Origin of the sequence: Eubacterium ruminantium (assembly GCF_900167085.1) — a bacterium.
Lineage (GTDB): Bacteria > Bacillota > Clostridia > Lachnospirales > Lachnospiraceae > Eubacterium_Q > Eubacterium_Q ruminantium.
On sequence record NZ_FUXA01000009.1, the window covers coordinates 57,672 to 173,014 of the forward strand.

At 37.8% G+C, this 115,343-nt stretch carries 110 protein-coding genes and 1 riboswitch (2 of these 111 cut by a window edge); of the genes, 17 read left to right on the forward strand and 93 right to left on the reverse strand.

Annotation, left to right across the window (positions count from 1 at the left end):
* Positions 1–4,068: the 5' portion of an MSCRAMM family protein gene (locus B5D25_RS07765; protein ID WP_078787408.1), read on the reverse strand. It extends 732 nt beyond the left edge of the window; 4,068 of the gene's 4,800 nt are visible here — the first part of the coding sequence; it begins with the start codon at positions 4,066–4,068; the stop codon falls past the left edge of the window.
* 412 nt (positions 4,069–4,480) lie between these two features.
* Here B5D25_RS07765 and B5D25_RS07770 point away from each other — a divergent pair, with 412 nt between their 5' ends.
* Positions 4,481–5,380: a class I SAM-dependent methyltransferase gene (locus B5D25_RS07770; protein ID WP_078787409.1), complete on the forward strand. Its 900-nt coding sequence runs from the start codon at positions 4,481–4,483 to the stop codon at positions 5,378–5,380.
* Between the two features lie 39 nt (positions 5,381–5,419).
* Positions 5,420–6,448, forward strand: coding sequence for a GGDEF domain-containing protein (locus B5D25_RS07775; RefSeq protein ID WP_078787410.1), 1,029 nt, complete (start codon positions 5,420–5,422; stop codon positions 6,446–6,448).
* 168 nt (positions 6,449–6,616) lie between these two features.
* Here B5D25_RS07775 and B5D25_RS07780 read toward each other — a convergent pair whose 3' ends face one another.
* From B5D25_RS07780 to B5D25_RS07875, 20 genes are all read right to left on the reverse strand, one after another.
* Positions 6,617–7,978, reverse strand: a complete 1,362-nt coding sequence (locus B5D25_RS07780) for a citrate/2-methylcitrate synthase (protein WP_242870212.1) — start codon at positions 7,976–7,978, stop codon at positions 6,617–6,619.
* Positions 7,968–8,624, reverse strand: coding sequence for a metallophosphoesterase family protein (locus tag B5D25_RS07785; protein WP_078787412.1), 657 nt, complete (start codon positions 8,622–8,624; stop codon positions 7,968–7,970). The genes B5D25_RS07780 and B5D25_RS07785 overlap by 11 nt, the downstream gene beginning before the upstream one ends.
* Positions 8,602–10,662 (reverse strand): BMP family ABC transporter substrate-binding protein, encoded by a 2,061-nt coding sequence (locus B5D25_RS07790; RefSeq protein WP_078787413.1) that lies wholly within the window; start codon positions 10,660–10,662, stop codon positions 8,602–8,604. The genes B5D25_RS07785 and B5D25_RS07790 overlap by 23 nt, the downstream gene beginning before the upstream one ends.
* A gap of 4 nt (positions 10,663–10,666) precedes the next feature.
* Positions 10,667–12,952: a transglutaminase-like domain-containing protein gene (locus tag B5D25_RS07795; protein ID WP_078787414.1), complete on the reverse strand. Its 2,286-nt coding sequence runs from the start codon at positions 12,950–12,952 to the stop codon at positions 10,667–10,669.
* Complete coding sequence (locus B5D25_RS07800; protein WP_242870214.1) at positions 12,927–13,844, reverse strand: DUF58 domain-containing protein; 918 nt, start codon at positions 13,842–13,844, stop codon at positions 12,927–12,929. Before B5D25_RS07800 ends, B5D25_RS07795 begins: the two co-directional genes overlap by 26 nt.
* Before the next feature lie 141 nt (positions 13,845–13,985).
* Complete coding sequence (locus B5D25_RS07805) at positions 13,986–14,921, reverse strand: AAA family ATPase (RefSeq protein WP_078787416.1); 936 nt, start codon at positions 14,919–14,921, stop codon at positions 13,986–13,988.
* An 80-nt stretch (positions 14,922–15,001) separates the two neighbouring features.
* Positions 15,002–16,171: an NAD(P)-dependent malic enzyme gene (locus B5D25_RS07810; RefSeq protein ID WP_078787417.1), complete on the reverse strand. Its 1,170-nt coding sequence runs from the start codon at positions 16,169–16,171 to the stop codon at positions 15,002–15,004.
* A 4-nt stretch (positions 16,172–16,175) separates the two neighbouring features.
* Positions 16,176–16,451 carry a hypothetical protein gene (locus B5D25_RS07815; RefSeq protein WP_078787418.1) on the reverse strand — a complete coding sequence of 92 codons (276 nt, stop codon included), beginning with the start codon at positions 16,449–16,451 and terminating at the stop codon, positions 16,176–16,178.
* Positions 16,452–16,544: 93 nt separating this feature from the next.
* On the reverse strand, positions 16,545–17,420 hold the full coding sequence (locus B5D25_RS07820; RefSeq protein ID WP_078787419.1) for an SPL family radical SAM protein: 876 nt from the start codon (positions 17,418–17,420) through the stop codon (positions 16,545–16,547).
* Between the two features lie 36 nt (positions 17,421–17,456).
* The gene (locus B5D25_RS07825; protein ID WP_078787420.1) at positions 17,457–21,932 is read right to left on the reverse strand and encodes a coiled-coil domain-containing protein; all 4,476 of its coding nucleotides are present in this window, start codon (positions 21,930–21,932) and stop codon (positions 17,457–17,459) included.
* Positions 21,910–22,638, reverse strand: coding sequence for a DUF6063 family protein (locus B5D25_RS07830; protein WP_078787421.1), 729 nt, complete (start codon positions 22,636–22,638; stop codon positions 21,910–21,912). Before B5D25_RS07830 ends, B5D25_RS07825 begins: the two co-directional genes overlap by 23 nt.
* Before the next feature lie 6 nt (positions 22,639–22,644).
* Complete coding sequence (locus tag B5D25_RS07835; protein WP_078787422.1) at positions 22,645–24,204, reverse strand: hypothetical protein; 1,560 nt, start codon at positions 24,202–24,204, stop codon at positions 22,645–22,647.
* Positions 24,205–24,429: 225 nt separating this feature from the next.
* On the reverse strand, positions 24,430–25,293 hold the full coding sequence (fba, locus tag B5D25_RS07840; RefSeq protein WP_078787423.1) for a class II fructose-1,6-bisphosphate aldolase: 864 nt from the start codon (positions 25,291–25,293) through the stop codon (positions 24,430–24,432).
* 240 nt (positions 25,294–25,533) lie between these two features.
* Complete coding sequence (gene pfkB / locus B5D25_RS07845; protein ID WP_078787424.1) at positions 25,534–26,439, reverse strand: 1-phosphofructokinase; 906 nt, start codon at positions 26,437–26,439, stop codon at positions 25,534–25,536.
* A 48-nt stretch (positions 26,440–26,487) separates the two neighbouring features.
* Positions 26,488–27,339 (reverse strand): hypothetical protein, encoded by an 852-nt coding sequence (locus tag B5D25_RS07850; RefSeq protein ID WP_078787425.1) that lies wholly within the window; start codon positions 27,337–27,339, stop codon positions 26,488–26,490.
* A 74-nt stretch (positions 27,340–27,413) separates the two neighbouring features.
* Positions 27,414–30,251, reverse strand: coding sequence for an excinuclease ABC subunit UvrA (uvrA, locus tag B5D25_RS07855; RefSeq protein ID WP_078787426.1), 2,838 nt, complete (start codon positions 30,249–30,251; stop codon positions 27,414–27,416).
* Positions 30,252–30,524: 273 nt separating this feature from the next.
* On the reverse strand, positions 30,525–30,956 hold the full coding sequence (locus tag B5D25_RS07860) for a hypothetical protein (RefSeq protein WP_078787427.1): 432 nt from the start codon (positions 30,954–30,956) through the stop codon (positions 30,525–30,527).
* A gap of 232 nt (positions 30,957–31,188) precedes the next feature.
* Positions 31,189–32,859 carry a hypothetical protein gene (locus B5D25_RS07865; RefSeq protein ID WP_078787428.1) on the reverse strand — a complete coding sequence of 557 codons (1,671 nt, stop codon included), beginning with the start codon at positions 32,857–32,859 and terminating at the stop codon, positions 31,189–31,191.
* A gap of 67 nt (positions 32,860–32,926) precedes the next feature.
* Positions 32,927–33,646, reverse strand: coding sequence for an ABC transporter ATP-binding protein (locus B5D25_RS07870; RefSeq protein ID WP_078787429.1), 720 nt, complete (start codon positions 33,644–33,646; stop codon positions 32,927–32,929).
* Between the two features lie 208 nt (positions 33,647–33,854).
* Positions 33,855–35,336: an InlB B-repeat-containing protein gene (locus B5D25_RS07875; RefSeq protein WP_159444113.1), complete on the reverse strand. Its 1,482-nt coding sequence runs from the start codon at positions 35,334–35,336 to the stop codon at positions 33,855–33,857.
* Positions 35,337–35,643: 307 nt separating this feature from the next.
* On the opposite strand from B5D25_RS07875, the gene B5D25_RS07880 reads away from it, so the two are divergent.
* On the forward strand, positions 35,644–37,134 hold the full coding sequence (locus B5D25_RS07880; RefSeq protein ID WP_078787431.1) for a family 16 glycosylhydrolase: 1,491 nt from the start codon (positions 35,644–35,646) through the stop codon (positions 37,132–37,134).
* A gap of 125 nt (positions 37,135–37,259) precedes the next feature.
* On the opposite strand, the gene B5D25_RS07885 is transcribed toward B5D25_RS07880, so the two are convergent.
* The 9 genes from B5D25_RS07885 to B5D25_RS12730 form a co-directional block, all read right to left on the reverse strand.
* A complete protein-coding gene (locus B5D25_RS07885) occupies positions 37,260–38,075 on the reverse strand; it encodes a GNAT family N-acetyltransferase (RefSeq protein WP_159444114.1) in 816 nt (271 codons plus the stop codon).
* Between the two features lie 604 nt (positions 38,076–38,679).
* Positions 38,680–39,705, reverse strand: coding sequence for an STAS-like domain-containing protein (locus tag B5D25_RS07890; protein ID WP_078787433.1), 1,026 nt, complete (start codon positions 39,703–39,705; stop codon positions 38,680–38,682).
* A gap of 205 nt (positions 39,706–39,910) precedes the next feature.
* Complete coding sequence (gene rpsI, locus B5D25_RS07895) at positions 39,911–40,306, reverse strand: 30S ribosomal protein S9 (RefSeq protein ID WP_078787434.1); 396 nt, start codon at positions 40,304–40,306, stop codon at positions 39,911–39,913.
* A 17-nt stretch (positions 40,307–40,323) separates the two neighbouring features.
* Positions 40,324–40,758: a 50S ribosomal protein L13 gene (rplM, locus tag B5D25_RS07900; RefSeq protein ID WP_078787435.1), complete on the reverse strand. Its 435-nt coding sequence runs from the start codon at positions 40,756–40,758 to the stop codon at positions 40,324–40,326.
* A 394-nt stretch (positions 40,759–41,152) separates the two neighbouring features.
* A complete protein-coding gene (locus B5D25_RS07905; RefSeq protein ID WP_078787436.1) occupies positions 41,153–42,124 on the reverse strand; it encodes a fibronectin type III domain-containing protein in 972 nt (323 codons plus the stop codon).
* A 170-nt stretch (positions 42,125–42,294) separates the two neighbouring features.
* Complete coding sequence (locus B5D25_RS07910) at positions 42,295–43,617, reverse strand: phenylacetate--CoA ligase family protein (RefSeq protein ID WP_078787437.1); 1,323 nt, start codon at positions 43,615–43,617, stop codon at positions 42,295–42,297.
* Positions 43,618–43,621: 4 nt separating this feature from the next.
* Entirely contained in the window at positions 43,622–45,427 is a 1,806-nt protein-coding gene (locus tag B5D25_RS07915; RefSeq protein ID WP_078787438.1) for a hypothetical protein, read from the reverse strand.
* A gap of 174 nt (positions 45,428–45,601) precedes the next feature.
* Positions 45,602–46,978: an InlB B-repeat-containing protein gene (locus tag B5D25_RS07920; RefSeq protein ID WP_078787439.1), complete on the reverse strand. Its 1,377-nt coding sequence runs from the start codon at positions 46,976–46,978 to the stop codon at positions 45,602–45,604.
* A gap of 163 nt (positions 46,979–47,141) precedes the next feature.
* Positions 47,142–47,221, reverse strand: a riboswitch (cyclic di-GMP riboswitch).
* Between the two features lie 101 nt (positions 47,222–47,322).
* The gene (locus B5D25_RS12730) at positions 47,323–47,463 is read right to left on the reverse strand and encodes a hypothetical protein (RefSeq protein WP_143000657.1); all 141 of its coding nucleotides are present in this window, start codon (positions 47,461–47,463) and stop codon (positions 47,323–47,325) included.
* A gap of 208 nt (positions 47,464–47,671) precedes the next feature.
* On the opposite strand from B5D25_RS12730, the gene rffA reads away from it, so the two are divergent.
* From rffA to B5D25_RS07955, 7 genes are all read left to right on the forward strand, one after another.
* A complete protein-coding gene (gene rffA / locus B5D25_RS07925; protein ID WP_078787440.1) occupies positions 47,672–48,796 on the forward strand; it encodes a dTDP-4-amino-4,6-dideoxygalactose transaminase in 1,125 nt (374 codons plus the stop codon).
* A 175-nt stretch (positions 48,797–48,971) separates the two neighbouring features.
* On the forward strand, positions 48,972–52,097 hold the full coding sequence (locus tag B5D25_RS07930; protein WP_159444115.1) for a fibronectin type III domain-containing protein: 3,126 nt from the start codon (positions 48,972–48,974) through the stop codon (positions 52,095–52,097).
* 18 nt (positions 52,098–52,115) lie between these two features.
* Positions 52,116–53,369, forward strand: a complete 1,254-nt coding sequence (locus B5D25_RS07935) for an ATP-grasp domain-containing protein (RefSeq protein ID WP_159444116.1) — start codon at positions 52,116–52,118, stop codon at positions 53,367–53,369.
* A gap of 25 nt (positions 53,370–53,394) precedes the next feature.
* Positions 53,395–54,348 (forward strand): glycosyltransferase, encoded by a 954-nt coding sequence (locus tag B5D25_RS07940; protein ID WP_078787443.1) that lies wholly within the window; start codon positions 53,395–53,397, stop codon positions 54,346–54,348.
* A 22-nt stretch (positions 54,349–54,370) separates the two neighbouring features.
* Positions 54,371–55,498 carry an ATP-grasp domain-containing protein gene (locus B5D25_RS07945; RefSeq protein ID WP_078787444.1) on the forward strand — a complete coding sequence of 376 codons (1,128 nt, stop codon included), beginning with the start codon at positions 54,371–54,373 and terminating at the stop codon, positions 55,496–55,498.
* 14 nt (positions 55,499–55,512) lie between these two features.
* Positions 55,513–57,330, forward strand: a complete 1,818-nt coding sequence (locus B5D25_RS07950; RefSeq protein WP_078787445.1) for a hypothetical protein — start codon at positions 55,513–55,515, stop codon at positions 57,328–57,330.
* 92 nt (positions 57,331–57,422) lie between these two features.
* Positions 57,423–58,835, forward strand: a complete 1,413-nt coding sequence (locus B5D25_RS07955) for a polysaccharide biosynthesis protein (RefSeq protein ID WP_078787446.1) — start codon at positions 57,423–57,425, stop codon at positions 58,833–58,835.
* A 133-nt stretch (positions 58,836–58,968) separates the two neighbouring features.
* Here B5D25_RS07955 and truA read toward each other — a convergent pair whose 3' ends face one another.
* From truA to B5D25_RS08145, 38 genes are all read right to left on the reverse strand, one after another.
* Complete coding sequence (gene truA / locus B5D25_RS07960; RefSeq protein ID WP_078787447.1) at positions 58,969–59,724, reverse strand: tRNA pseudouridine(38-40) synthase TruA; 756 nt, start codon at positions 59,722–59,724, stop codon at positions 58,969–58,971.
* 16 nt (positions 59,725–59,740) lie between these two features.
* Positions 59,741–60,475, reverse strand: a complete 735-nt coding sequence (locus B5D25_RS07965) for an energy-coupling factor transporter transmembrane component T family protein (RefSeq protein WP_078787448.1) — start codon at positions 60,473–60,475, stop codon at positions 59,741–59,743.
* 161 nt (positions 60,476–60,636) lie between these two features.
* Complete coding sequence (locus B5D25_RS07970) at positions 60,637–62,193, reverse strand: ATP-binding cassette domain-containing protein (RefSeq protein WP_159444117.1); 1,557 nt, start codon at positions 62,191–62,193, stop codon at positions 60,637–60,639.
* Between the two features lie 83 nt (positions 62,194–62,276).
* Positions 62,277–62,813 (reverse strand): bL17 family ribosomal protein, encoded by a 537-nt coding sequence (locus B5D25_RS07975; protein WP_078787450.1) that lies wholly within the window; start codon positions 62,811–62,813, stop codon positions 62,277–62,279.
* A 106-nt stretch (positions 62,814–62,919) separates the two neighbouring features.
* Positions 62,920–63,885: a DNA-directed RNA polymerase subunit alpha gene (locus tag B5D25_RS07980; protein WP_078787451.1), complete on the reverse strand. Its 966-nt coding sequence runs from the start codon at positions 63,883–63,885 to the stop codon at positions 62,920–62,922.
* 116 nt (positions 63,886–64,001) lie between these two features.
* Positions 64,002–64,595 carry a 30S ribosomal protein S4 gene (rpsD, locus tag B5D25_RS07985; RefSeq protein WP_078787452.1) on the reverse strand — a complete coding sequence of 198 codons (594 nt, stop codon included), beginning with the start codon at positions 64,593–64,595 and terminating at the stop codon, positions 64,002–64,004.
* Positions 64,596–64,614: 19 nt separating this feature from the next.
* Positions 64,615–65,010, reverse strand: coding sequence for a 30S ribosomal protein S11 (gene rpsK, locus B5D25_RS07990; RefSeq protein WP_078787453.1), 396 nt, complete (start codon positions 65,008–65,010; stop codon positions 64,615–64,617).
* A 23-nt stretch (positions 65,011–65,033) separates the two neighbouring features.
* Positions 65,034–65,402 (reverse strand): 30S ribosomal protein S13, encoded by a 369-nt coding sequence (gene rpsM / locus B5D25_RS07995; RefSeq protein ID WP_078787454.1) that lies wholly within the window; start codon positions 65,400–65,402, stop codon positions 65,034–65,036.
* A gap of 369 nt (positions 65,403–65,771) precedes the next feature.
* Positions 65,772–65,885, reverse strand: a complete 114-nt coding sequence (gene rpmJ / locus B5D25_RS08000) for a 50S ribosomal protein L36 (RefSeq protein WP_034231612.1) — start codon at positions 65,883–65,885, stop codon at positions 65,772–65,774.
* A gap of 147 nt (positions 65,886–66,032) precedes the next feature.
* Positions 66,033–66,251 carry a translation initiation factor IF-1 gene (gene infA / locus B5D25_RS08005; protein WP_035624626.1) on the reverse strand — a complete coding sequence of 73 codons (219 nt, stop codon included), beginning with the start codon at positions 66,249–66,251 and terminating at the stop codon, positions 66,033–66,035.
* Positions 66,252–66,376: 125 nt separating this feature from the next.
* Entirely contained in the window at positions 66,377–67,021 is a 645-nt protein-coding gene (locus B5D25_RS08010) for an adenylate kinase (protein WP_078787455.1), read from the reverse strand.
* Positions 67,022–67,181: 160 nt separating this feature from the next.
* Entirely contained in the window at positions 67,182–68,489 is a 1,308-nt protein-coding gene (secY, locus tag B5D25_RS08015; protein WP_078787456.1) for a preprotein translocase subunit SecY, read from the reverse strand.
* A 1-nt stretch (position 68,490) separates the two neighbouring features.
* The gene (rplO, locus tag B5D25_RS08020) at positions 68,491–68,931 is read right to left on the reverse strand and encodes a 50S ribosomal protein L15 (protein WP_078787457.1); all 441 of its coding nucleotides are present in this window, start codon (positions 68,929–68,931) and stop codon (positions 68,491–68,493) included.
* Positions 68,932–68,953: 22 nt separating this feature from the next.
* Positions 68,954–69,136: a 50S ribosomal protein L30 gene (gene rpmD, locus B5D25_RS08025; RefSeq protein WP_078787458.1), complete on the reverse strand. Its 183-nt coding sequence runs from the start codon at positions 69,134–69,136 to the stop codon at positions 68,954–68,956.
* A gap of 14 nt (positions 69,137–69,150) precedes the next feature.
* Positions 69,151–69,660, reverse strand: coding sequence for a 30S ribosomal protein S5 (gene rpsE / locus B5D25_RS08030; protein WP_078787459.1), 510 nt, complete (start codon positions 69,658–69,660; stop codon positions 69,151–69,153).
* A 20-nt stretch (positions 69,661–69,680) separates the two neighbouring features.
* Positions 69,681–70,049, reverse strand: coding sequence for a 50S ribosomal protein L18 (gene rplR, locus B5D25_RS08035; protein WP_078787460.1), 369 nt, complete (start codon positions 70,047–70,049; stop codon positions 69,681–69,683).
* A gap of 19 nt (positions 70,050–70,068) precedes the next feature.
* On the reverse strand, positions 70,069–70,608 hold the full coding sequence (gene rplF / locus B5D25_RS08040) for a 50S ribosomal protein L6 (protein WP_078787461.1): 540 nt from the start codon (positions 70,606–70,608) through the stop codon (positions 70,069–70,071).
* Between the two features lie 74 nt (positions 70,609–70,682).
* Complete coding sequence (gene rpsH / locus B5D25_RS08045; protein WP_078787462.1) at positions 70,683–71,084, reverse strand: 30S ribosomal protein S8; 402 nt, start codon at positions 71,082–71,084, stop codon at positions 70,683–70,685.
* A 23-nt stretch (positions 71,085–71,107) separates the two neighbouring features.
* Complete coding sequence (locus B5D25_RS08050; protein WP_035624604.1) at positions 71,108–71,293, reverse strand: type Z 30S ribosomal protein S14; 186 nt, start codon at positions 71,291–71,293, stop codon at positions 71,108–71,110.
* Between the two features lie 12 nt (positions 71,294–71,305).
* On the reverse strand, positions 71,306–71,845 hold the full coding sequence (rplE, locus tag B5D25_RS08055) for a 50S ribosomal protein L5 (RefSeq protein WP_078787463.1): 540 nt from the start codon (positions 71,843–71,845) through the stop codon (positions 71,306–71,308).
* A 23-nt stretch (positions 71,846–71,868) separates the two neighbouring features.
* The gene (gene rplX / locus B5D25_RS08060; protein WP_078787464.1) at positions 71,869–72,186 is read right to left on the reverse strand and encodes a 50S ribosomal protein L24; all 318 of its coding nucleotides are present in this window, start codon (positions 72,184–72,186) and stop codon (positions 71,869–71,871) included.
* A 10-nt stretch (positions 72,187–72,196) separates the two neighbouring features.
* Complete coding sequence (gene rplN / locus B5D25_RS08065) at positions 72,197–72,565, reverse strand: 50S ribosomal protein L14 (protein ID WP_035624599.1); 369 nt, start codon at positions 72,563–72,565, stop codon at positions 72,197–72,199.
* Between the two features lie 12 nt (positions 72,566–72,577).
* Entirely contained in the window at positions 72,578–72,832 is a 255-nt protein-coding gene (rpsQ, locus tag B5D25_RS08070; RefSeq protein WP_021941212.1) for a 30S ribosomal protein S17, read from the reverse strand.
* A 23-nt stretch (positions 72,833–72,855) separates the two neighbouring features.
* Positions 72,856–73,041 (reverse strand): 50S ribosomal protein L29, encoded by a 186-nt coding sequence (gene rpmC / locus B5D25_RS08075; protein ID WP_425365079.1) that lies wholly within the window; start codon positions 73,039–73,041, stop codon positions 72,856–72,858.
* Between the two features lie 7 nt (positions 73,042–73,048).
* Positions 73,049–73,486 (reverse strand): 50S ribosomal protein L16, encoded by a 438-nt coding sequence (rplP, locus tag B5D25_RS08080; RefSeq protein ID WP_078787466.1) that lies wholly within the window; start codon positions 73,484–73,486, stop codon positions 73,049–73,051.
* Between the two features lie 2 nt (positions 73,487–73,488).
* The gene (gene rpsC / locus B5D25_RS08085; RefSeq protein ID WP_078787467.1) at positions 73,489–74,154 is read right to left on the reverse strand and encodes a 30S ribosomal protein S3; all 666 of its coding nucleotides are present in this window, start codon (positions 74,152–74,154) and stop codon (positions 73,489–73,491) included.
* Positions 74,155–74,165: 11 nt separating this feature from the next.
* Positions 74,166–74,555: a 50S ribosomal protein L22 gene (gene rplV / locus B5D25_RS08090; protein ID WP_078787468.1), complete on the reverse strand. Its 390-nt coding sequence runs from the start codon at positions 74,553–74,555 to the stop codon at positions 74,166–74,168.
* A gap of 15 nt (positions 74,556–74,570) precedes the next feature.
* Positions 74,571–74,843, reverse strand: a complete 273-nt coding sequence (rpsS, locus tag B5D25_RS08095) for a 30S ribosomal protein S19 (protein WP_078787469.1) — start codon at positions 74,841–74,843, stop codon at positions 74,571–74,573.
* Between the two features lie 16 nt (positions 74,844–74,859).
* Complete coding sequence (gene rplB / locus B5D25_RS08100; protein WP_078787470.1) at positions 74,860–75,702, reverse strand: 50S ribosomal protein L2; 843 nt, start codon at positions 75,700–75,702, stop codon at positions 74,860–74,862.
* 96 nt (positions 75,703–75,798) lie between these two features.
* Positions 75,799–76,098, reverse strand: a complete 300-nt coding sequence (rplW, locus tag B5D25_RS08105; protein ID WP_078787471.1) for a 50S ribosomal protein L23 — start codon at positions 76,096–76,098, stop codon at positions 75,799–75,801.
* Entirely contained in the window at positions 76,098–76,718 is a 621-nt protein-coding gene (gene rplD / locus B5D25_RS08110; protein ID WP_078787472.1) for a 50S ribosomal protein L4, read from the reverse strand. The genes rplW and rplD overlap by 1 nt, the downstream gene beginning before the upstream one ends.
* Before the next feature lie 29 nt (positions 76,719–76,747).
* Entirely contained in the window at positions 76,748–77,431 is a 684-nt protein-coding gene (gene rplC, locus B5D25_RS08115; RefSeq protein WP_078787473.1) for a 50S ribosomal protein L3, read from the reverse strand.
* 235 nt (positions 77,432–77,666) lie between these two features.
* The gene (rpsJ, locus tag B5D25_RS08120) at positions 77,667–77,978 is read right to left on the reverse strand and encodes a 30S ribosomal protein S10 (RefSeq protein WP_078787474.1); all 312 of its coding nucleotides are present in this window, start codon (positions 77,976–77,978) and stop codon (positions 77,667–77,669) included.
* A 236-nt stretch (positions 77,979–78,214) separates the two neighbouring features.
* Positions 78,215–79,012, reverse strand: a complete 798-nt coding sequence (locus tag B5D25_RS08125; protein ID WP_078787475.1) for a DUF3137 domain-containing protein — start codon at positions 79,010–79,012, stop codon at positions 78,215–78,217.
* A 193-nt stretch (positions 79,013–79,205) separates the two neighbouring features.
* Positions 79,206–80,360 carry an RNA-guided endonuclease InsQ/TnpB family protein gene (locus B5D25_RS08130; protein WP_078787476.1) on the reverse strand — a complete coding sequence of 385 codons (1,155 nt, stop codon included), beginning with the start codon at positions 80,358–80,360 and terminating at the stop codon, positions 79,206–79,208.
* Positions 80,299–80,955: an IS607 family transposase gene (locus tag B5D25_RS08135; RefSeq protein WP_173472462.1), complete on the reverse strand. Its 657-nt coding sequence runs from the start codon at positions 80,953–80,955 to the stop codon at positions 80,299–80,301. The genes B5D25_RS08130 and B5D25_RS08135 overlap by 62 nt, the downstream gene beginning before the upstream one ends.
* A 230-nt stretch (positions 80,956–81,185) precedes the next feature.
* Positions 81,186–81,788, reverse strand: coding sequence for a DUF6630 family protein (locus B5D25_RS08140; protein WP_078787478.1), 603 nt, complete (start codon positions 81,786–81,788; stop codon positions 81,186–81,188).
* Between the two features lie 308 nt (positions 81,789–82,096).
* The gene (locus tag B5D25_RS08145; protein ID WP_078787479.1) at positions 82,097–83,509 is read right to left on the reverse strand and encodes a GGDEF domain-containing protein; all 1,413 of its coding nucleotides are present in this window, start codon (positions 83,507–83,509) and stop codon (positions 82,097–82,099) included.
* Between the two features lie 129 nt (positions 83,510–83,638).
* Here B5D25_RS08145 and B5D25_RS08150 point away from each other — a divergent pair, with 129 nt between their 5' ends.
* Positions 83,639–84,499: a DUF3137 domain-containing protein gene (locus B5D25_RS08150; RefSeq protein ID WP_159444118.1), complete on the forward strand. Its 861-nt coding sequence runs from the start codon at positions 83,639–83,641 to the stop codon at positions 84,497–84,499.
* Positions 84,500–84,632: 133 nt separating this feature from the next.
* Here the strand turns inward: B5D25_RS08150 and B5D25_RS08155 are convergent, their stop codons facing one another.
* From B5D25_RS08155 to B5D25_RS08185, 7 genes are all read right to left on the reverse strand, one after another.
* Positions 84,633–85,700 carry a hypothetical protein gene (locus B5D25_RS08155; RefSeq protein ID WP_143000658.1) on the reverse strand — a complete coding sequence of 356 codons (1,068 nt, stop codon included), beginning with the start codon at positions 85,698–85,700 and terminating at the stop codon, positions 84,633–84,635.
* 85 nt (positions 85,701–85,785) lie between these two features.
* The gene (locus B5D25_RS08160) at positions 85,786–86,796 is read right to left on the reverse strand and encodes an SPFH domain-containing protein (protein WP_090168566.1); all 1,011 of its coding nucleotides are present in this window, start codon (positions 86,794–86,796) and stop codon (positions 85,786–85,788) included.
* Between the two features lie 37 nt (positions 86,797–86,833).
* On the reverse strand, positions 86,834–87,256 hold the full coding sequence (locus tag B5D25_RS08165; RefSeq protein WP_078787482.1) for an NfeD family protein: 423 nt from the start codon (positions 87,254–87,256) through the stop codon (positions 86,834–86,836).
* A 36-nt stretch (positions 87,257–87,292) separates the two neighbouring features.
* The gene (locus B5D25_RS08170) at positions 87,293–89,569 is read right to left on the reverse strand and encodes a hydratase (RefSeq protein ID WP_078787483.1); all 2,277 of its coding nucleotides are present in this window, start codon (positions 89,567–89,569) and stop codon (positions 87,293–87,295) included.
* Between the two features lie 126 nt (positions 89,570–89,695).
* Positions 89,696–89,923: a hypothetical protein gene (locus B5D25_RS08175; protein WP_078787484.1), complete on the reverse strand. Its 228-nt coding sequence runs from the start codon at positions 89,921–89,923 to the stop codon at positions 89,696–89,698.
* A 127-nt stretch (positions 89,924–90,050) separates the two neighbouring features.
* Positions 90,051–91,697 (reverse strand): hypothetical protein, encoded by a 1,647-nt coding sequence (locus B5D25_RS08180; RefSeq protein ID WP_078787485.1) that lies wholly within the window; start codon positions 91,695–91,697, stop codon positions 90,051–90,053.
* Positions 91,694–92,158, reverse strand: a complete 465-nt coding sequence (locus B5D25_RS08185; protein WP_078787486.1) for a hypothetical protein — start codon at positions 92,156–92,158, stop codon at positions 91,694–91,696. The genes B5D25_RS08180 and B5D25_RS08185 overlap by 4 nt, the downstream gene beginning before the upstream one ends.
* A 378-nt stretch (positions 92,159–92,536) precedes the next feature.
* Between B5D25_RS08185 and B5D25_RS08190 the strand changes: the two genes are divergently transcribed.
* From B5D25_RS08190 to B5D25_RS08205, 4 genes are read left to right on the forward strand one after another with little or no spacing between them, the layout of a single operon-like run.
* On the forward strand, positions 92,537–93,109 hold the full coding sequence (locus tag B5D25_RS08190) for a 2-oxoacid:acceptor oxidoreductase family protein (RefSeq protein ID WP_078787487.1): 573 nt from the start codon (positions 92,537–92,539) through the stop codon (positions 93,107–93,109).
* Positions 93,109–93,441 carry a 4Fe-4S binding protein gene (locus B5D25_RS08195; RefSeq protein WP_078787488.1) on the forward strand — a complete coding sequence of 111 codons (333 nt, stop codon included), beginning with the start codon at positions 93,109–93,111 and terminating at the stop codon, positions 93,439–93,441. Before B5D25_RS08190 ends, B5D25_RS08195 begins: the two co-directional genes overlap by 1 nt.
* Positions 93,442–94,626 (forward strand): pyruvate ferredoxin oxidoreductase, encoded by a 1,185-nt coding sequence (porA, locus tag B5D25_RS08200; protein WP_078787489.1) that lies wholly within the window; start codon positions 93,442–93,444, stop codon positions 94,624–94,626.
* Positions 94,627–94,638: 12 nt separating this feature from the next.
* Positions 94,639–95,571 (forward strand): thiamine pyrophosphate-dependent enzyme, encoded by a 933-nt coding sequence (locus B5D25_RS08205; RefSeq protein WP_078787490.1) that lies wholly within the window; start codon positions 94,639–94,641, stop codon positions 95,569–95,571.
* 104 nt (positions 95,572–95,675) lie between these two features.
* On the opposite strand, the gene B5D25_RS08210 is transcribed toward B5D25_RS08205, so the two are convergent.
* Both B5D25_RS08210 and B5D25_RS08215 read right to left on the reverse strand, forming a co-directional pair.
* On the reverse strand, positions 95,676–97,037 hold the full coding sequence (locus tag B5D25_RS08210) for a citrate/2-methylcitrate synthase (RefSeq protein WP_078787491.1): 1,362 nt from the start codon (positions 97,035–97,037) through the stop codon (positions 95,676–95,678).
* 45 nt (positions 97,038–97,082) lie between these two features.
* On the reverse strand, positions 97,083–97,802 hold the full coding sequence (locus B5D25_RS08215) for a YihY/virulence factor BrkB family protein (protein WP_078787492.1): 720 nt from the start codon (positions 97,800–97,802) through the stop codon (positions 97,083–97,085).
* 233 nt (positions 97,803–98,035) lie between these two features.
* On the opposite strand from B5D25_RS08215, the gene B5D25_RS08220 reads away from it, so the two are divergent.
* Entirely contained in the window at positions 98,036–98,980 is a 945-nt protein-coding gene (locus tag B5D25_RS08220; protein ID WP_078787493.1) for a hypothetical protein, read from the forward strand.
* A 30-nt stretch (positions 98,981–99,010) separates the two neighbouring features.
* Here the strand turns inward: B5D25_RS08220 and B5D25_RS08225 are convergent, their stop codons facing one another.
* From B5D25_RS08225 to B5D25_RS08235, 3 genes are read right to left on the reverse strand one after another with little or no spacing between them, the layout of a single operon-like run.
* The gene (locus B5D25_RS08225) at positions 99,011–99,565 is read right to left on the reverse strand and encodes a TetR family transcriptional regulator (protein WP_078787494.1); all 555 of its coding nucleotides are present in this window, start codon (positions 99,563–99,565) and stop codon (positions 99,011–99,013) included.
* A gap of 42 nt (positions 99,566–99,607) precedes the next feature.
* Complete coding sequence (gene cls, locus B5D25_RS08230; protein ID WP_078787495.1) at positions 99,608–101,191, reverse strand: cardiolipin synthase; 1,584 nt, start codon at positions 101,189–101,191, stop codon at positions 99,608–99,610.
* 24 nt (positions 101,192–101,215) lie between these two features.
* Positions 101,216–101,887: a YkgJ family cysteine cluster protein gene (locus B5D25_RS08235; protein ID WP_078787496.1), complete on the reverse strand. Its 672-nt coding sequence runs from the start codon at positions 101,885–101,887 to the stop codon at positions 101,216–101,218.
* A 222-nt stretch (positions 101,888–102,109) separates the two neighbouring features.
* On the opposite strand from B5D25_RS08235, the gene B5D25_RS08240 reads away from it, so the two are divergent.
* On the forward strand, positions 102,110–102,928 hold the full coding sequence (locus tag B5D25_RS08240; protein ID WP_078787497.1) for a Bax inhibitor-1/YccA family protein: 819 nt from the start codon (positions 102,110–102,112) through the stop codon (positions 102,926–102,928).
* A 120-nt stretch (positions 102,929–103,048) separates the two neighbouring features.
* On the opposite strand, the gene B5D25_RS08245 is transcribed toward B5D25_RS08240, so the two are convergent.
* The 13 genes from B5D25_RS08245 to B5D25_RS08305 form a co-directional block, all read right to left on the reverse strand.
* Entirely contained in the window at positions 103,049–104,281 is a 1,233-nt protein-coding gene (locus tag B5D25_RS08245) for a metal ABC transporter substrate-binding protein (protein WP_242870213.1), read from the reverse strand.
* 57 nt (positions 104,282–104,338) lie between these two features.
* Positions 104,339–104,644 (reverse strand): hypothetical protein, encoded by a 306-nt coding sequence (locus tag B5D25_RS08250; protein WP_078787498.1) that lies wholly within the window; start codon positions 104,642–104,644, stop codon positions 104,339–104,341.
* Between the two features lie 135 nt (positions 104,645–104,779).
* Positions 104,780–105,319, reverse strand: a complete 540-nt coding sequence (locus tag B5D25_RS08255; RefSeq protein ID WP_159444119.1) for a GNAT family N-acetyltransferase — start codon at positions 105,317–105,319, stop codon at positions 104,780–104,782.
* A 127-nt stretch (positions 105,320–105,446) separates the two neighbouring features.
* A complete protein-coding gene (locus tag B5D25_RS08260) occupies positions 105,447–106,622 on the reverse strand; it encodes a phosphoribosylaminoimidazolecarboxamide formyltransferase (RefSeq protein WP_078787500.1) in 1,176 nt (391 codons plus the stop codon).
* Positions 106,623–106,647: 25 nt separating this feature from the next.
* Complete coding sequence (locus B5D25_RS08265) at positions 106,648–107,361, reverse strand: IMP cyclohydrolase (protein ID WP_078787501.1); 714 nt, start codon at positions 107,359–107,361, stop codon at positions 106,648–106,650.
* A 197-nt stretch (positions 107,362–107,558) separates the two neighbouring features.
* A complete protein-coding gene (locus B5D25_RS08270; protein WP_078787502.1) occupies positions 107,559–108,446 on the reverse strand; it encodes a DegV family protein in 888 nt (295 codons plus the stop codon).
* A 153-nt stretch (positions 108,447–108,599) separates the two neighbouring features.
* Positions 108,600–108,818, reverse strand: a complete 219-nt coding sequence (locus B5D25_RS08275; RefSeq protein ID WP_078787503.1) for a hypothetical protein — start codon at positions 108,816–108,818, stop codon at positions 108,600–108,602.
* Between the two features lie 117 nt (positions 108,819–108,935).
* Entirely contained in the window at positions 108,936–110,327 is a 1,392-nt protein-coding gene (locus tag B5D25_RS08280; protein WP_078787504.1) for an ABC transporter permease, read from the reverse strand.
* Positions 110,320–111,711: an ABC transporter permease gene (locus tag B5D25_RS08285; protein ID WP_078787505.1), complete on the reverse strand. Its 1,392-nt coding sequence runs from the start codon at positions 111,709–111,711 to the stop codon at positions 110,320–110,322. The genes B5D25_RS08280 and B5D25_RS08285 overlap by 8 nt, the downstream gene beginning before the upstream one ends.
* Entirely contained in the window at positions 111,701–112,726 is a 1,026-nt protein-coding gene (locus B5D25_RS08290; protein WP_078787506.1) for an ABC transporter ATP-binding protein, read from the reverse strand. The genes B5D25_RS08285 and B5D25_RS08290 overlap by 11 nt, the downstream gene beginning before the upstream one ends.
* A gap of 273 nt (positions 112,727–112,999) precedes the next feature.
* Complete coding sequence (locus B5D25_RS08295; protein ID WP_338082896.1) at positions 113,000–113,188, reverse strand: DUF951 domain-containing protein; 189 nt, start codon at positions 113,186–113,188, stop codon at positions 113,000–113,002.
* A gap of 41 nt (positions 113,189–113,229) precedes the next feature.
* Complete coding sequence (locus tag B5D25_RS08300; RefSeq protein WP_090168569.1) at positions 113,230–114,693, reverse strand: sensor histidine kinase; 1,464 nt, start codon at positions 114,691–114,693, stop codon at positions 113,230–113,232.
* 33 nt (positions 114,694–114,726) lie between these two features.
* Positions 114,727–115,343, reverse strand: the 3' portion of a protein-coding gene (locus tag B5D25_RS08305) for a response regulator transcription factor (RefSeq protein ID WP_078787507.1). It continues 73 nt past the right edge of the window; only the last 617 of its 690 coding nucleotides appear in the window; its start codon lies beyond the right edge, outside the window; it ends in the stop codon at positions 114,727–114,729.

Below are 115,343 nucleotides of genomic sequence, written 5' to 3' on the forward strand. Positions count from 1 at the left end.
CTCATCAGCAGAAATTTCTATATTTGTTGCTGATGCACCTGCCTTATCTTCTTCATCATTTATAGAATAAATAACAACTTCTTCAAGACCTGTTACATCATAAAGTGTTTCTGTTACTGTATATGTCTTAGAAAGATCAAGATTCTCTATAAGAACTGATTCATATATATCTTTTTCAGCATTATATTTGAACTTCTCACTATCTCCGAGCTTTCCGCTCCATACCGTTTTATTATCGTTGTCTGTAACAGTGAATGTAAGATTTTCCTTATCATTATCTGTTATCGGTCCTTCGATAGTCTTAACGATCTGGATACCGCCGGCTTTATAAACATCCTTGAAACTGACTTCAGTGATCTTATTCTGATCAAGTGAAAATCCTCTTGTGACATTTCCGTTTGCAGAATTACCACCATCAATAGTATATGTAACTGTTTCTTCAAGTCCTGTGATATCATAAAGTGTTTCTGTTACTGTATATGTCTTAGAGAAATCAAGATTTTTGATAACTTTTGATATATAATTTCCGCTATCATCTGTTTCAAACTTCTCACTATCTCCGAGCTTTCCGCTCCATACTACCTGACCACCATTATCTTTAACAGTAAATGTAAGATTTTCCTTATCATTATCTGTTATCGGACCTTCGATAGTCTTTGTGATACGGAGATCTGCCCCCTTATATACATCCTTATATGCAACTTCTGTTACATATTCATCAGAAACTGTTATACCACCGGCTACAGCACCACTTGATTCCTGTCCATCAGGTCCTATAGTATATGTTACTTCTTCTGTAAGACCTGTTATATCATAAAGAGTTTCTGTTACTGTATATGTCTCGTCAAGATCAAGCTTAGATATAAGAACTGACTCATATATATCTTTATCAGCATTATATCTGAATTTCTGTCCATCTCCGAGATTTCCGCTCCATACCTCTTTATTACTGCTGTCTGTAACAGTAAATGTAAGATTCTTCTTATCATTTTCTGTTATCGGGCCTTCGATAGTCTTTGTAATTCTGATACTTCCGGTCTTCTTCTCATATGTATTTGTAAGAGAAACCAAAGCAGGATTACTATTTGTATGACCTTCTTCTACTGTAACATCAACCTGTTTCTGTGCGTTAGTATTAAGTAAGTTATAACCTTCAATGTCTGTATTGGTTTCTATTACTCTATATGTTCCAAGATCAAGTGCACCGATTGTTATACTTCCTGTTGTTTTAAAATCACTGTATTTATATGATTTAACAGGATAATCTTCTGTAGTACCGTTAGCCTTAACCTTATAAAAATCGAAGATTATATCATCCGCAAGATTATTATCATCAAGACCTTCTATAGTCTTTGTGAATTGAAGTGTTCCCGTAATCTTCTTGTTTTTAACTTTAATAAGTGAAGCATCATCCTTTGAAACAGCGGCAGCGCCATCTATATCATCAGGATTTGTGATTGTAACTGTTCCACTTTCGCTTACGGTAAATTTAATTTCTGTATCGCCAAGGCCTACAAATCCATCTGCCGGTGAAAGCTCTTTAAGTGTATACTCTCCCGGTGCAAGATTTAATTCTTTTGCATCATAAGCCGATATCCAGTCAGCCTTCTTAGTAGTACCTGAATATACAGCAAGAGTAGCGCCATTAACAGGATTTCCACTCTCATCAACCTTAGATATCTTTATAGACTGATTTCCTATTGCATTTTCGATATAAACATCCAAGCTGGCATGATCTGTATCAACCTTGTTAACTTCATATGTCTTTCCACCATAAGTAACTGTGTCAGGAGTAGATATCTTCGAATCTGCAAATGCATAAAATCTTATGGTATCATCCTTTGCATAATTAGTAGGAGTTTTTGTTTCTTCAAGCTTATATACATATCCTCTGGTTAATCCTGCAAAAGATATAAGTCCATCGCTTTCGCCTTCGCCTGTTGTCTGAGTTTCCACGTCATCTTCTACCACAGTATAAGCTGTAGCGCCATCCTTCTTTTCCATTCTTGAAAGAGTAAATTCTGCGCCGTTAAGTAAGATATTATTGTCACCTTCCCTAACCTTATAGACATTAAGTGTTCCAAGAGTTTTATCAGATCCTGAAGTACCTGAACTCTGGAAAACATCAGATTTAAACTTAACATCTGTAGATTTTCTGTAATTTCCGGGTGCTTTAGAATAAAAAGTTACTTCATTAGAACTATTATTCTCAGTTAATTTACCCTTTCCCGGTGTAAGGTTAACTCTTGCCACATAAGTGATATCATAAGAAACTTTATCCTTAAGATTAAATGTCATCTTTCTTGTAGTTGGATCATATGTGAACTCTCCTTCTTCAGGAGCTTTCTCATTAATAAGAACCGAATCAAGTACGAGGTCATATGATGAACTCATGGTATCCTCAAGAATAAGATCATCCGTAGCAGGATCAAGATCAAGAGCAGCTGAATTTGCGCTTATAGCAAAATGAATAAATGGAGCAGAATAAACATTGTATTCAAATGCCTTATCAAGTTCGTTTACCTTATTATAATCTTCGGAAGCGGAACGCTCCATAAGGAGGTCACCATCATAATAAACTTTGGCTGTATTTTCATAAGTTTCCTTATCCTTAACCTGAGAAATTACTTTAGTATCATATGAAATATACTTTGAATTTTCTGATGACTTAAGAGTACTGATAAGTTCATCACTAAATACGAATGTTACATCTGTAGTTCCATCATCATTTTTAACAACATCAAGTGTTCCTGCATTAGATACTTCCGCACCTGTCTCTACATCTCTTACTATAAATGAATCCTTAACAAATTCCAGACCTGCAGGTATATGATCGACAAGTTTTCCTGTCTCATAATCAGATCCCATCAAAGTCTTAAGAGTGATTTCCCAGTTAAGAATACCTTTTTCAGGCTTATGATGACCTCTACTTGCCCATTTATCAATGGCACCGGCAATAGTTCCGATATCTCCCCACGAACGAGGATAATCACCATCAGGAAGAGTAGTAACTTCATTACTTCTTACAGTTGCCTTATTAGAAACTTTTCCCGGAAAACCTGTACTTGGATAAAGGTGAGCAGGGTCATTTTTTTCGATAAATTCATTTGCAGTTTCAAAGCTGTACATCGCTCTATCAATAAGAACATAATATACAACCCACAGTTCATCTCCATCACTCATAGAAGGATAAACAGCATTAATTGTATCCAAGCCTTTTGAATATGATGAAAATTCACTTGTACTAACCGGAGTCTGACCTTTTTTATCCTTAAAAAACTCAGGCTCACTTATCAGAGTCATACCCGGCCACATCTTATCATCAAATACTACATCAGTATTATTTCCTGTAGATTTAATATTAATAACCGTTCTATATACATGTGTTTTATCTATCGAATCGAGTCCAAACTCATCCGGAACCTCATCTGATGGAACACGTTTCATACTCTTCGATATACCAAGGCTACTCGGAATTTCACTAGGCATCATATGAACAGTTACATCTACCTCATTAGGAAATTTGATTGTAAGATCCTGTTCAGGCTGCTCACCACCTATATCTGTGATACTGCTCTTTAATGTAACCTGTCCAAATCTGTTATCATTAACTTTACAGAACTTCTCATCATAGTAGTTAATTCTGAGAACGTCTCTGTTATCAACTTTACTTACAGAATACGTACCCAACTGCTTCCTTTTTTCATCATAAAGTCCGCCTTCGGTAACATTATTGAAAGATATTCCCTTAGGCAACGTATACACAAAAACTTCATCCGGACTGATTATGAGACCATCCGGAAATTTCCATGTTATAGTTACATCAAGACTGTCGCCGTATGTAACGTCCGGATACCCATCATTTGTCCACGGATAGATATAACTATCACCTTTTGATGAATTAATAATCGATACCAAGCTAAGGGATCTCGGCGTAATTTTGTCAACAAGTTGCACCTCTGACGTTTCTGCTTTAACCCTCAGATTACTTTTCCCTCCAACGAAAAGAGAAATAACCATTGTTAAAACCAAAAACAAACTATAAAGTTTCCGCGTTTGCTTTTTCATTTCAACCTCCTTTTCGTTGCCGTAAGGCAACACAATTAGTTACTCATAAGCTTCTTTCATAGTATAGTTACGTTAATTTTACAAATATAATTTATCCTTGTACAATAAAAATCTGCTATTTTTAGTAAAATTCTGTCAAATTATGCAGTTTTTTTTGAGCATTTTTCCTTTTAATGACATTTTTTTCTTTTAAATAGCCATTTTTTATCTCTTATGTAAACCATCGATGACAGACAATTATAGTAAATTAACAATAATCAAGCAACGATTATTGCAGAATGACTAAAAAAAAGCAACATAAAAACATCAAAATATGAAATAAAACCGGTATTAATATGAAATTATTATGGTTTGTAGTTCATAAAAATGATATAATTTGAGTATTAAAAAGAAAAAAAATGAGGAACTAAACATGTGGATAGCCGAAAATTGGAAAGATTATGAAATACTGGATACTTCTGAAGGAGAAAAGCTTGAGCGCTGGGCAGATTATATACTTCTCAGACCTGATCCTCAGGTTCTTTGGAACACTCCAAAAAAGATAAGAGAATGGAAGCAGCTGAACGGACATTATCACAGAAGCTCTAAGGGCGGCGGAAATTGGGAATTCTTCGACCTTCCTGAAGAATGGACAATTAATTACAAGCTTAAAAAAGACACACTTACCTTCCATTTAAAACCTTTTTCCTTCAAGCATACAGGTCTTTTTCCTGAACAGGCTGTAAACTGGGATTGGACATATGGACTTATAAAAAACAGAATCAACGAAGCTAAGTCTTCCGGCAACAGCAAACCTATCAAAGTGCTTAACCTTTTTGCATATACAGGTGGCGCAACTCTTGCCGCTGCAGCTGCAGGTGCAAATGTTACTCACGTTGATGCATCAAAAGGAATGGTGAATTGGGCAAAAGAAAATGCCGCTTCATCAGGTCTTGGTAACGCACCTATCAGATGGCTTGTGGATGACTGTAAGAAATTCGTTGAGAGAGAAATCCGAAGAGGAAATCATTATGATGGTATAATCATGGACCCTCCTTCATATGGAAGAGGCCCTAAGGGTGAAATCTGGAAAATGGAAGACAGTATATATGAACTTGTTAAACTTACTGCCAAGCTTTTATCAGATGATCCTCTCTTTTTCCTTATCAATTCATATACTACAGGTCTCGCACCGGCAGTTCTTACTTATATAATGTCGAGCATAATAATTCCGGATCATAAAGGACATGTTGAAAGTAGTGAAATAGGTCTCCCTGTAAAGGCCAGTGGTCTCACTCTTCCTTGCGGCGCAAGCGGAAGATGGACCATCTGATATATGTCAATATCCCCTTGTTAAAGAGGTGATATATATATGAATACGGTAGATAAAAATAAAGCTATACTGAAACAACTGACATTATTCTTCGGAATATTTCTGCTGTTTACAGATGTTTTCTTTCTGATAATAGGTGTGGTCTATGACTTTCCTCTTATCAGATATGTTATCTATGTTAAACTTGTGATCAACACCACCAATTTATTTATTATTCTGAAGGAGCATTATCTTGTTGCCACTTCAATAATTTATACTGTCATCCTTGGTTTTATGATAACAGGTGTTGTCAGCCTTGGAATAAAACCTGCATTTCAGTTATATGGACTAGGTATGATCGCATGTGTCAGTTACAATGGATATCTGCATAAAAGAGTACTTAAAAAAGAATTATCATTACCGATAGTTATAACTATCCATGTTTTATGCTATGCAGGTGTATATCTTTATGCCCGTTTCAACGAGCCTCTTTACAATGTTCCTCAGAGCGCTTTAGATATACTCATCTCATTTAATTCACTTGCAACTTTCAGTATGGTCATTCTTTATATCGGATTCTTCCATCATGTTGCACTTGATTCAGAAGAAAAACTGGAGAATATGGCTCTCATCGATAATCTCACCGGTTTATATAATCGTCACTATCTTCTCCGGACACTTGACCAAATGAAGATAGTCACACCAAAGAAGCATTGGATTGCACTTCTTGATATTGATAATTTTAAAATGATAAATGATACCTATGGTCATCTCTGTGGCGACTATATATTACGTCGTGTGTCGGATATCTCAAAACAGGAATGCAAGGACTGCATCGTCTGCCGCTGGGGTGGAGAGGAATTCATCATTCTTCCAACTTCCGACAAGACAGATCAATCTATACTGGATAATCTTCGCCGACGTATCAGTGATGAGATTTTTGTATTTGAAAATAATAATATTCACATAACCGTCACCATCGGTTCAGCTTTCCATGATGGCAATATGACTCATGACATCTGGATTTCAGAAGCTGACAAAAAGCTTTACTACGGCAAAGAAAATGGCAAGGATCAGGTTGTTGTCTGATCCTTGCCGTTTTTCTTTATTGTTTTCTGTATCTTTTTCTTTATCTTTTTCTTTATTGTTTTCTTTATTGTTTTCTGTAATTATATTGTCTTTATTATTTATAATACTTTTTACATTACTCTTTTTACAATTACTCTTCTTACAATTACTCTTCTTACATTACTCTCTCTACCATATTCTCTCTTCGATAGGGAGATATTCTTTATGTTTTCCAACGTACTTATACGCAGGTCTGATTATCTTACCGTTATTTACAAGCTCTTCTATTCTGTGAGCTGACCATCCCGGAATTCTTGCTATTGCAAAGATTGGTGTAAAAAGCTCTGCAGGAATCTTAAGCATTGTATAAACAAAGCCGCTGTAGAAATCAACATTTGCACATACAGGCTTATGCATATCACGCTTACTCATGATAAGATCTTTAGCTATCTTCTCAACTCTTTCGTAAAGTTCGAATTCCTTAACTTTACCCTTTTCTTCTGAAAGCTTTCTTGCCGACTCTTTGAGGATAACAGCTCTTGGATCTGAAATCGAGTAAACAGCATGTCCCATTCCGTATATAAGTCCGGATTTGTCAAATGCCTTCTTATCAAGAATATCATTAAGGTAATTTCTTATCTCATCTTCATTTTCCCAATCTGAGATATGAGCCTTAATAGCTGTAAACATTTCCTGAACCTTGTGATTAGCTCCACCATGTCTTGGTCCCTTAAGCGATCCTAGTGATGCTGCAACAGCTGAGTAAGTATCAGTATGTGATGATGTTACTACATGTGTTGTAAATGTAGAGTTATTTCCTCCACCGTGATCAGCATGAAGTACAAGGCATATATCAAGTACCTTTGCTTCAAGATCTGTATACTTCGCATCAGTTCTGAGAAGCCTGAGAATATTCTCTGCTGTGGAAAGTGTTGGCTTTGGTCTATGAATAATAAGACTTGAGTCAAGGAACTTATGTCTGTAACTCTGATATCCGTAAGCTGCTATAAGCGGGAATCTTGCAATAAGTCCGAGGCACTGTTCCAATACATGTCTTACTTCTATATTATCCGGATCTTCATCATAAGAATATAATGTAAGAACACATCTCTGCATTGTATTCATGATATTTGCACTAGGAGTTTTCATGATAACATCTCTGTTGAAGTCTGTAGGAAGCTCTCTAAGATCTCCTATAACATCCATGAATTCCTTTAACTGGGCTTTTGTAGGAAGTTCACCGAAAAGAAGAAGGAATACTGTTTCTTCAAATCCTCTCTTGGTTCCTCTGAATCCGCTGATAAGATCATTTACATTATATCCCTGATAATATAACTCTCCGGGAATAGCGATTCTCTCTCCATTTTTCTCTGCAAATCCCGTAACATCAGAAATCTCTGTAAGACCTGTAAGGACACCCTTACCGTTTGAATCTCTAAGACCTCTCTTAACATCATATTTAGAATATAATCTTGAATCTATCTGTCCGGAATCGGCGCAGAATTCCACATATTTATCTACTAGTTTATTGAATTCGTAATTACTGAACAATCTGCTTACTCTCCTTTTTACCCCTTTGTTCCCTGCTCTCTGCAGGATCAAAATCAATAATGCATCTTTCATATGCATTTATGATTTTTGTATTGTTGTATGCATATTCCTGAACATACTTTCTTCCGTAATTTCTATGTACATGACCATGAATATAAAGCCCCGGCTGGTATTTGTCCAGTATTTTATAAAAACACTGGAATCCCATATGCGGAAGATCCTCACCATCATTTAATCTAAATGCAGGTGAATGTGCGACGAAGATATCGATACCTTTCTTCTTGGAGTTCTTCATTCTGGCTTTTGCAACTCTCCATGCCATCTGCCTTTCAGTATACTGATGAAGAGATTCATGCCCCATGTTATATTTCATACTTCCGCCAAGCCCGAGTATTCGGACGCCCTGATGTTCATATACCGTATCTTCGATACAGATACATCCATCCGGCGGAATAGTCTCATACTTATAGTCATGATTACCATGAACATATAATACAGGACATAATGCATAAGTTGCAAGAAATGAAAGATAATGCGGATCCAAATCTCCTGCTGAGATTATAAGATCCAGACCTTCCAGTTTACTCTTTTCAAAAAAGTCCCAATAATATCTAGATTCAAGATCAGCTATCGCTAGAATTCTCATCGTCCTTTAACACACCTTTAAGTTCAACTATTTGTCTTGCTCTTTCTTTAAGACTGTCGATTGAAGGAATGATTCCTTCAACATTTTCCACAAGCCAGTCCATGGTCATAATCTCTTCAGGAGGCATTAGTCTGCCTTCTTCATTTCTTATCTCTCCATTTTGACTTACTATCTTTCCGTAGAAAGGAGTAAAGCTTCCGTCAGTCATAAGTTCCTTCATGGCTGATACGAGTCTTCGAACGCCGTCAGGTAATTTATTTGAAAGTATTATATCTATAACACCCGCAGAAAGTCCCCACCAGTAATTTACAGGTACTCCTGCATTTCCGCTGTCTGCCACATCCCAGGAATCATTCATGATAAGTCTTATGATCTTCTCATACATTTTTCCCCAGTTATATACAGGCATTGCAATATTCTCAGGTTCTTCAGCCGAAAGTTTATACATTCCGAATCTTCTTGATGCATGTTTCGGCGTTATCATATCCTGGTCGGAAATATAATCCACACCGGATTCATAGAATTCCCTGTATAGTTCAGACTTCTTATCATCCTCCTTAAGAGTTGTCCATTTAAGATATACAACAGCTCTTGGATTGACCATCCTTGCACCCATTGCGAATGCATTGATATTTGCAGTCATTCCGTAGATCGGATAGTCTGCAAGATATCCAAGCTTGTTGCTCTCAGTAAGGGCACCGGCTATCATTCCAGAAAGGAATTTCGACTCATAAAGTCTGGCATAATAAGTTCTTATATATCTATGAGAAGTATTCAGTGAACAGTTAAGTATCTTAACGTTCGGATATTTTACGGCGCATTTTAAACTTGCATCCACAAGCTGTGATGTTGTCGTAAATATAACTTCGCACTTCTCTTTTGTAACTAGTTCATCGATTGCAGCAACTGCATCATCTTCTGTCTTGGCTGTTGTTACCTTAAGAGTAGATATCTTGTCACCAAAAACTTCTTTAAGATGATTTCTTCCGAGCTCATGTGTATAGAGGAAATCCGATGTCATAGGATCTCTGTCATATACAAATGCAACCTTAATAGGTTTATTAGCCGAAGATGATGAAGTAAGTATCTGTCCGAGGATAGACTTTGATTTTTTTGTATCATCCGGAGGAGTAAGATTAATATCGAGGACTTCATTCTTATCCTTGGTAAGATATTCTTCCCAGGTATTTGAAACCGCTCTCTTCATCTCATCTTTACTCATATCAAGAGCTTCATAGAAATCATATATGTCTAAGAATGCAAGAAATGCATCGCCGGTTGTTATATTCTCAAGTTTTTTACCGCCTTTTTGCTCATAAGCTTCCGAGAATTTATACAGAACCGACATGAAATTCTTACTGTCATATTCTGTCCATTTATTTACATCATCTTCAGCAAGAGCAGTGAGATTATTCAGTATGTTAGAACTACTGTTTTTCTTATCCTCACCGTTTTGCTCCATAAGAGACGCTCTCTCTGCTTTTGACTTTAATACCTTATCTATAAACTTCTGGAAATTTCCTTCTTCACTGACCCAGATATCATTAATTCCCGTCAGCGCATTGAAATCCATAAATTCATAGTAAATCTTTATCTCTTTATCGTCCGTTCTTCTTGGTATCTTCCTTATTACTTCAGCAGGAATTTCAATAGCGTCAAAAAACTTCATGACACTAACTCGTTTATTTCCTTCTATAACATAGTAATAGTTGAGATATTCATAGACTTTGATAGGATCTCTGATCCCTTCATTCATCTGTGCGTCAGCCAGGGCAGACCATTTATATGCAAATTCTGTTTTTCCGTTAAGAACCGGCATGAAATTATTTGCAAATGCATATGTCCTGCTTCTTGTACTTGTTCCAACCACTCTGCTTAACGGCACTCTAATAACGCCAAGATTCTTCTCTTTGACAATATCATTTTCCTGAATTATCTCATCAAGAACAGGCAGGTACGGATGCTTACCTTTCTGTACAGCAGTCCTGTATGCCTTAATACCCATTTTTCCAGCTTTTTCATATTCTATAAATGACATTTATCTACCTCTTGCTATACAATATATTTTCAGCAAATGTAAAATCATCATTGGTAATCTTTTTATTCGAAAATCCCGCTATCTTAAGGATTTCAAGCAATCTATCGCGATTATCCTTTGTGCAGGTCATTTTACCACTCTGAACAAGATAGTCAAGCTGATCTTCGTAATTAATAGCTTTTTTAAACTCCTTGTCCTTCTTTTGAAGCTTCCTTACATACCTCATGTATTTCATAATAAGTTTATCATTAATTTCCGCACGTTTGTACTCAATATTGTATACCACAAATGGTTTAATGTATATATACATAAATACGAGAAATGCAACAATTACAATATATAATAATACAATAGCTATCTTCTGTATGAAGCTGTCCCTAATCTTGAATCCACCAAAGTTTGTGGTTTCTTCCTCTTCCTTATCTTTGCCTATATCGTCTCTGCTGAACTGGCTCCAGAAATCAATTATATCTTCCTCTTCTCCCGCAGGAGTAGCATCAACCAGAACCCATCCTCTGCCTTCGATATATGCTTCAACCCAGGCATGTGCATCAGCATCGGTAACTTCAACTTCGATAGGTGCTGTCTCGCCGATCGCTGAATATCCTTCATAATAATCTTCATATGCAGAATCCTCGGCAAGTTCACCGTCTCTTGTAGCCTGATCGTATGATACTACATAACCTTCGCAGTATCTTGAAGGAATACCCATAGTTCTAAGTATCATAGCCGTTGCACTGGCATAATGAGCGCAGTATCCCTTCTTGTTATATAAAAGGAAATAAAGTATAAAGTCAGTACCTCTTGGTGTCGCACCCGGTTTGATCGTATATGGAATTTCCTCCTGGAAATAATCCTCTATCTGCTGGATTATCTCTTCATCACTTCCGTGAAATCCTCTTTGTTCGCAGAATTCTATCAACTCATCCTTAATCTCATCAGGTACATAACGATATTCAGGATCTATCGGTATATTATCAGGAGATATACCAACCTCCCTGAAAAGAGGATAGAATTCATAAGTTACCGGCGCCTGATAATATGCAATTGTATTTGTATCATCCGAATAATACGGAAGGTAAATGCCTGCATTGGCATCAACATTGGTTACTTCTATCTTAGCCTTCGCACTGTATTCTTCTCCAAGTAAAAATCTCTTTTTCAGGGCTTCGACCTCACCATGGTTCTCACCTTCGGGAGTTCTGCAGGTTTTATCCATCTCCCATCTGTTTTCTACCGGAATATATCTGCCGCCCACAAAATCCTTAAGGTAAATAGGCTCATACGAATACGGCGCATATTTAATCTTTATGTCAGTTTTGTAATCAAGATGGATTGAAGAAACTCCTCCAAGTCGTCCTGTAGAAAGACCACCGTTATTCTCATAACGATTGAAAAGTCCCATGAATCCAAGTGTAAACAGTGTCTCCGCAACATCGACAGCTCGCTGTTTATATTTATTATTGCCCTTTGCTGAATAACCCTGCTTCGGAACTATTGCCGAAATGATATTTACAAAAGCGAATATTATTATGACCGCAACAATCGATGCCTGCCTTAATACCTTACTGTTAATTCCGTAACTAAGTCCTTTTTCGGAATGATAATATTTGCTGTTTCTTCTATACAATCTGTAATGTTTTCCGGACTTAAGGAAGTAAGCCATGAAAATACCACTGAAATAAAGAAGCACATATATCATATCCGGTTCAAGTCCGAAGAAAAGAGGAACAATATTGATAAATGATACAATGATAGTTGCAATAAGATATCTGGCTCTTCTGGAAATATAGTTATTTACAATGATATTTGACACCATAACATAGAAGCATGCCGTGACGGTAATCGAGAAATATCTGTCGGACATTCGCTCCGTATAATGCTGTACACCTTCAAGTTTCAGGTATATCATCGCATAACTCATGGTATCATTCACGATGGCATAAAAGCCTGTATTGATATATTCTTTAAGTAAAAATGCAGCTCCTGCGAAGACCAGGAAATAAACTATATATCCAACATTCTCAGTAAGCGCGCTGTAGTAAAGAAGTGCGCAGAGAATAGCTGTAATAATTCCCACAATATGTACTGTCAATTCAGAATATTCACATGCGAAACTAGAGAGGTATATTCCTGCGCCTCCCACTGAAAGGCAATATGTAATGATACCTTTTATGATAAGTGTCTTTATGCGATTTTCTTTCTCTTCGTATACGCTCTTATCTATCTCAACACCTTTACATATCTCTATATTATTATATTCTTTAATCCTGCTCGACCACGACTGCAATAGCTTCACCCTCTTTATGTACTACATTGATATAAGCCTTTAATTCAGGTCTTATACTCCTCATAAACTCCTTGGTTTTGTCAGAATCATGATAGATTTTCTCATAAAGCATATCCTGGAAAGCATTATCAACATCATTCGGACTAATGATCTGTCTTTCTTCAAATTCAAATCTGGTTTCACTCCACCATAAAACTCTTACGAACAGATTGCTCTTTGCAAATTTAAGAATAAGGTTATATGAAACATCCAGAACTTCTTCTACTTCATCCGTATTTCCCGCCAGATCAACGAGAACCACCAGCTGCTGGTCAGACATACTTACTCTGTCTTTTACCATGAGAATGTCTCTCTTAGCCGACAACTTCCAATGAATACTCATAAGTTTATCGCCCGGAATATACTCTCTGATCTCATTTACATCAGAGAAATCATTTCCTCTTTTCTGAGATTCTTCAGCTTCAGTCATACCTCTGTTCATATCGAGAAGATTCACAGGATATGCATCATTCTTTAAAGGAAGTACGAATACTTCCGCACTCTCAGGATTTGATTTCTTCATATCAACAAATCCCATGATATCCGTTACATTTAGATGATCTATGGAATATTTCAGAATACCGCAGACAGAAAGTCTTAAAGGAAGAAGCATTTCTTCTTCACTTCTTATTCCCGCTGCCATGGATACTACGAAATCATTACCGATATTATAGAATTGATTTTCTACATTCAGTTTTATATCAACATTTAATGATGGGAAAAATGCTTTATTGATCAGATTCAGAGTAACAAAAGTAAGTGAACCTTTCTCTATTCTTTGTTCATTAACCACAAGCTTACAAGATATATTCCTATGAACATAGAGACAAAGTCCGATAGAAATAAAAGGCATCACAAAAGCAATCCACATGATCATCATAATAAGATGACTATGCAGAAAGTCATGCACTATATAAATGACCCCACAAAGGATCAGATAAAAAAACATCCTACCAAAATGAATTTTAGTCTTCAAATTAACACCCCTTCACTTTTAAGATGTTCTCGGTGAAGGTATAGATTGAACTGTCCTTTCAAGCGCTCCGGCTACTGTAAGACCCTGTGCTCTCGCTTTTTGTCCAAGTTTAACACGGTGTCCAAGAGTATCAAGAACAACTTCCTGAACATCCTTAGCCGTAACATAGTCTCTATTCTCAAGGATTGCCATAGCCTTTGCCATTCTGAGACAAGCTATAGTTCCTCTAGGGCTGGCGCCCATAGAAAACATGCCATTTGTTCTGGTATGTTCAACGATAGTAACTATATAATCATATATTTCATCTCTGACATACATATCGTTCGAAAGTTTTCTGAGCTCACCAAGTTCTTCTCCGTTCATAACAGGCTGAACCTTAGTAAGAGGATGCTCGGCATTCCCTTTAAGAATCCGAACTGCATCGCTATGCTCAGGATATCCCATAGAAAGACAAACCATAAATCTGTCGAGCTGTGATTCAGGAAGCATCTGAGTTCCTGAAGATCCATATGGGTTCTCTGTTGCGATAACTATGAAAGGATCGGGAAGATTTCTTGTGACACCATCAACAGTAGCATGTCCTTCTTCCATTACCTCAAGAAGGGCAGACTGGGTTTTAGGACTTGTTCTGTTGATCTCATCTGCCAGGAACAAATTACAGAATACTGCTCCGGGTCTGTATTCGAATTCTTTAGTCGCATTATTATACATGGAGAAACCAAGTATATCAGACGGTAAAACGTCCGGCGTAAACTGAACTCTTTTATAATCAAGGGAAATAGCTTTTGCAAATGCAGTCGCAAGAGTGGTCTTTCCTACTCCGGGAATATCCTCCATAAGAATATGACCACCTGCTATAGCTGCACCAAGCACTTTTTTAACTACGTGCTGTTTTCCTTTAATAACGCTGTTTATGTTCTCTTCAACAAGAGAAATTTTACCAATATAATTCATTTATTACCTCATAAATCTCAAAACACCTGATTCACAAATATAAATTCTATACACATTCTCCCCAACCCAACGAATTTATATTATTTTGTGATTCCAAGCTTTACTGCTTCATCTGCTACAGCCTTAGCTACTACCTTAGCTACTTCCGGATTAAATGCATCCGGGATAATATAATCAGCTGTAAGCTCATCATCCTTAACGATAGATGCTATGGCAACTGCCGCTGCTTTCTTCATTTCCTCTGTGATACCTGTAGCTCTTGCATCAAGCGCACCTCTGAATATACCAGGGAATACAAGAACATTATTGATCTGATTAGGGAAATCCGAGCGACCGGTTGCAACAACTGCTGCTCCACCTGCCTTTGCTTCGTCAGGCATGATTTCCGGTGTAGGATTAGCCATAGCGAAGATAATTGAATCCTTAGCCATTGTACTAACCATCTCTTTAGTAAGAACTCCCGGAGCTGATACTCCAAGGAAGATATCCTTGCCCTTAACAACATCTGCAAGACTTCCTGCTTCTTTGTTCTTATTTGTGATCTTTGCGATCTCAACCTTAGCAGGGTTAAGTCCTTCTCTACCTTCATAAATGGCACCCTGTCTGTCAACAAGGATTGCATCTTTAAGGCCAAATGAAAGAAGAAGTTTTGTGATGGAAATTCCCGCTGCACCTGCACCATTTACAACTGCAGTAACATCTTCCATCTTCTTGCCGATAAGCTTAAGTGCATTCATGATACCTGCACATACAACGATAGCTGTACCATGCTGATCATCATGGAATACAGGAATATCAAGTTCCTTCTTAAGTCTTTCTTCTATCTCAAAACATCTAGGTGCTGAAATATCTTCAAGATTGATTCCACCAAATGATGGTGCAATTCTCTTAACTGTTTCGATGATCTCTTCTGTATCCTTTGTATCAAGACAGATTGGGAAAGCATCAACATTTCCGAATCTCTTGAAAAGAATGGACTTTCCTTCCATAACAGGAATAGCTGCAAGAGGTCCGATATCTCCGAGTCCGAGTACGGCAGTACCGTCTGAAACTACTGCAATAGTATTTGCCTTACATGTGTACTTATATGCATCCATTGGATTTTCGTTGATCTTTCTGCAAGGTTCAGCAACACCCGGTGTATAGGCTGTTGAGAGGTCATCTTTTGTTTCTACTCTAACCTTAGAAACAACCTCTAATTTTCCCTTATTTTCCTCATGCATCTCAAGGCTTAATTTGTTGAAGTCCATTTTATTAATCCTCCACCTTTACTCTTTTTATATCTTCTTCGTAATTAATTATATTTTCGCGGCTTGCTTCGATATCAGAGAAGAGACAATTAAGCTCTTCATCAGAGAAGCCTCCGTTTTTATATCTTTTGTACATGATCCTTCCGATCTTCTCGTAGTCGGATCTGATTATACTTTTCTCTTTGCTGATCTTTGATTTGATCTTACCAACCTCAATGGCTGTGCTTGTCTTATCACCGATAGTTCTAAGAGCCGATTCGAAACTGTCTTTAAATGCCATAAGCGCCTCCTTACCTCAGTGCGAAATAATGCTAACACACTTTTCTGCTAAAATCAAAATAATTAACCTCTTATTTACTGCTTATATAAAATATTAAGAAAAAAACGAAAGCTGTCTTCCTTCTGTTTTATTCTCATAACTTCTGTTAAGTTTATCCACATCACTCTTTCCGAAAATAATGCCTTTTTCATTTGCAAATGACGCCATCATTTTATAAAGCTTTTCATTTTCCCTTACGGCAATAACTTCAGACTTGCCATAAGAACTGTAAAATTCTTTATACTCCTCCGGAAAGCTTTCACTATACATCTGATGAAAATTATGTCCCACTCCTGCGCGGAGTGTAAGAAGCATATTGCCGGGATCGATACCGGAAATATTATATTTCGATAACTTATCCAGTAGCTTTTCGATATCATTCTCCCTGTCATTTATAAACGGTATCAGTGGCTGAATAAGTACCACAACCGTGATCCCTTTATCAAGAAGAGTTTCTATCATCCGAAATCTTTCCGACACAGGAGATGCACCAACGCATATTTTCTCCGAAATGTCATCTGAAAGAGTTTCTATCGGAATATTCACAACAACTTTCGAGTTCCTGTTAATATCCTCACAGATATCGATGTCTCTTAAGATAAGGGTATTTCTCGTGGTTACGGACACACCAAAATCATATCTTCCGATAACCATAAGACTTTCTCTCATTATCTTCTCATCTTTTTCAAGAGACATATACGGGTCCACGATATTTCCCACTATGACCATTCCTCTGGTACGTTTTCTGGCCAGAGCCTTTGCAAGAAGATCAGGTGCATTCTTCTTTATCTCGACATCAAAGTAATCGTCGAATCCCTTACTATACGGTTTTCTTAAACCCTCGCAATAAATACTTTTCTCAGTGCTGCCGTGATATGGACTGTATCCATTTTGCGGCGTAAGCACTGTTTTAGCTTCAACATAATGCATAGCTTCTCCTATTGATCAAAAACCAACATCATTTCCCTAAATGAATTCAAATGTCTGCTGCTCATACGAAAGCTCATGATATTCCAGTTCTTCCTGATTGGTGCTGCTTTCATAATTAACAACTACTGTAACCTCTCTGTTGCCCTTTCTCTGCTGTCCGAGAACATAGTTCACATCGAATCTTCCTGTTATGGCAGGTGATGCACCTCTGGCAGGAACGATAAGCTGAACTTTATTGGCTGCAAGCAGAGCAAATATAGGCTCCCATATATAGATATCTTTTGCGGCACCGAACGGGTTATCTATAAAGATAGTCTTGGTTCTGACGCCGATACTTTCAGGAGAATACATACCTGAAATGTAATTTATTATAGAGATAAGGAACTGAATATAAATACCCTGCGACTGTCCGGTACTGCCTACCGCTTCCTCATATCTGAGATAACGGCTCTGTTCCTTGATCCTTTCTCTCTTATACAGACTGAGTTTGATCTTATTCATATCTGTAACGATAACGCCGAAAAGCTTCTTGGTTGTAAGACTGTTCCTAAGAAATTTCATTCGACTGTCATCATCATTTATCTTATCGGCTTCATCCACTGTCCTGTCTATATATGAAGCCATTCTTTCTCTCATGAATTCATCTTTTATATACGGAATACTGAGTTTGATCATCTCGATCTTCTCGCCGTCAAGAACTATTCCCGAAAGACCCGGAAGCATTTCAAGCTCTGTTCTTACATCAAGACATCTGTCAAGACACTGATCAACAAAGCTGTCATGAAGAAGTTCCATATCACTGAGACTCTTTCCGACTCTTTCCTTCTCGATCCTTATAACTTCAGCCATCTCATGAAGACTTCTTACAAGTTCTTCGGATTCAACAAGGCTTCCCGGAATATGAACATCTTCTCTTATGGTTGTGGAAAGTCCTGCAACTCCCATATTACCGAGAGTCTCGGAAATACGTCCCTTTGTTCTGACAAGTTCAAGCTTTGCTTTCTCCATGGACTTCTGAATATTATCATAGCGAATGATATAGCTTTCAAAATTATCATTCATATTCTCTCTATCCGTAATTATTCCGGCTGATGAAGTATCTATATCATTTCTTTCAATGATCCTGCTTACATCTTTCTCAATATCTTCAAAAGCTCTGTGTGTCTTATCAAATTTAGCAAGATTTCTCTTTCCTTCAGCAAGACGTTTTTCAGCTTCATCATATCTGATCTTAACTGTATTCATCTTACTCTTAAGAGCTTCTTCCGTATCTTCTTCTCTGTTAAAATCGCCAAACTTCTCGGTAATATTTCTTATTGCATAATCAATACTTCCCGATAATTTATCATATTCACTTCGTATGTTATAAAGCTTTTTCTCAAGTCTTCTGCGTTCTTCTTTGTCGAAATTGTAGCTTTCTCTGAGACTGTCTATACTTTCCTTATTACGAAGAGTAAGAGCTCCCTTACTGTTCATTTCCTGAAGAATATTTACAAGTCCCGGTCTTCTCTTCTCAATACTTCTGATGGTTCTTTCCATTCCGGAGAGAATCGTCTCTGAAAGCATTCTGAGAGAATCCTGCTCATTTACACTGTCTGTATTTTTACTTACAGCTATGTCAAATGCAGCAGTGAGCGTACTGAGATTTTCACCAAGATCCGCATAGTTTCCATCGATATAATATCTTGAGTATCTTCCGTTCCACTCTGCATTTAACTGCTTCTTTTCTTCGAGAAATGCAGCAAGTCTGTCTCGTTCACTCATAACAAGACCTTCAAGATGGCGAACTTCTTCTCTTATACTTTCTCTTTCGGTGCTTATCCTATCCTTGGTACTTCCCGCTTCCTTGATCTTCTCTTTTTCAGCATCTGCCATATTCGAAAGCTCTACGGCATTTGTAAGGATAAGTATGTCATTTGAATACTGTTCAATGGATACTTCGTAAGCATCATAGCTGTTCTTCGCTTCAACAATTTCATTTTCAAGCCTTGTGATACGGCTTTCTATCTCGGCTTTTTCGATAATGAGATTGTTGATTGCAGACGCTGCTTCCTCAAGTCTATCTTTCGCTGTCAGCCCTTTTTCATTTACATTACTTCTTACAAATGAAATGTCTTCGGCCGCAACATTAACCATATCTCTAAGTCTTTTTATCTCATCATTTAATGAGTCTATCTCTTCTTTCTTGACTGCCGCAAGTTTGTTGATTGAATTCTCATCAAGGAAAAATGCAGCATCTCTATGAAGGAGTTTTGCTCCGCCGTTATAAGAACCGATCTCTATCCTGTTCTCGCCGCCCAAAGCATCCTCATCGAAGATAGCAACGATTTCATTTCCCGTATCTATATCTTCAATATTCTGATCCGATACCACCTTCTTATAATCGCTTGTTACGATTCCGTACGGAAGTTCCGGAGTCATTGAAAGGATTTTTTCCTTCTTATCTGCAGGAAGTGCAGCGAGATAATCCATACCTGTCATTGCAAATATGTTATGCCTTGTTCGAAGATACATCAGTACCTTCTCCTGTCCCACTGTGGTTTCGATCAGTCTTCCGGCAAGGATATCATTATATCTCTTGGTAAGTTTTCGAAGTAATGTTTCCTTCTCTCTCTGACTGTCGACTGCAGATCTTTCTTTCTCTATTATAGCTTCTTCAAGATATCTGAGATCCTTGGTTTCATCTGCGATATATATATTTGCCAGTGTTTCAAGACGACTTCTGCTTGTTTCAAATAAGTTCTTATCATTTTCAGCTTCTTCTTTTTCCTTTCGGGCAAGAACCATCTTCGAAGCATTTTCAGCAAGTTTTTCTTTCTCTTTATAGAGATCTGTATTCAGCTTTTCTCTTTTTTCCGAAGCTTCATTTCTGCCTCTTATGGCAGCATCCTCATGATCTCTCGCTCTTCTTAATTTGACATTTACATCTTCAAAACTCTTATCATTCAGTTCTGAATAAGCTTTCTGAATCTTTGCCTCAAATGCGCTATGTGCCTCGGCTGCCGCCTTCTCAATATTCTCAGCTACAGCAATATCCGTATCTGCCTCAAGGAGTTTCTTCTTTGCAAGCTCATTCTCAGTCTCGAGTGCATTTAACTTCTCCCTGATGATTGCCGAGTCACTTTCTATTCCCGAAATCTTTTTATCAAAATGTTTCTTGATATTATATGCAAGTGTATGAACATCTCCGAGACTGTCATTATTTTCAGAAAGCATACGTCTTCTCTCGTCGATATTTTCTTTTCTTTCCTTGTCCTTAAGGTACTCAAGATATTCATTTCCTGCTTCAGCAAGATCAAGTTCATTTTCATCACGGCTAAGTCTCTCATCCAATGCTTTAAGAGATTCCGATGCCTGAGCCTGTTCATTTTTCTTACTGTCTAAAATGAGCATATCGATAGAAACCCGAAGTTCTTCGAGCATCTTGGTTATGTCATTTTTATTCTTCTCTTCCTCTTCAATGACTGCTTCGAGTTTCTTCTTTTCCTCTTCTTTATCGGAGTTTTCTTTCTTAACAGTCACATAAATATCAGCAAGTTTTCTCTCTACTTCGTCCTTTTCTTTGAAGATATCTTCGAATGAACGAACTCTGTCTGAAAGAAGCGTGATGAGCTCAGTCTGATGATCGAATGAAGCTATATCCCTCTTCTTCTCCGCAAGATTTTTGAGCTGGTCCCTTATATTCATAAGGAGTCTCGCCATACCATTCTTGCTGCCTTCATCCTTTTCGGTTCTGACAAGAAAGGCTTTATCTATTATTTCCTCTATAAGAAGGTCCTCAATGACTTTTCTTGTGGTCTTATAATTCGTCTCAAAATACGTTCTTACATGACCTTCGGTTTTGTTGATACCTCTAACTATCTCCCACTGACTTTCATGAAGTCCGTATCCGCTTATAAACCTCTGATACTCACCCTTTTTATCAAATACAACAACCTTAAGATCTATATTCTTATGGGAAAGATCAAGAAGATAGTTCCTAAGCGCCTGATATGATATGTGCTCCTTATCCTTTATGAGCGGAAGGTTGATGATATCATTTTTATTATACGAATGATAAAAAATGCAGTAATTAAAATATTCTATGGTTGCTGTTCCGGAATTACCGCCGGATGCATTTTCATTCCCTGCCCCGCTCTCTGTTCCGGAAATAGTCATCTGTCCATTTCCTTCTGCACTGCTGTCCTTTGCCTTACGTGCACAGAAACCTGTGGTCATATATCTATAACCCGAAGAATCATCGCCTTCATCCAGTTTCCACTCGATGAGCGAATGAATGGTTGTATTACCACATCCATCTCTGAAGAGTTTCTCAACAGGCTGTTTATCATCCAATGTACAGTTAGGGATAAGATTCTGCATGAGGAGAAGCATAAGAACTGATTTACCACCACCGTTTGCCAGATCGTATATAGTATTCCTTCCGTACATTCTCATGGTGAAATCATCATAATACTGCGTACCGAAATTATATTTTACATTATTAACTCTAATCCTGTTGATCTCCGGCATTTTCTGCCCCTCCTGTAAGTGTATATATCTTACCCTTGAATTCTTCAAAATAATTTTCTGCCAGTGCTCTGAAGCGGTCTGTTGGATAAAAACGATCGCTGTTCTCTACAAAAAGCCCTTCAGAAATAAGGAAATTAAATGTCAGCTTTACAAAACCTGTTCTCGAACCACGGCTTGCCTTATTCCTCTCACTGTCTTCCGAAAGAAGAAGTGGAAGCCCATCCCATAAAAGCATGATAGCCTTAAAGCTTTCAGCATTTTCATCTTCCTCATCAAAGATGCCTCTGCCACCGGTTATACTGATAAGCTTTTCTGTTACAAACTTAAGCATTTCATCCAGTCTTACATAATCTCTTGTCTGATATGTGGCTGAATCTTTGTAGAAATAAAGAAGCGCCGAGTAAATGATGAAATATACAAGGTAGAGTTCCTTGTTGAGTCTCAGTCCTATGATCTTCTTTAATTCATCATTTGTATATCCAAATATCTTATTGCCGTCTCCGGCAGTGATAAATATCGAATCATTATATTCATAAAGTCTCAGTCCAAGCTTTTTGATAAGCCTTGAGACAATATCATATACCTCACCATTCCCGTAGAAATCCTCATATAATTCTCCGGTATCTTTATTGTGGGCCGAAACCTGTTTTCCGGTTATTAGTGCACTGTATATTTCCAGTGCTTTATCCAAATTGCGCTCATCCATGCGGCACTACCTCATCAAAAACATCATATTTGTGACGACCCTTCTGTCTCCGGGTTCATCCTTCAAAATGATTTCTTCCATATCATAATTTATATCAAATACCATGTCGCCGTAGTTACTGATAACCTCTTCCGAAAGGTTACTTACAGTCATTTTTTCAAGAACTGTTTCCGGCTTCTCGATCATTTTCTTTATATCATAACTTTCCTTCTCCGCAAGATGCACAAGGAAGGAATAAAAGTCTCTGTTGTCATATATTTCTTCGCCGAACTTTATGGCAAGGATTGCTATATATTCTTTCAGAGAAAGCTTCTGCCATCTTCTAAGTCTGTCCAGCAGTTCGGTAAACATCATGCCGAAGTTATGACCTATCATTACATCCAGCTTTTCGTCTTCAAACTTAAATGAAAGCTCTGCAGCGGATGTATCAACCTTTTCACCTTTAAGGGAATCGTCTGTCGACGCCTTAAGCATATTATCAACCATCATAGGTGAAAAGCTCTTACTCTTTTTCGGACTGAGGAACGGTCTTATTATGAATCCCATGTCCGCCGGTCTGTCACGTCTTATCATCCTTGCTAAAACATCTTCAAAATCAAATACAGGTCGGAGTGCACGCCTCTTGGCTCTGCTTATCATTTCTTCGGAAAGCTTTGATAATTCGGCTGTTCCGGCTATCAATTCACTGTGATTACTTATGGCTTTCTTGAGCTCTGTCATAAGTTCATTGATCTCTTTGAAACGTCTGCTTGCTCCGGCACTTCCTTCTTCTCTGATCCTCATTACCGCCTTATCGGCAAGGTTTTTATTCTTCTCGAAGGATTCTCTTTCTTCAGCAAACCATCTGGCTGTGCTGTTCATGAATTCATCGCAGGCAACAGTTCCTGCCTTAACATCGGATGCCATAAGATTGATAACATCCTCTCTCTTCTTACGAAGTCTGGCAACCTCACTGTTGATTCTCTTAACAACATCTATACCGCCGCGGAAGTTTTCTGTCTTAATGAGCTTTTCGAGAAGAAGCTGATTAACATTTATCCTGCTTTCATCCCTTACTTCTTTCGTATCAAGATAGAACTCAATACCGTCTGCTGTGATGCTGTAAGAAACCACTTTATCTTCTATGCTGCTCTCTATGAGTCGCACACGAACCGTTTTCTGTTTTCTTGTTTCCGGATCATAAAATGTAAAGGAAAATGCTCTTCCTTCATTTGTGATCTTATTGAAAATATATGATGCCAGATCTTTATATTCATCTGTTTCATCAAGAGACTTATCTTCTTCAAATACACTTTCCATATTAAAGTCTCTCTGTAAAAGCTGAATGATGAACTTCTCGTAATCGCTATACTCAACCATTCTTTCGTTGAAATTATTCTCATCTATAAAGAATCGAAGTATGGCAAGTGTTATATAACCCATATCAAGGAACTTGTAACGACCTTCTTTATACTGTGAAAATGTATTATCACATAAAGCGAAGAAAGGATAATATTTTCTTAGATTAAGCATCCTTTCTGCGTGATCACTGATTATTTCATTTATCAGAACATGTTGCTCCGCCATCTGTTTACTGCTCCTTCGGGTTATGTACATTTGACCTCTCGTTCATCCGGTCAAATATCCACCTGTGATACTAAGTTTTTCTGATACAGGTGAATGCTTTATAAGCACATAATAATGCATTATTATATTACCACAAAGCCACAAAATCTTGTAGTTATTTTTCAACATATAATAGCAAAAAAAGCCGGAGTAAAAACTCCGGCTTTCAAAATATAAATCAAATTATTATGCTCTGTTAGCTGATCCGAATACAGATACACGATCCTTAACTTCTTCTCTGATTGCAGCTGCACCAGGAGCAAGAAGCTTACGTGGGTCATAACCCTTACCTTCAAGATCCTTACCAGCTTCGATGTACTTTCTTGTAGCATCTGCAAATACAAGCTGAAGCTCTGTATTAACATTAACCTTAGCAACTCCCATAGAGATTGCTTTCTTGATCTGCTCATCAGGAATTCCTGAACCACCGTGAAGAACGAGTGGTGTATCACCTACAACAGCCTTGATGCTCTCAAGTACGTTGAACTGAAGACCAGCCCAGTTTGCAGGATACTTACCATGGATATTACCGATACCACATGCAAGCATTGTTACATTAAGATCATTGATCTGCTTACACTCATTTGGATCTGCACATTCACCTGTAGAAACAACGCCGTCTTCTTCACCGCCGATTCCACCAACTTCAGCTTCAAGTGAAATTCCTTTTTCCTTGCAGATAGCAACGAGCTCTTTTGTCTTAGCGATATTCTCATCTAATGGAAGTGATGATCCATCAAACATGATTGAAGAGAAACCAGCTTCGATACAAGCCTTAGCTGCATCGTAGTTACCATGATCAAGGTGAAGTGCTACAGGAACTGTAATTCCAAGAGACTCGATCATTGCGCTAACCATAGCAACAACTGTCTTATAACCTGTCATGTACTTAGCTGCACCCATAGATACGCCAAGGATAACAGGGCTCTTAAGCTCTTCACACTCAAGAAGGATTTCCTTTGTCCACTCAAGGTTGTTGATGTTGAACTGTGCAACAGCATATCCACCTGCTACTGCGTCTTTAAGCATCTTTTCTGCTGAAACTAACATATAATAATTACCTCCATAAAATATGTATGTGTTGAACCCTTTTCAGAGTTCGTGATTTCTAACCGAAGATATTATATAACATGCATAGATTTTAAACAAGCACGTTTTTTATCGCCCATGTTTTGACCCGTGTTTTGTCCCATGTTATGACCCATGATTCACTTCATGTTTATCCATGTTTTGTCCCATGATCTGCTTCATGTTCTATCTCATGTTTTTCCATACCAATCGGCTTAATTTTTATATTGTTTTATATATCTTTACAACCTCTTCTTTGGTTGCAAGATTTACCGAGAAAGCACTTGCAGATCCGGCTGCAAGTCCCATTTTAAATGCATATTCATAATCTCCCGGCTTCTCCATACTTGCTGCTATAAATGCTGCAACCATAGAATCACCGGCACCGACTGCATTTATTACTTCACCCTGTGGAGCAGGAGCAGAATAAATCTTTCCGTTCTCTGCAAGAAGCACTGCACCGTCTTCCGCAAGGGATACAAGTACATTTACCGCACCCATCTTCTGAAGTTCTATAGCATAAGGAATTACACTTTCTCTTGTTTTTAACTCAACCCCAAAAAGATCCTGTAATTCGAAATTATTCGGTTTAATAAGAAATGGTTTATACTTAAGAACATTTGTAAGAAGTTCACCTGTTGCATCAACAATAACCTTAATGTCTTTACCGGCAACTCTCTGTAAAATATCACTATAGATGGTATCAGGAAGTGTCTTAGGAATACTTCCTGCAAGAATCACAGTATCCCCGTCAACAAATCCGTCTACTATCTCATAAAGTTCTTCAAGTTTATCATCAGGAATATTCGGACCCATACCATTTATCTCAGTACCGTCGATAGAACTGAGTTTAAAGTTGATCCTTGAATTTCCTTCCGGTATATCAATGATATTTGTCTTTATTCCATAATGCTCAATAATGCCTTTTATCTCTTTTCCAACGAATCCCGCTGAAAAGAATACAGCAGTATTATCGATTCCAAAATCCGACAGAACTATAGAAACATTTAAACCTTTTCCACCCGGAAGCATTGACTCCGAAACAGTTCTGTTAGTCTTACCCAATTTAAAATCATCTACTGCCACTATATAATCCAATGAGGGATTAAATGTTACAGTGTAAACCATATCCGATTCCTCCGATCCCTAAAGATCCTCTCTCAATAATAAATCCAATTATTTGATCTCACTATATGTAGCAACATCTTCAGCTACCTGCTCAAGGGTATCTGTATCTGCTTCTCCATAAAGTTCGATATAGCATTCAAATCTGTTAAGAACTGTTGAATCCTTAACACTCTTATATTTAAATCCTACAAAATGATCTTCGTAGAAATATGCACATATCTCAGAAGTCCAATCCTTTGCAACATTGCATTTATAAACTTCTTTTACGCATTCCTTATCATTGAAAGTTTCTGTTCCACCGTTTTCATATTCATAATCATTCTTTAATTCTTTGAAAAGAATACTGGTTCCTGTGAAAGACTTAGCAAACGGTCTTGGAGAATCCATAGTAATATAACCTTTCTTTTCAGGAAAAACTTCGCATGGATCAAGATCCTTTGTCTCATAGAAATATGAAACTTCTTCCTTGCCTTCTTCTGCCATTCTCTTTCTTCTGACAAAAGATTCAATATTGCCATCAGTAATATTACTTGTAAATTCTATCTCGTTCTTGCCTTCAGGATTACCTTCATAATAATTGAAAATATCCTTCTCATGCATAGGACATTCTTTGCTTCCGAATTCTTCAATAACTTTGATAAGTTTTTTATCAGTATCACTGAAGGTCATCTGCTCAACCTTCGGCTTATTCTCATTGAATTTATTAACATTTTTCTTATTATTCTGGATGATTTTCACAGCCGAAATTGCAAGTGTGACTGCAATGAATCCAAAAATAATATAGATCGAATAATCATTAGACTTCTTCTTTGTATCGTTATTCTTCTTGATAGCGTAACTTTTCTTTACATCATTATCTTTCTTTATATCGCTATCTTTTTTTGTGTCGTTATCATTCATAGTATCTGACCTCTCGTATTTTTGTGCCATACTATTTTAACATTGTTACAGATAAATAACTACAAAAATTTTGTCTAATCTATATTTTTTCCAAGATACTTTTTCAGATACTGACCTGTATATGATTCTTTGACCTTCGCAATCTTTTCAGGTGTTCCCGCGGCAACAACCGTTCCGCCGCCATTTCCGCCTTCAGGTCCAAGATCAATTATATAATCCGCTCCTTTGATAACATCCAGATTATGTTCAATAACAATAACTGTATTGCCGCTGTCTGTCAGCTTCTGAAGTATCTCAACAAGTTTATTTACATCATCAAAATGAAGTCCTGTTGTTGGCTCATCAAGTATATAGATAGTATTACCTGTACTTCTTCTCGAAAGCTCAGTAGCAAGTTTTATACGCTGAGCCTCACCACCCGAAAGTGTTGTCGAAGGCTGTCCGAGTTTTATATATCCGAGTCCTACATCTTTAAGAGTTTCTATCTTTCTCTTAACCGACGGAACATTTTCAAAGAAATCACACGCTTCATCAACAGTCATATCGAGAACATCAAAAATGCTTTTTCCCTTGTATTTGACTTCAAGAGTTTCTCGATTATATCTCTTTCCACCGCAGACTTCACAAGGAACATAAATGTCAGGAAGGAAATGCATCTCGATTTTAATGATACCGTCTCCTTTGCACGCTTCGCATCGTCCACCTGCTACGTTAAAAGAAAATCTTCCCTTGGTATAACCCATGGCTTTTGCATCTTTGGTCCCCGCAAATAGATCTCTTATAAGATCAAATACACCTGTATATGTTGCAGGATTCGATCTTGGTGTACGACCGATTGGTGACTGGTCAATATCTATAACCTTATCGAGTTCTTCATATCCTGAAATCTTATCATACTTACCCGGCTTTACTCTCGCACGGTTCAGATCTCTCAAAAGTTTCTTCTTAAGGATTTCATTTACAAGAGAACTCTTTCCGGATCCGGAAACACCTGTAACGCAGGTAAATACACCGATTGGGAATTTAACATCTATATTCTTAAGATTATTCTCCTTAGCTCCCGTTACAGTTATATACCCCTTTGGTTTACGTCTCTTAAGCGGCACCGGTATCTCAAGTTCATGAGTAAGATATTTACCTGTAAGTGAATCAGGGCATTTCATTATATCTTCTGCTGTTCCGACAGCGACGATATTTCCACCGTTCTTACCTGCTCCCGGACCGATATCAACTATATAATCCGCTGCTCTCATTGTATCTTCATCATGTTCGACAACTATAAGTGTATTGCCGAGATCACGAAGCTTCTTAAGGGAATCTATTAATTTATCATTATCTCTTTGATGAAGTCCGATACTAGGTTCGTCAAGGATATATGACACACCGACAAGACCTGAACCGATCTGGGTTGCAAGTCTGATTCGCTGAGCTTCACCTCCTGAAAGTGATGCTGTCGCTCTGCTGAGTGTAAGATAATTAAGTCCGACATCCACCATAAATCCGGTTCTTGCCGAGATCTCATGAAGTATCTGACCACCTATAAGTTTTTCTCTCTCGGTAAGTTCAACACTTGCGACAAAATCATTCAACTCTTCCACAGGCATCTCCGTAACTTCATAGATATTCCTGCCTGAAACAGTAACTGCAAGGGATGATGGTTTAAGTCTCATACCGTGGCATTCTTCACACGGAATAAAAGTCATGAACTCTTCGTATTCAGCCTTCACTGATTCAGATGATGTTTCTTTATAACGCTGCTGAACATTTTTAATAAGTCCTTCAAAATGGATATTATAGACTCCATGGCCTCTTGTACCTGTATATTCGACCTGAATCTTTCCTTTTACGCCATACAGAATAACCTTCTTTGCTTCTTCGGAAAGCTCATTCCAAGGTGTATCAAGAGAGAAATTATATTCTTCCGAAAGGCTCTTTAAAACAGCATGTGAAAAGCTCTTCGGATCTCCGCTTGACTGCCATCCAAGTACTGCTATCGCGCCATCATTCAGACTTCTCTTTTTATCAGGTATCATCAGATCAACATCGAATTCATGCTTAAAACCAAGACCTGTACATACAGGGCATGCGCCAAACGGATTATTGAAAGAAAAGCTTCTTGGTTCAATCTCATCGATACTGATACCACAGTCAGGGCATGAATAACTATCAGAAAATGTCACAGTTTCTCCATCAACTATCTCGCATTTAACAATACCTTCAGCAACATGAAGCGCAGTTTCAACCGACTCTGCAAGTCTTGATTCAATACCTTCTTTGATAACAAGTCTGTCGACTACTATATCTATATTGTGCTTTTTGTTCTTCTCGAGTTTTATCTCTTCATCAAGGCTGTAGAGATTTCCGTCAACGATAACTCTTACATAACCGCTCTTCTTCGCCTGAGCAATAACCTTTTCATGTTCACCCTTACGACCTCTTACTACAGGCGCAAGAATACTGAATTTGGTTCTCTCAGGATACTTCATAATGCTGTCAACTATCTGATCTACAGTCTGTCTCTCAATCACCCTTCCGCATTTAGGACAGTGCGGAATACCGATTCTCGCGTATAATAGTCTCAAATAATCATATATCTCAGTAACCGTTCCTACTGTAGAACGAGGGTTTCTGTTTGTTGATTTCTGATCGATGGAAATAGCCGGAGAAAGCCCATCAATCTTGTCAACATCCGGTTTGTCAGCCTGACCAAGAAACATTCTTGCATAAGAAGAAAGGGACTCTACATATCTCCTCTGTCCCTCAGCATATATCGTATCAAATGCAAGACTTGATTTGCCGGATCCCGACAATCCTGTAAAAACTATAAATTTACCGCGAGGTATCTTAAGATCCACATTCTTAAGGTTATGCTCCCTCGCTCCTTGTATCGTGATATATTTGATATTATCCATATTTAAATCTCCATTTAAAATCAAACTTAAAGCCAATTCGAACATACGTTTTATTGTATCATATTGCCATTATTTGTCAAACCGTTTTCGTATGAATGTAACAACGAGTGATGCTTATATCCTACATAATGCTTATTTCCCACATAATGCTCATTTCCTACATAATGCTCATTTCCCACATAATGCTCATTTCCCACGTAATGCTCATTTCCTACAAAGTAAAAAACTGCCGCACCACTTATCCGGTACGACAGCTCTTTATATATATTATCTCTATCCACGTTTGCCCTGGCTTACCTTTGCCATTATATTGAGGGCATCGAGCACCTGCTGTTTTCCATATACAAGAAATATCTGGTCGCAAACCCATTGATATAATTCCAGATCTTCTAAATCCGGCTCATATCCTTCATCAAGGAAATAAACAACTTCTACATCCCCATCCAGAGAAACCTTATATTTAAATGATATCTCTTTACCTACAGGCTTTCCGGAATCATAAATCATTCTATCAATCTTCTTACCGCCCTGGTAATGCTCACCTACCGGAAATTCAACTCTAAGGGAAATCCTTGAAAACTTCATATCCTCGGACATACTGACATAATCATCAGGTACCGGATACTGCAGCGCCATATCGTGGGTATATTTATAAATAAACCCTCTGACGTCGCTATAAACTTTTTCCTTTTCAAACGTACTCATGGCTCATTCTCCTCTTCACAAATTCATATTTTTAAATCTTGTAACACAATGTAGCCCATAAGATACAGCATTTCCGTAAAAAGCTTATAGGAAACTGCCTCTCGAAATTCAGTTTACCATATCATTAAATTAAGGTCATTAATTATCTTCTGTTCAATTATTAGAAATATTTTTCCGAAATTGTATATTATCACTATGTTTTACAGTCAGATGTCAAAAATGTCAAAATATTTCAGTTCAGTTTCTTCATATTTTCAATTATTATCCTCGGTCCGATGAAACACATTCTGATCGTAACTCCCACAAGGATAACGAACATTGCTATTGCAAAAAGACGATTCGGAAGAAGCAGAACTTCATACATTAAAAGTCCGATCAGCGCTACTCCTATTGCTATTACCATCATTATCGCCATATTGAAGAATACATTGAGATTGCCTCGCAAGGCGCTATACTCATCGCTCCAGTCCTTGTAAGGTGCCGAGCTGTCGAGACTCATTCCCACAAAGATCGAGATCACATGAGCAAATAACATAAGAAGCGCATAGTAAATCCCTGCCATTACCCCTGCATGCAGGTAGTAACAAATAATTATATCTGTGATCAAAAGCATCGGATATGTAAATATAAAACATACAAATGCCTTTGCATAAAGCTGGGTTTTAAATGGCACCGGAATATATTTGATAAGTTCTAGGTGCTGCCCCTCTCTCGTAAATGCAGTTGAAGCAAGAGAATTAAGAGCTGTCGCGATAAATCCCAGAGAGATCATAACGATGATCATGATCATTTCAGCACGTTCTTTACCCAGGACATACATCTTAATAAAAGATTTCATACTTCCCTTGTCACCGGTAAAATGAAAAAGCATCCATGCGCCTATTGGCCAAAGAATATTGATGAATGCACAGTTTCCCGAAAATGCTTTGGTACGAAGTATCACTCTTAATTCTTTGAAAAGGCTTGCTTTAAACTGGGAAGAACTTGTTATATCCTTCTCCTTAATATCAGCCTTCTTAGAAGATCCCAGCGAAGCTGCTGTGTAAAGACCTTTTTGATAAATCTTCCTTCCCAAAAAATAAAGAATTATCATAAGACCTGCATTTCCGATTATATACAGAAGCAGGAAAATGATACTTCCTTCGCCTACAGCTTTAGAAAGCCAAGGCACAGGGAAGAAAATAATATTTAACGTTTTCAGGAAAAGATTATCGCCGCTTCCAAGAGAATTAACGTAATTCTCCATATTTATTTCGCCGATTCCTCTTAATGAGTAAACAAATATAGCCGCAAATATCAAGAGGAAAAGCGTAGACATTCTGTAAAATACTTTAGTACTTTTAACTTTACTGAGCCCAGCCATAAGTATCAGACTGAATATAGCGCAGTAGATCATAGGAATCAGCGGAATCAACGCAACTCCCAACAGAGATGAAATGATCGACACCGGATTCAGTGCCTTCCATACGCCGACATTTTTAATTATCGCTATGAAATAACCTACGAATACAGCAATCAGTATCATAAATTCCATGATACTTTCTGCCACATATGCATATATAAATCTTGACATCATAAGATGATGGCTCGGAATCGGAAGTGTAACAAAATGTTCCCTGTCAGACGAAAAGAATAATACACTGAAGATAACCAGAATTCCAAATATCATTGAGAACGCCGAAAGAATCTGCATTTCAAAAAGCATTCCTCCTCCCGGACTATCTGCTTCGATAAGTGCTCCTGTCATAACATAACTAATAAATCCCACAACAAGAGTACAAGGAATCATAATTCCCAATACCGCTATCGTAGCAAGTACTTTATATGCCGTCCTCTCCGGCATTCGCATTTCTGAATTTTTTTGAAAAATCTTGATAAGTGAACCGACACTTCTGCTTTTCATAACCCACACCCTCTCACAAATAACCAAATATCTAACCCATGATCAGGTCAAAATATATTACTGTTTGTTACGAATTTACCATCTCAATAAATATTGCCTCAAGGTCCTTACCCGGATGATCCTTAGCAAGTTCCTCAACAGTACCCTGATATAAAGAATGGCCATGATTGATTATTATAATTCTGTCGCAAAGCTTCTCAGCAACTTCAAGTACATGTGTTGAGAAGAGCACTGCATTTCCCTTCTCCGCATGTTCCTTCATCATCTGCTTAAGAACAAATGCGGCAGTAGGATCAAGTCCTGTCATCGGTTCATCAAGTATCCATGCCGGAGGATTATGCACGAGGGCAGCTATGACCATAGTCTTCTGTCTCATACCATGAGAATATTCCTTCATAGGACGACCAAGTGATTCGGCAATATCGAAACGATTGGCCATATTCATGATCCTTTCTTCTCTCTTCTCCAGTGGAACATTATAAATATTCGCAATATAATTGATATACTCGATACCGCTAAGCTGAAGAAGCATATCCGGGTTATCAGCCACATATGCAAAGCTTTCCTTGGCTTTGATCGGTTCTTTAACAATATCAAAACCATTTATGACAGCACTTCCTTCAGTCGGTTTAAGTATACCTGTCAACATTTTTATGGCCGTTGTCTTACCCGCTCCATTTGGCCCTGCAAAGCCAACTATCTCTCCCGGTTTAATCTCAAAGGAAAGATTATCAACAGCCTTAAAATCCTTACCATAGATCATTGAAATGTTTTCTGCTTTTATCATATTTTCACTCTGTACTTTCTTTATATAATCCCCATAAAACTACTGACTTCTCTGTAAAATATTATATCATAAGCATACTTTTGATACTATAGTGAAATATTCGATAAAAAAACTGCCACAGCTTATTAATAATGATTATTCACCATTAATTAGCTGTGACAGCATATAAAAACGTATTATCGTTCTATATTATTTTTGATCAATATCCCTATTTGCCGGAATATCTTTTCTTCTTAAGAAATGAAACAACAACTACGCCGGCCAATCCAATAAACATACAAAGTGTAGCAAGAAAAATCTCAGTGTCATCTCCTGTCTTTACGCTTTCATCCACATTTGTATTATCTGTTTCGTCCTCACTGACTGTTTTTTCATCTCCGCCTTTTACCTCAGCATCCGGCACAGTTCCTTCTGTATCATCTATAGAATCTGTCTTTTCAGTATCAGTATCTTCCTCAGGTTCAAGTATATTTATCGCAGACTCAGCATATCCATCAGTAAAGTTTGCCTTAAACTTATGCTCTCCGATTTCTTTCTCATCAAGGAAATCTGCACTAAAAGTTACTTTTGTTGAACCGGATGTAACAGAATAATCAGAAGGATCCAGCTTTTCTCCATCCCATTCAACTGAAATCAAATTCTCCATATCAGCATCAAGAATATGGAAAGTTCTCTCTTCATCACTTCCTATTGTATAATCGTCCGGAGATTCAACCTCATAATTTATTGTCTTAAAGTATGCATAAAAATTCTTATCCCCGGTTGAACCTTCTGATATGACGGTTACAGCATTTCCTTCAAAATTTTCATCTTCATACCATCCCATAAATCTTGAAGCATCTTTTGAAACATTATCTGTATTCGGAAGTATCACTTCATCATTTTCTGTATAGCTTTCGACAGGCACATATCCCTGAACAAATTCACCACCATTAAGATTATATGTTATTTTATATTCTTCATAATCCAACTTAGCATATAAATCTATACTTCCGTTTTTCTGATCATTTTTAGATATGGCTGTTACAGGATTTCCCTCAAAATCCGGATTATCATACCATCCCATGAATGTTGCATTCTCAGGAATTGTCATATCATACTGTTCCAATTCATCCTCTGAGACAACCGTCTTTTCTTCACCCGCAATATAATATCCATCTTTATAATCAGTGTTGCCTATATGATAGACAATTCTATATGTATCGAGCGGAAAAATGGTTTCTTCGTATGCCTCATGATCCGATTTTTTAGTATACGTTTGTCCTTTTATAGTATAAGCTCTTATCGTATCATCACTATCATATATATCACTATATCTTTCATCATCAGGAAATACAAATTCTTTTGATATTTTATCAAACACAGGAATGTATATCGTAGATTCAAATTCCCCGCTGACTACATCATCATCGGCATAACTAGTATACTCATATAACTTCACTCTTATACGGCTTTTAACAGAACCCTGATCCTCTCTATAACCATCTATAGCAGAGAACGTATCATAACCTGCCCATACTGTTTGATTCATCAGATTCTTATCAATCACATCCCCTTGTTCTAATCCCGGATTCAACACATAATCTTGGGCAAAAACCGGAATATGATTATAGAAAACCATTGTTAATGTCAAACATAACGTGAATATTGTTTTCTTCACTGATTTTGATCTCTTTTTCTTAAGCTTCATTTTATTCCTCCACATATAAATAACATTTATAACAAACGATATACTAACACTATTAATTTATTATTTCTATACAAGTCTATGTCCAAAGTTATAAAATTATGACATTTTATAAAAACGAGCAGTAATTATTTTGTTATATAAAGCATTATATTGATATATTTTATCATGAAATGATTATAAAATTTAATTACATTGGAGTCTGAGTGTCTTAGCGTACACGCTCACGTTCGTAGGAAATGTCTTTATCAGGTAGCCACCTATAAATATATTCTTTCGAACGTGACGCTAAGAAATTAAAGGAGGTAAAATGCGAAAAAAATCAAGAAAACTCGCAACCCTTTTCTTCGCTGCATTAATGGCAGGATCAGCCCTTGGCGGATGCGGTAAGAAAAGCAATAACAACAACGAAAACTCTTCAGCACCGGCTACATCTGATAAAACCGTGACCGAAAGCACCGAAACTTCCACTGTCACAGTTAACACACCCCCTTCTACAGATGTAGCCGAGGAAGATGTTCCAGTACCTGCCGGCTATCACCTTGTCTGGCACGATGAATTCAACGGAACAGAACTGAATCCTGATGATTGGAATTATGAGACACACGAAGCGGGCTGGGTCAATCATGAGCTTCAGGAATATGTTCCAAGTAAAGATTATGCTTATGTAAAAGACGGCGAGCTGGTTATCCAGCCTGTAAAAACCGTAGATGAGAACGGAAATACAGCATATTTTTCAGGAAGAGTAAATACACAGAATAAGCATGATTATAAGTACGGCAAGGTGGAAGCCAGGCTTAAGGTCCCTACAGGCAAAGGATTCCTTCCCGCTTTCTGGATGATGCCTCAGGATGAACAGTTCTATGGGCAGTGGCCAAGATGCGGCGAGATTGACATTATGGAAGTTCTCGGCGATTCTACGAATACTCTTTACGGAACACTCCATTTCGGAGAGCCTCATAAACAGAGACAAGGAACATTCACCCTTACAGAAGGAAATTTTGCTGAAGAATATCATACATTTGCAATCGAATGGGAACCGGGCGAGATACGTTGGTACTGTGATGATGTACAGTACTTTGCAACAAACGACTGGTTCACAAAAGCAGGCGGCCAGATAAAAGGTAAGCCATATCCTGCACCTTTCAATCAGCCATTTCATGTTATTTTAAATGTTGCTGTAGGTGGCGATTGGCCGGGCAATCCTGATGATACTACTCCTTTCGATGAACGTGCATCAATGAAAGTTGATTATGTTCGTTTTTATCAGAAAGAAAGTTACGATGAAAATGTGGAGAAACCGGTTGATAAACTCGTTATGAGAGAGGCCGATGAAAACGGAAACTTTATCTATAACGGAGACTTTTCCGAAAACGAAGACCTGTCAGACGATGAAAATTGGAAATTCATTCTCCTTGCCGGCGGAGACGGAAAAGCAGAGATAAAGAATAATGAGATAATCATCTCCTCTAATTCAGAAGGAACAGAGGAATATTCAGTACAGCTCGTTCAGCCGCAAATGCCTATGGAAAAAGGCGCCAGATATAGATTATCATTTGAAGCATGTTCAGAAGAACCAAGACAAATGAAAATTGGTATATCAGCACCTGATGTGGATTGGATAAGATACTTTAAAGATACTACTGTAGAACTCACTGAAGAGTGGCAGGAATACTCATTTGAATTCAAGATGACCGAAGAAAGCGATGATAACGGTCGCGTGGAATTTAATATGGGTAAGCAGGGCTCAACAGCCACAATACATATCAAGAACGTTCGCCTCGAAAAGATCGAGGAATAATAAAAAATAACTCATAATTTCTACCTTCCGGCCTCCTGATTGTATGGCTCATTTAACCAGCAATCAGGAGGTTGGAATTTTTTATGCTTAGTTCGACAGTGATATACGGATTTTTATCCTAAACTTTAATCTTCAAGCAAGTTTTTGAACACCTGCGTTATTTTTGATTCGCCTTTATGATTCCAGATAAACTTCACATCACTTCCAACAGAAGGCTCTTTAGTTAAATCATCAGAAAGCTTCGCGGGGATCAGGAGTTCCCAATATCGAACCATGTATTTATCCCCATCTATAGCCTTTACTACACCAAGATGCTGCTCGAAAATCTGCATAAAGCCTTCCTGGACTTTAACCTTGCGATATACCGGAAATTCTTTGTTGATCTCCTCAAGGCGATTTTCATCTTCAAGCTTTTCAAAGTCTGCACTCTCGATGAGCTTGCCTTTTACCTGCGAAAAATCATCACTTAAAGGAAGGCACATAAGGGCATCGAAAGTATTCCCCTGGGCATCCGTGATTCCGCATTCTGCGCCGCGCTTAAACCCAAATCTCGGATAGTAATTTGGCTCTCCCATAAGTGCTATGGCTTTTATTCCCGCTTCTTTTGCAAGCTTTATGGTCTCTCGCATAAGAGCACCACCTATATCATTTCCTTCCATAGTTGGTTCAACGGCAAGTGGTCCGAAAGTAGCTATTTCATGTCTGGCATCTCCATCGACAATCCATGCCTTTGTATAATAAACTGCTCCGACTATTTTGCCGTCAACCTCAGCTATACGGCTTATCTCGGGAATATAATCCTTTGATTCTCTGATAATGCGAATAAGAAAATGCTCGGTGCATCCGGGCCAGTACTTATTCCAAAAACTACGCATGGTCATTAGCTCTGTTTCTTTATAATCTGCAGAAGTCTCCTCCCTAATTATCAAATTATCTATCATTCTCAATACCTTTCCATGACCTGACTTTACCAATCCAGCCATTGTCGTTCTATGTTATTCAGAAATACTTAAATTTTTACTTTGTAGCAACTGTTTATAATTATACCTATATCTACCATCCTGTTCAAACACTTTTGTTTTTGCCACCTGTTTGCTTAGTCCTCGTTTGTATCCTGTTCTAAGGCTTGAGAATTTTGCTGTCTACCTGCTGTTTACTCGCTGTTTACGATACAAAATTTTCTGCGTTTCACCACAACTTAATACAATTATAGATAAAACAAAAACACCCCAGGCCAGATGTCCTGAGGTGTAATAAGTCGTATATGCTTGTCCCAAAAAAGTAATACAAGTTGTTGTTTGCCTGTTGTGTACGGTAGAAAGCTCTGGACAACTGTATGCAACAGGTGGCAAATCTTCATAATCACTATAGGATTAACTATCCAATAATACTTAGGGTAATTATTTCTTTTGAAACACAGAAATAATAAACTATCCTAATAAAATAAAATACTACTCTCAAACAGATATTCGTCTTAATTCTCTACAAAGCGAATACACAAGCAGATTATGGCGAATTATTATGTCACAAAAGCGAATTAATGTTTTATGCCGATGTTATATCGTCCATAACATGGACATACATTTTTGTTACATCTTCATTCATATTTATTGGTATTAGCTGTATATCTGGATGTTCTCTTGAAAAGATAACAAAGATTTGATGGGCAAATCCTTGTCCCATCCATTGTATTCCATCAAAATCTATTACTATCTCCCTAAACTTTTCTAAACGATTGCATACCCTCTTGGCTTGAGATCGGGAAACTGGAGATGTATCAAATATATTTTTCAATGGTATTTTTGTCTTAATGAAACCACCATCTATATTAGCGTAAAGATCAAACACTTCTTGAGGATTTTTATGAGAAAAGTTTGATAAACTCATGAACACTCCGGTTCCTTTTATATTTTTCTCTGCCAAATTAATAATTCTACTATTTCCGTATTTATTATTCGTAAAAATCTTGCCACTAGATACAATAAAAAAATCATCCATCATTTTAGAACTAAAAAAAATACCTTCTCCAGAATGATTTTCCACATCTGTAGTCAGTTTTCCTTTAAACAATTCACAAATAGCTTCGTCTAATGTACTAAATCCAAAGTGTTCTTTTATTTTCATAAAAATGCCGATCCCATCATCTAAAATGGTAACATGCGTATTAATGTAGTCTTGTTCCACCATTATTTTTACACTTTCAGCCTGGGAATGATCCATTACATTATTAATCATTTCACTGAATGCATAACTCCAAATGGCTTCAACATTTTGCCCAAATTCTTTTACGAATTCAAATAAGCAATGCTCATAAGCGTAAGTATCCGTTTCCAATTCCCCTTTTGAGCGCTTAAGCTCATATTCATACTCTTTTTTTACTAATTCATATTTGCCTCGTTTTACACGTTTAATAATATTATTATCTACCAATTCATTTATATATGTATGTATTGTATTCTGGTTTACGCCAAAAGCCTCAGATACAGCCTTGGATATTCTATCATCATTTTGCTCTATTTTTTCAAGCATATATATAATAATAGACTGCTTTTTTTCCTCATTAAATTTCATAGCGGCTTCTCCTTTCAATAATAATACTATCCCTCTTTTCGTCTTATGTCAATTTTTATTCGCCTTAACCACATTTTTATTCGCTATATTTGGTTTTAAAACGAATAACTATAAAGTTTTTGGAAATACAAAACCCCAGGACAATTGTCCTGAGGTGTAATAAGTCGTATATGATTGTCCAAAGACGTAATACGTTGTGAAACGATTATCTCTTTGAGAACTGAGGAGCACGACGAGCTGCTTTGAGACCATACTTCTTTCTCTCTTTCATACGAGGATCTCTTGTGAGATATCCTGCTGCCTTAAGTGTTGGTCTGAAATCAGCTGAAACTGTAAGAAGTGCTCTTGCAATACCATGTCTGATAGCACCAGCCTGACCTGTGAAACCACCACCATATACATTTACAAGTACATCATACTTTGATTCAGCACCTGTAGCAACGAGTGGCTGCTTAACGATAACTTTAAGTGTCTCTAATCCAAAATAATCATCAAGTGATTTCTTATTAACAGTAATCTTTCCTGAACCTGGTACAAGGTAAACACGTGCAACACTGCTCTTTCTTCTTCCTGTACCGTAGAATTTAGCTGCCTTTGCCATAATGTCTTCCTCCTTAATTAATACTTAATCTCAAGTGCTTCAGGCTTCTGTGCCTGCTGCTTGTGATCTGGACCTGCATAAACAAAAAGCTTATTCATCATGCTTCTTCCAAGAGGTCCCTTAGGAAGCATTCCCTTAACTGCATGCTTGATAACTTCTGTGCTATCCTTAGCAAGGAGCTCTTTAAGTGTTATAGACTTAAGTCCGCCTACATGGTCTGAGTGGCTGTAATAAATCTTATCATTAAGCTTATTACCTGAAACCTTAATCTTCTCAGCATTAACAACGATTACATAATCACCTGTATCAATACTTGGTGTGTATGTAGGCTTATTCTTTCCTCTAAGTATCTTGGCAATCTCTGATGTAAGACGACCTAATGTATGTCCAGTGGCATCTACTACGTACCACTTTCTCTCAATGGTTGATGGGCTTGCAACAAAGCTCTTCATATCGAAAGTTCCTCCTTAAAAATCTATTCTATTCCTATTCGGCAATCCGATGACCCTCTATTCCGGGGCATGGTTAGAGCTCGTCACGTCTTGTCACAGAGTTAGATTATAGTATATTTGGTATTTCATGTCAACACATAATTACAAAAAATTCCTTATAAAAATACATATAATTCATATCATAAAACACATAATATTTTTCTTACAAAATGCATAATATTCTTCCTAGAAAATGCATAATGTTCTTCTTATAAGACCCCGTGTAATTCTTCTTACATTATACATAAATGTCCTGCTGATAAATTTAAAAGGGATGTAGTCAAAACCACATCCCTTTATCGCCAATATTCTTTATTTGAAGCATCCTATTAAATATAGATCAATATAGTTTATATTATCTGTCCTTGAAAATAGGTGAAATAATTGTTGAGTTAAGTGTTCCACTGTAGTATGTTGTTGAGCTTGTCTTTCTTACAGCACGAATGAGTATATAATAATCTTTTGATGCTGCATTGAACTTCTTACCATCAAATGATGTAAGTACCTTTGATGTATTATCAGCTCCGTTAACAGTTGCAACCTTCTTATAACCTACTGTTCCGCCATATGTTGTAGAAATATAGATTTCATAAGAATTAACTGACTTAACCTTATTCCACTTAAGTGTAAGTCGACCATTGCTATCAATTACTGCGCTGGTAACAAGTGGCTGTGGAACAAAGAAATAACTGTTTGACCATCCACTGTATACCCTCTTGCCGTTAATTGTATAGAAAGCTCTAACTCTAATCTTATACTGAACATCTTTCTTAAGACCAGTTACATATGCTGAATTTGAATATGTTGTCTTGTTTGAAGCAATAACAGTTCCGCCATTTGACTTTACTTCATACTCATATCCATCAACGTATGGTTTCTCAGCCCACTGGAACTTGCAAGATGCATCATTACTTGTTCTGGAAATTGAGTAATCAAAAACTCTTATGTATGAAACAATGTTACATAATGTTTTTCCATATCCACCTGCTGCGTAGTATACATAACCATTCTTGTTGTAGTAAATTGAAATCCAATATCTCTTTGCAGCTGCAAGTCCTTTTATTGTATAAGATGTTGTTCCGCTACCAACAGCGATAGATTTTGACTTAGCCATCCTATCAGCTGAACTTGAATCAAGACCATAGCCAATGTAATACTGAGTTGCACCTGACTGTGCAGGCCATTTGAATGATACGGATGTCTTTGTTGCACCTGTCTGAACATATGATGCAGCCTGTACTTTCTTTCCCTCGCCAATTGAAGGAACCAAAGTTACAATCGCAAATGCTACCATAAGAAGCGCAAGCATTTTTTTGATTTTTTTCATTACTTAAATCCTCCCTAAATACTTTTATAATGAAATATCATCCCCCACCGAACCGGATGCTTTTCATCAGCATAGATGCTCACCAACGCACTATACTACTTCATAGTAATTGCATTAAGAAGCATAGTCAATAGGAAAAAACAAAAAAATAACGAAAGTTATCGAATATATTATTTTACTTCTGAAACAAGGATTCTTATCTTTCCTGTAGGATCAGGAGGAATCCTGTCATGCCATTCAAAAGTAATATTTTTAGCCTTTTTATTCATATCTTCTCCGAAGATTTCTCGGGCTCTTTTTGTTATTGTATCTTCTATCTCAGCCTTCCTCTCATCACTCATATCCTGGGATGCAAGAACAAATGTAAGATCTGTATATGTCTTTTGAACAATTCTAAACTGAGTAATATCAGTTATTCCGAACATTATACGATTTATATGCATCCACTTGAATGAAGAACCATCTGCATTTTTAATAACATCATTGGTTCTTCCGAGTATACGTGTTATATAAGGAACACCGTCTTCGTAAGTGATCTCAACTGTGTCTCCAACAATATAATTCACCAGAGGAAATCCCCTATGTATAAGAGATGTCAGCATAAGCTGACCTGTATAAGCATTATCCTGCCCTTCGACTGCTTTCTTATTGTAAAGATTTGCCACATGGGTATCATTCCATATAAGATGCTTTCCCGGTTCAGACGCTCTATCTACCGCAAAATTACCTACTTCCGCACATCCATAGATATCAAAAAGTCTTCCCGGGCCATATGCCTTATTGATCATTCTTCGGGCATTGTCATCAAGGGCCTCCGAAATAGAACCTACACATTTCGGAGTATGAAGCTTTATATTGTGCTCTAATGCATACTGTGCAATCATAAGCACAGCTGTTTTATTTCCATAATAGAAATCAGGTCTTGCATCATTGTATGCTTCAACCAGTTCGTCAGGCTCGGAAATACTGCTTTTCTGGATATTGGTCGGTCCGATTGAAATCTTCTTCTTAGCCTTCGGCTTTGGTACCATTGTACTGAAAATTCGTCCCGTAAATGGATTATAACCTTTGTCCTGAAGTAAAGCACATCTAAAGAGATTTGCTATCTCCGCAGCTCTGTCCGTTGGAAGGCTATAAAGGTCAAGGGGCGTTCCGGATGAACCTGTTGTCTGTCTATGCATCCAATCTTTATATGCATTCTTATCTTTGGTTTCTTCCAAAAGCCATGCCCTGTACTCTTCCTTTGTAAGCGGAGGGAGCTTTTTGAAATCTTCACCGGTCTTAATATCATCCGGTCCGATTCCGGCTTCATCAAATCTTTTTCTGTAAAAAGGTATCTTATAAATATATTTTACAAAATCCGCTATCTCTTTATTCTGAGCCGTGATCCAGTAAGCCGGATCCTTCACTGCACGTTTAAGCGTCTTTTTCCTTTTGATCAGATCCTTAAAAACATAAAGATTAAGCAATTTTTTGTTTAAAGCATTACTCATTTTATTACTTCTCCAAACTATCATCCGGAACAAAATGTATTACACTTACAGTCTCATATTCGGTATCAAATTCTTCTTCCTGTATTGCTCTTACAGGCATATTCTCATGAACAAAATACCTATTGAGTCTTCTTGTTACCGCATTACTTCTATTCTTTAAAACAATGTAATATATATTATCCTTTGTTATGAGAGCCTCGTTAAAATTCTCACAATCAAGTCCCTTAAGCATATCTCTATATATCGGACTGTTATATGACCATCCGCCGCTTCCAAGATAATTTCCTACATTGTAGCTTTCATCCATGAACTGCTCACCTCTTTGAGAGAAAGAGTAAAAATCTCGCAGATAGATGTTATCCTCGTTCTCGGCACAGTATTTTAAAACCTCTCCGTAGGCAAGAGACTTTCTGTTCGCACTTTCATTTTTATTTCTAATATCTTTCAGAGCATTTTTACCGATAATTCCAAGTGCCATGATTCCAAGTATAAAAACGATGCATCTTACAAACTTCTGACCATTTCCGGCACTGTCTTTCCTGTGGCCGCTCCAGTAATTAAATGCATTTCCAAAAAGAACCATTATCACGCCGTCATATATACATTTAATAACTCGGTCAGGAAGTCTTCCTGCAAATGAAAGGTAGAATACCATAAGCATTCCCCATCCGACACAGGTGATCATATAGAGAAGATCTGTTGAATCCATTTCCTTATAATTAATGAAGCAGAAGAATAAAATAACAGCAGCCAGAAGATTGTAGGATAAATACTTACTTCCCGACATAATGTCTTTAAGGTCTGTTCCTGCTTTTTCGATTCTCGAGAAAAAATCCTTAGATCCTTCTTTTTTAGATATTTTTGCGATTTCTTTGATGTCCATTTCCTTAAAGTCATCGCAAGGGATAACAAGGTTATAATCCTCACTCATAAGAAGATATGCTTCATATGATATTCCCGAATGATCATAAACATTCTTATATGTCTCATAGTCAGGATATCCGTAGTAATCCATAAGAGTAGATCTGTCTCTGTTGTAATATTTATAATCCTGCCATTCTTTGCTGCCGTATCCTATTTTATGAACAACCATGATACATACAACAACAAGAAGCATAGTTGCTATAAAATATACATTTCTACGGTTTTCCGGATTTGAAGCGAACTTCTTTATCTTATTTGTTTTGAAACTTTTATTCTTATTAATATTGTAAAGTTTATAAAGCCAGCAAACAACGATGAGCGGTGCCATCATATAAGCAACAGTATTTCTTAAACAGAAACAAAATGCATAAAGAAGTATACAGATTCCGTATTCACGTATGCTCTTTTTTACACTGAGTTTTTGCGGAATTGTAACATATCTGAATACAGCAGTTCCTCCGATAACACCGGCTGTTGCTGTCCATTCAAGATGAACAATATCTGCGGCATAAAGAATGGAAACCAGAATTAAAGCAAGTATAAAGTAGCCTGCTTTTTTCTCTTTTGCCACTATTATAACTCTCGAAAGCACAAGAAAAACAGATACTGCCAACGATCCGATAAGAAATATCTGATACCATGATATTCCATCATAAATTCTATATAATAATGAAATTAAAAGTCCTAATGGGTATCTTAAGAAATATGCATGTCCATCCGGCGTTCCGGTTGTAGTTCCGGAAAGAATTTTCTGATACGCAATATCGTCAGGTGAAACCAGCAATATGACAAATATTTTAGAAAGCCCCCAGAATAATGCAAAAACCGCTACAATGCATATCAATAGCTGCTTTAGTTTGCTACTATTCCTGTCATTCAAGCTCATATATTTCCTCCAAAAAATATAATCATATAAATAAATATAATAAACTTTATCATACTTTATTTTCTTTGTAAATCAAATGTAAAAAACGTTTTTACCGCCCTATATTTATGGATTTAATCCGGTAATCTCATTTAAATAAAAGGCACCATTCATACGAACAGCGCCTTTTTATCATTATTTCTTATATTTCTTTGACTCCACTTTTATGCGTACATCCTTATATTTAATGGTCTTCGGATTTTCGCACTGTATATCAAGTCGTCCCTTATATTTACCTTCTTTAATTCCTTCAAGTGCGCCTGTACCGCTGATAAATGTAAGCTTATCTCCGGCTTTTACAAGATCACTGATTCCAAGCTTATTCTTCTTACCTTCGTCAAAGAGGATGACTGTAACCTTACTGTCAGCACTGACGTCACGATACGAAAGAACTATTGAACCGTCAACAAGACTGTATTTGACAAGCTTTCTTTTCCATAAAATCAGGAATGTACAAAGCCCTGCTGCAACCAAAGCTGCAGGTATTACGATCCAGATAATAGGAAATGACGACTTCTCCGGCTCTGTTTTATCTTCTCCCCCGACTTCTTCAGTGGTTGCTGCTGCTTCAAGCAGATCCCATTTTGCTATAAATATAGCTGAGTTGTCGACTATATAAGTATCACCCGGTTTAAATTCTTTATCTCCCAATACCCAGCAGTTTAATGAATAGCTATTACGTTCCGCTTCCGGAATGGTGATTGATTCACCGTCAGCATATTTTCCGCTTGGATTTTCTCCTTTAATTGTACCGCCGTTCGGATCAAAATCAATCTGTCTGCTTCTTTCCACTTCGCCCCATTTGGCTTTTAATGTGGTGATACCTGTAACTATAAATTCATCTCCCGGCTGATAAAGGCGTATTCCATCGCTCCATCCTTCAAGCTTATTATCACCATACTTAACCTCAGGAAGTGTAACTTTGGTTCCTGATTTATAATCACCACTGACATCTTTTCCTACTATCTCTCCACCGTTCGGATCAAGAATAAGTTTTGCATTTCCGACCGGTTCGTATGGAGTATTATCATTAGTAAGAAATACGATGGCAACAGGAACGGAAATATTGATCATTTCCGGATCAGAAACGGTATAAGTCCATTTCCCCACTACGGATGGATTTGCTACAGCCTCACCTTTCTGCTCCATATCATAATAAGCAAAACCGACTGAATCGCCATCATCGAAAACCTGTTTTGTTATCTTAGTTCCTTCACGGAATGAAATACCATCATTATTATAATCTAATCCGAGTGTCGACAAACGAAACTCTATACCGTAAGAATCATAAGAATTAGAATTATCATCCGTTCTTGTCAATTCTATCTCCACATTGATCTTATCACCTGAACTTAAACTGCGAGGATTGTGAACCTCACGCCCGTCTTTATCGGTTATTATTAGTTTGTACTCAAATGATGCTCCGCCTTCTTCGGCCTGAACCGGTATTCCGGTAAAAAGAATTATAAAGAATACGAGCAGATACGCTCCGGCTCTAACTATTTTTTTCATGCTGATCACTTCCCCCACTTATAAGTTTTTGAATATTAATGCCCCAGGTAACCTTTTCTCCGTATGTTCGTTATACTTTTTCATGTATCAGACTAATGCATTGAATTTAAACAAAAAAAACAGCATCATGCCGTTAATAAATCCAACGACAGATGCGATATACGAATGCAACTTGCTGCCTAAAACTCTGAAAGTCATATAACTTTGCGTCGCAAGATTTCTCTTGTTTTGCCGAACATTTTTATGTCTCTATTATATTAAAATATGAACCTCACGTCAATGATTTCTTAATTTCTCCTTAATAAACAGCTATAAAAATACGCAATTACAAAAAAGCTCTGTAATTACGTATTTAAGCGCATTTCTGCTGAAGTATATTTCTTTGTATCCTTGATGGAGTCTCCAAATCCGCTGCCTCCATGAGTCACAACCGAATAAATCTTTTTTCCGGAAAGATCAGTTGTACGAAGGAAACTTTCCCCCATATTTCATACCCCTAAAATTGTTCATTTGTTACAAGTTTATCACGCAAAACCATAACAATAAAGCTCTTTTGACATTTTGACACACTACCTATTATATGCTAAAATTACTATATATAGATACTTATAAAAAGACGGCATATATAAAAGCACAAGATGATGAAAATGCCGAAGATTTTAAAGATCACAAAAATAGAGAGGTATTAAAAAAATGATTCCATTTAATAAGGCTTCGATCACTGATAGAGAGATCGAACATGTTGTTGACGCTATGAAGAACAGCATTCTTTCCGGAGACGGTAAGTACACCGCAAAGGTTTATGAGAAATTCAAGGACATTCTCGGAATTGAGAATATGCTTCTTACAACATCCGGTACAGCCGCTCTTGAGATGGCTTCACTTCTTATAGAACTTGAAGAAGGTGATGAAGTAATCGTTCCTTCATTTACATTTTCTTCTACAGTCAACGCATTTATGCTTAGAGGAAGCAAACCTGTATTCTGTGATATCAGAAGAGATACAATGAATATCGATGAGACAAAGATTGAAGATCTTATCACAAATAAGACAAAGGCTATTTATGTTGTTGATTATGCAGGTGTTCCTTGTGAGATGGATGTTATAAATGATATAGCAAAAAGACATAATCTTCATGTAATCGAAGACTCTGCACAGGCAGTAGGATCTACATATAAGGGCCGCTCAGCAGGAACTCTTTCAGAGCTCGGATGTTACAGTTTCCATGAAACAAAGAACTATGTTATGGGCGAAGGCGGCGCTATCGTTATAAATGACACTTCTTATCTTGACAGAGCTGAAATCCTTCGTGAGAAAGGAACAAACCGTCGTCAGTTACTTAAGGGAATGGTTGATAAATATACATGGCATGATATCGGTTCTTCATTCCTTCCTTCTGACATTCTTGCAGCTTTACTTTATTCTCAGATGGAGAGATTCGATGAGATAATGCAGAAGAGACTTAATGTTTGGAACACATATCATGATGCTCTTCTTCCACTTAAAGAAGAAGGACGCCTTGATCTTCAGACAGTTCCTGATTATGTTACTCATAATGGTCATATGTTCAATATCATTCTTCCTTCAACAGAAGTAAGAACAAGAGTAGCTGAGGAACTCAAGAAAGATGGCATTTATCTTTATATCTGCTATGTTCCTTTACATTCTGCACCAATGGGTCTCAAACTCGGATATGATCCTAAGTCATGTCCTGTTACAGAAGAGTACGGAGAAAGAGTTCTTCGTCTTCCACTTTTTGCAGATATGACAACAGAGGATGCACTTACTGTTACTGAGAAGCTCAAAAAGGTTCTTTAATAGTCAGATCATAAATTATCATAAATATATAATATCCAACTCCGAAACCTCTTATCAGTGAAACAATTCTGATATCATTTTGTCGGAAAGAATGATCTTATTATTGTTTTATAGAATTCTCAATTTGTGTTATCGCAATATACAGTATTTTATAGATAAGTAAGGAGGGATGATCATGAAAAATCAAAATAGATTTTTATATATCGCTATGGTCTCGGCCTTAGCTTTAAGTCCACTTTCCTCCTCTTTAAATTCACTTAGATTCGGAAATGATCAAAATTACAAGAGGAATTCACATGTCATTTATCGTGACACGGATAATGATGATATAGACAAAGCATCTCCGGGAGATGCTGAGGAGGAAGAAGTAATTCCTGTATACGATTCTTTGGAAGATGCCGGCGCATATGTAAGGCAGGAAATGAAGAATCGTAATGAGGTGATTACTCTTGGCATCACTTTCAGAGTTTCCGGTTTTCCAAGTAAGCTTTTTGACGAAGCCGTTAAGCATACCGGAGTACCTGATGAAGGTGATTATCTGAGATGGCTTCACAATACATACAGTGTAAAAGCTGATGATATTTATTGGAAAAACGGAATACAGTATTACCGTTTCAGATTTACATATTATACAACTAAAGAAGAGGAAGATGAGCTCGATAAGTATCTTGATGATTATATGGCTTCTCTTCCTCTTGAAAGCATGTCCGACTACGAAAAAGTCAGGGCTATATATTATTTTATCTGTCAACATGTCAGATATTCATTTAATAACTCCGGCGAAACACCTACCGAGAGACTCAAATACCGTTCTGCGTATCAGGCTCTCATAAACGGTACTGCTGTTTGTCAGGGTTATGCGAGCCTTTTTTACAATATGGCTCTCCGTGCAGGAGTTGATGCAAGATTCATCCGAGGCGATGTATATGATGAATCAACAGGAACAAATCTTGGTCACGGCTGGAACATTGTAAAATTGGACGGAAGCTACTACTATCTTGATTCAACTTGGGACTCTGTTTATAACCACCCATTTAACTATTCTTATTTTCTCCGTGGAGAAGAGAATTTCAAGGATCACGTAATCTCATCTACTTTTGTAGATATGTTCAGCAACTATGATATATCCGAAAAGGATTATTCCGATTCTCACGTAGTAGATGATTCGGATTTCACTCCGGAATATATCTATGATGATTCGATCAAATGGTCATATAACAGTGTCGGTATACTTACAATAACCGGAACCGGAGAGATAAAAGATTATCCTTTAGGAACCAAGAGACCTTGGGAGGATCTTCCTGTAAAATCCGTTGTTATCGGAGACGGAATTACGAAGATAGGTAACAATGCATTTAATAATCTCAGCGAACTCGAAAGCATCTCACTTCCTTCCGATTCACTTACGGAAATAGGTGAAAATGCATTCTTCCGCTGCCCTAAACTTACTTCGGTCTATATCCCAACTTCAGTAACAACCATAGGATCGGAAGCTCTTGGCTATGTGGAAAGCTCTTCGACAGGAAAAGCTGTTCCTGTTAAGAACTTTGTTATAACATGTGGCAATTCAACCGCTGCAGAATCCTATGCGGTAAGTAACTCGTTTGAATGTCTCAGACCAATCAACAATCTCCAAATGCCATCGCCTATAGTTGAACGTACTTCTTCAGGTGTAAAACTGTCATGGAGTAATGTTCAAAATGCAACTTCGTATGAGATAGAGCGTATTTGCACAGATGATAATAATCCTGAAGAAAATGCTGTTTCATTTTCAACTGACACAAATAAATTCAGTGATGACACAGTAGCGGCAGGCAAAACATATAAATATAAAGTACGTTCGGTATTCGGAAATCTTTACAGCGACTGGAGCATGGACCAGCCTGAAATAACTGTACTTACTGCTCCTGTCCCACGAGTTTCTTCCAAGACATCAAGCTATGTGGAATTAACATGGGAAAATACAGCAGGTGCAACATCTTACTCAGTCAGCTCAAAGAGAAATGGTTCACCTAAATGGACGGACAACCTTTCCATCGTAGCAAAACCTGCTTCAGGAAATACAGTTAAAACTACGATATATATGCCATTTGGAAAGGGCAACCTTTATCATTTTACAGTATATGCGAAAAATGATTCATCGGTCAGCCCTATGGGACAGCCGATTGATGTATTTATACCATTTTCCAGGCCTGCGAACTTAACTTCTGCATTTAATAACGGAAGTATTGATTTAAGCTGGACCCCTGTTGAAGGTGCAGATGGATATGAGGTATTTGCATCTATCAACGGAAGCTATTATAATTCTATAGACCATGTCAGCAATACAGAATATAAATTTGACAACCTTGCTCTCGGAACGGATTACAGGTTCAAGATCCGTGCTTATAAAGAAATCGACGGAACAAAGTATTACGGCGATTACTCTTCCGATACAGGATACAAATATACAATTGCTACGCCATCCGGCTTCAGTGCAGTTGTTCAATCCACCAGCAAGATCACACTCAAATGGAATGCTGTTCCTGACGCAGCTTATTATGAGCTCTATAGAGCAACAAGTGCGACAAGTACAAACTGGACTAAGATTGGTGTATATTCGACAAATACGGCGAATAATTCTAATCTCACTGCAAACAAAACATTTTATTATAAAGTACGTGGATATAAAACTGTAAACGGCAATAAAGTCTACAGCGATTACAGCAGTATTGTAAGTGCAAAGACTAAAGCTGTTCCTCAGGTAACAGGACTTAAGATCACAGGCGGAACATATAATTCCGTTAATATCAAATGGGACTCCGTTCCGGGTGCAACATCTTATCATGTATATAAAGGACTTAAGAACTCTTCCGGTCAGATTACATGGACAAAGCATGGAGTATATACCAAGACCTCATGCGCACTTAAGAATCTTGTTACAGGAAATACATATTATTTCAAAGTTCAGGCTGCGATCAAGGAAAATAACACAGTTAATTACGGCAGTTATTCAACCAACGTAAACAGATTGTTGAAATTTGCCAAACCTGTTATAATCTCTGCTGAAGGAGTGAACTCCTCTTCTATACAGCTTAACTGGAAGACCGTTAACGGAGCTGTTTATTATGAGTTATACAGGTCAACAAAGAAAACAGGCGGAACCTGGACCAAGATCGGTATTTATAACAGAACTACTGTTACAAACAAATCACTCAAATCAAAGACTACTTACTATTATAAAGTAAGAGCATATAAATCTATAAACGGAACTAAAGTTTATAGTGATTTCTGCGCCCCTGAAGGTGCAAAGACAAAATAACATTTAAGAGGTATGAAAATGTCAGAATTAAAAGGGAAAAGGCTGTTACTTCTGGGCGGACATTCGCTTATGAGACACGTTATCGAAAAAGCTCGCGAGCTCGGAGTATATACTATCGTTACTGATTATTATCCTGCTGAAAAATCACCATCAAAGGCTATCGCAGATGAGGCTTATGATGTAAGTACAACAGATGTTGATGCTATCGTAAAGCTTGCACAGGATGTTCATGCAGACGGTATTTTCACCGGTTATGTTGATGTAAATCTTCTTCCATGCAGTCTTGCCTGTGAAAGACTCGGACTTCCGTTTTATGCAACACCGGACCAGATCGAGCATACAATAAATAAAAGAAAATTCAAGGAAATGTGCCGTAAGCACGGTATAAGAGTTGCTGAGGATATTCCAAAGGAAATATATACTGAGAAACCTGAAGAGATTAATTTCCCTATCATTATTAAACCTGCTGACAGCTACAGCAGCAAAGGAATCTCTGTATGCTACGAGCCAAAGGACATAGCACCTTGTATCGAGCACGCTCTTGACTTTTCTTCTGCCAAGGAAGTAGTTGTGGAAAGATATATCTACGGTGATGATGTATATCTTTATTTCACCGTTAAGGATGGCGTCCTCAGCCTTTCAGCTATGGCAGACAGAGCACTTAATGATGAACAGAAAGGATATGCTCCGCAGCCTGTGGGCTACAGCTTCCCTTCCAAATATATTGATAAATATTATTCTGAAGTTCATGACAAGCTTCAGAATATGGTCAGCGACCTTGGATTAAAGAATGCTACATTCTTCCTTCAGGGATTCGTTGAGAATGACAGCCTGATCTTCTTCGAAATGGGTCTTCGTCTTACAGGCGGCGCAGGCTATGTGCAGATCCGTAATCAGAATGAGATCGACCAGGTTGAAATGCATATTACTTACGCTCTCACAGGTAAGTTCGGCAAATGGGATCTTTTAAAATATGACAACCCTAGATTTAAGAAACCTGCATTTGTTCTTGTAGTATTGCTAAAAGAAGGAAAAGTTGCTAAAATAAATGGACTTGATGAGATAAAGGCTATGCCTGAGACAATTGATATCGTTCAGTTTATCAAGGAAGGCGCAGTAAATACCGGTAAGGGTACTCTCAATCAGGTTATGGCAAGGATCTATCTATACAGTGACACAAAGGAGAAACTTGACGAAGCAATAACCAAAGTCAAAAATACTATCGAAGTAATCGATGACAATGGTGAAAACATGATCCTTAATATGAACTAGAGCATTTACTAAAGGATGTTTTAAAATGAAAAAGGAAAATCTTATCAGTTTTGTCATACCATGTTACAGGAGTGAAAAAACTGTTTCAAATGTTATAAAAGAGATCATTGATACCGTTTCAAAGCAGGATAAATACGATTATGAGATTGTCGCGGTAAATGACTGTTCACCTGACAATGTCATTTCTGTTCTTAAAGATCTTGCTTCTACCAATAAGAAAATCAAAGTTATAGATTGTTCAATAAACAAAGGTAAACATGCAGCAGTTTTAGCCGGATATAGATATGTATCCGGCTCATTAGTGTGCAATGTTGATGATGACGGTCAGTGTCCTGTTGACCACGTCTTCGAACTTGTTGAACAGGTTGAAAATGGTTATGATATGGCAATGGCACAGTACAAAGTTAAGAAAGAGGGCCTTATTAAAAGGTTCGGCAGTGCCGTAAATAATAAAATGTCCGTATGGCTTCTGGATAAGCCAAAGGATTTCAAATTCAGTAACTTCATCGTCAGAAAGAGATTTGTATGCGATGCAATGACACAGTATAATCAGCCTTTCCCTTATCTGGAAGGTATTTCCCTCAGTGTAACCAGAAATATTGCAATGGTTCCGATGGAAGAAAGAAACAGAGCAGCGGGAAGATCAGGATATACATTTAAGAAGTCGCTTGGAATATGGATGAACGGCTTTACAGCCTTCTCCGTTAAGCCACTCCGACTTGCGTCACTCATGGGAATATTTATCGCATTTATCGGTCTTCTTTACGGATTATATGTTATAATCCGAAAGATAGTCGACCCATCTGTCTTCGCCGGTTATAGTTCAATCATGGCCGCTATACTTTTTATCGGCGGTGTTATCATGGTACTTCTCGGAATACTCGGTGAGTACGTCGGAAGAATCTATGTCGGACAAAGCAGTCCGGGACAATCAATAATACGCGAGACTTATAATATCGAAAATGAGAACAAAGAGTGATCATCTCTTGAAAGGAACCAAAATGAAAAAGTTAGCAATTATCGGTGCATCACATTTTCAAAATCCACTTATTCTTAAAGCTAAAGAGATGGGTCTTGAAACTCATGTATTTGCCTGGGCAAGCGGAGACATAGGTGAAACAACTGCAGATTACTTCTACCCTATCAGCATCCGCGAAACAGACGCTATTCTTGAAAAATGTAAAGAAATCGGCATTGATGGTATTTGCACCATCGGTTCCGACCTTGCAACAGTTGCTGTTAATCATGTAGCTGAAAAGCTCGGACTTCCGGGAAATTCAATAAGAGCTACTGAATTATCAACCAATAAACGTTTAATGAGGGAAGCATTCAGAATTAATAATATTGCTTCACCTATGAGTATACCTGCGGACAGCATTGACGACGTTCCTGTCGACAAGAGAAAATATCCGCTTATCGTTAAACCTACAGACCGCTCCGGAAGCCGCGGAATCACAAAGGTTTTCAGTGATGCCGAATTATCTGAAGCGATCAAACTCGCAAAAGAGCAGTCATTTGAAAATGCTGCCCTTGTTGAAGAATTTGCTGAAGGAAATGAATACAGCGTTGAAAGCATTTCATTTAAGGGACAGCATACTCTTCTTTCAGTCACAAGAAAATATACAACAGGTTCACCAAACTATATCGAGACCGGACATATTGAACCGGCTCCGGGTATAGATATGGACAAAATCAGAAAACTTGTATTTCCTGCTCTTGATGCTCTTCAGCTTACAAACGGAGCATCTCACTGCGAACTCAAGATTGACGATGATCATAATGTAAATATCATCGAAATCGGCGGTCGTATGGGCGGTGATTTCATCGGAAGCGATCTTGTTAAACTTTCTACAGGAATTGATTTCGTTGAAGCTGTAGTAAAGGTTGCTCTCGGAGAAAAACCTTCACTTGAACCAAAAGATCATTATAACTACTCAGCAGTTAGATTTATATTTGATGAAAATGATGCCGAAGCACTTAAGAAGATCCGTGCAGAACATCCGGAGCTTATAGATGCTTTCGAAATTGATGATGATCTGTCATCAGAAGTTACAGACAGTTCTTCAAGGCATGGTTATTTCATATTCCATACAGGCGATCTTGAGACCGCCCAGAGATACCTTCCTTAGAACCAGAGGATAATATGAAACCAATGAATGATAAAAGTAAAACTCATAAATTTCATATAACTAATTTTCTGAAATCACCTGCATCTTTGGCAATACTTATAAATCTCATTATACTCGTCCTTGCTCTCGTATTTTGCAATATCAAATACGAAGTTTCGGACGATTATATAGTTGACAGTGTAATATCCGGCGCATATACACAAAAATCCATAGGATATTACGATGTCCATCTATTATTTTCAAATATTCTTCTCGGATATCCACTCAAAATATTATATACACTGATTCCCGGAATCAGCTGGTATTTTGTATTTATCATAGGTCTTTCATTTGTTGCTTTAACAGCATTAACCTATGTATTTATCAAGCGCTATGGCATGGGCATCTTCACATATTTATATCTCATATTCCTGACGTATTTTTCAGCCGATCTCTATGTCATTCCACAGTTCACAAAGACATCTGTGGCTGCGGCTGTAGCCGGCGGAGTTCTTTTCATTTCGGGACTTTTCAGCGAACAGAAAAAGGGACGGATCATAAATATTATTTTAGGTTCTCTTATAGCAATACTTGGCATTTTCTTACGATTCCAGGCGATTTTTATTGCTCTTCCGTTTTTATTCATTTTATTTATATTTTACTCAATCAGCAGTATCAAAAAATCATCTTTCAGTTCGGAACTTAAGAAAATAATCATCAGATTCGCTGCCTGCCTTTTCCTTATCGGCATTGCTTACGCAGGAAAATATATCAATAAGGCATTATGGAGCAGACAGGCTTCTTATGATAATTTCCGTAATTACGCCACTCTCAGATCCGATATAACCGATGTTTCATTTCTGGGTTATGATAGTGTCAAAGAGGATTTCGAAGCTATCGGATTGAATGAAACAGACTATCTTATGTTCAGATCATGGTGCTTCATGGACAGAAATATCTATGATGATGCAACTCTTTCGAATGTTCATAAAATCCTCAAAAATGCCAGCGATAAAGTTACACATAATGTAAACTACCTGGGCGAAAATCTCTTAACAAGGGACTATATGCGCTACAGAGTATGCTGGGGAATCTTTATAATATTCGTGATCATGACAATACTATGTCCTTCAGGCTTTGCATATTATATCATTTCCATGCTTGTTGCTCTCGCAGGACTCCTTTACTTCTCGTGGGTTGGACGTGTTGTTTACCGTGTCGAATATACTATTTTCATAAGCTGCGCAATCGTCATAATGCTGTGCGGAAATCAGGTAAAAGACGTTCCAAAACAGCTTAAAAAAGCTATCAAATATATTTCTTTAACAGCTTTACTGATCCAGGCATTTGCATTTATTCCTGATTCAGCATCAAAACGTACCGATGAGGAATATTCGCAGAATATTTATGATTCTCTTATCTCATCAGGAAGTTATAATGTTAAGAAATATCATACAAATGTGTATGACAGACAGCTTTATGCTGATTTTCTTCGCTATGTAGAAAATAACGATGATAAATATTTTGTTATGGATTTTTCATCATCGATTCAGATAATGTATTTCAATTATAAGCCATGGGAGCGCATTCCTATGGGATTTTTCAATGAGAACTATATGCATTTCGGAAGTGTTACCATGCAGTATCCGGCTGAAAAGCAGCTTCTCATTGATCACGGTCTTGATCCGGATAGCCCGATCAAGAACCTGGTAAATGACGATATATATCTCGTAGATAACTATTATTCTGATGTTAAGCTCCGCTTTATCCAGAAGTACTACTATCCTAATGCAAGGAAGGAACTTGTGGATATAGTCAACGGATTATATATCTGGAAAATCAAAAAGCAGTGATATGAATAATACTGTTTAACGAATTGTATTTTCGGTAGTTCAAAACAGTGATACTTCATGAAAAACAAATAACATATTATATAGGTGATGTAATGAAACCGGTTAGATCATTTTTACTTTATGATAAAAATATAAGCAAAAACAGTTATACATGGAATATGTTGGGCTGTCTGCTTCATGCATTTCAAAGTACAATAATGCTTATAGTTCTGAAAAGAACCGTAGGACTTGCTGCAGCAGGCATTTTCAACATTGCATATACAAATGCCAGCCTGTTCTATAAAATGGGCCACTACGGCATGAGGAATTATCAAGTCTCTGATGTTAAGCGTAAATATTCATTTAAAGATTATCATCTGACCAGACTTATTACCGTATTTGCAATGCTGCTTTTCGGAACTGCATATATCTTCTACGCAGCTGCAACCAAAAATTATTCTTCTTACAAAATGAATGTAATGATATGGATGCTCTTATTCAACGCTGTCGATGCTTACGAAAGCGTTTATCACGGTGCATATCAGCAGAACAACCGACTGGATGTTGCCGGACGCTGCATGACTATTCGTATGACACTCCTTATCATCGCATACGTAATTTCAATAATAATAACAAAGGACCAGCTTATTTCACTGATCATAACTACCATTTCGACGTTCGTTGTATTTATTATATTTACTCTCTGGACAAAGCATCTCACCAAACCAGTCGCAGTTGTAAGCGAGACCGCTGAGAATGTTGCTACTGAAAATGTTACTACTGAAAATGTTACTACTGAGAAACATGCAAAAAATACTGCAGATAAATTATCAAAAAATATCGACAATAATACAGTAACAGATGCTACTCCGGTAAGTACCTCAAAATGGAAAAGAGTTTCAGCACTTCTTGTGCATTGCTTCCCTCTTTTTGCCGGAACATTCCTTGCATTTTATATCGCAAACGCACCAAAATATGCCATTGATTCAACTCTTTCAAATGACATACAGGGATATTACGGAATAATCACACAGCCAATCTATGTAATATATATGCTGAATGATTTCATTTTCATGCCGCAGATTTATCCTCTCTCAAAACTTTGGGATGAAGGCCGAATCGACAAATTCGTCAAAAAATCTTTGAAGCAGGTATTTATACTTATTTTACTAACTTTGGTCTGCCTTGTAGGAGCTTACTTCTTAGGAATTCCTGTTTTATCTGTCGTATTTAATTCTAACCTGAAGCCTTTCAAGACTTCTCTTATGATCCTTATGATCGGTGCAGGCTTCCTTGGTATGACAGGCTTCCTCAGTTCGGTAATAACAATTATAAGATGCCAGAAATACACGATGTACGGTTACGTACTCGTCGCTCTCGTAGCACTTCTGTTCTCAAATAAAGTCGTTAAAAAATACGAGATCCTCGGAGCTTCAATTTTCTATACATCACTTATGGCTCTACTAACGGTAATATTCCTTATAATCCTTATCGTCGGAGTCAAAAAAAAGACTACTAAAAAGTAGTCTTTTTTTATGTTTTATATGTTTCAATTTGATATCACGATGTGCGTTTGAAATTTTCACATATGTTCTTTTGTCATACATTTTTATTTATCATACATTTTCATTTTGCGTACATATTTATTATGAATAATGATTATACGTATTTTATATTTACAAGAGTAAGTCCTCTTGCCTCAGCTGTATCTCCGGCAAGCGAGCGGTCCTTGGAAGCTATTATATCGCCCACAGTTTCAGGATCCGTCCTTCCGCCTCCAACTTCAATGAGTGTACCGGCGATAATCCGCACCATATTGTAAAGGAATCCATTTCCCGTAATACGTATAGTTATAAGCCTTCCCGGCTCCCCCGGAAATTCATCAACTAAAATATCACAGGAATATACGGTTCTTACTTTATCGACTACGCTGCTTCCCGCAGAGCAAAATGCACTGAAATCATGTTCGCCCACTATGAATCCTGCGGCCTTCTTCATTTTTTCAATATCAAGATTCAAATAACAGAACTTTGAATATAATCTATATAACGGATTCTCGATCTTATCATTATAGATCTTATATTCGTAAGTCTTTACGGTATCAGCATGTCTTGGATGAAATGAATCCGGAACTTCCATTGACTTTCGTACCCTTATATCCTGAGGAAGTCTCTGATTAAGGGCGAGAGCCATCTTCTCGGCAGGTATTCTTGTCTCCGCATCGAAGACACATACATTTCCCAGCGAATGCACGCCTGAATCCGTACGACTGGCACCGATGACTTCTATCTTCTGCCTCAATAGCCCTGAGAGCGCTTTATTCAGTTCTCCTTCGATTGTAGGTCCATTTGGCTGTATCTGCCATCCGCAGTATTCTGAGCCGTCGTAGGCCACTACAAGCATGTATCTACCCATATATATTCTCCAAGTACTATAAAAGTATAAACATTGCAGTCATTAATATCAGAAATGCGATCATAATGATCAAATAAATTCTGTCTGCGCTATCCATTTGAAGCTTATCAATCTCTGTATGAGCCTCAGCGGAATCATAACATCTGATATCCATAGCATCCGCCATCTTCTCGGCTTTATTTATCGTCTTTCTGAAAAGCGGGATAATAATCGAAATACTGTTTTTAATTCTAGCCGCAAAACTTCCTTCTGTTATATCAGCACCTCTTGCAGCCTGCGCCACACGGATCATATTCATTTCATTTCCAAGTACAGGAAGAAATATAAGCGCTACCGTCATAGACATTGCCATTTCTTCCTTCATCCCAAAACCTTTCTTCATGCCTCGAAGCAGGTCTCTGGTGGTGGTGGTTTTCACGAGTATGACACACAAAAATGCCATGATATATAATTTCAACAAAAGCAGTAATGCGCTTTTAAATGGAACGATCAAAAGATTGAATAAAAATCCTATTACAAGAATAATTGTTATTCCCTTGAGTGATCTCAAATAACTGGTGACATTCACCTGGCTCAAATAAATATTTAAGCATAAGATCACAAATGGAATGATCAGTAGCAGAAAATTCTTTGCAAATATACACATGAGAATATCTGCTATAAGCGAATACAGCTTGACTCTCGGATCAAGACTATGTATAAATGAGCTTCTATCCTCATATCTTCCCTTTTTTACATCATATATATACATTTATTTCTTTTCCCTCATTATGAATGCAACTCAGCATTGTCATAGTCAGCACTGTTAACACCTCTATGATCATTACTAATTCAGCTTACACTCGATTTGTATTTTAAACATCCGCACCACCATTAATGACACTGTGTTAACTACCAATTCATTTCTCGTGATTAGTGTCCAACAATGATCACACATTTTCCTGTTTCGATATAATGCTTGCAAACTGATGAAAGTGCCTTGATACCATATTCATCGAGACCTGCATCGGCTTCGTCAAGTATAAGATATTCCGGCTGAATCGCCAATATGCCTGCTATTGCAACTCTCTTCTTCTCTCCACCGGAAAGCTTTGTAACAGACTTATCCCAAATCGTCTCATCAACTCCCATTAACTGAAGAGAATATTTGGCTGTCTTAACCGCGCTGTCATTGTCATAACCCATATTCTTCGGTCCAAACATTACATCTTTTAAAACCGTATCGGCAAAAAGCTGCTTATCCGAAAACTGTGATACATATCCGACCTTTCTTCGAAGGCCATTTATCATTGTAGCGGAAGTCTTCTTATCAGACTGTCCGAATAATCTCTGAGTTATACTTTTCTTAGTTACAGGAAGCATATATCCATCAACATAAACACCGCCCTTTTTAACAAGCAAAAGGCCATTTAACAGTCTTGAAAGAGTACTTTTACCTGAACCTGAAAGTCCCTTTATGATATAAAGTCTTCCCTTCTTAAATGAATAACTTATATCTGACAGAACCTGCATTCCGCCATATGAGAAATCAACTTTGTCAAGTCTGATATCCTGATTCTTTGTTCCGGAGATAAATGCATCCTCTTCGTCATCTCCTGCAGTATTCAGGATTCTCTCTTCAATCTTTATAGGTTTCAACTGCTTATTAATAATCTTTGACTTCTTATGTCTTGTAAATGCTACAATCTTGCTTCTGAAGGTCCTGTAAATGTCTGTTTTCACATCGGTTTCATTAATATTATCTGTATCATTTTCCATGTTTTTTTCAATAGCATTGCTGTAAACAGTCGTTCCATCAGCTTCAAATGACATATCTTTCGAATCAAGGATACAACCATTCTGCATAGAAATGATCCTGTCGCATGAGTTTGCTACTGCCTTGTCCTGGGTAATGATAACCAGAGTCTGTTTCTTCTTTCTTGCATTATCCAGAATAAATGAAAGCATTCTGTCTCTGACTTTCTCGCTCTGCATGCTGAATACTTCATCAAGAACAAGAAGCTTTGGTTGCATTGCAACTATGGCAGCCACAGCCTCTCTCTGTTTTTCACCACCGCTTAAGGTTGAAAAATCTCTGCTGGCTTTAGTAAGAAGTCCATACTTTTTCATTACATTTCTGGATCTCTTTAATACCTTATCCGCAGGTACATTTAAATTCTCAAGTCCAAACATAATATCTGAACTTACCATATCGAATACATAGTTATCATCAGGATTCTGAAGAACTATTCCGCACTTACGATGAACTCTTGGCAGGTTTGCATCAAAGCTTGTATCAAGCCCGTTTACAACAACCTGATCGGGTGCTTCCGGTTTTATAAGTCCTGCTATATATCTTCCGAGAGTACTTTTTCCTGAACCATTTGGCCCAACAAGTGCAACTATTTCACCCTGTTCAATATCAAGCGATATTATACTGTCAGGGATATATTCAATTTTCAGATTTCTGATCTTAACTATACATTCCATATGTGTAACCCTAACTCCACTTTTTAGCATAAAAGCCACTGATCAAATGTATCAGTGGCTTTTAGTTGCTTATATATATATGATTATACTAACTCTAAGATAACTTCAAGAGCTCCGTCGCCCTTTCTCATACCGATCTTAACGATTCTTGTATAACCACCTTCACGACCTGCATACTTTGTAGCATACTCGTTGAAAAGCTTTTCTGTAAGGTCAACCTTCTTTGTAGCTGCTTTCTTACCAGCTGCATTTGTAGGAACCTCTGTTACAGGATAAAGAACTTTGAGCATTTCACGTCTTGCATGAAGTCTTGATGGAAGGTCCTTCTTGATCTTCTTATCAACTTCATCGAAAACAGTAACTTTCTTACCGTCAACAACTTCTTTTACTCTCTTACCATCTTTATCTTTTCTAGCAACCTTAGTCTTAACAGTAACTTCTTCGAAGTTATCCTTTTCCTTGATTGCCATCTTTATAAGGTGCTCAGCTATCTGACGAACTTCCTTCGCTCTAGCATCTGTTGTCTTAATCTTTCCATGATTAAGAAGCATTGTTACCTGATTACGAAGAAGTGCCTTTCTCTGATCAGATTTCTTACCGAGTTTTCTATACATTGCCATAATTTTTTTCCTCCTTACCCTTGGCAGGGTCTTCACTATGCTTACTAATTCCGTCAGAATGAATAAATCATTCCGGGCGACTTCGGCCTAAGTGGTGATATAAATCTTACTCTTCTTCAGGTACTCCGTCATTAAGAGTAAAACCAAGCTCTTTGAGCTTTGCGAGAACTTCTTCAAGTGACTTACGTCCAAGGTTACGAACTTTCATCATATCCTCAGGTGTCTTCTTGCAAAGTTCCTTAACTGTATTAATACCTGCTCTCTTAAGACAGTTGTATGAACGAACAGAAAGTTCAAGTTCATCAATTGACATATCTGTCTTGCTTACAGGTTCTTCTGTTGGTGTTTCAACGATAACGCTTGCTGTCTTAGCATTCTCTGAAAGGTCGATAAATAAGCTTAAGTGCTCACTTAAAACCTTAGCAGCAAGGCTTACAGCCTCATCAGGAGCAAGTGATCCGTTTGTAAATACATCAAGAGTGAGCTTATCATAGTCTGTAATCTGACCTACACGGGTATCCTCAACAGTAAGATTAACTCTCTCAACAGGTGTATAAATAGAATCAACAGCGATTGTATCTATAGCTGTATCAAGTTCTTTGTTCTTATCTGCACTTACATAACCACGACCATTTGTAATCATGAGTTCCATCTCAAGTCTAGCTTCTGGGCCGCTGAGATTTGCAATTACAAGTTCAGGGTTAAGAATTTCAAGATCTCCATCAACCTTGATATCTGCAGCAGTAACTACTGTTGTTCCCGATGCCTCGATATATGCAGTCTTAGGTTCATTTGATGATGAATTATTCTTAATAACAAGATCTTTGATGTTAAGAATGATCTCTGTAACATCTTCCTTTACTCCAGGAATAGAACTAAACTCATGAAGAACACCTTTGATCTTTACTGAGCTTACAGCTGTACCCGGAAGCGATGAAAGCATGATTCTTCTAAGCGAATTTCCAAGTGTTGTACCATATCCTCTTTCGAGTGGTTCAATTACGAATCTTCCAAACTTATCATCATCAGACTGCTCTGCAATTTCAATTCTTGGCTTCTCAAATTCAAACACTGCGTTAACCTCCTTCTACTTCGAAATTATACTTAAGTCTACTGCAAGAGTATCCGTTCCTTGCAGTTAACCGGATATAAAATCCGGTTATATATATGCGTGAACGTTTATTTATCTTACTTAGAATATAACTCGACGATAAGAGTCTCGTTAACAGGTACGTCGATCTGCTCTCTTTCAGGCTTTGTTACAACTGTACCACTAAGTGTTTCTGAATTTGACTCAAGCCATGCTGGAACTGCGATTCCGCCATTAGCTTCTACGATATCCTTAAATCTCTGAAGAGACTTGCTCTTCTCTCTGATTTCAATCTTATCACCAGCGTTTACTCTGTATGAAGGAATGTTTACACACTTACCATTTACGAGTACATGCTTATGATCTACAACCTGTCTAGCTTCTCTTCTTGTTCTAGCAAATCCCATACGGAAGATAACATTGTCAAGACGAAGCTCAAGGAGTGTCATCAGGTTAGGACCTGCTGTTCCCTGCATCTTTTCAGCCTTAGCGAAAAGGTTACGGAAAGGTTTCTCCTGTACACCATAGATGAACTTAGCCTTCTGCTTCTCACGAAGCTGAAGTCCGTACTCACTTATCTTTCTGTTAGCATTCTTTGCTTTTCTCTTAGATTTCTTATTAACACCGAGATACATTGGCTCCATGTTGAGTGATCTGCATCTCTTAAGAACCGGGGTTCTATCAATTGCCATTTTATATGTACCTCCTCAATCAGACTCTTCTTCTCTTTGGTGGACGACATCCGTTATGTGGTACCGGAGTAACATCCTTGATTGTTAAAACTTCAAGACCGCATGCAGCGAGTGCTCTGATAGCTGCCTCTCTACCTGAACCTGGTCCCTTAACCATAACATCAATAGTCTTAAGGCCGTAAGGAGCTGCAGCCTTTGCTGCTGTCTCAGCTGCCATCTGAGCTGCATAAGGTGTAGACTTCTTTGATCCTCTGAATCCAAGTCCGCCTGCACTTGCCCATGAAAGAGCATTTCCTTCAGCGTCTGTTAATGTAACTATTGTATTATTGAAAGAAGACTGAATGTGAGCCTGTCCATGCTCAACTACTTTTCTATTACGCTTCTTAGTAGCTTTTTTAGTAACTTTACCAGCCATTACTTAACTTTCCTCCTACTTAATTACTTCTTCTTGTTAGCAACCGTCTTCTTAGGTCCCTTACGTGTACGTGCATTGTTCTTTGTGTTCTGTCCACGAACTGGAAGTCCCTTTCTGTGACGGATGCCACGATAGCAACCGATTTCCTGAAGACGCTTAATGTTAAGAGCTGTTTCTCTTCTTAAATCACCTTCAACTGTAAGAGATTCATTGATTTCTTCGCTAAGCTTCTTAACTTCTTCGTCTGTAAGATCACGAACTCTTGTGTCAGGATTAACGCCTGTCTTAGCGAGAATTTTCTTTGAAGTTGGTAAACCTATACCATAGATATAAGTAAGACCAATCTCGACACGTTTTTCTCTTGGTAAATCTACACCTGAAATACGAGCCATATTTCTTATTTCCTCCGTAAAATCATAAATTCTTTTAAATGTTGTCTATCGACTTATCCTCCGCGTAACTTCTGTATGGAGTCAGAAGGTGAAATGTATACGGGACAATAAATCCTCCATATATAATATAGAATTATAACATATCCCATTCACCGATTATCCGATGAAAAATGACGTTAAAGATATGTTACAGCCGCTTCTATGTTACATTGCTGCTCTATTTCGGCAGCAACCGCCGTGCATGACGAACACGGTAGTTCATCTCCTCCAGAATCAATGCTTTTATACAAAGTTCCGGAACGCACAAAAGCAAGCTATAAAGCCTTTATACACCGTTCTTTATAACTTGTTTCAATAACATCAGGTAGATTAGCCCTGACGCTGCTTGTGCTTTGGATTTTCGCAGATTATAAGTATTCTGCCTTTTCTTTTAATGACTTTGCATTTATCGCAAATCGGTTTTACTGATGCACGAACCTTCATTAAAATATTCTCCTTTCACAATGTAGCCTACATGCCTTATTGATATAACTACAAAAAGGGCGCAGTAAGCCCGCTACGAATTAATAGTTTAGCATTTTACAAAATAAAATGCAAGCACTTTTTTATCATGCATTTTTTGTAAACAAATTACTTTGCTCTCCAAGTGATTCTTCCCTTAGAGAGATCATATGGAGAAAGTACTACTGTTACCTTATCTCCAGGAAGTATTTTGATATAATTCATTCTAAGCTTTCCACTTATATGTGCAAGAATCTGGTGACCATTCTCTAACTCAACCTGAAACATAGCATTTGGAAGCTTTTCAATAACTACTCCTTCGCATTCGATCTCATCTACTTTTGACATAAATATACTTTCTCCTCTTATTTCACAAATATACTCTGAGTAAACACTATCAAATAATAATAATCAAAATTTGTATTTTGTCAAATATATTTTTACAAATATTACTATAAATAATATTACCGGGATTACTCACCGATAATATTTACTATAGCATTGAATACATCATTCATATCAACAGTTCCGTCAACTTCTTTAACGATTCCTGTTTTTCCGTAATAATCTATAAGTGGCTGTGTCTGATCATGGTAAACCTTAAGTCTGTTAAGAACCGTTTCAGGCTTATCATCATCACGAAGGATAAGTTCCTTACCGCATACGTCGCAGATTCCCTCAACCTTTGTTGGGTTGTACTTAATATGATAAGTAGCTCCGCATCCTACACAAGCTCTTCTTCCTGACATTCTGTTTACGATGTTCTCATCAGGAACTTCTACGTTGATAGCATAATCCATCTTCTCTCCAACAGCTGCAAGTGCTTTATCAAGTGCTTCAGCCTGTGGGATTGTTCTTGGGAAACCGTCAAGGATGTAACCCTTCTTGCAGTCATCAGCTTTGAATCTATCCATGATAAGGTCGATTACGAGTTCATCAGGAACAAGAAGTCCCTTATCCATAAATTCCTTAGCTTTCTTTCCAAGTTCTGTTCCTTCTTTAATATTCGCTCTAAAGATATCTCCTGTAGAGATGTGTGGAATTCCGTACTTTTCTGCAAGCATCTTAGCCTGTGTTCCTTTTCCTGCACCAGGTGCTCCAAGCATTATAATCTTCATATAACTTCTCCTTATTATCAAATCTAATAAATTTTAACAGTTATCATAGCCTACCAGTTTCTCAAAGTAAAATCAAGTACTTTAAGAAGATTTAGGGATTACAAGTCTATTAGACCTGTAATCCCTTTTATCTTATAAATCAATGCCGATTACGACTATCCTAATCGTTGAGGAATCCGTTGTAATTCCTTACGACCATCTTTGATTCGATCTGCTTAATTGTTTCAATGATAACACCAACTATGATGATAAGTGATGTACCACCGAATGAAACGTCTGCAGAAAACCTTCCACTGAAGAAGATTGGAATAATTGCAATAATTATAAGTCCGATTACACCTATTATAACAATGTAGTTCAGTACTCTGTTAAGATATTCCTGTGTTGGCTTACCAGGTCTGATACCCGGAATAAATCCGCCGCTCTTCTTAAGGTTATTTGATACTTCCATCGGATTAAATGTGATTGAAGTATAGAAATAAGCAAAGAAGATAACAAGAAGTACATATATAACAAGTCCAATATATGCATATCCGTATCCAGGCTTGAACCAATTATCCTGCTGAAGTCCGTGAAGGACCTTTGACCAAAATGTGCTCTTAACCTTTACATTGAAGAGGTTAAGCATAATTGTTGGAACAGAAATAAGTGTTGATGCAAAGATGATTGGCATAACACCGCCGGTGTTAACCTTAAGTGGAATGTAAGAACTCTTACCACCAACCATTCTTCTTCCCTGCATCTTCTGAGCATATGATACAGGAATTCTTCTTTCAGCATCCTGAAGTATGATAACAAGTACTGTTGTTAAAATGATTACTGCAGCGATAATAGCTATTGAGTAAATCATATGAACAACGTCCTTGCCCTTTACGAACATATCATAAAGGTTCTTGAAATCTATAGGCATTCTGGCAACGATATTTGCAAGAAGTACGATGGAAATACCATTTCCAACACCCTTCTCAGAAATTCTTTCACCAAGCCACATAACAAGTGCACTACCTGCTGTAAGTGTTATGATGATCACAGAAACAGGCGCGAAACCTGCTTTTGTGATGAAACCTTCTCTGCTGAAACCGATTGTAAGTCCGATACTCTCGATAACAGCAAGAAGAATAGAAACAACTCTTGTAATAGCTGCCATTTTCTTACGACCATCGTCGCCATCTTTCTGCATTTCTTCAAGAGCAGGAATTGCAATTGTAAGAAGCTGCATAATAATTGACGATGTGATGTAAGGTGTAACTCCTAATGCAAATAGAGTCATCTGTGTAAAAGATCCACCGGTAAATGCATTAATAAGATTGAACTCATCTCTCTTGAAGAATGCATTAACTTTCGCCTGATCGATGAAAGGCGCTGGAATAAGTGAGCCAAATCTGATAATGATAATTATAAATAATGTAAAAAGTATCCCGTTTCTTATCTCTTTGATTTTAAGAGCATTAGCCAGGGTCTTAAACATATTACATCACCTCGACTTTTCCGCCGAGTGCTTCAATCTTCTCAGCAGCTACCTTACTTACTGCATTTACTTTAACAGTAAGCTTCTTAGTGAGCTCTCCATTTCCTAAAATCTTTACACCATCTCTTGGGTTCTTTACTACACCAGCTTCAATAAGTGTTGCAACTGATACTTCTGAACCATCTTCAAATCTATTTAATACGTCTACATTTATAGCAACGATTTCCTTAGAGTTTCTGCACTTGAAACCTCTCTTAGGAATACGTCTGTAGAGTGGCATCTGACCACCTTCGAAACCAGGTCTTGGAGCTCCTGAACGAGCCTTCTGTCCTTTATGTCCTTTACCTGCAGTCTTGCCATTACCTGAACCATGTCCACGACCACGTCTGAAGTCATCTCTTGTTACTGATCCTTCAGCTGGCTTTAATGTTGATAAATCCATGAAATGTGAACCTCCCTTTCGACTATGCTTCCTCAACCTTAACTAAATGACTTACCTGAGCGATCATGCCCTTTGTTGCATCATTGTTAGGAAGCTCTACTGTCTTGTGCATCTTAGAAAGTCCAAGAGCTGCAACAGTTTTTCTATGCTTTGGAATTGCTCCAATAGGTGACTTTACAAGTGTTACCTTAATTGTATCTGCCATTTCTCTCTTACCTCCTAGTTAAGGATCTCATCAACTGACTTACCACGAAGTCTAGCGATATCCTCTGGGCTCTGGATCTCAGAAAGACCAGCGATTGTAGCAAGAACTACGTTACGCTTGTTGTTTGATCCAAGTGACTTTGTACGGATGTTCTTATATCCGGCAAGCTCGAGTACACGACGTGCAGGACCACCTGCGATGATACCTGTACCTTCTGGAGCTGTCTTAAGGAGAACTCTTGAGCTTCCGAACTCTCCTGTATATCCGTAAGGAATACTTCCATTTTCATTTATAGGAGCTTCGATAAGGTTCTTCATAGCATCTTCCTTACCCTTGCGGATAGCTTCAGGAATTTCTACAGCCTTACCGATACCAACACCAACGTGGCCCTTACGATCTCCAACAACAACAAGTGCTGAGAATCTCATATTACGTCCACCCTTAACAGTCTTGGTAACTCTCTTGATTGTTACTACACTGTCTTCAAGTTCTAATGAACTTGGATCGATTAATGTACGCTTCATGTGACAATTTTCCTCCTTCATTAGAATTCAAGACCAGCTTCTCTTGCTGCATCTGCTAAAGCCTTAATCTTTCCCTGATATATAAATCCGCCTCTGTCGAAAACAACCTGCTTGATTCCAGCAGCTACTGCCTTCTCAGCTATTGTCTTACCAATGTAAGATGCTGCAGCAACATCATTTGTCTTCTCAACTGCGTCTTTTGCACTCTTCTCAAGTGTTGAAGCGGCTACTAAGGTCTTACCAACTGTATCATCAATAATCTGAGCGTAGATGTGATTATTACTTCTGTAAACAGCAAGTCTTGGTCTTTCAGTTGTTCCGCTAAAACGGTTACGAATCTTTAAATGTTTCTTTTCACGGATAACTTCTCTTGATTCCTTATTAATCATCTCTTATTCACTCCTTTAATTATTTCTTACCAGTCTTACCAACCTTACGTCTGATAACTTCATAATCATACTTGATACCCTTGCCCTTATAAGGTTCAGGAGCACGTGTAGATCTGATCTCTGCTGCATACTGACCAACTTTTTCCTTGTCAATACCACTAACCTTGATCTTATTATCTTCAACTGTAGTTGTAAGTCCTTCTGGGTCTTCGATCTCAACAGGATGTGAATATCCAAGTGAAAGAACAAGCTTCTTTCCCTGCTTCTGAGCTCTATAACCAACACCATTTACTTCAAGTGTCTTAGTATAACCATCTGTTACACCAACCACCATGTTATTGATAAGTGTTCTTGTGAGTCCGTGTAATGCCTTATTTCTCTTAAGATCATTAGGTCTCTTTACAAGAATCTCAGCTCCTTCAACTGTGATTTCCATCTCAGATGGGAGTACTCTCTCAAGGGTTCCCTTAGGTCCCTTTACTGTCACCTTGTTATTTTCTGCTATGTCAACTGTTACACCAGCTGGAATAGCGATAGGCATTCTTCCGATACGTGACATTGCCTTTACCTCCTAATATTTTCATCTTGACGGTCAGAAACTGACCGTCGTTATATTATTATATTTCAGTATAATTACCAAATGAATGCAAGAACTTCGCCACCAACGTTCTCTTTTCTTGCTTCCTTATCTGTAAGTACACCCTTGTTTGTTGAAATGATTGCTGTTCCAAGTCCGCCAAGAACCTTTGGAAGGTTTGCTGCGTCTGAATAAACTCGAAGACCAGGTTTAGAGATTCTTCTAAGACCCTTTATAACCTTTTCGTTCTTATCGCTACCATACTTAAGTGTTATTCTGATAGTAGCACGGTCATTTTCGGTTACAACGTCAACTGCCTGTACATATCCTTCTTTGAGAAGAATATCAGCAATCGCCTGCTTCATCTTAGATGCAGGTATATCTACTGTATCATGCTTCGCAGTATTTGCATTACGTATTCTTGTAAGCATATCTGCAATTGGATCGCTTATTGACATTTCTTTTGCCTCCTTAAATAATCTTACCAAGAACTCTTTCTAACGCCTGGTATCTCGCCCTTATATGCTAACTCACGGAAGCAGACTCTGCAGATTCCGTATTTTCTTAAAACAGAATGTGGTCTTCCACAAATCTTGCAGCGAGTGTACTCTCTGGTAGAGAATTTCTGCTTTCTCTGCTGCTTTACTTTCATTGCAGTCTTAGCCATGTTTACTCCTCCTTACCTGCTGTATGGCATACCGAAGAGTCTGAGTAATTCACGTGCCTCTTCATCTGTCTTTGCTGTAGTGACGAAAATAATATCCATTCCTCTTACCTTGTCAACCTTATCGTATTCGATTTCAGGGAAGATAATCTGCTCCTTGATACCAAGTGCATAGTTACCTCTACCATCAAATGCATCAGGATTTACACCTCTGAAGTCACGAACACGAGGAAGTGCAAGATTTACAAGTCTGTCAGCAAACTCATACATTCTCTCGCCACGAAGAGTAACCTTACATCCGATAGGCATACCCTCTCTAAGCTTGAAGTTAGCAACTGACTTTTTAGCACGTGTAACGACTGCTTTCTGACCTGTGATTGTCTCAAGATCCTTAACAGCGCTGTCAAGTACCTTTGCATTTTCTCTTGCTTCACCAACGCCCATATTGATAACAATCTTATCAAGCTTTGGAATCTGCATTACGTTCTTATAACCAAATTTATTAACCATAGCGTCTTTAATCTCGCTATTGTATAAGTCTCTTAATCTGCTCAAAGTATTAAGCCTCCTTCCTACGATTAATCAATAACCTCAGTCTTACCATTGACCTTAGCTACTCTCTTCTTATCTTTCTTCTCGCCCTGGAAACCAACTCTTACTGTCTTACCTTTGTAAAGGTACATAACATTTGAAATATCGATAGGAGCTTCCTTCTCGATGATTCCACCTGCTGCATTTGCAGCTGTTGGCTTGCTGTGCTTAAATACTTTGTTTACGCCTTCTACGAGAACTTTACCGTTCTTAACGTCAACAGATAAAACTTTTCCTTCTTTACCTTTATCTTTTCCGGCAATAACCTTAACAAGGTCATCCTTCTTAATCTTACTTGTTGCCACAGTACACCTCCTACAGAACTTCCGGTGCGAGAGAGATGATCTTCATAAACTTCTTATCACGAAGCTCTCTTGCAACTGGTCCAAATATACGTGTTCCCTTTGGGTTCAGATCGTCTTTGATAATAACTGCTGCGTTCTCATCAAACTTGATGTATGAACCGTCCTTACGACGTGCACCCTTCTTTGTACGTACAACTACCGCTTTAACAACGTCACCTTTTTTAACAACGCCGCCCGGTGTTGCGTCTTTAACAGAAGCAACAATGATGTCACCAATGTTTGCATATCTTCTTGTAGAACCGCCTAAAACTCTGATGCAAAGAAGCTCTTTTGCGCCTGTGTTGTCAGCAACTCTAAGTCTTGTTTCCTGCTGTACCATTTCTTTGCCTCCTTATTTAGCCTTTTCAACGATTTCAACAAGTCTCCATCTCTTATCCTTAGAGAGAGGTCTTGTCTCCATTACCTTTACTCTATCACCAATTTTGCATTCGTTATTTTCGTCATGAGCCTTAAGCTTGTATGTTCTCTTTACAATCTTTCCGTAGAGAGGATGCTTAACATTATCGATGATTGAGACTACGATTGTCTTGTCCATCTTGTCACTTGTAACTATTCCTACACGTGTTTTTCTAAGATTTCTTTCCACTTTGTCTTTTCTCCTTTCGATAATTATGCTCTAGCCTTAGCGGCAATAACTGTCTCTATTCTGGCAATATTTTTTCTAACTTCTTTAATTCTACCTGTGTTCTCAAGCTGGTTAGTAGCGTTCTGGAACTTAAGATTGAAAAGTTCCTTCTTAGCAGCCTCAAGATCTGTTGCAAGTTCATTAACTGACTTTGCATTTAATTCTTTCATAAATTCCTTAGTTTTCACTGCTGCTACCTCCTTCTAAATCTGCTTTAGAAACGATCTTACACTTGATTGGAAGCTTGTGTGTAGCGAGACGAAGTGCTTCTCTTGCTGTAGCTTCAGGAACACCTGCAACTTCGAAGAGAACTCTTCCCGGCTTAACTACTGCTACCCAATACTCAAGAGCGCCTTTACCTGAACCCATTCGAGTTTCAGCTGGCTTAGCTGTTACCGGCTTATCTGGGAAAATCTTGATCCAAACTTTTCCCTGACGCTTAAGGTAACGGTTAATGGCAACTCTGGCTGCCTCTATCTGATTAGACTTGATCCATGCTGGCTCTGTTGCTACGATACCGAATTCACCATCAGTGATGCGGTTGCCTCTCATAGCCTTTCCAGCCATGGTTCCTCTGAACTGCTTACGATGTTTAACTCTCTTAGGCATTAACATAATTATTTATCGCTCCCTTCCTTGTTTCCCTTAGTAGGAAGTACTTCACCATGGTAAATCCATGTCTTAACACCAACTTTACCGTATGTTGTATCTGCTTCAGCAAATCCATAATCGATGTCTGCACGAAGTGTCTGAAGAGGAATTGTTCCTTCGCTGTAGAACTCTGTTCTAGCCATATCAGCACCACCGAGACGTCCTGAACATGCAGCCTTGATACCAAGAGCTCCTGCCTTCATTGTTCTACCCATGCAAGACTTCATAGCTCTTCTGAAAGAAATACGATTCTCAAGCTGCTGAGCGATATTCTCAGCTACAAGCTGTGCATCAAGATCAGGCTTCTTAATCTCTTTGATGTCGATTATAAGCTTCTTAGCTGTAAGCTTCTGAACTTCAGCCTTAATCTTCTCGATACCAGCACCACCCTTACCGATTACAACACCAGGTTTAGCTGTATATACACTAACTTTAACTCTATCTCTTGTTCTCTCGATATCGATCTTAGAAACATTTGAATCGTAAAGCTTCTTCTTAAGGAACTCTCTGATCTTGTGGTCCTCTACAAGGTTGTTGGCAAACTCACCGTTCTTTGTATCAGCATACCACTTAGAATTCCAATCTTTAATTACACCGACTCTTAAACCGTGTGGATTAACTTTCTGTCCCATTGTCTGCCTCCTTACTTCTTTTCATCAAGCACAACTGTAATGTGGCTTGTTCTCTTCTCAATTCTGTAAGCTCTGCCCTGTGCTCTAGGATGAATTCTCTTCATCGTAGGTCCCTTGTTAGCAAAACACTCAGCAACATAAAGGTCATCTGCCTTCAGTCCGTTGTTGTTCTCAGCATTTGCTACTGCAGACTTAAGTAATTTATAAATTACACTGGAAGCATATCTATTGTTGTAAGCAAGGATACCAAGAGCTGTTGTTACATCCTTACCTCTGATAGCATCAAGTACAAAGCAAGCCTTTGTAACAGACACTCTAGCGTAAGAAACCTTAGCTGATGGTCTTGTATCTTTATTCTCATTTCTCAGTCTAGCTATCTGAGATCTATGTCCTTTAGCCATTTAAGATTCTCCTCCTTACCTCTTCTTCTCATCTTTGCCGTGTCCCTTATATGTTCTTGTAAGAACGAACTCACCGAGTTTGTGTCCTACCATATCTTCTGTAACATATACTGGAACATGCTTTCTACCATCATATACTGCAATTGTATGACCTACAAATGAAGGGAAGATTGTTGAACGACGTGACCAAGTCTTAACAACCTCATGATCGTTCTTAGCATTGAGCGCATCAATCTTCTTTAATAAGCTTTCATCTGCGAAAGGTCCTTTTTTAAGTGAACGTGCCATGAACTTTCCTCCTTAATTACTTAACGTTTTTACCGCTTCTAGTTCTTACAATGTACTTGTTAGAGAGCTTATTCTTCTTCCTTGTCTTAAGACCAAGTGCAGGCTTGCCCCAAGGAGTAGATGGACCTGGACGTCCGATTGGTGCTCTACCTTCACCACCACCGTGTGGATGGTCATTAGGGTTCATTACGGAACCTCTAACTGTAGGTCTGATACCCATGTGACGCTTACGTCCTGCCTTACCGATATTTACAAGGCCATGCTCAATATTTCCAACAGTACCGATTGTAGCACGTGCTTCAATTGGAACCATTCTCATTTCGCCTGATGGAAGACGAAGTGTTGCATACTTTCCTTCTTTAGCCATAAGCTGTGCTGTGTTACCTGCTGCACGAACAAGCTGTCCGCCCTTACCAGGAACAAGCTCTACGTTATGAACTTCTGTACCTACAGGAATTGCTGAAAGTGGAAGTGTGTTTCCGATTCTTACTTCAGCCTGTGGACCGTTCATAAGAACGTCTCCAACCTTCAGTCCGTTAGGAGCAAGGATGTATGACTTTGTACCATCTGCATAAGCTATAAGTGCGATGTTTGCTGTTCTGTTTGGATCGTACTCAATAGTCTTAACTGTTGCAGGGATGTTATCTTTATTTCTCTTAAAATCTATAATTCTGTATTTCTGTCTGCTTCCACCACCGTGATGACGAACTGTGATCTTACCCTGATTGTTACGTCCTGCTGTCTTCTTCTTTGATGAAAGAAGTGACTTCTCAGGTGTTGATGTTGTGATAACATCAAAATCAAGGCCTGTCATATTTCTTCTTGAAGGTGTATATGGGCTATATGTTTTAATTCCCATTTCTAGTTTCTCCTTTCGAATGCTAATTCGTTTCTCTGGTCGGTATATATCTTTTATTCTGTCATCCGACCAATAATCTTTTGTTTAGGCTATATCTTACAGACCTTCGAAAAGTTCGATATCTGCGCTGTCAGCTGTAAGCTGTACATAAGCCTTCTTAAACTTAGCTGTTCTTCCTACTGTAGCTCCACGTCTCTTAACCTTGCCATCGAAATTAGCAGTGTTAACTCTCTCAACCTTAGCGCCGTCGAACATCTTTTCAACTGCTTCCTTGATCTGAGCCTTGTTAGCTTCCGGATGAACTATGAATGTATATTTCTTTTCAGCCATTGCGTTCATACTCTTTTCTGTAACGACCGGCTTCTTGATAATGTCATAATACTTTAAGTTTGCCATTATGCGTACACCTCCTCGATTGCGAGTGCTGCATCCTTAGTAATTACAAGTGAATCATGCTTAAGGATGTCGTATACGTTTATAGTACTGCTCATGATAGTATCAACATTAGGGATGTTTCTTGATGAGAGGATTACATTCTCATTCTTATCCTTTGTTACTACGAGAGCCTTGTTTGCCTTAAGATTCTTAAGAACCTCAACAAACTTTGCTGTCTTTACTTCGTCAAGTGTAAGATCATCAACAACGATGAACTTAGAATCCTGAACCTTTGATGAAAGAGCTGAGAAAAGAGCGATCTGCTTCTCTCTCTTGTTCATCTTTACTGAGTAATCTCTTGGCTTTGGTGCAAATACTACACCACCACCTGTCCACTGTGGGGATCTTGTAGAACCCTGTCTAGCGTGGCCTGTACCCTTCTGTCTCCAAGGCTTTCTTCCGCCACCTGAAACCTCTGAACGAGTTTTTGCACTCTGTGTTCCCTGACGACCGTTAGCAAGATATGTTACTACAGCCTTGTGTACTAAATTTTCATTTATTTCAACACCGTAGATGTTGTCGTTAAGCTCAACTGTGCCAACTTCTTTTCCTTCGATGTTATATACAGCTACTGTTGCCATCTAATGTTCCTCCTTCCATAAAGTCCTAATTAATTACCCTTTACGGTTTCTTTTATTACAACTAATGACTTCTTAGGTCCCGGAACAGATCCCTTTACTAAGATTACGCTGTTTTCAGCATCAACCTTAACAATCTCAAGATTCTGAACTGTAACCTGCTCGCATCCCATGTGTCCAGGCATCTTCTTGCCCTTCATAACACGACCTGGAGTAGTTGCTGAACCATTAGAACCGGCATGACGATGATACTTTGAACCATGTCCTGAAGGACCTGACTTAAGTCCGTGTCTCTTAAGACCACCGGCATATCCTTTACCCTTTGATCTAGCTGTTACATCAACCTTGTCGCCTTCAGCGAAGATGTCAACTGTGATTGTGCTCTCGCCAACTGTGTAATCAGCCACGTTATCGAACCTGAACTCTTTAATAAACTGCTTAGGTGTTGTGCCGGCCTTCTTAACATGACCAACTTCTGCCTTAGTAGCACCGTGTGCATTTCTGATTACTTTCTTGCCGGAACCATCTTTAGTTACGACCTTTTCCTTCTTCTCGCCGAAGCCAACCTGAACTGCTTCGTAGCCATCATTTTCTACTGTCTTAACCTGTGTTACAGTACATGGACCAGCCTTAAGAACTGTAACAGGTGTGAGAACACCATTCTCACCGAAGATCTGAGTCATTCCGACTTTCTCTGCTAAAATAGCTTTCTTCATTTTGTTTTTTCCTCCTAAAACAATTTACAGCGGATTGCACTGGGCAATCATACTAAATCTGCATCATTCCGTCGTTTCTTATCTTATAACCGCAACTCGTATAAGTTATGAAATTTCGGAACTGCACATTCTTTACTTACCGGCTCGTGAGTGTTGCCGGTATTTATTCTTTTGCAGTTTCTTCTTCATATTAGAATCAGAATCCTGTAAGAATCTTTTTAATGAGTAAGAAATCTTACTTCATCTTCATATCGATATAAACACCAGCTGAAATATCCATCTTACGAAGAACATCGATTGTCTTGTTGTTTGGTGTGATGATATCGATAAGTCTCTTGTGAGTTCTCTGTTCGAACTGCTCTCTAGAGTCCTTATACTTATGAACTGCACGAAGGATTGTTACCTTCTCAACCTTTGTTGGCATTGGAACTGGTCCTGAAACCTTAGCACCTGTACCCTTAACTGCCTCAATGATTTCCTTTGCTGCCTGATCGATCAGCTTGTGATCGTACGCCTTAAGCGTAATTCTCATTACTTGATTTGCCATAAAAAAAAGCCGCCTCCTAATTCTACTTTTCTTTGAACAAGCGGTGACTGTACAACTAACCCGTGTGTGTCCTACCTAAAATAGGAATCAAACACGTCATTTCTGATCTCTTTACCAGATGATTTTCGTACAGTGACTTGTCGCCAGTTTCTTTGAACTTGACATTCGCTCCACGAAGTTACCTGCTCATTCGCAGCAATCTCCGTTTCTTTGCTATCATGTCACAGCGAAAATCATTATATATCATGCAATTTTATAATGCAAGTGTTTTTTAATAATTTTTTTATAACATTTTTCATTCTTGATCTATAAGCAAAGATAACTTTATTTCCAAATACATGCATCGCGATATCATCGTGATCAGTTGAAAGACATATAAGTCTTTCCATGAACTGAGGAGTCAAAAGATAAAATGCATTATGCGGACTTGCACTGAAAGTATCAAATGTCTCGTTGAAGTCGATACTTTCCATTTCAACCTTTGAATCTGCCGTGCAGTAATCTTTCCTTCTTCCGTAAAAATGTCTGGAATAAACTCTCGTTGAGATTACATCCTTATTACTAAGTTCGAATACTATGATTCTTCCCAGAAATATCGTACCATCTCTTGACGTATTATTCTGCGATACCCTGTCCTTGAGCCATACATCCGCCATCTCAAATGGAACGCCTTTATATTTTGCTCTCAGGTAATCTTCGGAAGTAACAACCTCTCCATGCTTAAGAAGCATAAAGTTATTTACTTCATTCAAAGTGAAACCATTTCTCCACGCATAGTAGACATCACTGAAATTATCTCTAAGAGGTTTTTCAACGATCACTTCTTTGTAGATTTTTCTGTATTGTTCATTTTTACCTTTGATGCAGAAAACACCGGCAACTATCAGCCCTATTCCGATAAACGGCAACATGGTTGTTTTATAGAGCAGTACAAGATAAATAAATCCAACCAGGCCGATACATATCAGCACAACTCCGGCACTCGCCGTCTTACGGAGCCTCTCGAGTTTCTCCATCCCATCATAAATTCCCATCTGTCAATCTCTGCCACTCAAAATGTGATTAAATATACTCACATTGAGATGTTGTAAGTTCTCGCGAACATTACTTACTGTTTCATCGTGTATGCTTTTGATTGATTGAAATCATATCTACTCACAAGTTCTTGTACACTCCACAGTCGTTAATTCCCGTGTAAGCCCACGGTACATACTTACGATTGCTTGATTATGCAACTTCGTAAGTTATAGCGTCTCTTAGATTAAGACTGGCATTGAAATCTCTATCTTCCACATAGCCACAACTGCATTTATAGATTCTATCTGAAAGTTTTAAATCTTTTTTGATAGAGCCACAACAATGACATAGTTTTGAAGATGGATACCATCTGTCTACAATCCTAAGTTCAATGCCGTTATCATCGCACTTTACTTTAAGTTTATTTCTAAATTCATAAAATTTCTGTGCTGCAACAGCTTTTGATAGATGCCTGTTCCTCATCATCCCAGATACATTCAAATCTTCAATAGTTATATAAGACGGTTTGGTTTTCACTATCTCTGCTATTGTTTTGTTGATGTAATCAGTGCGGATATTGTCCAATTTATGATGAAGTTTTTGTACCTTGAGCTTTTGTTTTTGTACATTCGCTCTTTGAGTGGGTTCTCCTTTCTGTGAATTTCCATACTTACGAGATAGACTTCTTTGCTCTCTGCGTAGTTGTTTTTCAAGTTTCTTTACTTTGCCAGATTTATTGATGTTCTTATAGGTTTTACCATTAGAAACAATCGCTAAATCTTTCAATCCTAAATCAATACCAATACCTTCATTACTGTTATTAGCAATATTGGTATCAGGAATTTCTACAAGCACAGATACAAAATATTTGCCTGCCTTTTTAGAAACCGTACCACATTTAATTTTCCATCCATCTTTGGTTGTGGGTATATAACCTTTCTCTTTGAGTTTTACCCATCCAAGAGTAGGAATGTTAATCCTATGTCTTTCACAAGCACAATCTTTTGGATTATTCTTTACAAAATACATTTTTACATCCGACTTATCCTTTTTCTTGTAATTGGGATAGGCACTTTGATGCTTGAAAAATCTTGTAAAAGCAGTACATCCATCTTCGATAGATTTCTTTACCGATTTAGAACTTACTTCCTTAATCCATAATTTATCAGGATTGTTAGGAATATATTCATTATTCAGCCAAACGCTAAAACTCTTACCACTCATAAACTTTTCACCTTTATCATAAAGTTCTTTGTTATGAGCAAGATAGAAATTGTAGATGTATCTACAAGTTCCGATAGTCTTATTGATTTTGACTATCTGTTCCTTTGACGGATTGATTTCCGTCTTGAAGCTCTTTAGCAATTTCCTCGTCCCTTTCTATTTGTTTTTTATACTTACGAAGCCCATACAATCTGCAAGAGAACACATGAAGGATTGAAACAATATCCTGTACAAGTTCTTCTTGTGGTGATAGTTCTTCATTGTTTACTACCACAATGGTTGTATTAAACTTCATACAGAATTTTTCAAACCAATCATAGCCGAATCTGATAAATCTGTCTTTATGTGTGACTATGATAGTTTTAATTTTTTGTTCCATTACTTCATCTAATAATTCATTCCACTTCTTGCGGTTGTAATTTAAACCACTTCCATAATCTTCAATACATTGGTCTACAATAATACCTTTAGCATTACAAAATTGTCGTAAAAAAGATACTTGATTTTGTAAATCATCCTTTTGGTTTCTTGTAGATACTCTGGCATAAATAACAGTTTGACGAGTATCATTTTCTGTATTTACGCCTTTAAACTGAAGATATTGATCATAAGTGTAATAACGTCTATCGGTTGGAGTTCGGTTTGCCTTTAATGTACCTTCTCTGTCCCATCGTTGAAGCGTTTTTACTGAAACACCTAACAATTCGGCAAAGTCTTTTGGTTTATAATTTGTAATATGTGATGTATTCATAATAATATACTCCTTTGAGTATATTTAAACACATTTAATCACATTTGACAACTCTTTCGATTACTTAGCACATTCTCCTTCACTTATATATAGAAGAAATCCACTTCCGGTCCACATTAATATCATACATTATTTTACTTATTATAATAGAAGAAATGATTTCTTCAAGAGAAACTTTTTCTATTATAAATATAAGGAAGCAAATGATTCCCGGATCACATATTCTCCGCCAAAGCAATCCTATGGCCGGCCTTCTGCGCCTCAGTTACCAATTTATTATATGAATCTTTATCAGTAATAAACATACAGTAGCTATCGCTATCTATGTCGATACCCGCAAGGACATAACCGGCAGCTGACCATTTACTGTTCAGCATCTCGCCCCACTCAGGAATTCCATCATCCTCATCGAACCAGTCCTCATTTATGGTGAGGGGCTTATCATTCAAAATATTGCTTACACAACCGATGAATTCATCAATCTCAACCTTCCAATCCATTTCTTCCAGAAGACCGTTATCCTGAAATGCATCCACCATTCCGATCCAGACGATCAGATCAATATCGTCATCTTCCCCAATGAATCTATCGTCATATTTTTCCTGATACTCATGATAATATACCCTAGGATCCGCAAAGCATTTTTCCAGTCTGTCAGCAGTCGCTCCATTCACGTCGATCAGCTTAACAATATTTCTATATGCATCAATCTTCTCGGGATCAATATTCATATTATCAACTTCTTTGTGGCTACCTGTATCATTTTTGTTATTATCAGAATTATCTTTATGACCGCCAAATAACTTTAAAAAGCCCATATTTTTATCCTTTCATATAGTGTGAACATCTCAAGATAGTCTATCTAATATCTTGAATCTACAATCTCAGTCACCGAGATACAACTAGTTAAATTATACTGTATGACCGGTTATTTTTCCATAACTTAGACCTGCCATATATTCCCGCAATTCTGACCCGCTTATCCCTATTTTACCTCGCCCGTCTGTCCCATAAAAATACCACCTATATAAAACGAGACTCAGTCATTTCTATAACTCAGTCTCGTTTAATTACCGGATAAGCAGCCACCTTCGACATAGCTTACCGTACAATTTATAACAAAGTATTATCTTTTCTTTTTTTCAGGATGCATTTCGTAATACTTCTTTTTATCTTCGTACATTCTCTCATCTGCAATTCTGAGAGCTTCTTTTACATTATGCTTATTTTCATCATAGCAATATCCGATTGCGAAGCTTACATTTTCATAATGTTCCGCAGCTTCCCTAACAGCTTCAACTTTTTCCAAAAGCTCACTCTCTGAAATTCCTGTAACGATTATGGTGAACTCATCTCCGCCCGCACGGTAAATGTCGCTCGGCAGGAATACTTCCTCCAAAACAGCCGCTGCATTTTTAAGGAGAATATCTCCCGCAACATGACCACCCTCGTCATTAACTGTCTTAAGACCATTTAAATCCACAAAAATAACACCAACCGAATTCGGATTATCATCAGTGAGATTATAAATCTTATCAATAAGATTATTCATCTCATTTCGGTTCATTACGCCCGTAAGCATATCCTTCGAACTAAGGATCTTAAGCCTGTCCATAAGAAGATAGTTATTGATTTCCGAACCAAGGATAAATGTTGTCGTCTCGAGAGTTTCCTTTATCTTCGGTGCGTCATCGCTCTTAAAGTTTGCTGCCCATATATAACCCAGCAAATCCTCACGGAATTTAAGAGGGAAGATGATGATACTTTTTATATCAGCATCCACCATAGATTTATACCACTTAGGATTTCTTTCCTTAACAACTTCCATGTCCTGCTCATTCTTGGCGATAAGACAGTTACTTCCGGAAATAAGCGTATTCCAACTTTGGGCAAGTTCGTAAAAGTCGGCGTCCAAATAATCATTCATTGATATTTTAAGACTTTTATCTTTGTATGACTCGCAAAGAACCGTACATTTCATTTCATAACTATTTACAAGAAGAATACAGCAATATGATGCATCGCACTGTTCTCTGATATCCTCAATAACCTCGCCCATAGTTTCTTTGAAATCCCTGGAACTTCTGAGTTTGATACATGTATCAAGAACTCCCACGGCCGTATCGGAAGAAACATTTGAAAGTCTCTTCGTATCTGCGCTGAAGTTTATCTCCATGATATAAAGACAGTAGCAAATATTTCCATCTCTATGCCCTATCGGAATAAATGACATATTAAACCATATGCCCTGCATTCTTTCCGGTTTTGCATATGAATGAAGACACTTTCCTTCTACTGCTGCTCTATAACTATAATCCTCAAAATTGAGGTCTTTTGTCAGATAATTGGTATATTCACTGTTCGGAACGAATTTCTGAACAAGAAGCTCCGCACCCGGAGCAGGTTTTTCAATGCTATCTATATAGCCTTTGTTCCCCGTAACAATACAAATCTTTCCATATCTGCCATTTCCGAGATCTTCCACGGAAACAACACAAGTCATGGCTCCTATGCCATCCACCAATGCCTGAAAATCCATAAATACCTCCTCAATATAAATATCGAACCTCCGATACCCAAACACTATACCCCAGATAATTGTACCATACTTTTACAAATTATGATATCATGTATAAATAAAAATATTTATTCAGAAAGGAAATATGCCATGAATGACAATTTATCTTTTCCAGAAATAAGTGATTTACATAAAAAAATGTTCTATAACTGTACAATAGCAGTTATTTTCCTTATACTCGGACTGATTTCTTTCAGCGTTCCGATGGCCGGCATCCCCGGCTATGTTCCCGGCATAATCTTTTTCGCTATTTGCATTATATTCTTCGTAAAATACTACAAAATGAAAAAGGTTTTCAGACTTAACTACAAACAGAATGTTGTGCTTCACGTGCTGAATCAGCATTTTCAAAATGTGAATTACCGCTGGGACGATGGTTTTGACCGCAATTTGGTTTACAGCCTTAATCTCATCTCTCCGGGTAATACATATTCTTCTGAGGATTATCTTTCAGCAACTTATAAAAATGTCCACTTCGAGCAGGCGGATGTAACCGTTAAGGAAGTTACTACCGACAGTGACGGTAACACTTCTACTACCGTTTACTTCCGTGGTCGTATGATAGTTATCGACTATCCAAAGATCACTTCATATGTAAGAGCTGTTTCAAAAAAATTCTATCACAGCCGTTCGCTTCGAAAGAGTACATTTCCTGAAATCCAGACTGAAAACGTTCAGTTCAATAGTTTATTCAAAGTTCGTGCCGCATCTGAGCACGATGCATTCTATCTTTTGACACCTCCGATGATGGAGAAACTCATGTATATACTTTCATCATACGGAAATGTAGGACTTTGCTGTCAGGCTAACCGAATGATCATCGCCATCAATACAAGGCGAAATGCATTCGACGCCAATGCTAGCATAAATCTGGATTATGAAAAAGAAATCCGCGCTCTCACAGAGGACGTCGCACTTATCGAAAATCTTATCGATATCCTGTATTCATAATCCCGCTTGTGATCAGCCAGAACACAAAATATTATCTCGCAGATTATTGTACATTCTTTAGATAATTCAATCCGCCGATTTACTGCTATAAACAGTAGGTCGGCGTTTTAATTTCTATTGACCGGTCTGATTATCATTCGATCATCTTCATTTTCTGAGCCATTTTAAAATAGTCATAGAAATATGTAATACTCGCCACTCTGTGGGAAGTATTATTTACCGTGACAAGAATGCAATCATTTTTCCTTTTATTTACATATAGATACGAATCCGAAAAAAGACTCGATGTATTCGTTTCGACTTTATATACATTATCAACGTGGTAATACATATGGGATTTTATGGAGATTTCCGTCTGATTGACCGCGACTCCGTAGAATTTATATTTTCTTCCGGAAGTATTTATCCCCACACGAGTTCCATTTATAAATATGATATTAAGTTCGCCGTTTGATTTGACGGTGACATCTTCGCCAAGATAGATTGGAAGCTGTCCTGCCGCTTCTTCATCCAAAAAAAATGAAGTCTTGGTTTCTTTGGCAAGCTCATATTCATTCTTTCTGAGAAGTCTGGCAATCTCAACTCCTTTTGATTCCAGAACGTAGGATATACCTCTATTCACAAGGATCACTATAATTATGGCTATGGCAAATGCTGCTATTTTAAATACTACTCTGAATAATGTTATGAAGAAATTTCCGAGAGACGAATGTCTGCTTAACTTTGGAATATTGATCTGCTTAGGATCTTTTATCTCGATATCTTCACCCTTAAGAACCTGGTGAAAGAATTTAATAACCTTCTTGGCCCACTTGGCAAATGCTCCCTGGATTACAAGAAGAAGAACTATCCCTGATGAAATGGCTATTGTTGTCATCGGATCCGTCTCTATGACTTTTATATATGACATCAACTCATACAAAAGTCCGATCATGAAGAAGGCTTTGATAAATTTGAGCATAAAATATACAGTTAAGGAATACCCCTTTTCCTTAACATCACTAAAGTGTACCTCTTCTTCCGTTTGATCCGTAAGAACCTTCGCTATGAACTTATCCAGAGCATCGTTCACCATGACATAAATGAGTATGCCAATAAGAACCTTTCCGATATAACTCCATAACGAATTCTGCCTGGAATGGAACCAGTTAAGCAATTCCCTCCAGGAAATAGTAAAAATACTATATATGAATTTAAACATTCGCTAACCCCACAATAAAAACCGACTGTCCACTTCTATTATACATCAAAATGAACAGTCGGTTAATTATTATTTTTTATATAATTTACTGATTAATAGTATTTGTTGTATTCACTGTATTTACAGCATTTACATTATTCACAGGTCTTTTATCATTATTGTCTGCAACATCCTGTTTTGCAGTCTTAACTGTTTCAGTGATTGAAGATACAATTCCTGCAACACCTGCTAAATTTGAAGGAATGATAAGCTTTGTAGCTCTTCCGTCTGCTGCCTTCATGAAAGCATCAAGACTCTTGATTGTAAGAACCTGCTCTGTAGGAGCTGATTCATTAAGAAGTTTAATACCGTCTGCATTAGCCTTCTGAACTTCAACGATAGCCTGAGCGTTACCTTCAGCTCTTCTGATTGTCGCTTCCTTATCAGCTTCAGCTGCAAGGATCATTGCCTGCTTCTCAGCTTCGGCTCTAAGGATCTTAGCTTCCTTCTCACCTTCTGCAACGAGGATGGCTGACTTCTTCTCACCTTCTGCACGAAGGATCTGCTCTCTTCTTTCACGTTCTGCCTTCATCTGCTTCTCCATCGCTTCCTGGATAGCTGCAGGTGGCATGATATTCTTAAGCTCTACACGGTTTACCTTGATTCCCCAAGGATCAGTTGCTTCATCAAGTGTTGCTCTCATCTTTGAGTTGATTGTCTCTCTTGATGTAAGTGTCTGATCAAGTTCAAGATCACCGATGATATTTCTAAGTGTTGTAGCTGTAAGATTCTCGATAGCTGCTATCGGATTCTCAACACCATAGCAGTAAAGCTTTGGATCTGTTATCTGGAAGAAAAGTACTGTATCAATTCTCATAGTAACATTATCTTTTGTGATAACCGGCTGAGGAGGGAAATCCGCAACCTGCTCCTTCATTGATACAACTCTTGCAACCTTATCAAAGATAGGCAGTTTCAAATGAATACCTGTTGCCCATGTTCCTGTGTATGTTCCAAGTCTTTCAATAACATATGCCTGCGCCTGTTTTACAACTCTTACAGAACCGCAAATAACAAGTATAACTACGACTAAACAAGCTATTAATGCTGGATTCATATTCAATACCCCTTTCATATTTAAATACATTTTAATTCTATTTGCAGATCAGCTTAGTACCTTCAATACCGTTAACAACAAGCTCATCGCCCACATTAACAGCCCCTTCATATACTAAACGCCACTCTACATCATTGATCTTTGTGACAGCGATTCCGTCCTTATCCGTAAGCTTTGTCACTTTAACTTTCGTGCCTATAAGGCTCTCTGCATTGGTCGGCACAATATGCACATTAAGTCTTTTCTTTGCCAGAGGTCTGAGCATCAGAACCATAATAATGGAACCTACCATGAATATCAGAACCTGTAACCAAGCTTCTGCATCAAAGCCCGCTGCTATGGCTGAAAGTATAGCTCCTCCCGCAAACCAAATGGTTGATAATCCTAATGTGATAATCTCCACAACTATCATTATAGCCGCAAAAATGAGCCATGTAGTTGGATTAAACCCTATCTTCACATATCATCCCTCCTTCACTAATCATATATGAAAAAATCAGTCGCGATAATAATTTATAAGACAGCCTTTCTTAATGATTGTTCTTTCATCATCTGTGAGCGCTCCAAGATGAAGTGTAAGTTCCTTCATGCCCTTATTCACTACATAAGCTTTGATATTATCTTCCTTCTTGTCGATAGCATCGATAATATCAGGAACAAGGATATAATCATCATTATCGAAGGCAAAATCTTCGTCAATTATAAATGGAAGCATTCCCCAGTTAATAAGGTTTGAACGGTATCTCTTTGTTGCATATTCCTTAGCGATATTAGCCCATCCGCCGAGAACCTTCTGGCAAGAAGCTGCCTGCTCACGTGCTGAACCATCACCAGGTTTGATTGCAAATATTGTACTTCCGATTCCGATCTCATTACCCTTGATATCAGGGAACTTCTCTTTAATTTTATCTACTACGCCGTGAAGCTCATCATTTATCTCACAAAGCTTTCCACCTTCCTGATGCTTTAAACTTGTCTCATGGATAGCTTTAGCTCTTCCAACATAAAGTGGATCCTTACGAGAAAGTGTGAATTCAGCAAGTCCGAGAGGATTTGATCTGAATGATGATGTCTCTCCTGAAGGAATGAGCTCATCTGTAGTAGTTACAGGATCATTGATAACTGATGCCATCTTAAGAAGAACATGCTTTGTAAGTTCAGGCATTTCAGGCCAGTCCTTAATATTTGGTCCAAACTTGATCTCTGCTTCAGGATCAGCTTTCTTATAACCATTGTAAACTCTATTATCATAAATCTTTCTGTCGAAGAAATAAGTTGGTCCTGTGTACTCAACATCAAGATCAGTAGCTGCTGTAAGAAATCCCTTATTTACAGCTGTTGCAGCTATTGAACGAGCATCCATAAGTGCAACTGATGATATCTGACCATTCTGAATCTTAGAACCTTCTCTGTTAGGGAAGTTTCTTGTAGAATGTCTGATACTGAGTGCTCCATTACCAGGTGTGTCTCCTGCACCGAAACATGGTCCGCAGAATGCTGTCTTAACGATTGCACCTGTCTCAAGGAGATCTGCGATAGTTCCGTTCTTAGCAAGCTGCATCATGATTGGTGTACTTGCAGGATAAACTGAAAGTGTGAATTCATCATTTCCGATGAACTGTCCACGAAGGATATCAGCTGCGTCACAGATATTTTCATATCCACCACCGGCACATCCGGCAATGATTCCCTGCTCAACATAGAGCTTTCCGTCACGAACCTTATCTGTAAGCTTGAATTCAACCTTACCTGTAAGCTGCTTCTTTCCCTTCTCTTCTGTCTCATGGAGAATGTCCATAAGATTTGCATTTAATTCTTCTATAGTAAATGCATTACTTGGATGGAATGGCATTGCGATCATTGGCTTGATCTTAGAAAGATCAACATAGATTGCTCCATCGTAGTAAGCTACTTCACCCGGATTAAGCTCTTTATAAGCTTCAGGTCTGAAGTGTGTATCATACCATTTTCTTGTTTCTTCATCTGTTCTCCAGATTGAAGAAAGACATGTTGTCTCAGTAGTCATAACATCAATACCGATACGGTAATCAGATGAAAGCTTTGAGATACCAGGGCCAACAAATTCCATTACTTTATTCTTAACATATCCATTTGCAAATGTTGCTCCGATAAGTGCGATTGCAACGTCCTGAGGACCAACGCCCTTTGCAGGTTCACCATCAAGATAAACAGCAACAACGCCCGGACGAGCTACATCGTATGTCTTACCGAGAAGCTGCTTTGCAAGTTCTCCACCGCCTTCACCGATAGCCATTGTTCCGAGAGCTCCGTATCTTGTATGGCTGTCTGATCCAAGAATCATAGCATTACATTCTGCAAGCTCTTCTCTGGCATACTGATGAATAACTGCCTGATGAGGAGGAACATAGATTCCACCGTACTTCTTAGCACATGAAAGTCCAAACATATGGTCATCTTCATTTATTGTTCCACCAACTGCACAAAGTGAATTATGGCAGTTTGTAAGCACGTAAGGAATAGGGAATTCCTTAAGTCCTGATGCTCTGGCTGTCTGAATGATTCCAACGAAAGTGATATCATGTGATGTCATCTTGTCGAACTTGATCTTCAGACTTTCCATATTTCCTGAAGTATTGTGAGCCTCAAGGATGTTGTAAGCCATAGTAGCCTTTGCAGCTTCTTCCTTTGTTATACCCTTGCCGCTTATAACTTCATTTCCCGCAGCTTCATTTTCCGGAACAAGAGTCTTACCGTTAACGAGATAAGCTCCGCCTTCATAAAGTTTAACCATTTCTAATTCCTCCGCTTAATCTTAGATAAATAATAACATATCCGAATTAATCTTTAAATACAACCAGCTTTACATTGTACGCTATATCTATTTGCTAAAGCAAGCTTTTATTTACATTTAGTTTTTTTAGTATTCCATCGGACTGTATCTGTCCATAAATGTGTTAAAGTCGTGCTTTCTTTTAGCATTAATAATAACGTTAAATGCCAGTTCATGATTTGATAAAATAAGTAATACTTCCTCGTGGGTTATCTCTAACTTTTCTTCACCAACGACTGCATAAAACTTATCATTTTCTCTAACCAGATCAACACCGTTTTCCAGATGTCTCACCATATTTTCTTTTTCTTCCATATATAACCCCTTAATTAAATCGATTATTACTTTTGATCTGTATTTACCCAGCTGTAGATTGTATGAATATCGTAACATTCTTTTTCAAATATAAATCTACCAATTTAATTGTAGTTCATGCAAATGATCAATACTCGAAGATATAATTAAACGCTCTTCCTATTGATACGCTTTCCTTTTCGCCGGGCTCAAATCCGCCGCCTACAGCATTTTTGAGAATTTCATTGACCTTATCATTTGTTCTCTTCTTAAGATTCGGGATGCTTTCACCTGTATATTCGCCGTCCTCAGTCTTAGGAAAATATTCTTCTCCATCTATATTGAAGTAACTGTTGTCGTCTTTCGCGATAATGGTGTTAACAACTTCAAATGATGGTTTAGACCTGTCGAATTTATAAAGCTCGTACTTAATATCCATGCTCATAACATTCTTACTGTAAGGAATACCGATAATATATTCTGAGTTCTCACAGTAATTCTCGACCTTAAGGCAACCTGCAAGTTTTACTTCTCCGTCAACATAAGTGAGGATATAAGTATAACCGCTTCTTGAATTATAAAGGATAAGTTCCGGAATTCCACCTTCGTCCATTCTTACGAGGCACATAAGATTCGGCTTATTTACTGCTAAATCCACATCTTTGCTGTTGCAGTATTTACCTACAACAACACCTTCCTCTATGCTGTTTTGAAGATTGATCTCATAGTTGCACATGTAATTGCAGTAAGCTCTCTTCCATTCGGAATTTATATATTCCTTATGCTTAATGAGATTGACTTCATTTCCGAAAACACTTTCAACATTTCTTATCATTTCCGCTGCCTGATCGATCTCGCCTCTTCCGAGCATCGCATTTATCTCTGACGGATAATAACCCTTCGCAGCTTCTAAAGCCTTTTGAGAAAGCTTAACGTAACTTTTTTCTCTTTCTGCAAAGCCTTCCTTGCCTTTATTTTTGGCTAAATAATCATTGATCTGACTATATACCTCGGCGAATTTTTCTTCGCCCATCATTTCAACAAATTTACGATAATCAGTAACATACGCATCCAGATTCTGTTTCAGGTTGTTCAGTCTTTCAAAATTCTTCTTCTCATTGCCGACAAAACAGTCATCCAGAACATCGATATATGTATCAACAATTTCTTTCGGAGCGGTTCCTGACGCATAATCTCTTACGGTCTTGGATACCATACTTTCCATCTTACCAACTATTGCATTTATATAATGTTCATTTGTGACGGTTTTTGTATCGTCAAAATCATTTCCCGACTTTGTAAAAGAAAGGTTATAGACATTTTTAAAATCATTTACATATCTGTAGTAAATATCGCTCTTACCGTTTTCTTTATATTCATCTACACATAATTGAAAGATTCTTTCAAGTTCCTTTTGATTTGCATAAATGTAACAATCGATGAGTGTACTGCTGAATCCGATAACTCCTCTGACGTCATTCTTTCTTGCGATTCCGTCAATTTCCAAGCCACATTGAAGTATCTTATTCAGATCTTCATATGTCATCTTTCCTTCTATATATTCATTGGTATAATGAACGGAAATATCTTTCAATACGGAAATAGCTTCTTCTTTCTTGGAATTTGGTAACTTCTTAAATATAGTGATCATTTCATCACAATCACCTACATCTGAAGCATAATAAAAATCCCTCACGCGAATAGCCGGCTTGATAAATACGAAGAATGCAAGCATTTCAGCAATCATGACAAATAGGCAGACGCTGATAATGATGATTCCTGTTTTCCTTTTCATTGTTCATCGCCTCCCTTATCATCGGGATCCACCGCACTAACGTCGCCATCATCATCGGGTTCCACTGCACTAAAGCCTGCTTCAGCCTCACCGCTATACTGATTGTAAGTCGGTTTTACATTATATTTATATGTAAAATACATCATGAAAAACAGACCGAAAACTGTTATCACAACAGTAACCAAAGCCAGGATGAGCATAGCCGTGCTTTTCTCTTCTGTTCCTGTCTTTTTCTGTTTTTCTTTATTGTTCGTCTCATCCGTCTTTCCCTTCTTTGACGGCTTCAAGATTTCTTCAGGTATAGGCGGAAACAGTTTTGTAGTGTGATCTCTGATTGCACTATCGTCAGGTGTAAGTGTATAAGTCGTAAATGCACTATCAATCTTCTTCAACGGTTTTCCACATTTTTTGCAGCAAAGTTCTCCATTTACATATGTAATCCCACAGCATTCATTCTTCATAACAAACTCCCAATAATGTTCCAATAATGTCTATATATACCAAATAATAAAAATGAATATAACTCGCCAACTTTATTTTACCAAACATAAAGTCAATAATACCACTATCATATATTAATATAAGCTTAAATTCTCTTAATAACTTCTTAGTATTTATCCTTGGTCATTCTTTGTAATCATCTTCATTTGTCCATATCCTAAAATTTTTTTGTGTTTTTCGATTTTCTCCGCAAATTTTATCTTTACATTTTATATTATAGTGCTATAATCAACGTATTATGCAAATCACTAATTAATTATGACGCATGGGATCAAAGAAATCTTTCGATCCCATATATATATGCGTAAATAATCGGAGTTTAGGGAGTAATATTAATTATGAAGAAACACATTGAAATCAGATGGCACGGAAGAGGCGGTCAGGGAGCTAAGACAGCTGCACTTCTTCTTGCTGATGTTGCCTGGAGTACAGGCATGTATGTACAAGGATTTCCGGAATACGGTCCTGAACGTATGGGAGCACCTATCACTGCTTATAACAGAATAGGTGATACAGAAATTCGTGCTCATTCGAATATCTATAACCCGGATTATGTTGTTGTCGTTGACGAAACACTTCTTCATTCAGTTGATGTAACAAACGGTCTTTCTGAAGACGGCGCTATTGTTATCAATACTGAACATTCAAAGGAAGAGATCATTTCTCTCCTCAGAGGTTACAAGGGTAAAGTTTATACTATAGATGCGCGAAAGATTTCAATTGAAGCTTTGGGTAAATATTTTCCGAACTCACCAATGCTCGCTGCAATAGTCAAAGTTGCAAATATTATGGATCAGAATGAATTTCTTTCTCAGATGGAAGAATCATACAAACATAAATTTGCAAAAAAACCTGAAGTAATCGAAGGAAATATGAAGGCTCTTCGCATGGCATTTGAGGAGGTGCAGTAATGGCTGAGAATAAGAATATCAATACATCCAATCCAACGGATTTAAGTAAAGTAAATGAAAAGGCTCCTTATCAGGACATGACACTCGGTAACCAGGTTTACGGTGGCGGTGGTTCTAAGGAGTTTAAGACAGGTGAATGGAGAACACAGACTCCTGTTATGAACTGGGAGAAATGTGTTAACTGCCTTCTCTGCGCACCATTCTGTCCGGACAGCTGTATTCCGGTTGTCGATGGTAAGAGACAGGATTTTGATTATGATCACTGCAAGGGCTGCGGTATCTGCGCAAAGGTATGCAGCTTCAAAGCAATAGATATGAAGGAGGGTCTGTAAATGGTTTCAAAGCGCGACAGAATGTCAGGAAACGAAGCGGTTGCACTTGCTATAAAGCAGGTTAATCCGGATGTAATGCCTGCATTTCCAATCACTCCTTCAACAGAAATTCCTCAGATGGTTTCAACATTTATAGCAAATGGTGAGATCGATACAGAATTTATCCCTGTAGAATCTGAGCACAGTTCAATGAGTGCCGTTATCGGTGCTTCAGCTGCAGGTGCAAGAGCACTTACTGCTACTTCTTCATGTGGTCTCGCATTCATGTGGGAAGAGCTTTATATCGCAGCTTCTGACAGACTTCCTGTTGTTCTCTGTGCAGTAAACAGAGCTCTTACAGGTCCTATCAACATCAACTGTGACCACTCAGATACAATGGGTGCAAGAGATTCCGGATGGCTTCAGGTTTATGCTGAAACTAACCAGGAAGCTTATGATAACTTCATCATGGCTTATCGTGTAACAGAGCATCCTGATGTAATGCTTCCAATGATGGTATGTCAGGACGGATTCATCACAAGCCATGCTGTAATGAATATAGAAACAATGGATACTGAATCCGTAAGAGAATTTGTTGGCGAATATCAGCCTGCAAACTTTCTTCTTAATTCAGCTATGCCTATGGCAATCGGTCCATATGCAAACTCTCCTTTCTATATGGAGACAAAGATGAATCAGCGTCTTGCAATGAAGAATGCCAAGAAAGTCATCCTTGATGTATGTGCTGAATATGAAAAACTTTCAGGAAGAAAATACGGTCTTTTCGAAGAATATAAAATGGATGATGCAGAATATGCTATCGTTATCATGGGTTCTGCAGCCGGTACTACAAAGGATGCTGTTGACGCTCTTCGCGAAAAAGGCATCAAGGCCGGAATGATCAAGATTCGTGTATTCAGACCATTCCCAGGTGAGGAACTTGCTGCTGCTCTTAAGAACGTTAAAGCAGTTGCAATCCTTGACAGAGCTGAAAGCTTCTCAGGTCAGGGTGGTCCTGTAGGTTCAGAACTTAAGGCTGCTCTTATGGATAATGGTGTTTCAACTATAGCAGTTAACTACTTCTATGGTATCGGTGGTCGTGATTATACAGTACAGGATGCTGAGGCTGTTTATGACGACATCATGAATTACGCTTCAGGTTCAAAGCCTGTTGAGCAATTCCAATATATAGGACTTAGAAAGTAGGAGGAGACGAAAATGGCATTTAATTTTAAAGAAGTAATGAACAAACCAGAGCGTCTTGCTCCGGGACACAGACTCTGCGCCGGATGTGGTGCGGGAATCGCTGTAAGAACAGTTCTCAGAGCTCTTAAGCCTGAGGATCATGCCGTAATAGGAAATGCTACAGGATGTCTTGAAGTATCTTCATTTATGTATCCATATACTGCATATGAAGACAGCTACATCCACAATGCATTTGCTTGTGCAGGCGCTACACTTTCAGGTGTTGAGACAGCCTATAATGCACTTAAAAAGCGCGGTAAGATAGATGATACTTATAAATTCATCACTTTCGGTGGTGACGGTGGTACATATGATATCGGTATCCAGTCTCTTTCAGGAGCTATGGAAAGAAATCATGATCTTGTATATGTTTGCTACGACAACGGTGCTTATATGAATACAGGTATTCAGCGTTCTTCTGCAACTCCTATGTATGCTGATACAACTACTACTCCTATCGGTAAAGTATCAAATGGTAAGATGCAGAATCGTAAAGATCTTGCAACTATCATTGCATCACATAACATACCATATGTTGCTCAGACAACATTTACAAATAACATGAAGGATTTATATACTAAATCTGAAAAAGCTATCTATACACCTGGTGCTGCATTCCTTAATGTAATGGCTCCATGTCCTCGTGGATGGCGCTATGATGCATCAGATATAGCTAATATCTGTAAGCTTGCAGTAGAAACATGTTACTGGCCACTTTTCGAAGTTATCGATGGCAAATGGATTCTTAACTATGAGCCTAAGAACAAGCTTCCAATCGAGGACTTCCTTAAGACTCAGGGACGTTTCAAGCATCTGTTCAAGCCAGAAAATGAAGAACTTCTTGTTCAGTATCAGGAAGAAGTTGACCGCAGATGGGAAGAACTGCTCTTCAAGTGCTCAAGATAGTAGATTCATACAAATAAAGTCTTTTCAGAGACTTATAAATTCAATTTACGATCAACAAAAACACCGTGTAATCATCTGATTACACGGTGTTTTTATAATATATATCACTCTCTCTCATCATACGGAACAAATTCACGTTCCTTCATGATGCTCATATATGCAGGTCTTATGATCTTATCCGTATTTATGAGTTCTTCAATTCGATGAGCACTCCATCCAACCATTCTTGCCATAGCAAATATCGGTGTATAAAGTTCTTCCGGAATACCAAGCATGCTATATACAAAGCCACTGTAAAAGTCAACATTTGCACTCACGCCCTTATATATCTTTCTCTTCTCTGCAATAACTTCCGGAGCAAGCATTGCGATATCGGAATAAAGCTTATACTGCTTATCCATTTTCTTATCATGCGCAAGTTTTTCAACAAACTGTTTAAATACTCTTGCTCTTGGATCGGAAACTGAATAAATAGCATGACCCATACCATAGATAAGACCCATTCTGTCAAATGCTTCTTTTTCCACTATCTTTGTTAGATAAGCCTTGAGCATATCAAGGTCGTCGGTATCAGGAACATTTTTCTTGATGTCCTTGATCATCTGCATAACCTTGATGTTGGCGCCGCCATGCTTAGGTCCCTTAAGTGATGATAAAGCCGCTGCTATAACAGAATATGTATCTGAGCCTGCGGATGAAACCACTCTTGTTGTAAATGTAGAGTTATTGCCGCCGCCATGCTCCATATGAAGAACAAGAGATGCATCAAGCACCTGTGCCTCAAGCTTTGTATAGCTCTTATCAGGACGGAGCATCCTAAGGATATTCTCAGCCATTGATAAATTAGGGTCAGGTCTGTGAATGAACATACTCTCATCTTTTTCGTAATGATTATATGCACAATATGCATAGGTTGCGATCATCGGAATCTCGCTTATAAGTTTCAGACACTGACGAAGAACATTCGGTATCGAAAGATCCGAAACATTTATATCATATGCCGCGAGAGTCAGAACGCCCTTGGTAATGGAATTCATTATATCTTTACTTGGTGCTTTCATTATTACGTCTCTTGTAAAGTTACGAGGAAGCACTCTCAGCATGGAAAGCACGCTGTTAAATTCCATAAGTTCGCTGTCTGTAGGAAGATTACCATAGAGAAGAAGGTATGCAACCTCCTCAAATCCAAATCTTTTAAATGCGAAATCATTTACAAGATCTATAACATTGTATCCTCTATACCAAAGCTGGCCATCACAAGGCACCTTCACCCCGTCAACCATTTCGAAGGCATCAATTCGAGAAATATTTGTTACGCCTGTCAAAACACCGCTGCCATTTTTATCTCTGAGGCCACGTTTAACCCCATACTGATCATACACTTCAAGATCGACACTATCCGCTGCACGACATACAACTTCATACTTCTGCGTATAGTCTCTTATCATATCTTTCCTTGATGTCATTCTTTAGTCCTCCTATTTTCAGATTTTTTATAGTTAATCGATGTATCAGTCATCCGCTCCGTCGCTTGTATCGATGCTGCAGATTTCTGAAATCGATTTTATCTTCTTGATATTTTTATTATCTGCTTTGTTACCTGCCTTTTTAGAAGATGCGTTGCCGCTCTTCTCATTTTCATCTTTCATAGTTTCTTCAGTGATCCTGATCCTTTTAATACCATTCACACTGTCTTCTTTAATGGACTGTCCTTTGCCGTTTCCACCGGAAACAGAATTAGAATTTCCTTTACCGTTTCCGCCGGATACGCTGTTCTGATTTCCGACCACTATGCCTCTGTTTGCAAAATATCTGACACGAAGCTTAGCAAAGAGGTCAACCATCAAAACTATAAATATAAAGAATACCGTCGTAAAAATACCGAACTTCAGATATTCGATTCCATTTAATTCATCAACAGTTCTATCCTGCTTTATAAACCACATCTTCTCTTCAATAAATGTAGTTATGCAATATCCCATACCGAGACTTACTACTGCCCATAGAAAAAATGCAAGCATTCTTCTATACCAAACTTGTCTTTGTTTATATTTATTTCTGTTGTCGAGTATCACGTATAAGTATCCGAAAACCGAAGGCAGAAGAAGGTTCGCAATAACCGTCAAAAGATGCCTGTTCATATTCTCATCAACAGCTTCTGCGGCTATAAAAAGTATCCAGTTTGCAAGCAGAAGTTCCAGCGTGATAAAGATTGAAAATCTGTCTTTCATTTCTACACCTTTTATGACTTTGACTTATTTAACTGCATTTACACAGCCCACTGTATTTACACAGCCCACTGTATTTAGACAGCCTTAAACAGTATAACATATAACTATAGTATTTTTCGACATTTTTTGCATTTTTAGGACAAAAAACTCCATTTGGCCATTTAATTTTTTGTTATTTAAGATTAATGTATACCTAAAGTTCCACATATTGAAGAAAATGAGGAGGTGATGCAATGTCATTAAAAAATGATCTTAACCGTATATTGATTGAAAATGCACTTCGACTTAATCTTAAAAGTTTTGATTCGGATGAAAAGCGCTGTATCAGGCGTCTTATCGATACCGGAGCATCTCTGTCCAAAAATCACACGGAACGCGGTGTTTTTTCGGGCATAAGCGATCTCTACGCCAATGGTGACAGTTTATATTATGATGCCACTTCACAACTTTTCAAATCTGTAGACCGCGACAAACTTATCACTTTCGGTGTGAATTTCGGTTATAACACTTTTAATATAAGCGCGAAAACTCTTTCGGATTTTGCAAAAACAAAGTCTAAATTTATTCCTTGGATTGCTGATATGGATGTTACTACAGCAAATGAGTTGAAATACCGTTCTGACACATTTGGTAATTTATTGAAGCATTATACAGCTTACGGGATAAATGCATTCATCCTCAGATTTGATGAAGGCATTGCTGACGAGGCTTATTTTAATATTCTTTCCTCTGTCAGGGAATATAAATACACTAATTTCATCCTGTTCCTGTCTAACGATGTCCTTTCAAAGGATCTCATAAATGAAATGAGCTCTCTCTCAAATCTTTTGACAGTATTACCTTTCAGCTCATCAAACTATATAAACCAGCTTGAAATGGTTGAATCAGCAGGAATACTTAATGCATCTGCGTATAAATTTTCAAATGATTTTTCGAATGAATTTAAATCACTTGAAATATTTGAGAAAATATCAGGCAACCGTTGCCCGGTGGCCATAGTTGAGACAAATTCGGATCTTAGTCCCGATGATGTAAGACTTTTCAACAGTGGTATCTCCACTCTCCGTGAAAATCTTACCTCGCCTGTATTTATCATTAATCTTAATGCAGATATTCAGGCAATCAACAAAAAGATAATCGGCAAAGAAGTGGGCACTCACATAAATGTAAAGGCCTGATGATCACACAACTTATCTTTATCAGATGATTTAAGGCCTGATGATCACACGGCTTATCTTTATCAGATGATTTCTGAATGAAGATACGAATTCATCAGGAGGTATCAGTTCATCCATCTGAAGCCATCTTACAAGTGCTGAAATACTAAGATCGCATAAAAGAGCGGTGAATAGATCATCATTACCATCTTCAATCGCTTCCATGAAATACTTGGTTACAGGATATATAGCATCATGAAAATGCTCTTTAAAGGAATTCTGCCCCTCTATCATCAGAGCCTTGCGGTAGAATTCCTTTTCTGTATAGAAATACTCCGCCATTTCAGACATAATTCTCCAAAGCTTATCTACTATATCCTCATCAGTATTGTCATCATAATTGATATTAACATTTTCCATAAAACCGATATCGAATATCCAGTTTAAAAGATCGTATTTATCACAAAAATGATAATAAAAACTCTTACGGTTCATACCGCAGCTTTCGCAAATATCCGATATACTTATCTTATCAAAACTTTTAACCTGCATAAGATTCTTCAAAGAATCCGCAAGTGCATTTTTGGTTATATTCGAATCCGCCATGCTACACGCTACCCCCAAAAGGCTTTTATTTTACTAAATTGATCAAACCATAGGTGCAAAGAATATCAGAAGAGAATCAAATAATTTTCCGAAGATATTTCTCCTGATATCTTCTTCGGTCTGAAGATGTGACTCTTTAAATGTCTTGATCATATCTTTTCGAAGTTCCGCAACAGCCTCACATTTATATAAAAGAACAGCATCTTCAAAATGCAGGAAAAGGCTCCTGTAATCCAGATTAACCGTTCCGACTATTGCTTTATCATTGTCGGAAAGCATACATTTTGAATGGATAAATCCCGGAGTATATTCATAAATCTTCACTCCCGCTACCATAAGTTTCTTATAATTTGACCTCGTAATCCTGAAAATAAGTTTTTTATCAGGTATATGCGGTGTGACTATCCTTACATCAACCCCTCGTCCCGCTGCGAGTTTCAGTGCATCTATCATTGCTGTACTCGGAACAAGATAAGGTGTGAAAACATATAGGCACTTTTCCGATTGATTTATAAGCTCAAGATACGCATTTTCAGAAAGAGGAATATCATCAAAAGGTTCATCTCCGAAAGGCTGGACAAAACCGTCATTTACAAACATTGCGTCATGATGATGATGCGGAAGATAACTGCTTATCCTCTTCATTTCCTCAGGAGTTTCAATCTTCCTGCTACTTCGCCCGATCTTCATGGATTCCCACATCTCGAGATACATGATAGTAAGATTCTGAACGGCCTCGCCTTCAAGACGAACTCCCGCATCTTTCCATTTTCCAAATGGACTGTTGATATTTATATATCTGTCGGCAAGATTGATGCCGCCTGTATATGCTATATAACCATCAATAATGGTCATTTTTCTATGGTCTCGATTATTCGTCAGCATTGTAAAAAGCGGCTTAACTCTGTTGAACTTTTTACAATGAATATTCTTATGAAGGCTGTTCAGATATCTGTCATATCTTTTCGGAAGCCATGTGATACAGCCAAGATCATCATAAAGAATCCTGACCTCAACCCCTTCCTCAGCCTTCTGCTTCAATGCCGCAAGAATACTGTTCCATACAGTACTTCTCTCGATCATAAAGTATTCCATAAAAATATAATGCTCGGCATTTCTTATGGCATTGAGAAGCCCTTCATACTGCTCCTCGCCGCAAGAAAGATAAGTAACCTGAGTATTCTTATGAACAGGATAACGCTGAGATTTAACAATATAATTACAGGTTGAATGAAGCCTGCTGTCATTTTTATAAATCTCATCAAGGACGTTCATGTCCTGATTATGAAATGCACTGTATTTTATCTTGGCATCCTCAACACGCTTCGCATATTTCCTTCCCTGCCTCTGGTTTCCGCATATCATATAGAACGGAACACCGAAGAACGGGAAGAGAAGAATTGCCATTATCCAGATAGTTTCATATTCTCTCTCCGTTTTATTGGAATTAAGAACATAAACCGTATATATAAATGCAAGAAGCGAAACCATCATTCTGACATATTTATAGCCATTGAATAAATGACCATATACCAGGAAAAACCACACAACCTGAAGGATTATCAGCATTGCTGTGATAAATGCCCGGCTAAATATGACCTTATAGATTTTTCCCAGAAATCTCATACCCCTTGCTCCCTCATCAATAAGTTACTTAATATGATTTATCTCTCTCACTGCTATCTTAAATCTCTCGTCGAACTGCGGATAAAAATCATTTTCCAGATTATAAGGTGTGGAATAGAAAACCTGCAAAATATAAAGCATCAGTTTTCGTTTTAACCCTTCATCAAGATTGGCCGCCTTCTTCGCTGCCATCTTTGTAAAGTTATGCCATTTTCTGACAAATGCCGTATATTTATCAAGATCCGGTGTGTCGATCCATTTGCTGACCTTGACTTTACTTCTGTTCTTCATACTGCATTCATTTACCTGAAGAAAATAACTGAAGTCCTGCCCCTGATAAATCCTTCCGAGGGGGAACAATCTGCATATTCCCGGCCTGTAAGGATGTATGCTGCAGCGTCCTTTTTCATTTAAAAATCTGCATCCTTCTTTAGCCCCCGACATAAGCATATTCGGAATTATTATCCCGTCGATCACGCTTAATTCAATCTCATTCCCAACAAGAGCTTCGAATGCTTTGCCTGTCCCGGCCGTCAATCTATATATATCCAAAGGGTCAAGCGTTATGGATTTACCCATGTCCTGACTGCAACACTTATGGCAGTCGCGGCAATCATGACAATCCGCTTTGACCATATCATTTAATCCATAAATCCTTCCATCGGAAAAACTTTTGAAATCTTCAAAACGCTGCATAAAAAACCACCAATCATGATAAAATATTAGTCACGTCTAATTTTAACAATTCGTCAAATAAAATACAACCTTTCAAGATTCATAAGTTAATGAAAAATTCGTGAAATAATGCTATTTTAGTTACTTTTTCTATTGTTTTTTTGATACATTCGTGATAAATTAACACTATTGATACATCATAGAATTAAATATGGTAAAGTATTTATTGTAGGAGGTTATATTATGCCAAACGATTATGAAAACTTTAATGGTTCTGACATGAATAATTCTCAGAATTATAATCAGTATTATAATCAGAACTATTATTCAAGTCAGAACACTACTAACTCATATCAGTACGCAACAGGCCCTGTGGTTACATCAAACCGATATTCACAGACAATGCGTTACTCTATGAAGGATGTTATGTCAAGAACATTCTTGTACATGACAATCGCATTACTTTTAACAGCTATTTCAGCTATGGCCGTTTATACAACAAATCCTTATTTTCTTGTAACAAACGGTATGTCAACATTCATTCTTCTTGCAATAGTTGAAGTTGGAGTTGTTATCGGTGCTTCATTCGCAGTTAAAGCAAATAATGCTTTCCTTGCAGGTGTATTGTTCGTTATATATTCTATAGTAAACGGTTTGACACTTTCAGTTATCTTACTTGTATATACTGAAGCATCAATCGCGAAAGTATTCTTCCTTACAGCCGGACTTTTCGGTGTAATGGCAGTTATGGGATTCACAACAAACAGAGACCTTACAAGCATGGGTTCACTTTTAATGATAGGTCTTTTCGGAATCATTATCGGTTCATTAATTAATCTTTTCCTTCATTCAACAGGACTTGATTACTTTATAACAATCGCCTGTATTGCTATCTTCCTTGGACTTACAGCTTATGATACACAGAAGATTAAGCACATTGCGATGAACAATCCGGGATACAGCTTATCAACAATCGCTCTTTATGGAGCTATTGAACTTTATCTCGACTTCATCAACCTCTTCCTTAAGCTCCTTAGACTTTTAGGAAAGGCAAGAAACTAATTTACTTATTACATTAAAACAGCCATAAATAAAGCTACGTACCTTTCATGATACGTAGCTTTTTCTATGTCCATTATTGTGAATTTTTGGAAAGTGTTTTACGGTAATATTTTATGGATATTATTTCAGTCCTTCTGAAAGTGCCTCAAGGTTCTTCTCCATTGTACCGAGATATGTAACTCCTTTTTCTATATCCTTACTTGTTATAGACTGGAGAGAATTAATCTCTACTATGCTCTGATCCTGAGACTTTGTACTAGCCTTAACTGTTTCAGCAATCTTCTTATCTGAATTCTCAATAACAAATATTGTCTTAAGACCTAATTCATCGATCTTTCCTGCGAGGAAAGCGATTGTTTCAAAGCTTGCTTCTGATTCTGCACTACATCCAACAAATGCCGCAAAATAATCAATACCGTAATCATCTACAAGATAACGGAATGGGAATCTGTCTCCGAATACAACTGTTTTATTTGTAGCATTCTTTACTTCTTCTTCATACTTCTTATCAAGCTCATCAAGTTTTGCAACATATGAATCTGCATTTGTCTTATAGCTGTCCTTATTAGCAGGATCTATCTCTTCGATTCCGCCTTCGATGGCATTTACAAGTACCTTTGCGTTCTTAAGTGAAAGCCAAACATGCTCATCATATTCAACTTCACCTTCTTCATGATGATGTCCACCATCATGATCCTCGTCATGATCTTCATCGTGATCGTCATGGTCTGCCTCTTCTGCTTCATCGTGATCATCATGATCTTCTTCTGCTTCGTCGTGATCATTATGATCTTCTTCTGCTTCGTCGTGATCGTCATGATCTTCTTCTGCTTCGTCGTGATCGTCATCCTTTTCATGATCATGCTCATGTTCAGATTCCTGCATACCTTCCTTTAATTCCTCTTCCTTAACACTATCGCCAAGGCTGTCAAGAAGGTTAATTACTTTAAGATCCTTATTCTCTGCTGACTTAAGAGCATCATCAACCCATCCATCAGATTCGCCGCCGACATAAATGAACATGTCAGCCTCACCAATCTTCTTTATATCATCAACTGTAGGCTGATAGCTGTGAAGATCAACACCGTTATCAAGAAGAAGAGTAAGCTCATAATTATCAATCTTGTCGCCTATTACTTCTTTAGCCCAGTCATACTGAGGAAATGTTGTACATACTATACTGTATTTATCTTCAACCTTTTCTTCTGTACCAACTTCTTCAGTAACTGTGATTTCCGCTTTAGTTTCGTCTACCTTATTATCTTTTTTATCATCATTCTTGCTGCATCCTGATAAAACGCTTGCGCCAAGTGCCATAGTTGTGAGGATTGCTGCTAATTTTCTCTTTTTCATTTGTAAAACTCCTTATGTGTAAAATAAAATCAAACCGTTACGATATGATATTTATAATCAGATAAGAAGTCCCACCCGTTGAAAATACAAGGAATTACATGCATTTCTTACTTTTATGCATATTACCGGACATTTCTCGCTCAAAGTAACTGTAATAACTCTGACCTGTGATCCTGTAACATTTTTCTCACCGGTAAGAATCTTTTCCGCCTGCTTAAGTTCGAAGCAGATAGGACAGTCATCACCGGAGCAATCATGATCCATTTCCCTTATGATGAACAAAACAGAAAAAAGTATTGAAATGATCAAAGCAGCTGCCATAAAAAATGATATAATGCGTGTATTCTTTTGCTTTGTAATCATTTTGCATCTCCTTATTCAATTTTGCAAATCATTTGCATTTTGCAATTATAGCACTCATGCCCTATAACGTCAAGTTTTAAGAAAAACCTATTTATAAAGATAAACGAGACGGTTATGATGATAGCATCACTCTATCTATTTTTGTAATTCATACATAATGAGTGTCATCTTGTCATTTATCACTAGCTCCTCGCCTGTTCTTATAAACCCACATTTCTCGTACAAGTGGCAGTTACCCTTTTCCTGAAGTATTGTCTCCAGTTTCCAGGTTGTAACTTCAGGTAACATTTGAAAGGCCTGTTGAATCGCTACATAGCCTATCCCTCTATTTTGAAATTCAGGAAGAATGAAAAGCGGACTGATAAATGAAATCTTTTTCTCATTCGGATCATTATGCCCGATATTTATCACTCCGACCCTTGCACCATCCATCATGATGAAATAATACTTTCTGTTCTCTGCAGCGAATCTTGCCTTAATACGATCAATCGACTCGATCGCAGGGGAACATTCATCATGATACTTTTCGTATAATGGCATAAAGCTCTTAACCTGCATTTCATGTAATACAGGTAATTCATCCTCTTTGACTTCCACCAGTCTTAAATGTCTCGCAAGTTCCTTGTAGCTCTTATCCGGCATATTGAAATGATCCTTTATCATCTTTAAATCCATAAATCTCTCCTCCTTACCAGTTATATTTAAACAAAAAGGAGACACTACATTTTGCAGTATCTCCATAGACTTTACCAATAAAAATACCGCCTACGCACTTAGCATAAGCGGTACTTTTATCAAATAATTAGTGATGGAAAAGTCTGATACCTGTGAAGGCCATAGCTATTCCATACTTATTACATGTATCGATAACATTGTCATCTCTGATAGATCCGCCCGGCTGAGCTATATACTTAACGCCGCTTCTCTTTGCTCTTTCGATGTTATCGCCGAATGGGAAGAATGCATCTGAACCAAGTGCAACACCTTCCATATTCTTAAGCCATGCTTTTCTCTCTTCTCTTGTGAAAACTTCCGGCTTCTCTGTGAAGAACTGCTCCCAGATTCCGTCCGCAAGAACATCTTCATAATCGTCGCTGATATAAACATCGATAGTATTATCTCTGTCAGCTCTCTTGATATCACTCTTGAATGGAAGGTTAAGAACCTTTGGTGACTGACGAAGGAACCACTTATCTGCCTTATCGCCTGCAAGACGTGTACAGTGAATACGTGACTGCTGTCCTGCACCTATACCGATTGCCTGTCCACCCTTAACGTAGCATACAGAGTTTGACTGAGTATATTTAAGTGTGATCATAGCGATTGCAAGATCGATACGTGCTGCTTCAGGAATATCCTTAGCATCTGTAACAACATTTGCAAAAAGCTCATCATTTATAACAAGTTCATTTCTTCCCTGCTCAAATGTTACACCATAAACATCCTTTGTTTCGATAGGAGCAGGTACATAATCAGGATCAATCTGGATTACGCAATAATTTCCGTTCTTCTTAGATCTGAGAATCTCAAGAGCGTCATCATCATAACCAGGTGCGATGATACCATCTGAAACTTCTCTCTTAACAAGACGTGCTGTAGCAGCATCACATGTATCTGAAAGTGAGATAAAATCACCAAATGAAGACATTCTGTCAGCGCCTCTTGCTCTTGCATATGCGCTTGCAAGTGGTGTGAGTTCACCCATATCTTCTACCCAGTAAATCTTCTTCTCTACATCTGTAAGAGGAAGTCCTACTGCAGCACCTGCAGGTGAAACATGCTTAAAAGAAGTAGCAGCAGGAAGTCCTGTAGCCTTCTTAAGTTCCTTAACTAACTGATATCCATTTAATGCATCAAGGAGATTGATATATCCCGGTCTTCCTGAAAGTACTGTAAATGGAAGTTCTCCTTCCTTCATAAATACTTTTGATGGCTTCTGGTTAGGATTACAACCATATTTTAATTCAAGCTCTTTCATTTTATATACCCTTTCGTTTCTTATCTTACTGATTCTTATTTACGATCTTTGTCTCGTATTTTCCTGTTTCGATATCGATAAATCTTGTGAAGAGAGAAACCTTATTCTCTTCATTGAGGCTATTCCAGATTGCATCTGTGAACTCATTAAGATCGTTTGTTGGGATAGTTACTCTTGTAGGCTCACCTTCGTAGCTTGGAAGCGGATTGCCGTCTCCCATATATGTATGGATAAAATGTCCTTCAGCTGCTTTTGGATTATCATAAGAGAATGTAAATCTAAGACACTGATCAGGATCACCATTGTCTGACTTAAGGATTGACATTTCGTATGTATAACCTGCCTCGGTATGAACAATACCTGAAATACGTGGTGTGAAATTTGGAGCGTCAGGCTCGAATTCACGACATCTGAGAGACTCTTCGAATGTATCACCCTGTTCCATATTTTCATAAATAGTATCTGTCTGATCACCGTTCGTTACGATAGTATCACTTCCGAGAACCCTTACTGGAGCATAAATGATAAGACTTGGATCCTCTAACTTTGAAGGATCAAATGCCTCTGTTCTGATGCCCTCGCCCTCTGTTACAAATACTCTGTTACGGCTGTTCTGTGAACGTCCCATGATAAAATAAGCTATAGCCGCCTTCTTACCATCAGGTGTTCTTCCGATAACGATACCTCTTCCCGGATAGCTTGTGCTTCCGATTTCTTCTTTCAAATCCTTTAAAATCATATCTCGTGCTCCTTAAAAAATTTTTCCAATGCTGAATGATCATCTTCTGATCAAAGAATGCATTGCATATAGATTACAACAATGCACTGATATAATAGCATAGTAAAAAAGAAATTGCTATATATAAGTGAAATCAGATTCTTCTTATTAAAGCAAAAAAGACGTATAGTTTCAAACTATACGCCCCATTATTATTCTTAATCAACTCTCTTATTGCCCCAGAAGAATAATGCTACTGTTCCCGGGCCAGTATGACAACCGATAGTCGCACCTATAGGGAACATTAATATCTTGCCTTTAAGATTTGGAAATTCTTCTTCAATGATATTTTTAACGCTTTCAGCATCTTCAAGACAATCAGAATGCGAAATGATACATGTATCATTATAATCCTGTCCGTTAGTTGCATTTTCCTTCATCTTATCAACTATTCTTCTTATAACCTTTTTCTTTGTTCTGACTTTCTCTCTCGGAATAAGTCTTCCCTGATAATCCACATTAAGAAGCGGACAAATATTAAGCATATTTCCGATAAATCCCGCTGTCTTGCTGACTCTTCCGCCTCTGATAAAGAAGGTAAGGTCACTTGAAAAAAACCAGTGAATTGCTTCAAGCTTATGAGTCTCTGTCCATGTATATAAATCATCAATATCCATACCATCATTTCTTAAATCGGCCATCTTATCTACAAGAAGTCCGTAACCAGCCGAAGCAGCCAGGGAATCTACTACATAAATATTTCTGTTTGGATATTCTTCTTTAAGATCATTCGCTGCAAGAACTGCAGAGTTATAAGTACCGGATATTCCTGATGAAAGAACAACATGTATAAGATCTTTTCCCGATTCAAGTATCTTCTTGAAATGATCATAATAAACACTAACATTGATCTGGGATGTCTTAGATTCTTCTCCGGCAAGCATTCTTTGATATAATTCATGTGGAGGAACGGAGTAACCGAAATCATCCTTATATTCCTTGCCACCAAGTTCATATGTAAATTCAATAAACTTAATATCCCTCTTCTTAAGCCAAAGCTCACTGAGGTCCGCCGCAGAGCAACAACTGATTACATAGTCTGACATTGATATACCTCGCTTTTCTCCAATGATATGTCTAAATATAACATACACTATATTTTTAAACAAGCAAAAACGGGACCTTGGCATCGCCAAAATCCCGTCTTGTTTTTTGTATTTTTTTACTCCGATAATTGCGTTAATCCTTATATCGATAGTCTAGAAAAGGTTTTTAATCTTGTCAACGATACTACCCTTATCTCCGCCGGCAAGAGCTCCCTTTACTCCTTCAACAACCTTATCGAGCATTCCGTCCGGAATATCAACTCCGGCTACTTCCTCAACTGTTTTCTCAGGATCTTTCTTAAACTTATCTGCTATAGCAGGATCACCTTTAATCTTTTTAACTATAGAATCAATTGTTGCTTTAATATCCATAACACCCTCCTGTAATAAATATTTTTTGTACCATCGCTCATATCATTATAATCAGCAAAGTACTTTCAGTAACAACTTAATTCTATCACTTTTTGATGATTTGTCCACTTTGGATTATCAGCTGTTTAACTCTTTTGATTCATTATTTTTCCCTGTAAAGAGTAATTCCATAACTTTACCAACCTTAATCTTGTTACCCTTATACAGTGACATAACTTTATAGAGACGACCTGATAATATGATAAGTACAACAGTAAGAACTACTAAAATTCCAAGCATGATAAGTGTTGTCATTATAGAAGTAGCTCCAAGAGCAACATATGCAGGTCCGATCAAAGCTGATGTAAATGGAACGAAGAACATCCATGTAGGTGCTTCTCCATTTACCAGTACACCGCCATATAAAACTATAAAGAATGCAATAATAAGCGGCATGATGAAAAGTGTTGATGCACTTGCAACCTGCTCTCTTGTGCTTGAAACCGCACCTGCAATAACACTAAGTGAAGCATATAATATAAAGCCAAACATAAGTATAACGAATCCGATGATTATATTATGTACCTTGAATACTCCCATGCTGCCCATGTACTTGAAAAATGCAAGCATTTTTGAATGAGAATTAGGATGCATGCTTGTTGCCATCTTGGTACCTATAACAAATCCGCAAATAAGCGCTGCAATCCAGGAAACCATCTGAATAATTGCTGCAACTACCGATGCAAGGAATTTACCCATGCAAAGCGCTTCCGGTCTTACTGAAACAAGCATTGTATCCATAAGCTTTGATGACTTTTCCATTACGATGGACTGTGCTGTCGAACTACCATAAGAAAGAATCATTACATACAGAACCATTACGCATAAAAAAGGAAGAACTGATTTGAATAACTTAAGTATACCGTCTGCTTCTACCTTTTCATTTTCATCTGTATCTGCAATTGACTTTCCTTCAGCAAATCCGTCTGCATGATAAGTATCATATTCACAGCTTGTCATTAACTGACGAACACCTTTCTGGTCGATTCCCAGTGCCGAAACTATAAAAGGTCCTGCATATTTATCCATGAAATCGTAATAATTTGCCGCATCCTTTTTGTTTATTCCCTCATCAGGAACGATTATATAACTATTAACCTTATCATTCTGAATACGGAACCCAAGTATAAAAATCTCTTCTCTGTTGTTGGCATTTTTCATTGCTGTCATTGCCTCAGCAACAGTTGCGAAATTAGTATATTTGATATTCGAATAATTCTCTTCACCTATTAAATTGAGAGAATTAAAATCAACCTCTTTGTCAGAGATTTCATTTACAATATAAATTTCCTGTGCTTTACATTCATCTATTGCACTTTTTTCCTCTTTATTTTTACTACTTCCTATTACCATAATGAGTATAGGAACTATAAGAAGGAGCAGAGTCATAGAAATAGTGAGCACTTTATATCCTCTGGTTACAGTATTCTTAAAAGAAAATCTGAATACACTTCCAAAATTTCTAAACATTCTCCTTTACCTCCTTATCTTTTTTTGACGAAGTCTTGCCAAATAATATCTTTATAAGCTGACTCATTTTAACTTTGCTTCCGTCAATAAGTATAAGCTGTCTGTACACCTTGGCACATGCAAAGAAGAGTAAAATTGTAACTATTATATTGATTGCATAAAAGATTATAAGCTCAGTTAAGCTTACACTTTTTATGACATATAAAGTCGGAACGATAAATCCTGACACGATAGGCACATACACAAGTGCATGATTAAGAGTATCATTATTCATCTGTGGTACGATGATCACAAGGAAATATCCTAACATTGTAAGGATTGAAAAAATACCATTTGCACTCTGTACATCTTCAGGCTTGCTGCATGATCCGCCTGATACACCGGCTATAAATGCAAACGCAAAGAATACTAAGATAAGTGAACTGATAAGAACGAACACATTCTTAAATTCAAGTCTGAAAATAACAGAAAAGTCAAATGTAGACTGTGCTACTCCCTGAGGCTTTCCTAAGTAATGATCCAGCAAGGTATTCACAACCTTTGAACCTGCAAATGCTGTTGCCAGCATAAGAACAACATATGTAAGCATTGCTAAGATCTTACCGATAACGAGGGCAAGTGGTCTAACGCTTATCATAAGTGTTTCTACAAGCTTAGATGTTTTCTCTTCCATTACAGAACTTACGATATTGGTTGATGCTGTTGAAAGAGTCATAAGCATTATAATTCCGATTGATGAAGCAAGAGCAAATACATCATCCTTTGTGTACTTACGCTCTGATTCTTTGATATATTCCTCTTCAGTGTATTTTAATTTTTCATTGATTCCGTCCGAAACATACTTAAGCTCTTTATCACCGAGTCCTGAAGCTTCAAATCTTATGTAATCAAACCTATCTGTCAGATATTTTCCCAAACTGTCAAGAAGCGAACCTGTTACTTCCGATTCTTTGGCAGTAACAAGATTGATCTTATAAACAGGCATATCATTTTCATTAGTTTCATTGTTAATGATCATTACAACCTGTTTTGCATCAAGCGAACTTATAACATCGTTATCACTTTTACCTGATTCGTCAACGACTACATTTATATTTTTGAATCCGGTTTTCTTAAATTTTAACTTCCCGGCATCAACTCCTATATCGGAATGATTAAGGATTATAAGATCAGAAATATTTACGTCTTTCTCATTAACAGTAGAATTCGTCATTTTATCATTGCTTGACATAGATAATCTGTTAATAGGTCCAAATGCAATCAGGAATATAACGAAACTAATGAAGGATATTCTGTATGATTTGCTTTTGAAAACCTGAGCGAGTGTAAATTTATAAACTTTATCTACACCTTTTAAACTGTAAATGCTGCTTTTATTTTTCATCCGCTCCCACCTCTTTTACAAATATCTCATGAAGAGAAAGTTCTGAAAGATCAAAACGGATAACGTTGACTTTATTATCTACAAGAAGTTTAAGAAGCTTCTGGGACTGCTCATCATTCTTAACTTTGATCTTATACTCATTTTCTTTTTCAGAAACGATTTCCGCTCCAACTTCATTTATATATTTATCAACATTTTCCTCGCACTTTAAGTTGAGGTTTACTCTTCCGTAGCTCTTCTTTATATCATTAAGATTACCCTGAACCACTGCCTTTGATCTTGAAAGAATTGTAATGTCTGTACAGAATTCTTCAACAACCTCCATCTGGTGGCTTGACATAATGATATATTTTCCTGCATCTATCTGCTCACGAACTACGTTCTTTAAGATATCTGTATTAACCGGGTCGAGACCTGAAAACGGCTCATCAAGAACTATAAGATCCGGATCTGAAAGCATAGCTATTAAGAACTGTATCTTCTGCTGATTACCTTTTGATAACTGATCAGGACTCTGTGGCTTAATCTTCTTCTTAACAACTCTCTTTCTCTTCTCAGTTGTTAAAAATACTTTTCCATTTTCATCAATGAAATCGCCGTGCTCATTAATCTTATTTCCTGTAACAGCATCTTTGTACTGTGGATAAAGATATTCTTCAACCTTAAGACGCTCAGCCCAATATTTGATCTTCTTATCAAGTTCTTTCTCAGAAACGCCTCTTAAAGTTCCGAAGTACTTAATCTGATCCATAAGACTGTATTTTGGATAAAGACCCCTTTCCTCAGCAAGATATCCAATATTGCATGTGTCAAAATTGAGTGGACCATCATTCCAGATTACTTCACCACCATTTTTGTCCAACATATCAAGTATCATTCTGATTGATGTAGTTTTTCCTGCTCCATTTGTACCGAGAAGCGCATAAACTCCCGGTTTATCCATTCTGAAACTGATATGGTCAACAACTGTCTTGTCACCATACTTTTTAAATAGATCCTTTACAACAAGTCCCATTTTATTCCTCCACGTGTAATTTTTTGTCATTAGAAATTGTATCAAACGTCATACCCATTTTCAACAATATACAGGACTTTAATAAATAGTTAATAAATGTTAACCAATTCCCCTCGGCACACTCCATCCTATATATTTTTACATAATAAATCTGAAAATCAGTATCTCGTTCTTTCAATAGACTACTATATATGAAAAAAAAATTCACGACATATATTGTCGTAAACAGACAAAAATATGTCGTGAATTGATCATTCTTACGTTAAATGCATTTCATTCATCACTAAATGCTTTAAAGCTCTTTTCAAAAGTCTTTCTCGGAATCATTATGCTTCGTCCGCAGCCGCAGCATTTTATCCTGAAATCCATTCCCACTCTCTGTATCTCCCAAAGATTTGTCCCGCAGGGATGACCTTTTTTCATTATTACTTTACTTCCAACCGTAAAATTTATTTTCTCCATATAACCTTTTTTCATCCTCTTTTAAAAACCGGTTCCGGATATTAGTCATCCCATTCTATACTTTCGTCATTTAGATTTTGGGAAACCCCTTTAAAAATGACTGTAAATCTGGTTCCGAACTCTTCTCTTGATAATACCTTTACCTTTGCTTCATGAGCATCGATGATCCATTTTGCTATAGAAAGGCCAAGACCTGTTCCGCCCGAATCGGCATTTCGCGCTTCATCCGAACGATAGAATCTTTCAAATATATGATCCAGCTGCTCCTGCTTTAAGCCGATTCCTTCATCCTGTATCATATATGAAACCGAATTGTCCTTATTTCTTCTTACCCTTAACTTTATCTCACTGCCCTTAGATGAATATTTTGCAGCATTCTGGATAAATATTCTGGCACTCTGCTTAACCATGGCAATATCACCATTTACCGTGAATTCAGGGCCGTTATAAACTTCATCCGGATTAACTGCATCATCGGTATAAAGCTCCGTTACCTTCTTATCATCAACATAGAAATTGTAAACATGACTTTCATCTATCATGCAGGACTCTTCCCAAACTTCATAAATGACCTTTGCCATATCGAAGTCGGTTCTCTGAAGAGTATTCCTTCCGCTGTCTCCCCTTGCAAGGAAAAGAAGCTGTTCTACAAGTTCTTTCATATGCTCTGATTCATTTTTAAGAGCTTCAATGGATTCTTCAAGAACTTCCGTATCCTGTTTGCCCCATCTGTCGAGCATATTTACATATCCCTGAATAACCGCTATCGGAGTACGAAGCTCATGAGAAGCATCTGATACGAATCTTATCTGCTGTTTTCTGCTTTCCTGCATCTGGCGAAGCAGATTATTGAGGGCAATCTCAATACCACGAAGTTCCTTATCTCCCGTATTAATGAGCGGTGCATTCGGATCGGCTCTGTTGATAGCCGACTCAAGATGACGCATGTTACTTTCCGAAATGTTATCTTTTCCGGAACTATCTTTATCCGGAGTCACAGGGGCCTCATTAACTTTGGCCGCCATATCAGCCATTTTACTAACCGCATCCGCCTGAAGAGCCACATCATAAAGAGGTCTCATTCTTCTTCTGATCCTTCTAGTGTTGAACATTTCAAAAAGCATCCATATGTTTTCTGCAATGAGAAGTGTCATGAATAGCGGCCAGAGATTTTTGGAATACTCCCTTACGGAAGACTCATAAATATCGCCGTTCGCAGTTGTAACTCTGTAAATGATATCATTTTTGTCATTTACTCTTTTCGTGATAAAATCTATTTCCGTTTCTTCTTTCGCAATCTCAAATAATCCGCCTTTCTCATAAGCGGAATCCGGCACCTTTTTATGGCTCTCCACAAAGAAAAACATAACGGCTACACCAACCAGGATAAGATCAAGCACAATTAATGCAACCATCTGTCTTAACCACATATCCCAGTTGATCATTTTGGCTATTGATGAAGTTTTATTTTTTCGTCCGTTAAGATTATTTTCTTTTTTATCCATAACAAAACCTCATTTTACGTATAATCATATAGATTAATTAGCTCTCACTACGTATCCCACGCCTCGAACCGTGGTAATAAATTTAATTCCGAATCTGTCATCCAACTTTGTTCTTATATATCTGACATAAACATCGATTACGTTGGTTTCGCCCATATAATCATATCCGCAGACCAGATTCATAAGCTTGTCTCTGCTCATTACAATATCTTTATTGATCATAAGTACATGAAGAAGCTCAAACTCCCTATTGGTCAGTTCGAGCCTTTCTCCATTAACTTTTACTTCATGACTGTCTTCATTTAATGTAACCGGTCCAATCTTAATCTCTCTGAGAGGTTCCTCAACCTTAGCCGAAGACACAACTCTCTTCTTAAGAGCAACACGGATTCTTGCAAGTAATTCCTCAATTGCAAAAGGCTTTGTGATATAATCATCCGCTCCTGCGTCAAGTCCTGCAACCTTATCCATTACCGCATCTCTTGCAGTAAGCATGATAACCGGTGTCTCTTTCTTCTGTCTTATACGTCTTAATACCTCAATACCGCTTAATTCCGGAAGCATAACGTCAAGAAGTATAAGATCAAAATCCTCTTCTAAAGCTTTGTCCAGACCTGAACGTCCGTCAAAGGTTTTAGTAACTTCATTTC

Excerpts from the sequence above, each read along its gene's own strand:
- B5D25_RS07770 (WP_078787409.1), top strand. The coding sequence starts at position 4,481 with ATGTGGATAGCCGAAAATTGGAAAGATTATGAAATACTGGATACTTCT.
- B5D25_RS07775 (WP_078787410.1), top strand. The coding sequence starts at position 5,420 with ATGAATACGGTAGATAAAAATAAAGCTATACTGAAACAACTGACATTA.
- B5D25_RS07785 (WP_078787412.1), bottom strand. The coding sequence starts at position 8,624 with ATGAGAATTCTAGCGATAGCTGATCTTGAATCTAGATATTATTGGGAC.
- B5D25_RS07790 (WP_078787413.1), bottom strand. The coding sequence starts at position 10,662 with ATGTCATTTATAGAATATGAAAAAGCTGGAAAAATGGGTATTAAGGCA.
- B5D25_RS07800 (WP_242870214.1), bottom strand. The coding sequence starts at position 13,844 with ATGCCTTTTATTTCTATCGGACTTTGTCTCTATGTTCATAGGAATATA.
- B5D25_RS07805 (WP_078787416.1), bottom strand. The coding sequence starts at position 14,921 with ATGAATTATATTGGTAAAATTTCTCTTGTTGAAGAGAACATAAACAGC.
- B5D25_RS07810 (WP_078787417.1), bottom strand. The coding sequence starts at position 16,171 with ATGGACTTCAACAAATTAAGCCTTGAGATGCATGAGGAAAATAAGGGA.
- B5D25_RS07815 (WP_078787418.1), bottom strand. The coding sequence starts at position 16,451 with ATGGCATTTAAAGACAGTTTCGAATCGGCTCTTAGAACTATCGGTGAT.
- B5D25_RS07820 (WP_078787419.1), bottom strand. The coding sequence starts at position 17,420 with ATGCATTATGTTGAAGCTAAAACAGTGCTTACGCCGCAAAATGGATAC.
- B5D25_RS07825 (WP_078787420.1), bottom strand. The coding sequence starts at position 21,932 with ATGCCGGAGATCAACAGGATTAGAGTTAATAATGTAAAATATAATTTC.
- B5D25_RS07830 (WP_078787421.1), bottom strand. The coding sequence starts at position 22,638 with ATGGATGAGCGCAATTTGGATAAAGCACTGGAAATATACAGTGCACTA.
- B5D25_RS07835 (WP_078787422.1), bottom strand. The coding sequence starts at position 24,204 with ATGGCGGAGCAACATGTTCTGATAAATGAAATAATCAGTGATCACGCA.
- fba (WP_078787423.1), bottom strand. The coding sequence starts at position 25,293 with ATGTTAGTTTCAGCAGAAAAGATGCTTAAAGACGCAGTAGCAGGTGGA.
- pfkB (WP_078787424.1), bottom strand. The coding sequence starts at position 26,439 with ATGGTTTACACTGTAACATTTAATCCCTCATTGGATTATATAGTGGCA.
- B5D25_RS07850 (WP_078787425.1), bottom strand. The coding sequence starts at position 27,339 with ATGAATGATAACGACACAAAAAAAGATAGCGATATAAAGAAAGATAAT.
- uvrA (WP_078787426.1), bottom strand. The coding sequence starts at position 30,251 with ATGGATAATATCAAATATATCACGATACAAGGAGCGAGGGAGCATAAC.
- B5D25_RS07860 (WP_078787427.1), bottom strand. The coding sequence starts at position 30,956 with ATGAGTACGTTTGAAAAGGAAAAAGTTTATAGCGACGTCAGAGGGTTT.
- B5D25_RS07865 (WP_078787428.1), bottom strand. The coding sequence starts at position 32,859 with ATGAAAAGCAGAAGTGTCGGTTCACTTATCAAGATTTTTCAAAAAAAT.
- B5D25_RS07870 (WP_078787429.1), bottom strand. The coding sequence starts at position 33,646 with ATGATAAAAGCAGAAAACATTTCAATGATCTATGGTAAGGATTTTAAG.
- B5D25_RS07875 (WP_159444113.1), bottom strand. The coding sequence starts at position 35,336 with ATGAAGCTTAAGAAAAAGAGATCAAAATCAGTGAAGAAAACAATATTC.
- B5D25_RS07880 (WP_078787431.1), top strand. The coding sequence starts at position 35,644 with ATGCGAAAAAAATCAAGAAAACTCGCAACCCTTTTCTTCGCTGCATTA.
- B5D25_RS07885 (WP_159444114.1), bottom strand. The coding sequence starts at position 38,075 with ATGATAGATAATTTGATAATTAGGGAGGAGACTTCTGCAGATTATAAA.
- B5D25_RS07890 (WP_078787433.1), bottom strand. The coding sequence starts at position 39,705 with ATGAAATTTAATGAGGAAAAAAAGCAGTCTATTATTATATATATGCTT.
- rpsI (WP_078787434.1), bottom strand. The coding sequence starts at position 40,306 with ATGGCAAAGGCAGCTAAATTCTACGGTACAGGAAGAAGAAAGAGCAGT.
- rplM (WP_078787435.1), bottom strand. The coding sequence starts at position 40,758 with ATGAAGAGCTTTGTTGCAAGCCCATCAACCATTGAGAGAAAGTGGTAC.
- B5D25_RS07905 (WP_078787436.1), bottom strand. The coding sequence starts at position 42,124 with ATGAAAAAAATCAAAAAAATGCTTGCGCTTCTTATGGTAGCATTTGCG.
- B5D25_RS07910 (WP_078787437.1), bottom strand. The coding sequence starts at position 43,617 with ATGAGTAATGCTTTAAACAAAAAATTGCTTAATCTTTATGTTTTTAAG.
- B5D25_RS07915 (WP_078787438.1), bottom strand. The coding sequence starts at position 45,427 with ATGAGCTTGAATGACAGGAATAGTAGCAAACTAAAGCAGCTATTGATA.
- B5D25_RS07920 (WP_078787439.1), bottom strand. The coding sequence starts at position 46,978 with ATGAAAAAAATAGTTAGAGCCGGAGCGTATCTGCTCGTATTCTTTATA.
- B5D25_RS12730 (WP_143000657.1), bottom strand. The coding sequence starts at position 47,463 with ATGGGGGAAAGTTTCCTTCGTACAACTGATCTTTCCGGAAAAAAGATT.
- rffA (WP_078787440.1), top strand. The coding sequence starts at position 47,672 with ATGATTCCATTTAATAAGGCTTCGATCACTGATAGAGAGATCGAACAT.
- B5D25_RS07930 (WP_159444115.1), top strand. The coding sequence starts at position 48,972 with ATGAAAAATCAAAATAGATTTTTATATATCGCTATGGTCTCGGCCTTA.
- B5D25_RS07935 (WP_159444116.1), top strand. The coding sequence starts at position 52,116 with ATGTCAGAATTAAAAGGGAAAAGGCTGTTACTTCTGGGCGGACATTCG.
- B5D25_RS07940 (WP_078787443.1), top strand. The coding sequence starts at position 53,395 with ATGAAAAAGGAAAATCTTATCAGTTTTGTCATACCATGTTACAGGAGT.
- B5D25_RS07945 (WP_078787444.1), top strand. The coding sequence starts at position 54,371 with ATGAAAAAGTTAGCAATTATCGGTGCATCACATTTTCAAAATCCACTT.
- B5D25_RS07950 (WP_078787445.1), top strand. The coding sequence starts at position 55,513 with ATGAAACCAATGAATGATAAAAGTAAAACTCATAAATTTCATATAACT.
- B5D25_RS07955 (WP_078787446.1), top strand. The coding sequence starts at position 57,423 with ATGAAACCGGTTAGATCATTTTTACTTTATGATAAAAATATAAGCAAA.
- truA (WP_078787447.1), bottom strand. The coding sequence starts at position 59,724 with ATGGGTAGATACATGCTTGTAGTGGCCTACGACGGCTCAGAATACTGC.
- B5D25_RS07965 (WP_078787448.1), bottom strand. The coding sequence starts at position 60,475 with ATGTATATATATGATGTAAAAAAGGGAAGATATGAGGATAGAAGCTCA.
- B5D25_RS07970 (WP_159444117.1), bottom strand. The coding sequence starts at position 62,193 with ATGGAATGTATAGTTAAGATCAGAAATCTGAAAATTGAATATATCCCT.
- B5D25_RS07975 (WP_078787450.1), bottom strand. The coding sequence starts at position 62,813 with ATGGCAATGTATAGAAAACTCGGTAAGAAATCTGATCAGAGAAAGGCA.
- rpsD (WP_078787452.1), bottom strand. The coding sequence starts at position 64,595 with ATGGCAATTGATAGAACCCCGGTTCTTAAGAGATGCAGATCACTCAAC.
- rpsK (WP_078787453.1), bottom strand. The coding sequence starts at position 65,010 with ATGGCTGGTAAAGTTACTAAAAAAGCTACTAAGAAGCGTAATAGAAAA.
- rpsM (WP_078787454.1), bottom strand. The coding sequence starts at position 65,402 with ATGGCTCGTATTTCAGGTGTAGATTTACCAAGAGAAAAACGTGTCGAG.
- rpmJ (WP_034231612.1), bottom strand. The coding sequence starts at position 65,885 with ATGAAGGTTCGTGCATCAGTAAAACCGATTTGCGATAAATGCAAAGTC.
- infA (WP_035624626.1), bottom strand. The coding sequence starts at position 66,251 with ATGTCAAAAGTAGATGAGATCGAATGCGAAGGAGTAGTTATTGAAAAG.
- B5D25_RS08010 (WP_078787455.1), bottom strand. The coding sequence starts at position 67,021 with ATGAAGATTATAATGCTTGGAGCACCTGGTGCAGGAAAAGGAACACAG.
- secY (WP_078787456.1), bottom strand. The coding sequence starts at position 68,489 with ATGTTTAAGACCCTGGCTAATGCTCTTAAAATCAAAGAGATAAGAAAC.
- rplO (WP_078787457.1), bottom strand. The coding sequence starts at position 68,931 with ATGGATTTATCAACATTAAAGCCAGCTGAAGGATCAGTAACAAGAGAT.
- rpmD (WP_078787458.1), bottom strand. The coding sequence starts at position 69,136 with ATGGCAGATACAATTAAGGTAACACTTGTAAAGTCACCTATTGGAGCA.
- rpsE (WP_078787459.1), bottom strand. The coding sequence starts at position 69,660 with ATGAAGCGTACATTAATCGATCCAAGTTCATTAGAACTTGAAGACAGT.
- rplR (WP_078787460.1), bottom strand. The coding sequence starts at position 70,049 with ATGATTAATAAGGAATCAAGAGAAGTTATCCGTGAAAAGAAACATTTA.
- rplF (WP_078787461.1), bottom strand. The coding sequence starts at position 70,608 with ATGTCACGTATCGGAAGAATGCCTATCGCTATTCCAGCTGGTGTAACA.
- rpsH (WP_078787462.1), bottom strand. The coding sequence starts at position 71,084 with ATGTCAATAAGCGATCCAATTGCAGATATGCTTACAAGAATACGTAAT.
- B5D25_RS08050 (WP_035624604.1), bottom strand. The coding sequence starts at position 71,293 with ATGGCTAAGACTGCAATGAAAGTAAAGCAGCAGAGAAAGCAGAAATTC.
- rplN (WP_035624599.1), bottom strand. The coding sequence starts at position 72,565 with ATGGTACAGCAGGAAACAAGACTTAGAGTTGCTGACAACACAGGCGCA.
- rpmC (WP_425365079.1), bottom strand. The coding sequence starts at position 73,041 with ATGAAAGAATTAAATGCAAAGTCAGTTAATGAACTTGCAACAGATCTT.
- rplP (WP_078787466.1), bottom strand. The coding sequence starts at position 73,486 with ATGTTAATGCCTAAGAGAGTTAAACATCGTAAGCAGTTCAGAGGAACC.
- rpsC (WP_078787467.1), bottom strand. The coding sequence starts at position 74,154 with ATGGGACAGAAAGTTAATCCACACGGTTTAAGAGTCGGTGTAATTAAA.
- rplV (WP_078787468.1), bottom strand. The coding sequence starts at position 74,555 with ATGGCTAAAGGACATAGATCTCAGATAGCTAGACTGAGAAATGAGAAT.
- rpsS (WP_078787469.1), bottom strand. The coding sequence starts at position 74,843 with ATGGCACGTTCACTTAAAAAAGGACCTTTCGCAGATGAAAGCTTATTA.
- rplB (WP_078787470.1), bottom strand. The coding sequence starts at position 75,702 with ATGGGAATTAAAACATATAGCCCATATACACCTTCAAGAAGAAATATG.
- rplW (WP_078787471.1), bottom strand. The coding sequence starts at position 76,098 with ATGGCAAACTTAAAGTATTATGACATTATCAAGAAGCCGGTCGTTACA.
- rplD (WP_078787472.1), bottom strand. The coding sequence starts at position 76,718 with ATGGCAACAGTAGCTGTATATAACATCGAAGGAAAAGAAGTTGGCACA.
- rplC (WP_078787473.1), bottom strand. The coding sequence starts at position 77,431 with ATGAAGAAAGCTATTTTAGCAGAGAAAGTCGGAATGACTCAGATCTTC.
- rpsJ (WP_078787474.1), bottom strand. The coding sequence starts at position 77,978 with ATGGCAAATCAAGTAATGAGAATTACGCTTAAGGCGTACGATCACAAG.
- B5D25_RS08125 (WP_078787475.1), bottom strand. The coding sequence starts at position 79,012 with ATGGGAATTTATGATGGGATGGAGAAACTCGAGAGGCTCCGTAAGACG.
- B5D25_RS08140 (WP_078787478.1), bottom strand. The coding sequence starts at position 81,788 with ATGGGCTTTTTAAAGTTATTTGGCGGTCATAAAGATAATTCTGATAAT.
- B5D25_RS08145 (WP_078787479.1), bottom strand. The coding sequence starts at position 83,509 with ATGGATTTTCAGGCATTGGTGGATGGCATAGGAGCCATGACTTGTGTT.
- B5D25_RS08150 (WP_159444118.1), top strand. The coding sequence starts at position 83,639 with ATGAATGACAATTTATCTTTTCCAGAAATAAGTGATTTACATAAAAAA.
- B5D25_RS08155 (WP_143000658.1), bottom strand. The coding sequence starts at position 85,700 with ATGTTTAAATTCATATATAGTATTTTTACTATTTCCTGGAGGGAATTG.
- B5D25_RS08160 (WP_090168566.1), bottom strand. The coding sequence starts at position 86,796 with ATGAATCCAGCATTAATAGCTTGTTTAGTCGTAGTTATACTTGTTATT.
- B5D25_RS08170 (WP_078787483.1), bottom strand. The coding sequence starts at position 89,569 with ATGGTTAAACTTTATGAAGGCGGAGCTTATCTCGTTAACGGTAAGACT.
- B5D25_RS08175 (WP_078787484.1), bottom strand. The coding sequence starts at position 89,923 with ATGGAAGAAAAAGAAAATATGGTGAGACATCTGGAAAACGGTGTTGAT.
- B5D25_RS08180 (WP_078787485.1), bottom strand. The coding sequence starts at position 91,697 with ATGAAAAGGAAAACAGGAATCATCATTATCAGCGTCTGCCTATTTGTC.
- B5D25_RS08185 (WP_078787486.1), bottom strand. The coding sequence starts at position 92,158 with ATGAAGAATGAATGCTGTGGGATTACATATGTAAATGGAGAACTTTGC.
- B5D25_RS08190 (WP_078787487.1), top strand. The coding sequence starts at position 92,537 with ATGAAGAAACACATTGAAATCAGATGGCACGGAAGAGGCGGTCAGGGA.
- B5D25_RS08195 (WP_078787488.1), top strand. The coding sequence starts at position 93,109 with ATGGCTGAGAATAAGAATATCAATACATCCAATCCAACGGATTTAAGT.
- porA (WP_078787489.1), top strand. The coding sequence starts at position 93,442 with ATGGTTTCAAAGCGCGACAGAATGTCAGGAAACGAAGCGGTTGCACTT.
- B5D25_RS08205 (WP_078787490.1), top strand. The coding sequence starts at position 94,639 with ATGGCATTTAATTTTAAAGAAGTAATGAACAAACCAGAGCGTCTTGCT.
- B5D25_RS08210 (WP_078787491.1), bottom strand. The coding sequence starts at position 97,037 with ATGACATCAAGGAAAGATATGATAAGAGACTATACGCAGAAGTATGAA.
- B5D25_RS08215 (WP_078787492.1), bottom strand. The coding sequence starts at position 97,802 with ATGAAAGACAGATTTTCAATCTTTATCACGCTGGAACTTCTGCTTGCA.
- B5D25_RS08220 (WP_078787493.1), top strand. The coding sequence starts at position 98,036 with ATGTCATTAAAAAATGATCTTAACCGTATATTGATTGAAAATGCACTT.
- B5D25_RS08225 (WP_078787494.1), bottom strand. The coding sequence starts at position 99,565 with ATGGCGGATTCGAATATAACCAAAAATGCACTTGCGGATTCTTTGAAG.
- cls (WP_078787495.1), bottom strand. The coding sequence starts at position 101,191 with ATGAGATTTCTGGGAAAAATCTATAAGGTCATATTTAGCCGGGCATTT.
- B5D25_RS08235 (WP_078787496.1), bottom strand. The coding sequence starts at position 101,887 with ATGCAGCGTTTTGAAGATTTCAAAAGTTTTTCCGATGGAAGGATTTAT.
- B5D25_RS08240 (WP_078787497.1), top strand. The coding sequence starts at position 102,110 with ATGCCAAACGATTATGAAAACTTTAATGGTTCTGACATGAATAATTCT.
- B5D25_RS08245 (WP_242870213.1), bottom strand. The coding sequence starts at position 104,281 with ATGAAAAAGAGAAAATTAGCAGCAATCCTCACAACTATGGCACTTGGC.
- B5D25_RS08250 (WP_078787498.1), bottom strand. The coding sequence starts at position 104,644 with ATGATTACAAAGCAAAAGAATACACGCATTATATCATTTTTTATGGCA.
- B5D25_RS08255 (WP_159444119.1), bottom strand. The coding sequence starts at position 105,319 with ATGGATTTAAAGATGATAAAGGATCATTTCAATATGCCGGATAAGAGC.
- B5D25_RS08260 (WP_078787500.1), bottom strand. The coding sequence starts at position 106,622 with ATGAAAGAGCTTGAATTAAAATATGGTTGTAATCCTAACCAGAAGCCA.
- B5D25_RS08265 (WP_078787501.1), bottom strand. The coding sequence starts at position 107,361 with ATGATTTTAAAGGATTTGAAAGAAGAAATCGGAAGCACAAGCTATCCG.
- B5D25_RS08270 (WP_078787502.1), bottom strand. The coding sequence starts at position 108,446 with ATGTCAGACTATGTAATCAGTTGTTGCTCTGCGGCGGACCTCAGTGAG.
- B5D25_RS08275 (WP_078787503.1), bottom strand. The coding sequence starts at position 108,818 with ATGGATATTAAAGCAACAATTGATTCTATAGTTAAAAAGATTAAAGGT.
- B5D25_RS08280 (WP_078787504.1), bottom strand. The coding sequence starts at position 110,327 with ATGTTTAGAAATTTTGGAAGTGTATTCAGATTTTCTTTTAAGAATACT.
- B5D25_RS08285 (WP_078787505.1), bottom strand. The coding sequence starts at position 111,711 with ATGAAAAATAAAAGCAGCATTTACAGTTTAAAAGGTGTAGATAAAGTT.
- B5D25_RS08290 (WP_078787506.1), bottom strand. The coding sequence starts at position 112,726 with ATGGGACTTGTTGTAAAGGATCTATTTAAAAAGTATGGTGACAAGACA.
- B5D25_RS08295 (WP_338082896.1), bottom strand. The coding sequence starts at position 113,188 with ATGGAGAAAATAAATTTTACGGTTGGAAGTAAAGTAATAATGAAAAAA.
- B5D25_RS08300 (WP_090168569.1), bottom strand. The coding sequence starts at position 114,693 with ATGGATAAAAAAGAAAATAATCTTAACGGACGAAAAAATAAAACTTCA.